General features: G+C 54.6%; 115 protein-coding genes and 2 tRNA genes (1 of these 117 running past the window's edge). 57 read left to right on the forward strand and 60 right to left on the reverse strand.

The features are described 5' to 3' along the window. The 11 genes from LPB67_RS15455 to LPB67_RS15505 form a co-directional block, all read right to left on the reverse strand. Window positions 1-340, reverse strand: a 340-nt coding sequence (locus LPB67_RS15455; RefSeq protein ID WP_262838186.1) for a hypothetical protein, incomplete at its 3' end; no start/stop codon positions are given. A gap of 71 nt (window positions 341-411) precedes the next feature. After that, window positions 412-627 (reverse strand): hypothetical protein, encoded by a 216-nt coding sequence (locus LPB67_RS15460; RefSeq protein ID WP_262838187.1) that lies wholly within the window; start codon window positions 625-627, stop codon window positions 412-414. Window positions 628-629: 2 nt separating this feature from the next. Further along, window positions 630-1,010 (reverse strand): M15 family metallopeptidase, encoded by a 381-nt coding sequence (locus tag LPB67_RS15465; protein ID WP_262838188.1) that lies wholly within the window; start codon window positions 1,008-1,010, stop codon window positions 630-632. A 5-nt stretch (window positions 1,011-1,015) separates the two neighbouring features. Beyond that, window positions 1,016-1,510 (reverse strand): hypothetical protein, encoded by a 495-nt coding sequence (locus tag LPB67_RS15470; RefSeq protein ID WP_262838189.1) that lies wholly within the window; start codon window positions 1,508-1,510, stop codon window positions 1,016-1,018. Window positions 1,511-1,631: 121 nt separating this feature from the next. Next, window positions 1,632-2,339: a complement C1q domain-containing protein gene (locus LPB67_RS15475; RefSeq protein ID WP_262838190.1), complete on the reverse strand. Its 708-nt coding sequence runs from the start codon at window positions 2,337-2,339 to the stop codon at window positions 1,632-1,634. A gap of 5 nt (window positions 2,340-2,344) precedes the next feature. Beyond that, complete coding sequence (locus LPB67_RS15480) at window positions 2,345-3,166, reverse strand: hypothetical protein (RefSeq protein WP_262838191.1); 822 nt, start codon at window positions 3,164-3,166, stop codon at window positions 2,345-2,347. Next, window positions 3,167-3,703, reverse strand: a complete 537-nt coding sequence (locus tag LPB67_RS15485; protein WP_262838192.1) for a hypothetical protein — start codon at window positions 3,701-3,703, stop codon at window positions 3,167-3,169. A gap of 395 nt (window positions 3,704-4,098) precedes the next feature. Further along, complete coding sequence (locus tag LPB67_RS15490) at window positions 4,099-5,922, reverse strand: replication endonuclease (protein ID WP_262838193.1); 1,824 nt, start codon at window positions 5,920-5,922, stop codon at window positions 4,099-4,101. Beyond that, window positions 5,912-6,301 carry a hypothetical protein gene (locus tag LPB67_RS15495; RefSeq protein ID WP_262838194.1) on the reverse strand — a complete coding sequence of 130 codons (390 nt, stop codon included), beginning with the start codon at window positions 6,299-6,301 and terminating at the stop codon, window positions 5,912-5,914. Before LPB67_RS15495 ends, LPB67_RS15490 begins: the two co-directional genes overlap by 11 nt. Before the next feature lie 3 nt (window positions 6,302-6,304). Continuing rightward, window positions 6,305-6,427 (reverse strand): hypothetical protein, encoded by a 123-nt coding sequence (locus tag LPB67_RS15500; RefSeq protein WP_262838195.1) that lies wholly within the window; start codon window positions 6,425-6,427, stop codon window positions 6,305-6,307. Continuing rightward, the gene (locus LPB67_RS15505; protein WP_262838196.1) at window positions 6,424-6,717 is read right to left on the reverse strand and encodes a hypothetical protein; all 294 of its coding nucleotides are present in this window, start codon (window positions 6,715-6,717) and stop codon (window positions 6,424-6,426) included. The genes LPB67_RS15500 and LPB67_RS15505 overlap by 4 nt, the downstream gene beginning before the upstream one ends. A gap of 206 nt (window positions 6,718-6,923) precedes the next feature. Here LPB67_RS15505 and LPB67_RS15510 point away from each other — a divergent pair, with 206 nt between their 5' ends. Continuing rightward, window positions 6,924-7,298: a helix-turn-helix domain-containing protein gene (locus LPB67_RS15510; RefSeq protein ID WP_262838197.1), complete on the forward strand. Its 375-nt coding sequence runs from the start codon at window positions 6,924-6,926 to the stop codon at window positions 7,296-7,298. A 28-nt stretch (window positions 7,299-7,326) separates the two neighbouring features. Here LPB67_RS15510 and LPB67_RS15515 read toward each other — a convergent pair whose 3' ends face one another. After that, complete coding sequence (locus LPB67_RS15515; RefSeq protein WP_262838198.1) at window positions 7,327-7,758, reverse strand: type II toxin-antitoxin system VapC family toxin; 432 nt, start codon at window positions 7,756-7,758, stop codon at window positions 7,327-7,329. Further along, the gene (locus LPB67_RS15520; protein ID WP_262838199.1) at window positions 7,751-7,987 is read right to left on the reverse strand and encodes a hypothetical protein; all 237 of its coding nucleotides are present in this window, start codon (window positions 7,985-7,987) and stop codon (window positions 7,751-7,753) included. The genes LPB67_RS15515 and LPB67_RS15520 overlap by 8 nt, the downstream gene beginning before the upstream one ends. Window positions 7,988-8,217: 230 nt before the next feature. Here LPB67_RS15520 and LPB67_RS15525 point away from each other — a divergent pair, with 230 nt between their 5' ends. The 5 genes from LPB67_RS15525 to LPB67_RS15545 all read left to right on the forward strand — a co-directional run bounded on the left by LPB67_RS15525 (window position 8,218) and on the right by LPB67_RS15545 (window position 14,221). Beyond that, window positions 8,218-9,000, forward strand: a complete 783-nt coding sequence (locus tag LPB67_RS15525) for a TetR/AcrR family transcriptional regulator (RefSeq protein WP_262838200.1) — start codon at window positions 8,218-8,220, stop codon at window positions 8,998-9,000. A 75-nt stretch (window positions 9,001-9,075) separates the two neighbouring features. Then, window positions 9,076-9,651 (forward strand): carboxymuconolactone decarboxylase family protein, encoded by a 576-nt coding sequence (locus LPB67_RS15530; RefSeq protein ID WP_262838201.1) that lies wholly within the window; start codon window positions 9,076-9,078, stop codon window positions 9,649-9,651. A gap of 48 nt (window positions 9,652-9,699) precedes the next feature. Then, window positions 9,700-10,800, forward strand: a complete 1,101-nt coding sequence (locus tag LPB67_RS15535; protein WP_262838202.1) for an alkene reductase — start codon at window positions 9,700-9,702, stop codon at window positions 10,798-10,800. Between the two features lie 342 nt (window positions 10,801-11,142). Continuing rightward, window positions 11,143-12,420, forward strand: a complete 1,278-nt coding sequence (locus LPB67_RS15540) for a haloacid dehalogenase-like hydrolase (protein ID WP_262838203.1) — start codon at window positions 11,143-11,145, stop codon at window positions 12,418-12,420. Window positions 12,421-12,502: 82 nt separating this feature from the next. Continuing rightward, window positions 12,503-14,221 carry an alkaline phosphatase family protein gene (locus LPB67_RS15545; protein ID WP_262838204.1) on the forward strand — a complete coding sequence of 573 codons (1,719 nt, stop codon included), beginning with the start codon at window positions 12,503-12,505 and terminating at the stop codon, window positions 14,219-14,221. 75 nt (window positions 14,222-14,296) lie between these two features. On the opposite strand, the gene LPB67_RS15550 is transcribed toward LPB67_RS15545, so the two are convergent. After that, window positions 14,297-15,193 carry a LysR family transcriptional regulator gene (locus tag LPB67_RS15550; protein WP_262838205.1) on the reverse strand — a complete coding sequence of 299 codons (897 nt, stop codon included), beginning with the start codon at window positions 15,191-15,193 and terminating at the stop codon, window positions 14,297-14,299. Window positions 15,194-15,332: 139 nt separating this feature from the next. Between LPB67_RS15550 and LPB67_RS15555 the strand changes: the two genes are divergently transcribed. Further along, complete coding sequence (locus tag LPB67_RS15555) at window positions 15,333-16,823, forward strand: MFS transporter (RefSeq protein ID WP_262838206.1); 1,491 nt, start codon at window positions 15,333-15,335, stop codon at window positions 16,821-16,823. Window positions 16,824-16,898: 75 nt separating this feature from the next. On the opposite strand, the gene LPB67_RS15560 is transcribed toward LPB67_RS15555, so the two are convergent. Further along, window positions 16,899-18,743, reverse strand: coding sequence for a glycoside hydrolase family 13 protein (locus LPB67_RS15560; RefSeq protein WP_262838207.1), 1,845 nt, complete (start codon window positions 18,741-18,743; stop codon window positions 16,899-16,901). A gap of 508 nt (window positions 18,744-19,251) precedes the next feature. On the opposite strand from LPB67_RS15560, the gene LPB67_RS15565 reads away from it, so the two are divergent. From LPB67_RS15565 to LPB67_RS15600, 8 genes are all read left to right on the forward strand, one after another. Continuing rightward, entirely contained in the window at window positions 19,252-19,944 is a 693-nt protein-coding gene (locus LPB67_RS15565; protein ID WP_262838208.1) for a glutathione binding-like protein, read from the forward strand. A 7-nt stretch (window positions 19,945-19,951) separates the two neighbouring features. Then, window positions 19,952-21,175, forward strand: coding sequence for a DUF2863 family protein (locus LPB67_RS15570; protein ID WP_262838209.1), 1,224 nt, complete (start codon window positions 19,952-19,954; stop codon window positions 21,173-21,175). Between the two features lie 340 nt (window positions 21,176-21,515). After that, on the forward strand, window positions 21,516-22,706 hold the full coding sequence (locus LPB67_RS15575; RefSeq protein ID WP_262838210.1) for an acyl-CoA dehydrogenase family protein: 1,191 nt from the start codon (window positions 21,516-21,518) through the stop codon (window positions 22,704-22,706). Window positions 22,707-22,716: 10 nt separating this feature from the next. Further along, a complete protein-coding gene (locus LPB67_RS15580; protein ID WP_262838211.1) occupies window positions 22,717-23,856 on the forward strand; it encodes an acyl-CoA dehydrogenase family protein in 1,140 nt (379 codons plus the stop codon). A 167-nt stretch (window positions 23,857-24,023) separates the two neighbouring features. Continuing rightward, a complete protein-coding gene (locus LPB67_RS15585; RefSeq protein WP_262838212.1) occupies window positions 24,024-24,488 on the forward strand; it encodes a MaoC family dehydratase in 465 nt (154 codons plus the stop codon). A gap of 25 nt (window positions 24,489-24,513) precedes the next feature. Continuing rightward, window positions 24,514-24,966, forward strand: a complete 453-nt coding sequence (locus LPB67_RS15590; RefSeq protein ID WP_262838213.1) for a MaoC family dehydratase — start codon at window positions 24,514-24,516, stop codon at window positions 24,964-24,966. 488 nt (window positions 24,967-25,454) lie between these two features. Beyond that, entirely contained in the window at window positions 25,455-26,081 is a 627-nt protein-coding gene (locus LPB67_RS15595; RefSeq protein WP_262838214.1) for a TetR/AcrR family transcriptional regulator, read from the forward strand. Then, on the forward strand, window positions 26,078-26,491 hold the full coding sequence (locus LPB67_RS15600; RefSeq protein WP_262838215.1) for an SRPBCC family protein: 414 nt from the start codon (window positions 26,078-26,080) through the stop codon (window positions 26,489-26,491). The genes LPB67_RS15595 and LPB67_RS15600 overlap by 4 nt, the downstream gene beginning before the upstream one ends. A 187-nt stretch (window positions 26,492-26,678) precedes the next feature. On the opposite strand, the gene LPB67_RS15605 is transcribed toward LPB67_RS15600, so the two are convergent. Genes LPB67_RS15605 through LPB67_RS15620 form a run of 4 tightly spaced genes read right to left on the reverse strand, consistent with a single transcriptional unit; the run spans window position 26,679 to window position 29,663 of the window. Then, a complete protein-coding gene (locus LPB67_RS15605; RefSeq protein WP_410482751.1) occupies window positions 26,679-27,764 on the reverse strand; it encodes a WD40/YVTN/BNR-like repeat-containing protein in 1,086 nt (361 codons plus the stop codon). 2 nt (window positions 27,765-27,766) lie between these two features. Continuing rightward, the gene (locus LPB67_RS15610; RefSeq protein ID WP_262838216.1) at window positions 27,767-28,036 is read right to left on the reverse strand and encodes a MoaD/ThiS family protein; all 270 of its coding nucleotides are present in this window, start codon (window positions 28,034-28,036) and stop codon (window positions 27,767-27,769) included. Next, a complete protein-coding gene (locus LPB67_RS15615; protein WP_262838217.1) occupies window positions 28,029-28,511 on the reverse strand; it encodes a CYTH domain-containing protein in 483 nt (160 codons plus the stop codon). The genes LPB67_RS15610 and LPB67_RS15615 overlap by 8 nt, the downstream gene beginning before the upstream one ends. A gap of 18 nt (window positions 28,512-28,529) precedes the next feature. Further along, window positions 28,530-29,663, reverse strand: coding sequence for a M14-type cytosolic carboxypeptidase (locus LPB67_RS15620; RefSeq protein WP_262838218.1), 1,134 nt, complete (start codon window positions 29,661-29,663; stop codon window positions 28,530-28,532). A 246-nt stretch (window positions 29,664-29,909) separates the two neighbouring features. Here LPB67_RS15620 and LPB67_RS15625 point away from each other — a divergent pair. Beyond that, window positions 29,910-29,986: transfer RNA gene (locus LPB67_RS15625), tRNA-Pro, on the forward strand. A 160-nt stretch (window positions 29,987-30,146) separates the two neighbouring features. On the opposite strand, the gene LPB67_RS15630 is transcribed toward LPB67_RS15625, so the two are convergent. Then, window positions 30,147-31,193, reverse strand: a complete 1,047-nt coding sequence (locus tag LPB67_RS15630; RefSeq protein ID WP_262838219.1) for a patatin-like phospholipase family protein — start codon at window positions 31,191-31,193, stop codon at window positions 30,147-30,149. A 195-nt stretch (window positions 31,194-31,388) separates the two neighbouring features. Between LPB67_RS15630 and LPB67_RS15635 the strand changes: the two genes are divergently transcribed. Continuing rightward, window positions 31,389-31,658 (forward strand): hypothetical protein, encoded by a 270-nt coding sequence (locus LPB67_RS15635; RefSeq protein WP_262838220.1) that lies wholly within the window; start codon window positions 31,389-31,391, stop codon window positions 31,656-31,658. A gap of 35 nt (window positions 31,659-31,693) precedes the next feature. Here the strand turns inward: LPB67_RS15635 and LPB67_RS15640 are convergent, their stop codons facing one another. Both LPB67_RS15640 and LPB67_RS15645 read right to left on the reverse strand, forming a co-directional pair. Next, the gene (locus LPB67_RS15640) at window positions 31,694-32,389 is read right to left on the reverse strand and encodes a tetratricopeptide repeat protein (protein ID WP_262838221.1); all 696 of its coding nucleotides are present in this window, start codon (window positions 32,387-32,389) and stop codon (window positions 31,694-31,696) included. 116 nt (window positions 32,390-32,505) lie between these two features. Further along, complete coding sequence (locus LPB67_RS15645) at window positions 32,506-34,587, reverse strand: bifunctional 2',3'-cyclic-nucleotide 2'-phosphodiesterase/3'-nucleotidase (protein ID WP_262838222.1); 2,082 nt, start codon at window positions 34,585-34,587, stop codon at window positions 32,506-32,508. A 622-nt stretch (window positions 34,588-35,209) separates the two neighbouring features. Here LPB67_RS15645 and LPB67_RS15650 point away from each other — a divergent pair. After that, window positions 35,210-36,334 carry an ABC transporter substrate-binding protein gene (locus tag LPB67_RS15650; protein ID WP_262838223.1) on the forward strand — a complete coding sequence of 375 codons (1,125 nt, stop codon included), beginning with the start codon at window positions 35,210-35,212 and terminating at the stop codon, window positions 36,332-36,334. 134 nt (window positions 36,335-36,468) lie between these two features. On the opposite strand, the gene fumC is transcribed toward LPB67_RS15650, so the two are convergent. The 4 genes from fumC to LPB67_RS15670 are packed head-to-tail and all read right to left on the reverse strand — an operon-like array spanning window position 36,469 to window position 39,866. Beyond that, a complete protein-coding gene (gene fumC / locus LPB67_RS15655; RefSeq protein ID WP_262838224.1) occupies window positions 36,469-37,854 on the reverse strand; it encodes a class II fumarate hydratase in 1,386 nt (461 codons plus the stop codon). Window positions 37,855-37,891: 37 nt separating this feature from the next. Next, window positions 37,892-38,491, reverse strand: coding sequence for a class I SAM-dependent methyltransferase (locus LPB67_RS15660; protein ID WP_262838225.1), 600 nt, complete (start codon window positions 38,489-38,491; stop codon window positions 37,892-37,894). Beyond that, entirely contained in the window at window positions 38,488-38,739 is a 252-nt protein-coding gene (locus tag LPB67_RS15665; RefSeq protein WP_262838226.1) for a GIY-YIG nuclease family protein, read from the reverse strand. The genes LPB67_RS15660 and LPB67_RS15665 overlap by 4 nt, the downstream gene beginning before the upstream one ends. Before the next feature lie 2 nt (window positions 38,740-38,741). Next, on the reverse strand, window positions 38,742-39,866 hold the full coding sequence (locus tag LPB67_RS15670) for a DUF2855 family protein (RefSeq protein ID WP_262838227.1): 1,125 nt from the start codon (window positions 39,864-39,866) through the stop codon (window positions 38,742-38,744). A gap of 153 nt (window positions 39,867-40,019) precedes the next feature. On the opposite strand from LPB67_RS15670, the gene LPB67_RS15675 reads away from it, so the two are divergent. After that, complete coding sequence (locus LPB67_RS15675; RefSeq protein WP_262838228.1) at window positions 40,020-40,181, forward strand: hypothetical protein; 162 nt, start codon at window positions 40,020-40,022, stop codon at window positions 40,179-40,181. Between the two features lie 68 nt (window positions 40,182-40,249). On the opposite strand, the gene LPB67_RS15680 is transcribed toward LPB67_RS15675, so the two are convergent. Continuing rightward, a complete protein-coding gene (locus LPB67_RS15680; protein WP_262838229.1) occupies window positions 40,250-40,723 on the reverse strand; it encodes a ProQ/FinO family protein in 474 nt (157 codons plus the stop codon). Window positions 40,724-40,836: 113 nt separating this feature from the next. Between LPB67_RS15680 and LPB67_RS15685 the strand changes: the two genes are divergently transcribed. From LPB67_RS15685 to bamE, 5 genes are all read left to right on the forward strand, one after another. Further along, on the forward strand, window positions 40,837-41,484 hold the full coding sequence (locus LPB67_RS15685) for a DsbA family oxidoreductase (RefSeq protein WP_262838230.1): 648 nt from the start codon (window positions 40,837-40,839) through the stop codon (window positions 41,482-41,484). A gap of 12 nt (window positions 41,485-41,496) precedes the next feature. Then, window positions 41,497-42,858, forward strand: a complete 1,362-nt coding sequence (chrA, locus tag LPB67_RS15690) for a chromate efflux transporter (protein ID WP_262838231.1) — start codon at window positions 41,497-41,499, stop codon at window positions 42,856-42,858. 141 nt (window positions 42,859-42,999) lie between these two features. After that, the gene (locus LPB67_RS15695) at window positions 43,000-47,055 is read left to right on the forward strand and encodes a Pls/PosA family non-ribosomal peptide synthetase (RefSeq protein ID WP_262838232.1); all 4,056 of its coding nucleotides are present in this window, start codon (window positions 43,000-43,002) and stop codon (window positions 47,053-47,055) included. A 19-nt stretch (window positions 47,056-47,074) separates the two neighbouring features. Then, complete coding sequence (locus tag LPB67_RS15700) at window positions 47,075-47,713, forward strand: 4'-phosphopantetheinyl transferase family protein (RefSeq protein WP_262838233.1); 639 nt, start codon at window positions 47,075-47,077, stop codon at window positions 47,711-47,713. A 76-nt stretch (window positions 47,714-47,789) separates the two neighbouring features. After that, complete coding sequence (bamE, locus tag LPB67_RS15705) at window positions 47,790-48,302, forward strand: outer membrane protein assembly factor BamE (RefSeq protein WP_262838234.1); 513 nt, start codon at window positions 47,790-47,792, stop codon at window positions 48,300-48,302. A gap of 159 nt (window positions 48,303-48,461) precedes the next feature. Here the strand turns inward: bamE and LPB67_RS15710 are convergent, their stop codons facing one another. Continuing rightward, window positions 48,462-48,689: a hypothetical protein gene (locus LPB67_RS15710; RefSeq protein ID WP_262838235.1), complete on the reverse strand. Its 228-nt coding sequence runs from the start codon at window positions 48,687-48,689 to the stop codon at window positions 48,462-48,464. 349 nt (window positions 48,690-49,038) lie between these two features. Here LPB67_RS15710 and LPB67_RS15715 point away from each other — a divergent pair, with 349 nt between their 5' ends. Both LPB67_RS15715 and LPB67_RS19120 read left to right on the forward strand, forming a co-directional pair. After that, window positions 49,039-49,254, forward strand: a complete 216-nt coding sequence (locus tag LPB67_RS15715) for a hypothetical protein (RefSeq protein WP_262838236.1) — start codon at window positions 49,039-49,041, stop codon at window positions 49,252-49,254. 138 nt (window positions 49,255-49,392) lie between these two features. Then, the gene (locus LPB67_RS19120) at window positions 49,393-51,438 is read left to right on the forward strand and encodes a methyl-accepting chemotaxis protein (RefSeq protein WP_316685243.1); all 2,046 of its coding nucleotides are present in this window, start codon (window positions 49,393-49,395) and stop codon (window positions 51,436-51,438) included. A 465-nt stretch (window positions 51,439-51,903) separates the two neighbouring features. On the opposite strand, the gene LPB67_RS15725 is transcribed toward LPB67_RS19120, so the two are convergent. From LPB67_RS15725 to LPB67_RS15745, 5 genes are all read right to left on the reverse strand, one after another. Next, window positions 51,904-51,980, reverse strand: a tRNA-Arg gene (locus tag LPB67_RS15725). A 114-nt stretch (window positions 51,981-52,094) separates the two neighbouring features. Beyond that, window positions 52,095-53,438, reverse strand: a complete 1,344-nt coding sequence (glmM, locus tag LPB67_RS15730) for a phosphoglucosamine mutase (RefSeq protein WP_262838237.1) — start codon at window positions 53,436-53,438, stop codon at window positions 52,095-52,097. Between the two features lie 15 nt (window positions 53,439-53,453). Continuing rightward, window positions 53,454-54,296: a dihydropteroate synthase gene (gene folP / locus LPB67_RS15735; protein WP_262838238.1), complete on the reverse strand. Its 843-nt coding sequence runs from the start codon at window positions 54,294-54,296 to the stop codon at window positions 53,454-53,456. Between the two features lie 76 nt (window positions 54,297-54,372). Further along, a complete protein-coding gene (gene ftsH, locus LPB67_RS15740; RefSeq protein WP_262838239.1) occupies window positions 54,373-56,259 on the reverse strand; it encodes an ATP-dependent zinc metalloprotease FtsH in 1,887 nt (628 codons plus the stop codon). 159 nt (window positions 56,260-56,418) lie between these two features. Then, window positions 56,419-57,060: an RlmE family RNA methyltransferase gene (locus LPB67_RS15745; protein ID WP_262838240.1), complete on the reverse strand. Its 642-nt coding sequence runs from the start codon at window positions 57,058-57,060 to the stop codon at window positions 56,419-56,421. A gap of 32 nt (window positions 57,061-57,092) precedes the next feature. Here LPB67_RS15745 and LPB67_RS15750 point away from each other — a divergent pair, with 32 nt between their 5' ends. After that, window positions 57,093-57,569, forward strand: coding sequence for a YhbY family RNA-binding protein (locus LPB67_RS15750; protein ID WP_262838241.1), 477 nt, complete (start codon window positions 57,093-57,095; stop codon window positions 57,567-57,569). Window positions 57,570-57,641: 72 nt separating this feature from the next. On the opposite strand, the gene greA is transcribed toward LPB67_RS15750, so the two are convergent. From greA to LPB67_RS15770, 4 genes are all read right to left on the reverse strand, one after another. Next, window positions 57,642-58,118, reverse strand: coding sequence for a transcription elongation factor GreA (gene greA / locus LPB67_RS15755; protein WP_262838242.1), 477 nt, complete (start codon window positions 58,116-58,118; stop codon window positions 57,642-57,644). Between the two features lie 96 nt (window positions 58,119-58,214). Beyond that, the gene (gene carB / locus LPB67_RS15760; protein WP_262838243.1) at window positions 58,215-61,433 is read right to left on the reverse strand and encodes a carbamoyl-phosphate synthase large subunit; all 3,219 of its coding nucleotides are present in this window, start codon (window positions 61,431-61,433) and stop codon (window positions 58,215-58,217) included. After that, window positions 61,426-62,610 carry a glutamine-hydrolyzing carbamoyl-phosphate synthase small subunit gene (gene carA, locus LPB67_RS15765; RefSeq protein ID WP_262838473.1) on the reverse strand — a complete coding sequence of 395 codons (1,185 nt, stop codon included), beginning with the start codon at window positions 62,608-62,610 and terminating at the stop codon, window positions 61,426-61,428. Before carA ends, carB begins: the two co-directional genes overlap by 8 nt. A gap of 316 nt (window positions 62,611-62,926) precedes the next feature. Then, complete coding sequence (locus tag LPB67_RS15770; protein WP_262838244.1) at window positions 62,927-63,334, reverse strand: GlcG/HbpS family heme-binding protein; 408 nt, start codon at window positions 63,332-63,334, stop codon at window positions 62,927-62,929. A gap of 201 nt (window positions 63,335-63,535) precedes the next feature. Between LPB67_RS15770 and LPB67_RS15775 the strand changes: the two genes are divergently transcribed. After that, complete coding sequence (locus LPB67_RS15775) at window positions 63,536-64,099, forward strand: C40 family peptidase (protein ID WP_262838245.1); 564 nt, start codon at window positions 63,536-63,538, stop codon at window positions 64,097-64,099. A gap of 101 nt (window positions 64,100-64,200) precedes the next feature. Here the strand turns inward: LPB67_RS15775 and LPB67_RS15780 are convergent, their stop codons facing one another. The 6 genes from LPB67_RS15780 to LPB67_RS15805 all read right to left on the reverse strand — a co-directional run bounded on the left by LPB67_RS15780 (window position 64,201) and on the right by LPB67_RS15805 (window position 68,830). Then, window positions 64,201-65,124 (reverse strand): patatin-like phospholipase family protein, encoded by a 924-nt coding sequence (locus LPB67_RS15780; protein ID WP_262838246.1) that lies wholly within the window; start codon window positions 65,122-65,124, stop codon window positions 64,201-64,203. 591 nt (window positions 65,125-65,715) lie between these two features. Next, complete coding sequence (locus LPB67_RS15785; RefSeq protein WP_262838247.1) at window positions 65,716-66,273, reverse strand: DUF1643 domain-containing protein; 558 nt, start codon at window positions 66,271-66,273, stop codon at window positions 65,716-65,718. Between the two features lie 152 nt (window positions 66,274-66,425). Next, window positions 66,426-66,983 (reverse strand): PD-(D/E)XK nuclease family protein, encoded by a 558-nt coding sequence (locus LPB67_RS15790; protein WP_262838248.1) that lies wholly within the window; start codon window positions 66,981-66,983, stop codon window positions 66,426-66,428. Beyond that, window positions 66,973-67,503 carry a CFI-box-CTERM domain-containing protein gene (locus LPB67_RS15795; RefSeq protein ID WP_262838249.1) on the reverse strand — a complete coding sequence of 177 codons (531 nt, stop codon included), beginning with the start codon at window positions 67,501-67,503 and terminating at the stop codon, window positions 66,973-66,975. Before LPB67_RS15795 ends, LPB67_RS15790 begins: the two co-directional genes overlap by 11 nt. Before the next feature lie 2 nt (window positions 67,504-67,505). Beyond that, a complete protein-coding gene (locus LPB67_RS15800) occupies window positions 67,506-67,784 on the reverse strand; it encodes a hypothetical protein (RefSeq protein WP_262838250.1) in 279 nt (92 codons plus the stop codon). Next, on the reverse strand, window positions 67,781-68,830 hold the full coding sequence (locus LPB67_RS15805) for a PRTRC system protein D (protein ID WP_262838251.1): 1,050 nt from the start codon (window positions 68,828-68,830) through the stop codon (window positions 67,781-67,783). The genes LPB67_RS15800 and LPB67_RS15805 overlap by 4 nt, the downstream gene beginning before the upstream one ends. A gap of 1,037 nt (window positions 68,831-69,867) precedes the next feature. On the opposite strand from LPB67_RS15805, the gene LPB67_RS15810 reads away from it, so the two are divergent. The 3 genes from LPB67_RS15810 to LPB67_RS15820 all read left to right on the forward strand — a co-directional run bounded on the left by LPB67_RS15810 (window position 69,868) and on the right by LPB67_RS15820 (window position 72,414). Further along, on the forward strand, window positions 69,868-71,142 hold the full coding sequence (locus LPB67_RS15810) for an integrase domain-containing protein (protein WP_262838252.1): 1,275 nt from the start codon (window positions 69,868-69,870) through the stop codon (window positions 71,140-71,142). A 486-nt stretch (window positions 71,143-71,628) separates the two neighbouring features. After that, the gene (locus tag LPB67_RS15815; RefSeq protein ID WP_262838253.1) at window positions 71,629-71,823 is read left to right on the forward strand and encodes a hypothetical protein; all 195 of its coding nucleotides are present in this window, start codon (window positions 71,629-71,631) and stop codon (window positions 71,821-71,823) included. A 102-nt stretch (window positions 71,824-71,925) separates the two neighbouring features. Then, window positions 71,926-72,414 carry a hypothetical protein gene (locus tag LPB67_RS15820; RefSeq protein ID WP_262838254.1) on the forward strand — a complete coding sequence of 163 codons (489 nt, stop codon included), beginning with the start codon at window positions 71,926-71,928 and terminating at the stop codon, window positions 72,412-72,414. 569 nt (window positions 72,415-72,983) lie between these two features. On the opposite strand, the gene LPB67_RS15825 is transcribed toward LPB67_RS15820, so the two are convergent. The 5 genes from LPB67_RS15825 to LPB67_RS15845 form a co-directional block, all read right to left on the reverse strand. Continuing rightward, window positions 72,984-73,814 (reverse strand): PRTRC system ThiF family protein, encoded by an 831-nt coding sequence (locus LPB67_RS15825; protein WP_262838255.1) that lies wholly within the window; start codon window positions 73,812-73,814, stop codon window positions 72,984-72,986. Between the two features lie 2 nt (window positions 73,815-73,816). Then, the gene (locus tag LPB67_RS15830) at window positions 73,817-74,515 is read right to left on the reverse strand and encodes a PRTRC system protein A (RefSeq protein ID WP_262838256.1); all 699 of its coding nucleotides are present in this window, start codon (window positions 74,513-74,515) and stop codon (window positions 73,817-73,819) included. Beyond that, a complete protein-coding gene (locus LPB67_RS15835) occupies window positions 74,508-75,239 on the reverse strand; it encodes a PRTRC system protein B (protein ID WP_262838257.1) in 732 nt (243 codons plus the stop codon). The genes LPB67_RS15830 and LPB67_RS15835 overlap by 8 nt, the downstream gene beginning before the upstream one ends. Before the next feature lie 12 nt (window positions 75,240-75,251). After that, complete coding sequence (locus LPB67_RS15840; RefSeq protein ID WP_262838258.1) at window positions 75,252-76,292, reverse strand: PRTRC system protein F; 1,041 nt, start codon at window positions 76,290-76,292, stop codon at window positions 75,252-75,254. A gap of 213 nt (window positions 76,293-76,505) precedes the next feature. Beyond that, the gene (locus tag LPB67_RS15845) at window positions 76,506-76,712 is read right to left on the reverse strand and encodes a PRTRC system protein C (RefSeq protein WP_262838259.1); all 207 of its coding nucleotides are present in this window, start codon (window positions 76,710-76,712) and stop codon (window positions 76,506-76,508) included. A 256-nt stretch (window positions 76,713-76,968) separates the two neighbouring features. Between LPB67_RS15845 and LPB67_RS15850 the strand changes: the two genes are divergently transcribed. Continuing rightward, on the forward strand, window positions 76,969-77,940 hold the full coding sequence (locus LPB67_RS15850; RefSeq protein ID WP_262838260.1) for a hypothetical protein: 972 nt from the start codon (window positions 76,969-76,971) through the stop codon (window positions 77,938-77,940). Window positions 77,941-77,965: 25 nt separating this feature from the next. On the opposite strand, the gene LPB67_RS15855 is transcribed toward LPB67_RS15850, so the two are convergent. Further along, a complete protein-coding gene (locus LPB67_RS15855; RefSeq protein WP_262838261.1) occupies window positions 77,966-78,436 on the reverse strand; it encodes a PRTRC system protein E in 471 nt (156 codons plus the stop codon). A gap of 402 nt (window positions 78,437-78,838) precedes the next feature. Here LPB67_RS15855 and radC point away from each other — a divergent pair, with 402 nt between their 5' ends. Then, complete coding sequence (gene radC, locus LPB67_RS15860) at window positions 78,839-79,420, forward strand: RadC family protein (protein ID WP_262838262.1); 582 nt, start codon at window positions 78,839-78,841, stop codon at window positions 79,418-79,420. Window positions 79,421-79,696: 276 nt separating this feature from the next. Here radC and LPB67_RS15865 read toward each other — a convergent pair whose 3' ends face one another. From LPB67_RS15865 to LPB67_RS15875, 3 genes are all read right to left on the reverse strand, one after another. Next, the gene (locus tag LPB67_RS15865; protein WP_262838263.1) at window positions 79,697-82,198 is read right to left on the reverse strand and encodes a DNA repair protein; all 2,502 of its coding nucleotides are present in this window, start codon (window positions 82,196-82,198) and stop codon (window positions 79,697-79,699) included. A gap of 82 nt (window positions 82,199-82,280) precedes the next feature. Next, window positions 82,281-83,588, reverse strand: coding sequence for an exonuclease SbcCD subunit D (locus LPB67_RS15870; protein ID WP_262838264.1), 1,308 nt, complete (start codon window positions 83,586-83,588; stop codon window positions 82,281-82,283). A gap of 97 nt (window positions 83,589-83,685) precedes the next feature. Next, entirely contained in the window at window positions 83,686-85,077 is a 1,392-nt protein-coding gene (locus LPB67_RS15875) for a hypothetical protein (protein WP_262838265.1), read from the reverse strand. Here LPB67_RS15875 and LPB67_RS15880 point away from each other — a divergent pair. Next, window positions 85,076-85,291 carry a hypothetical protein gene (locus LPB67_RS15880; RefSeq protein WP_262838266.1) on the forward strand — a complete coding sequence of 72 codons (216 nt, stop codon included), beginning with the start codon at window positions 85,076-85,078 and terminating at the stop codon, window positions 85,289-85,291. The genes LPB67_RS15875 and LPB67_RS15880 overlap by 2 nt on opposite strands. On the opposite strand, the gene LPB67_RS15885 is transcribed toward LPB67_RS15880, so the two are convergent. The 6 genes from LPB67_RS15885 to LPB67_RS15910 form a co-directional block, all read right to left on the reverse strand. Further along, window positions 85,288-86,484, reverse strand: a complete 1,197-nt coding sequence (locus LPB67_RS15885) for an MFS transporter (protein ID WP_262838267.1) — start codon at window positions 86,482-86,484, stop codon at window positions 85,288-85,290. The two genes, LPB67_RS15880 and LPB67_RS15885, sit on opposite strands and share 4 nt — an antisense overlap. Before the next feature lie 111 nt (window positions 86,485-86,595). Next, window positions 86,596-87,315, reverse strand: a complete 720-nt coding sequence (gene arsH, locus LPB67_RS15890) for an arsenical resistance protein ArsH (RefSeq protein ID WP_262838268.1) — start codon at window positions 87,313-87,315, stop codon at window positions 86,596-86,598. A gap of 10 nt (window positions 87,316-87,325) precedes the next feature. Further along, the gene (locus LPB67_RS15895) at window positions 87,326-88,045 is read right to left on the reverse strand and encodes an aquaporin (protein ID WP_262838269.1); all 720 of its coding nucleotides are present in this window, start codon (window positions 88,043-88,045) and stop codon (window positions 87,326-87,328) included. Next, window positions 88,042-88,542 carry an arsenate reductase ArsC gene (locus LPB67_RS15900; RefSeq protein WP_262838270.1) on the reverse strand — a complete coding sequence of 167 codons (501 nt, stop codon included), beginning with the start codon at window positions 88,540-88,542 and terminating at the stop codon, window positions 88,042-88,044. Before LPB67_RS15900 ends, LPB67_RS15895 begins: the two co-directional genes overlap by 4 nt. 42 nt (window positions 88,543-88,584) lie before the next feature. Continuing rightward, a complete protein-coding gene (locus LPB67_RS15905; RefSeq protein WP_262838271.1) occupies window positions 88,585-89,064 on the reverse strand; it encodes an arsenate reductase ArsC in 480 nt (159 codons plus the stop codon). Between the two features lie 60 nt (window positions 89,065-89,124). Next, window positions 89,125-89,463 (reverse strand): ArsR/SmtB family transcription factor, encoded by a 339-nt coding sequence (locus LPB67_RS15910; RefSeq protein WP_262838272.1) that lies wholly within the window; start codon window positions 89,461-89,463, stop codon window positions 89,125-89,127. A 213-nt stretch (window positions 89,464-89,676) separates the two neighbouring features. On the opposite strand from LPB67_RS15910, the gene LPB67_RS15915 reads away from it, so the two are divergent. From LPB67_RS15915 to LPB67_RS15960, 10 genes are all read left to right on the forward strand, one after another. Next, window positions 89,677-89,946, forward strand: a complete 270-nt coding sequence (locus tag LPB67_RS15915) for a thioredoxin family protein (RefSeq protein WP_262838273.1) — start codon at window positions 89,677-89,679, stop codon at window positions 89,944-89,946. 76 nt (window positions 89,947-90,022) lie between these two features. After that, window positions 90,023-90,430 carry a heavy metal-responsive transcriptional regulator gene (locus LPB67_RS15920; RefSeq protein ID WP_262838274.1) on the forward strand — a complete coding sequence of 136 codons (408 nt, stop codon included), beginning with the start codon at window positions 90,023-90,025 and terminating at the stop codon, window positions 90,428-90,430. Beyond that, window positions 90,423-90,686, forward strand: a complete 264-nt coding sequence (locus LPB67_RS15925) for a glutaredoxin (RefSeq protein ID WP_262838275.1) — start codon at window positions 90,423-90,425, stop codon at window positions 90,684-90,686. The genes LPB67_RS15920 and LPB67_RS15925 overlap by 8 nt, the downstream gene beginning before the upstream one ends. Beyond that, window positions 90,686-91,381 (forward strand): cytochrome c biogenesis CcdA family protein, encoded by a 696-nt coding sequence (locus LPB67_RS15930; protein WP_262838276.1) that lies wholly within the window; start codon window positions 90,686-90,688, stop codon window positions 91,379-91,381. The genes LPB67_RS15925 and LPB67_RS15930 overlap by 1 nt, the downstream gene beginning before the upstream one ends. A gap of 39 nt (window positions 91,382-91,420) precedes the next feature. After that, complete coding sequence (locus LPB67_RS15935; RefSeq protein WP_262838277.1) at window positions 91,421-91,615, forward strand: hypothetical protein; 195 nt, start codon at window positions 91,421-91,423, stop codon at window positions 91,613-91,615. A 251-nt stretch (window positions 91,616-91,866) separates the two neighbouring features. After that, complete coding sequence (locus LPB67_RS15940; RefSeq protein WP_262838278.1) at window positions 91,867-92,274, forward strand: hypothetical protein; 408 nt, start codon at window positions 91,867-91,869, stop codon at window positions 92,272-92,274. Window positions 92,275-92,352: 78 nt separating this feature from the next. Then, complete coding sequence (locus LPB67_RS15945; RefSeq protein WP_262838279.1) at window positions 92,353-93,690, forward strand: TolC family protein; 1,338 nt, start codon at window positions 92,353-92,355, stop codon at window positions 93,688-93,690. Further along, a complete protein-coding gene (locus LPB67_RS15950) occupies window positions 93,687-95,276 on the forward strand; it encodes an efflux RND transporter periplasmic adaptor subunit (RefSeq protein ID WP_262838280.1) in 1,590 nt (529 codons plus the stop codon). The genes LPB67_RS15945 and LPB67_RS15950 overlap by 4 nt, the downstream gene beginning before the upstream one ends. Further along, complete coding sequence (locus tag LPB67_RS15955) at window positions 95,273-98,434, forward strand: efflux RND transporter permease subunit (RefSeq protein ID WP_262838281.1); 3,162 nt, start codon at window positions 95,273-95,275, stop codon at window positions 98,432-98,434. The genes LPB67_RS15950 and LPB67_RS15955 overlap by 4 nt, the downstream gene beginning before the upstream one ends. After that, window positions 98,431-98,802, forward strand: coding sequence for a hypothetical protein (locus LPB67_RS15960; RefSeq protein ID WP_262838282.1), 372 nt, complete (start codon window positions 98,431-98,433; stop codon window positions 98,800-98,802). The genes LPB67_RS15955 and LPB67_RS15960 overlap by 4 nt, the downstream gene beginning before the upstream one ends. Window positions 98,803-99,242: 440 nt before the next feature. Here LPB67_RS15960 and LPB67_RS15965 read toward each other — a convergent pair whose 3' ends face one another. Continuing rightward, window positions 99,243-99,644, reverse strand: a complete 402-nt coding sequence (locus LPB67_RS15965; protein ID WP_262838283.1) for a DUF305 domain-containing protein — start codon at window positions 99,642-99,644, stop codon at window positions 99,243-99,245. A gap of 52 nt (window positions 99,645-99,696) precedes the next feature. On the opposite strand from LPB67_RS15965, the gene LPB67_RS15970 reads away from it, so the two are divergent. Continuing rightward, on the forward strand, window positions 99,697-100,119 hold the full coding sequence (locus tag LPB67_RS15970) for a hypothetical protein (protein ID WP_262838284.1): 423 nt from the start codon (window positions 99,697-99,699) through the stop codon (window positions 100,117-100,119). A gap of 70 nt (window positions 100,120-100,189) precedes the next feature. Here LPB67_RS15970 and LPB67_RS15975 read toward each other — a convergent pair whose 3' ends face one another. Then, window positions 100,190-101,341: an acyltransferase family protein gene (locus tag LPB67_RS15975; RefSeq protein ID WP_262838285.1), complete on the reverse strand. Its 1,152-nt coding sequence runs from the start codon at window positions 101,339-101,341 to the stop codon at window positions 100,190-100,192. 170 nt (window positions 101,342-101,511) lie between these two features. On the opposite strand from LPB67_RS15975, the gene LPB67_RS15980 reads away from it, so the two are divergent. The 12 genes from LPB67_RS15980 to LPB67_RS16035 form a co-directional block, all read left to right on the forward strand. Further along, a complete protein-coding gene (locus LPB67_RS15980) occupies window positions 101,512-101,928 on the forward strand; it encodes a hypothetical protein (RefSeq protein WP_262838286.1) in 417 nt (138 codons plus the stop codon). A gap of 271 nt (window positions 101,929-102,199) precedes the next feature. Next, window positions 102,200-102,598, forward strand: coding sequence for a hypothetical protein (locus LPB67_RS15985; protein ID WP_262838287.1), 399 nt, complete (start codon window positions 102,200-102,202; stop codon window positions 102,596-102,598). Beyond that, complete coding sequence (locus tag LPB67_RS15990; RefSeq protein ID WP_262838288.1) at window positions 102,595-103,995, forward strand: TolC family protein; 1,401 nt, start codon at window positions 102,595-102,597, stop codon at window positions 103,993-103,995. Before LPB67_RS15985 ends, LPB67_RS15990 begins: the two co-directional genes overlap by 4 nt. Then, window positions 103,992-105,371, forward strand: coding sequence for a multicopper oxidase family protein (locus LPB67_RS15995; protein WP_262838289.1), 1,380 nt, complete (start codon window positions 103,992-103,994; stop codon window positions 105,369-105,371). Before LPB67_RS15990 ends, LPB67_RS15995 begins: the two co-directional genes overlap by 4 nt. A 36-nt stretch (window positions 105,372-105,407) precedes the next feature. Then, window positions 105,408-105,758, forward strand: a complete 351-nt coding sequence (locus tag LPB67_RS16000; RefSeq protein WP_262838290.1) for a copper-binding protein — start codon at window positions 105,408-105,410, stop codon at window positions 105,756-105,758. 72 nt (window positions 105,759-105,830) lie between these two features. Next, window positions 105,831-106,196 carry a copper homeostasis periplasmic binding protein CopC gene (copC, locus tag LPB67_RS16005; protein WP_262838291.1) on the forward strand — a complete coding sequence of 122 codons (366 nt, stop codon included), beginning with the start codon at window positions 105,831-105,833 and terminating at the stop codon, window positions 106,194-106,196. Between the two features lies 1 nt (window position 106,197). Then, on the forward strand, window positions 106,198-107,127 hold the full coding sequence (locus LPB67_RS16010) for a copper resistance D family protein (RefSeq protein ID WP_262838292.1): 930 nt from the start codon (window positions 106,198-106,200) through the stop codon (window positions 107,125-107,127). A 41-nt stretch (window positions 107,128-107,168) separates the two neighbouring features. Next, window positions 107,169-107,609, forward strand: coding sequence for a YybH family protein (locus tag LPB67_RS16015; RefSeq protein ID WP_262838293.1), 441 nt, complete (start codon window positions 107,169-107,171; stop codon window positions 107,607-107,609). Window positions 107,610-107,683: 74 nt separating this feature from the next. Further along, window positions 107,684-110,068 carry a heavy metal translocating P-type ATPase gene (locus tag LPB67_RS16020; protein ID WP_262838294.1) on the forward strand — a complete coding sequence of 795 codons (2,385 nt, stop codon included), beginning with the start codon at window positions 107,684-107,686 and terminating at the stop codon, window positions 110,066-110,068. Further along, window positions 110,055-111,377, forward strand: coding sequence for a hypothetical protein (locus LPB67_RS16025; protein WP_262838295.1), 1,323 nt, complete (start codon window positions 110,055-110,057; stop codon window positions 111,375-111,377). The genes LPB67_RS16020 and LPB67_RS16025 overlap by 14 nt, the downstream gene beginning before the upstream one ends. 341 nt (window positions 111,378-111,718) lie before the next feature. Further along, window positions 111,719-112,063: a four-helix bundle copper-binding protein gene (locus LPB67_RS16030; RefSeq protein WP_262838296.1), complete on the forward strand. Its 345-nt coding sequence runs from the start codon at window positions 111,719-111,721 to the stop codon at window positions 112,061-112,063. Beyond that, window positions 112,063-112,157 carry the start of a hypothetical protein gene (locus tag LPB67_RS16035; protein ID WP_262838297.1) on the forward strand. The gene runs 193 nt beyond the window's last position, so only the first 95 of its 288 coding nucleotides appear in the window; its start codon is at window positions 112,063-112,065; its stop codon lies off the right edge, out of view. Before LPB67_RS16030 ends, LPB67_RS16035 begins: the two co-directional genes overlap by 1 nt.

Consider the following 112,157-nt stretch of genomic DNA (forward strand, 5'->3'; position numbering starts at 1 on the left):
CGGCTGGCGCCATGATGGGACGGTGCAAGGCTACATCGAGGAGGCAAGCCGCTTCGAGGAGAACGCGGCCGGCAGTCTGTTGCGCACGCGGCTCAAACCGGTCTGATTTGCCTAGCGCCCGATTTTTTCCGTTTTCCCTATTCGCCCCTATTTCAAAGCCCAGCACCTTGCCAGCGAAATACACAATGATGGTTTTTCTATGCTGCCACATCCAGTTTTTAATCTCTGAATGCATCGCACCCACAGCGCCGGCAATAAACGTTTTCGTCGCCGGACTCTTTAAAATAATGATGATGACCTGAATCAGTTTTAATACTAGCTGACCTAATAGCGCTAACATATAACCCCCATTAAAAACGGGGACATGCGCCCCCGTTTATTTTTTCTTTTTTCGCCGCCGATCACGATCTCTTAAAAGTCCCGACCCGCCAACGGCTCCCGCTTTCCCACTTGAATCACCGACGCGACCGCCAGCCCTATTTGCAATGCTTGCTGCCCTACTTCGCTGTTGTGAAAAATTGCTTGTCCCAGCAAGCCTGCCAAGATAGAAAGCCCTTGATAGGTTGATGGTTCTTTAGCGCGCTGCAACCACCACGGCGAGCGCTGTTCTTGTCCGTCGTCCGGCATGTTCATCCCCTTAATTGAAAATGTGGATAGTCGCGCATCGTCCAATCGCCGCCCCATTCAAAGCCGACTTGCTTGCCTATAAAGCCAAGCTTTTGCCACGCCTGCATGCCTTCATAGGTTTTGGTGTCTGCCAGTTCACCGTGAATGATCGGGTACACGTCTAGCGCCCTGCGCTGTTCGTGCAAGCTCTGCCCTGCCCTTGCGTTGGTGACGATGCGTCCCGCTGTTGTTCTGCCTTGCGCGTAGAGTGCGTCCTGTTCTTGCGCGCTCCGATAGGTGCAACTCACCACGACCTTGAAGCCTTGCCGCTGGCATTCGTTCAGCATGGCGTCCGCCATGCTTTTGACTTCTGGCAGCAATTGATCAAGGTCGCGGCTTGCCATCACGCTTACGCAGGCAAGGCAGCAAGTTTTGCTTGCAAGGCGGTTTTCATGTCGCCGATCAGCGTGACGCGGGTCTGCTCTTCATGCAGCAAGGCTTGCTGTGCTGCCGAACCAGTCGCCCAGCCCAGCGCCGTCGCCGCATCGACATCGGACTGTGCTTTGGTCATGGTCGCCGTCGCTTTGGCGATTTGCCCGTTCAGCTTGACCTTTTCGTTCGCCAAGGCCGTGGACGGGTCGCCCGCCGCCGCTGTCGGCGCGTATTTGCCGTCCGGGATGTTGATGGTCAACACGGTCGTTTCACCGCCGAATTTGCCAAGGAATTTGGCGGCGCTGTTTTCATCGGTAAATTTCTTTACCTTGCCGCTTTCATCGCATGGCGTATAGGTATTGGCTCCATCAACGACTTCTGCCGTGTAGTTCTTTTTACCGGCAATCGCCAGCAAATTCACGGTTACAGCCGCGCCCAGAGTGACCAGACCTTCCAAGAAAATTTTACGCATTTTGCTCTCCAATTTCATATAGTGGGAAATTCCACAATGTGAAATGTATTGCAAAATATATTAATGCGCAAGTATTGATTTGTTTTGGCTATCAATCTACCTAAAATTTTTTACCTTTCGCCTATTTAATCCTGACTACAGTAAAAAAATTATAGGTCCCCGTCCCCTGCAAGGTGTCTGCATAATTGCACTCAAACATGATGCTGACCTTGTCCCCCGCCGCCAATCGGTAGGGCATGGCAGACGCCGTGACTACGCCCTTATTCGCCTCGACCGAGTCAAACAGCGTGACTTTTTTTACCCCGTTGATATACAGGTAGATGTATCTGAAATTGCTGATGTTGTTAGAGCCGCCAACCAATTGCACGTAAAACGCATATAGCCCTGAATAGGTCGCGGTGAACTCGCCCGATGCTGGGCTGTACTCATTCAAATCATCAAAGTTTTTTTCATCGAATTTCACCAGCGTTGGCGTATTGGCGGGGATGCTTTGATTATTTCCCAAGGTGTATTGCAAGGCGGTCTGCAAGCTGGCATCCAGTCCCAGCGACGCGCCCGTATCGCCTCTTGCGCCTGTCGCTCCGGTGTCGCCCTTGTCCCCCTTGTCGCCTTTATCCCCCTTCAATCCGGTGACGCCGACCAGATGCACGACCCCGCTGGCATCCTTAGAGCGCAGCACATTGTCGGTGTCCACAAACAGCGATACATGCCCCTCATCCGGCACGTTGACGCCGTTGCCATCCGGCGCGAATAATTTAAAAATCCATTCAATGACTTTAAAGCGAAGGCTCGTATGCAAGACGAGCGGTGTCTGATCTGATTGCCACATATTGTTTACCCCATTGCTAAAATTGAATTCGTGCGCTGATGCACCTCTGCACGTTCGTTGTCGAGTGCTGCCAATACCAATTGCTTTATCTCTGTCTGTGCGGCGCTGGCGCTGACCCTATGCTTGGTTTTAGCGACCCGCGCCCCGTAATCGTTTAAGGACGCCAGCTTTTTGACGCGCTTTTCTGGCGTCTCGAATTTTGCGATGGCGTCCAGTCGCATCGCGTTATCAATCCACATTTGCGCGCTTGCCTGATCTTTAAACAGATAAGGATGCCCGTCTGACCGGCACAGACATTCGCGCATGATGTCGGTTGAATAGAACAGATGTCCGGTCAAAAAATCTTTGTTATTGGCTGGCGAATACAGATACTCAAGATGCTCGACCTGACTGACATGCGCCCACGAAATAATCTCCCTGCCTTGCAGCAGCAAGTCTTGTTTAATGCGTTCCGGCAGACCTTTAAAATCGGCATCATCCTCCGTTTTAGCGACCGCTATCACATCCTCCCAACTCACGCAGCCTGTATAGTCCTGTAAAAATTTCCCGCTCACATTGCCGTAGCCATTGAAGAACACCACCTCATGTTCTACCCGTCCGGCAAAGTAGTCATCCGCGTAACTGCCCGTCTTTGGCGTACTCATGCCCGTCTCTACCGTCGTCGTGAATTCGGCATGAAACGCGCCCACCTTGCGCGCCCACGGCGTTTGCCCGACAAACCAGCGTCCGTGATATTGGTCATTGATGAACTGTTGCGCTTGCCTTGAAAAATACCCGTCTTTGACATTCTTTAAGGCCACCATGCGCGCTACCGGAATGACGGCCATTTATTTACCTTTCGGGGGAATCACCGGCGTGGCGTCACCGTCCGGCTGACCATTCGGCAGCATCCCCGCAGCCAGATGAATGACAGCATTGATCGCGTCGATTTCCGCTGCAATCGCCGCCAGCCTTTTAGTCTTATTCTCGCCGTTCTGCCACTCCGCTGTAATTTTCTCCGCGTCCGCCATCAGCTTGTTTTTTTGCGTCACCACCTCGACCGCCCACGTCTGCCAACGCGCCACGCTCGCGGCTTTTTCCGCCAACGACGGCGGCTTGCGATTAAATTCCGACACGTCGGGAACGACGATCTGTAACGACTGCAAACTACAGGCAGCACGGCGAATGATGCTGACTGCATCATCGACGTTTTTGAGCTTGCGGACTTTGAACGCATCCGTCGCAAGGATGAATGGCTCGCCGCCATCAATCCCGACCTCTACCCGGTATTTTTTTTTCGCCGCGTCGAGATAAAAAACCAACTGCACATTGATGGCATCGCGCAGCATGCGCATAATGATCGATTGCGGTGTTTGTATTGACATGCTTAACCTCATTTCTTTTGATGACCCCCGCCACGTATAGCTTTTTTCGGGGTAATTTTTTGTGATCGCGTCCGGCTTTCCTGCCAGCCCGCACCCAAATTGCTGAAACCAACTGCCTTTTTTACTGAAATCCCCGTCAAATTGCCGCGCCTCACGCCGTTAGCCCTGATGACTTTCCGCGCCAAGATTGATGAAATCGACGTTAGCCCTGATGATTTTTCAGGTGTTTTTAGCTGCAAACCGCGTTAGCCCTGATGCTTTTTTGCCGTATAAAGCCAAATTCCTGTGTTAGCCCTGATCACTTTGCGAGAATAGATAAAAATTATTTAACTTAAATTTAAAATAGTTTTTAGCTATCGGTAAATTAACACAAATTTCATATTGTGAAATATTTTTTAAATCTGAATCCTCGGATAAGGACAGGCTCCCAACGTTGACCACTGCCAGAGCAATTCGCGCTTGGCCTGTTCTGGCAAGTCAACAGCCGCAAGACTTTTCGATGTCGGCCTTGCCGTCTGATCGATAGTGTTTTGGTCTTGCGTACACTTATTTACACGAGTCCGAGGAAGGGCAAAGTCAACCGCAACGGCAACCCCGCCGCGCTCTACTTGCTTCCATGTGTAGCGGGTTGAGTGATACACGACGCCTTGCAGGTCGCTACAGCGCACCCCGTAAGGCATCACACGCATGGCTTCGCCGTAACGTCCGGCGACGGTGCGCTGATCGCTTGCCAGCGTGATGACAAGGTCTTTGCGCGCTACCACTGCACCGCCTTGCGCCCGTAGATACTCTGCCCAGTCTGCGCGCTTGCCGCCCTCTTCTTTTTGCACCGCGTTCCATGCCTGCGCCATGCGTGGCGGCGCATTATTGACCATGTCTTTTTTTATCCGGCGCAATTCGCGCCAGACCGTGACAGGCGCACCGCCCCATTGCTGAAACTGGCGTATCCCCCATGTCGCCGCCCATGCTTCGACCCGTGCCGATGGCGTCAACTCCACCTCACCCGACCACTCAGCCGCAACGATTTTCCCGTCGATGGTTTTATGTTCGCCAACGTAGGCACCGTCGATATTTTTAGACACGTATTTGGCGATGTAACCCGCCGCGCTGCCCTTATTCCAATCGATGCGCTTGGCATCCAGACGGTATTTAAACGCGCCCTCTTCGCCGCGATCTGCGCGCCATGCATAGCGCTTCATGATGCGAATGACCCGCGCTGCAATGTCGGTAATCCACGGTGTTTTGTACCTGCCTGTTGTGGTCACGAAAAACAGCATGTGCCAGTGCGGGCAACCGTCGTGATGCGGCTCTGCAATCCTGAATCCATACAGTGCTATGCCGCGCCGTGCCAATGCAGCACGGGCTTGCGCCGTGACTTTGCCTAGGTATTGATTGGCCTCACGCGGTGTCGCCCCGCTGTACTTGGGATTTTCTTTGCCGGTGGTTTTTAGCCGTGCGTGATAGGCGCTTGGACACGTCCATGTAATGAATAAACCCTGATGATTCCGTTCTCTTGCGAGTGTTTCAAATCCATTGATACGCAGCATTAATTCACCTCTTCTGATGGCTTTATTTGCCGTGGTTTTTTCTGCCAGTTCGGACAATTTGAATTGCTGCCCGTTGTCGTTTTCCAGCGTCACGGCGTCCAGCGCCAAGGCATTGCGCCTGTTCTGATGGATGCGCCTGAGCACCGCTTCATTGCTGGAATACGGCTCTGCCCTGTAATGCACATAACCCAGATTAATCGCGCCCATTTCATGCGCCCTGCCATGCACAATACGCAACTGACGACGCCACCAGCGCGCATCAACCGCCCGCGCTATCACGTCTTTGAGTTCATCAAACACAGGCGCTTGGACGCCGTATTCTGCGCACTCGCAGGCGATGATTTGCAAGACATGTTCAGGCGATACCGCCGCCCATAATGCGGTTGCGACATGCGCCGCCGCTTTCTCTGCGAGTGTACAAATATCGCCGTCGTCCGCTGACAAATCGACTCCCATAGGCACATGCTCATCAACGAATTTGCGGACATGTTCCAGTGCGATGGATTCATAAATTTTGTAGTGCGATGACCACGCCATTTTTTGCAAGGCTTGTGACAGCACCCGCTTGCGCCAGCGGTGCGGAATGGGTTTTATCTCTGGCGCGAAACGGGCTGATTGAATAAACGATTGATGAAATAGTTCTTTTCTGACGTGGACGCTTTTAGATGGCATTGCATACCCTCTCATACACCCGCACAGCCGCCCTTGCCGCCGCGCTCAATGCCGCTCGCTCGCTATCACTGAACGAATCAATCGGACGCTCCCATTCATCAGGATTCAAGCCTGCCGCACTCAATACCGTGCGACGCGCCCCGCGTGGTGTCACCGCCCACGCTGATGCTTTCATGCCGCGCTGTTGAGGCTCCGCCTTGATGGTTTTTTTGATTTCTGCAAGCAGCACATGCGCCTTGCTGGGCGGCGTGCAGTCCAGCGTCACCGGCGCACAGGCAGGCGCAAAGGATTCATGCCAGAGATTGATCACAGGACGCGCCACCTCTGACGCGTCATCGTCACCGGCGTCGCGGTCGCCCATATCAATTGAGTCGTCCATGACTCAGCCCTTGACTAGACGCAAAGCCGGAACCCAGACAGGCGATGTCAGCACCAAACCAATGCCCAGACCCACCGCCAATTGTTTTAAGAACTGCACCAGCTCACGCCAGTCTTGGCGGCTCATGCTGCCACCTCATCAGCGCGAACGCAGACCCAAGCCATCTCGCCATGAGCGCGGCTCAGGTAGTGAATCAGCTTGTCAGCGTGGGAAGTTTTGACTGCGGTGTTTTTGTTCTTTGTCAGGACGACATCGAACTGTGTTACTTCGTCCTCAAAGTTTATGCGTCTTTGTTCGCCTGCATAAAACAATCCGCAGGACACGCATTTAACGACAAACCATTTTCTTTTTGATATGGACAATTTGTCCGCTTTGATGATGTCAACTGACACCGCTTGAGTGCGTTCTTTAGACATTCTGTCTCCGCTTTTCTGCCTATCCGAATAGGCTTGAAAGCGAAGGCTGGCGCGGCTTTCAAGCCGCCAGATAGAAGAATTTTAGAGACGCTAGTAATATAAATTATGCGAAACTTGTAGCCAATACAAATTACTTCATGTCAACACTAATTACTAAGGCCGGATATACTCTCCGGCCTTTTTAATTGCCACTTGGAAATAAAAATATGAAATATCCAAACCACCGTTACGGCGACCCCGAACATCTACAGCACTACGCCGCCGGATGGCCTCTTAAAACACTGGCAAAGCATTTGCGCCGTGATGAACGTACCATTCGCCGATGGCTGTCCGGTACGCACAAAATCCCTTGGTGGGTTCCCGAACTGCTGCGGCTGGAGCGTTATGAGAAATATCACCAGATGCAGCAAATGAACATCAATCCGCGCCTGGCTAAAATGGGCATCGTTCGCGGTCAGGTCGTGGAGTTTCCCGATATCACCCGCATGCTTGCCCGACTCGACAAGCTGGACAACAAGCCGAACCCGATCAAGGTCAATAACGACCGGGTCATCGCTGAACTTCGCACCAAGTCTGGATAGCAAAAAGCCCGCATTTGCGGGCTTTGCTTTATTCGTCTGGCATCCAGATTGGCACGTCGAACTTTGCGGCTTTTTTGGTCAAATCTTTATCTATCGCTGCCAGCGGTACGTCCAGCGTTACCGCCAAATCAAAATACGTCGCGTCATAGGTTTTGAGTTCCCATATTGTGGCTTTCTTGATAGATTCTTGAATGCTCATGGTTGACGGCACAACATCCGTGGTCATGAGGTCAATAAATCGCGCCGCCTGATCGACATGGGCGGCTGAAATGCGTCCCTGATGCTGTGCTTTTAGCAGTACATAAGGGACTTCCACAAAAAAGATGTCCGGCACGATGAACCGGACTTTTCCGCGCTTATAAGCATCGAGCAATGAGATGGCGTAGTCTAGGCGTTTTCCCGGGGGGTCAATGAACCATGCTAGTGCAATTCCTGCATCCAGTACAACGACATCAACCACGCGACTTCCTCATACTTTCCAGCATGCGACGCGAGCTAACGCCTGTGGTGCGTTCTTTGGCTTCACTGATAATGGTTTCGGCCAAACTACGCGACGCTTTGACATTGCCCTTGCGATGAATGATGACGCTATCGCCGGTCGCGACTTGTACCGTATGCATGGATTTCCCACGCCGGATTATTTCAATGTTGTCCGACAATTTCTTTCTGGCTTCGGCTAGTGTAGTCATAATCAATTCCTCCTATCAGGATTGATTATATCACTTCAACTTTTTCAGCAAATAGCGGCTAAAAACGTAATACCCGACCGCTGCAATGGCGATGTATTTGACTGTTTTGTTCATGGTTTCCTGATTCCGTTTTTTATTTCCAAGATCATCAGACGACGCTCTGTGGCAAACGCCCATTTGCAGATACCGACACCCCCTGCGGGACGCCGGTGTATCTGACGTTTTCGGCCATGCCTGAGCAGTTCACCGTACTCGCCGCAAGCCCCGATGAATCAGGACGATACAAGCCGCCAGTGGTGGCATATGTCGTGCGCGGCTATGTTTGGGATCGCCTTGATCCAGCCTTGCCAAAATTCGACAAGATGCACCAATGTGAAATACAACATGTATGGCACATAATAATTCTGGTACAATCGGTCCAAAATATTTTGAAGGCACACATGGCAAGACATTTGGAGTTCGATCGCATACAAGCTGTTGCTCTCGCCGCCGACGCATTCTGGCGCGAGGGTTACGAACCCTTGCCCGCGCTCGAACTGGCCGAGGCCATGGGCGTTGCCAAATCGTCTCTATACAACACCTTCGGTTCAAAGCGAGAACTATTTATACAGGCTGTGGCTCATTATTCTGAGCAGCAGCGTACCTATGTGCTCACTCTAGCGAAAAGCACAGATATCGTAGGCCGGTTACGCGAGATGCTGCTTGAAATAATAGGCAACAACGATGCCGGACGAGGTTGTCTTTTGGTCAATACGGCTACTGAACTTGGATTGCGCGATAAGGAAGTACGTCAGCACGTCAAGACTGGTTTCGATGGTATGGAGCGCGCATTTGAGGCACTTATTTACGCAGGACAAAGATCAGGCAATATCAGTTCAAATATTAATCCACAACAATACGCCATCATCCTTGTTGCAGGTATAGCCGGCTTACGTGTTCTGGCGAAGGGCGGGTTTTCCGAAGACCAACTTCTTCCGGTGGTTGAAACACTACTAGCCGGATTATCGGAATAATTTTTTTATCGAATTTGGACTGAAATGTCCAAAATAATGAATAATCAAACTCATCATCTCAATAAGGAGCTATCAATGAGCAACATTGCAAAACTTTCTCTGCCCCCAACTACTTTGGAGACTTCAGAAGGGCGTACCAAAGAAGTCTTGGAGGCTGGTAAAAAATCAGCCGGCAGTATTCCAAACATGTATGCGGGCATGGCAAACTCCCCTGCTCTCCTGGATAATTATTTGCACGGTTATCAACTCTTTCGTACCGAGTCCGGCTTTACTCCTGCTGAACAAGAACTGGTATTTCTGAGTATTGCCCGTGTCAATGAATGCACTTACTGTGTCGCAGCGCACAGTTTTATCGCCGGTGCCGTCTCCAAGACTCCTGCTCAAGCCGTGCAAGCAATCCGTGATGATGCGTCTATCGAAGATGCCAGGCTGGCTGCGTTGAGCAAATTCACCCAAACGATGGTCTCATCGCGAGGTAAGCCTACCCCTGAGGAACTTGCAGCCTTTCTGAGTCTTGGTTACACCGAAAAGAACGTGCTTGAAATCATCCTTGCGATTGCTGTGAAGACGATCAGCAACTATTCAAATCATGTACTGCATACACCGGTAGACGCTATGTTCAAGGCTCAGTCCTGGGCACCTAAAGCATAGACTAGCAGGACTGCTAATTAACTAATGAATTATTAACCACCTACTTTTATGAATCTGAATCCAACTACCAACCATTCGAGACTCTTTTCTCCAGCAGTGCTCGGCACGGTATCCCTGAAGAACCGTATCGTGATGGCTCCCTTGACGCGCAGTCGCGCTGCAGACGGTAATGTTCCGCATGAATTAAATGCCCGTTACTATGCGCAAAGGGCATCCGCGGGCCTGATTATTTCGGAAGCGACCCAGATTAGTCCGCAAGGCCAAGGCTATCCGAAAACGCCCGGCATATACAGTCATGCCCAAATTTCCGGATGGCGCTCGGTGACCAATGCTGTACACGACCAAGGAGGTAAAATTTTTCTTCAGCTCTGGCATGTGGGTCGTGTTTCCCATCCCTCTACCCAGGAAAATGGAAATCTGCCTGTTGCACCATCCGCAATAAAACCTGTTGGCGAAATTTATACCGAACAAGGTATGCAACCCTTCGTTACTCCTCGCGCTCTCGAGATTAGCGAATTGCCCGAATTGATCGCTGACTTCCGGCAGGCCGCTGTTAACGCAAAAGAAGCCGGTTTTGATGGCGTTGAAATTCACGCCGCCAATGGCTATTTGATCGATCAATTTCTTCGCGATGGCACCAACCAGCGCGACGACGCTTATGGCGGATCGGTGGAAAATCGAGCCAGATTGCTACGCGAAGTGACAGAGGCGGTGCTCACGGTATGGGAGCCTGGGCGCGTCGGAGTACGCCTCTCACCGGTCAATCCTTTTAACGATATGGCTGATTCCAATCCACAAGTCACCTTCGAGGCGATAACCGAGCAGCTCAACGCATATGGACTCGCCTACCTCCATGTAGTTGAAGATCGTGAAACGAATTTCGACTTTCAAAAACTCCGACACATCTTCAACGGTGCCTATATGGCCAACGGCGGTTATGAACGCAACAGCGCCATTATCGCTATCGATACTGATCGTGCCGATTTCATTGCGTTTGGCAAACTTTTCATAGCTAATCCGGATCTCCCGAAACGCCTTCGTTTAGGTGCTGAATTTAATGTTCCACGCGAAGCATCGTTTTATGCGGGCGGTCCAGATGGCTATGACGATTACCCGTCTTTGGATATGCCGGATGCCGATACAAATTAATATGCCCGGTACGTTTTGAAAGAGGTGCTAAGGCTCCCTGTAATCGGCGCTGAATCCTGCTCAATCACCGCTGGCTAAAGCTGGTGGTTGAGTGAACTTATACTTAAAAATATGACAGTCGTTCAGATTCGGTTCTATAGAAATGTGTTGACACAGTTTTTTGTTAAAACCTTCCCCAATTTGCGGATCGTTTAGTCCGTGCGTTTTATGTTTGGCGGTGCGATACCTTGCAAAGTTTCCGATTATCCCGGCAGACATTGTCACAATCTAGTCACTTTATATCCATAAACTAGATGCGCAAAAGAGCAAGTCCGCTCTTCACTGAATTTAACAGGAACTATCATGCAACGTCGCAAGCTGCTACAAACATTCATTACCGCTACCGCCTCTGCGCCCTTGCTGACCGTTGCCGGTACGGCGCTGGCGGCTTCTTCGCCAGCACCTAAGCTGCAGTTGGATTCCAGCCGGTGGTCTCCATTGAACGCCACGCGCATTCAGTCTGTCATTGAACAATTCGGATCCAGCAGCAAAACCTACGACCAAACCCGGCGCCCCTACGTTGTCTTCGACTGGGACAATACCTGCATCATGAACGATTGTGAAGAAGCATTGTTCATGCATCAGATTAATCACCTGAGCTTCAAACTCACACCCGTTGAATTTGCAGAGGTATTGCGCAAAGGCTTGCCTGGCGGGCCGTTCAAGGCTGAGGCTGGTCATGTTACGGTTGATGCAAAACCGGTAAAGATGGAAGATATCGCCGATGATGTCGAGGCCGATTATCGATCGCTATATGCTGCGAAACAAGCCAATAAGAGTCTTGACGATATCCGGCAAAGCGAAATATTCAAGGATTTTCGGGCCAAGCTTTATTTCATGTACGACGCGATCTGCGACAGCTATCCGATAGAAATCGGCTACAAGTGGGTTATTTATTTTTTCGCCAATATGAAGCCTGCAGAAGTGCAAGCCATGGCAGAAGAATCCAATAATCGCGCGCTCGGCGATGGACTCCGTAAAACCAAGTACGAAAGCTCACGTGAGATACCCGGCAAGGCTGGCGTCGTCGTTGCGACCCATTTCCACGGCTTGCGTATTCATGAGGAAATGCGCATTCTGATGCATACATTCCGTGCCAACGGCATTGACGTTTTCGTCAGTACCGCTTCGCTTGACGATGTCGTACGCGTGTTCGCATCCCATCCAAACTACGGTTACGGCGTTCCTCCAGAAAATGTCATCGGTTTGCGCCTCGAAATGACAGACGGGAAATATACAAACACCTATCGGCAAGGCTGGCATTTCAACTGGGGACCGGGCAAGACCATCGGCATTCAGAATGAGCTGGTGTCGAAAAAAGGCTATGACCCGCTCGTCGTATTCGGCGACAGCGACGGCGATGCGTGGATGCTCAGAGACTTCAAAGGAACGCAACTCGGCGTCATCGTTAATCGCATGAAGAAAGGCGAAATCGGTGTCGACAGTCAGATGGCGGCCACCAGTCTTGGTCGCCGCGATGCACGCTTCATTTTGCAGGGCCGTGATGAAAATACCGGCCTGATGTTACCGGACGAGAAATCGATCAAATACGGCAAAGTCGAGAGAAAGCTGCTCGCCTGAACTGGTATTTCCTTACCAGCATTTCCTTTAGTGCATGGCCTCGCATGGCGAGGCCATGCCAACATGTACCCTCCGGCACTCCATGAAACCTACTGTCACCATTACGATACTTGCACTCAGTATCCTGCAACCACATCTTGCGCAAGCCGAGGTCAGGCCCACGACACCGATTGAACACGTCATTGTGATCGTCGGAGAAAACCGTACCTTCGATAATTTGTATGGCGTTTACAAGCCGAAGCGCGGCCAGACGATATCGAACCTGCTGTCAAAAGGTATCGTAAAAGAGGATGGCTCTGCCGGTCCGCATTATCAAGAAGCTGCGCAAAAATTGGGAGCCAGCTTAGGCGCTTATACACCGACGCCCAAGGTCAATGGTAGTTATACGACCTTACCTCAACCCTTCGCCGCAGGTGCTTTAGGTCAGCGCCGTGATGTTCCCGATGCGCGCTTTCCCGCTGTGCAGCCGAATGGTCCATTTCAAATTACCAAGCATGTCAGCTACGGTGCGCATACCGGTGACCCGATTCATCGCTTTTTCCAGATGTGGCAGCAGATCAACGGCGGTAACAGCGACATGTTTGTATGGGTCGCCGAAATGACCGGACCAGGACCAAGTAATGCGCCCGCTCCGCTGGCGCCTGGACGCACATTTCAGGGCGGTATTGCAATGGGTTTCTACAATATGTCGACCGGGGATGCACCGTACTTCAAGCACCTTGCAGACAACTACGCAATCGCCGACAACTATCATCAGCCGGTGATGGGTGGCACCACGGTGAATTATTTTGCACTCGCCACCGCCGATGTCTCTTTCTATAACGAGAACGGCAAGCCTGGCGTGCCATTCGCAAAGCAGATAGAGAATCCCGATGCGCAACCGTATACCAACAACTGGTACACGGAAGATGGCTACCGCGGCGGCAGCTATGTACAGTGCGCGGATATCACCCAGCCAGGTGTCGCCGGCATCCGCAATTTCTTGAACAAACTGCCTTACAAAGCATTCAACGACGGCAACTGTGAGCCGAATACCTATTATATGGTCAACAATATGGATCCGGCTTTTTCGCCGACGGGAGAACCGCTGGAACTCGGTCCTACCAAATTTTTGCTGCCGCCGCAAACCATTCCTCATATAGGGGATGCATTAAGTAAAGCCGGCGTGTCGTGGAAATGGTATAGCGGTGGGCGGAACGACGGCAAAGCCGTGGATAAAGAATATTGCGCGATGTGCGATACGCCTACGTTCTTTACCTCTACGATGACCGGTCCGGATAGGCAGAAACTGCAAGATCTGCATCAATTTTACGTTGACGTGAAGGATGCTCAGACCTTTCCTGCGGTCTCGGTCATTGCGCCTTACGACAGTATTTCCGGCCATCCGGGCTACGCAATGGAAACGAGTTTTGACGAATTGGTCGCTGATGTGGTGGCGCGCGTCCGCTCGAATTCAGCGTTGTGGAAAAAAACGGCGATCCTGGTGACCTTCGATGAAGGCGGCGGCTATTACGATTCCGGTTATGTGCAGTTCATCGATTTTTTCGGCGATGGCACCCGCGTACCGCTAGTTGCGATTTCCCCGTTCTCCAAGCGAGGCCACGTCGATCACACCTATTACGATCACGCGTCGATTGCGAAATTCATCGAGCGCAACTGGGGTCTCTCCCCTTTATCAGCGCGTAGCCGGGATAATCTACCCAACCCGATCATTGATAAACGCAATCCTTACGTCCCGTTGAACCGGCCTGCAATTGGAGACCTGATGAATCTGTTTGACTTTACCCGATTCTCTCCATAATTTAATAAGGTTGCCCAAGTTTTGTTAGGGTACTCATCAAAGTTAGCATAAACACTGATGCAACCTGGGATCCTTTTAGCGGATCGCTGCGCAGATATCCAGCACGATGTTGCGCAACCAGCGATGCGCTGGATCTGCATCCATCCGCGGATGCCACAGCATTGAAATCGTGATCTCTTGCATAGAGAACGGAAGGGGGAAACTATGCATTCCGGAGCGCAGACTTCCGGTATACCTTCCGGGAACACTGGCGATCAGGTCGGAGGTTTGCGCCAAAGCCAGCGCAGCTGAAAAACTCTCGACGATCGTAACGATCTCACGTTCCAGCCCAAACGTCTTCAAGGCTTCATCAATCGGTCCCTTATCGAGAACCCGCCGCGATACGGCGATGTGACCGCCTGTCGCATAACGGGACGGAGTGATCTGGCCCTTGCTCAGCGCGTGTTCAATGCGCACGACGCCTATGAAACGGTCCCGAAACAATGCCCGCGTGCGCACCTCAGGACTAGTTGCCTCCCCTACCACGCCAATCTCCAGATCGACACTCCCGTCGCGCAGAGAGGTGCTCTCTTTGTTTGCTTTCTGCACGAAGCAGAGCCGCACACCAGGCGCCTCCGCACCGACGCGAGCGATCAGATCCGGCCCGAAATTCTCAACAAAGCCTTCGCGGGTACGTAGCGTGAACGTCCTGACGAGCTGTTTGAGCTTGAGTTTCTCGGCAGGACGGAGAATCGCTTCCGCCTCCTGAACCAGCTGACTCACCCGTTCCCTCAATTCGAGCGCTCGCGGAGTGGGAACGAGGCCGCGTCCGGCTCGGACCAAAAGTGGATCGCCGGTCGTCTCTCGCAAGCGCGCAAGCGCGCGGCTCATCGCCGAAGGACTAAGCCGCAACCGTTGCGCTGCGCGCGCAACGCTGCCTTCCGCGAGTACGGCATCGAGAGTGACAAGCAAGTTGAAATCGGGTGTTGACATGCATTGATTCTAACGCAGCTGATTCATGATATGGCGTCAGATGCATGAATATACTGCAAATGCTGCGTCTTTCGCCGCATCAAACAAAAGGGTATGTTTCGAATAGTCCCATTTCGAGAATTGCAAAAAAACGGAGTTCATGTTGAAACCAGTCATTACAGAAAGAAATAAAACAACCACTGAAAGTGGCGAGCAGACACCTTTGGTTCGCTGGGCGCTCGTCAGTCTTGCGCTATCCATGTTGCTTTCCTCGCTCGGCACCAGCATCGCCAATGTTGGCTTGCCGGCCTTGGCACAGGCGTTCAATGCCTCCTTTCAGGAGATCCAGTGGATCATCCTCGCCTATCTCCTTGCCATCACCGTCCTGGTTGTCAGCGTTGGACGGCTAGGTGACATCATGGGGCATCGACGGGTGCTATTAGCCGGAATTTTCCTGTTCACGCTGGCCTCGGTCCTATGCGGCGTCGCGCCCACGCTCTGGCTGCTGATTGCCGCCAGAGCGGCGCAGGGGTTAGGCGCGGCCGTCATGATGGCCCTTACCATGGCCTTTATCGGTGAGACGGTGCCGAAGGCAAAGACCGGTAGCGCCATGGGGCTGCTTGGCACGATGTCCGCGATTGGCACCGCTATCGGCCCATCGCTTGGCGGTGTTTTGATCGCCGGACTCGGCTGGCGGGCAATCTTCCTTGTCAATGTACCGCTGGGTGTCATTACTTTTCTGCTTGCCCATCGCACCCTGCCGCTTGACCGCCGGGAGTTGAAGATTGATCGAGCAGACTTCGACCATATGGGCACACTGCTGCTAGCTCTGACGCTCGCGGCTTATGCACTCGCCATGACGATGGGGCGCGGCAGTTTTGGTCTGCTTAACATGGCGCTGCTGTTGGCTACTGCATGTGGAGTCGGCCTATTCGTGCTCACCGAGGCGAGAGCAGCATCACCCTTGATCCGATTGGCGATGTTCCGCGACCCCTTGCTGAATACGAGCCTGGTCATGAACGCGCTCGTGTCGACCGTAATGATGGCGACGCTGGTGGTCGGGCCGTTCTACCTCGCTCACTCACTCGGGCTCAACGCAGCGCTTGCTGGTATCGTCATGGCGATCGGCCCAATCATCTCCACATTGAGCGGTGTCCCGGCGGGCCGATTTGTCGACCGCTTGGGCGCGCCATTTACGGTTATCGGCGGGCTCACTGCCATGGCGGTCGGTGCGCTTGCCCTATCCGTGCTTCCGGCGATGTTCGGCATTGCGGGCTACATTGCTGCTATCGGTGTCTTGACCCCTGGTTATCAGATGTTCCAGGCAGCCAACAACACTGCCGTCATGGTGAATGTCCACTCGGACCAACGCGGCGTCATTTCCGGCATGCTCAGCCTGTCGCGCAATCTCGGGCTCATCACCGGCGCATCCGTCATGGGTGCTGTGTTCGCGCTCGCATCGGCAACGACCGACATCACGACAGCGCGTCCCGAGGCCATTGCTACCGGCATGCAAATCACGTTCACTGTCGCGGCAGTTCTGATTGTCGTCGCGCTCGCCATCGCCCTTACCGTTTACTGCCGCACATTACGTAATCGGGCAATTGCTCCACAAGCAAAGTCGCTGGCGGACAAGCGCGAGTCGAGATGAACTCGCGGCTCTTGTGTGATCTTCAAGATGAAGTGGGGGTGACCGTGGGTCTCGGTCATCTTCGTATCTGAATCTCTACCATTCAACCGCAACCGAGGTCATGGCCTTGAGCGGCATCGGCACCCGTAAATCGACCGCTTCGTCCGTCATGACATTGCGTCCGTGCGCAGCGTTCTTCAGCATGGGTTTAAAACGTGTCAAGTCGAGCATGGTGTCTTTCTGATTCTTGTTGAGCACGACCATCACCGTGTGCTTGCCGTCATATCTAAAATAGACGTAGCACCCATCCTGCGGAATGTAATGTAGTAATTTTCCGGATTTCACCGCTCCATTTGTCTTTCGCCAGTTGAACAGTTTTTTGACATAGGACTGAGCTTCGCGCTGCTCCTTGCTCAATCCCTGTCCGTTAAATGCATTCACGCTATCCCCGTCCCAACCGCCAGGCATATCGGCGCGCAACACGCCGTCATTACGCTCGATGGGGCTCTTGGTCAAGATTTCCGTGCCGTAATACACCTGAGGAATCCCGCGCGTGGTGGCAGTGAATAGCAGCGAGGTTTTGAATAAATCGAGATTTTCATGCAGGAGCGAATAGATCCGTGAGCGGTCGTGGTTGTCAGGGAAAACCATCAGTTGCATCGGATCGGCGTACACGAAATCGTTGGCGATCATTTCGTAGAGTTGAATGAACCCCGCCCCGCTCTCTTCGCGGGCATTAAGTACCGAGGGCATCAGGTCAACCACGGGGAAATCCATCAGGCTGGGCAAGCCCGAGGCGTAGCCATCGCGGTTCTTCACGCCTTTTTGCCAATATGCAACGACATGCGGATGGTCGTTCATTTCTTCGCCGACGATATTCAGATTCGGATATTCATCCAGCACCGCCTTGCACCACTCGGCCAGAAATGTTTTGTCGGCATAGGAATAGGTATCTTCGCGAATACCCGACAAATTAGCGTACTCGATCCACCATAAGGTGTTCTGAATCAGGTAGCGCGCGACCAGCGGATTGCGCTGGTTCATGTCCGGCATCGATTCGACAAACCAGCCATCGAGAAATCGCTGCCGCTCTTCCGGCGCCGCATGGATGTCCTGCACCGTCGAATGTTGATTATTGGTGGGAACAAAACCTGTCTGGTAATTTAACCAATCCGATGCCGGCAAATCCTTCATCCACCAATGCCCTGTGCCGATGTGGTTGACGACTACGTCATCAATCACGCCGATGCCCAGCTTGTTGGCGGCAGCAACGTATTGCCTGAAGTCCTCATTGGTACCGAATCGAGGATCGATCCGGTAGTAGTCGGTCAGGGAATAGCCGTGGTACGAGTATTTGTCCTGATTGTTTTCCAGCAGAGGCGTCGGCCAGATCATGGTGAAACCCATGTCCTTGATGTAGTCGAGATGCGCAAGCATGCCCTTGATATCGCCGCCGTGCCGCGCTATTGGATCGTTGCGGTCGGTCTTGTCCGGCATGCCAGGCTGCACATCGTTACCGGGATCGCCGTTGGCGAAACGGTCCGGAGTAATCAGGTACACGGCATCGCCGGCGTCGAATCCCTTGCGCTGTGCGGAATTCGTTCTGCGCTCATCGAGCCGGTAACGTGCCGTCACGACGGTGTTTGCGCCACGGCGAAAATCGATATCGAACGCCCCGGCCTTTGTGTCGCGGGCGATAATCAAATCGATGAAGAGGTAGTTTTTGCTATCGGTATGCCTCACCCCAACCAGCTTGACGCCAGGATAGTGAATACGGGGGGACAGCTCGGCAATATTCTCGCCATGCACCATGAGCTCCAAGCGAGGGGATTTCATGCCCACCCACCAGTTCAGCGGCTCCAGATGCTGAATTTGATACGGTGCGGCATGCGCCAATGGCATCAAAAGCAGGGCAACAAGGACTACGGCCAATCTCTTCATAAAGCATCCTTTTGAGTAAAATTTGAATGGATGATGATCATGTACAAATATTTTCTGTAGTTTAGTAACATTAAAATGTTAAATGCAACAAAACAAATCTAGCAAAGTCTTCTATAAAAATTGTGATTGTACGCAACATTTGTAGTTTAGTTACTTAATTTGAGAAATTTTAGTAACATCGATGAGTAAACGACATTTCAACGAGGACACTTCAAGAGGCGCCTTATACCGATCACTGCTTCGCGCCTCTGTCCGGACATATGCACCCCATCGAACTGGCAACAAAATGCGGTCGACTTTCGATGATCGTATCGACTACAGAACAAACAAATCCGCTATAAACCAGTCCGCCCTCTCCGGTTATTAGATTGCCTAATTAGCCGATGGAACAATCTACGGCTGCGAAAGTGTTTATCCAAAAAATACTGTTTACTGCGCGAATCCTCAAACCTCTGCATAATAGGGTTGTTGATTTTTTTACTGCGAAATAACCTCTTGGAGTGCTCTGATGATTGATGTCTATTCCTGGTCTACCCCGAACGGTCACAAAGTTCATATCATGCTGGAAGAATGTGGTCTGGCGTATCGTGCGATTCCGGTTGATATCGGTGCCGGCGATCAGTTTAAACATGAATTTCTGGCGATCTCGCCGAATAACAAAATTCCGGCAATTGTCGATGCGGATGGCCCTGATGGCAAACCTATTTCTTTGTTTGAATCGGGTGCGATCCTGCTATATCTGGCTGGCAAGACCGGCAAATTCTTGGGTAAAACCGATCGTGAAAAATACAATACGCTGCAATGGCTGATGTTCCAGATGGGTGGACTGGGCCCCATGCTGGGTCAGGCGCATCATTTCCGTATCTATGCCCCGACAAAAATCGACTACGCAGTCGATCGCTATACCAATGAAGCAAATCGCCTGTATGGCGTGCTCGATAAACAATTGGCGCAGACAGAATACCTGGCCGGCGACACCTATACGATTGCGGATATCGCGAGCTTCCCCTGGACCCGTTCGGCACCGAATCAGGGCGTTGACTGGGCCGACTATCCGCATGTCAAACGCTGGTTCGATGCAATCAGTGCCCGCCCGGCTGTGCAACGCGGGGTTGAAGTGTTATCAAATTTGCGTAAGCCTTTAATTGATGACAAAGCCAAAGAAGTTCTTTTTGGTAAAACGCAATACAGTAAAAAATAAGGTTCACATGCGTCGTCCCCCGCAAAATAAAAGTATTAAGCTGTCACAAGAAAGTCTTCGTCTGGTCAATCTAGCGGTGGCAGTGTCGCAATCTGCCAGCCGGATTGAGGATGAGGCATGGCAAAAGCAATTGGATGCCCTGGTCAAAAAAAATCTCAAAGGCCATCATGCCCTGCTGGACAGCGCAGCCGAGCATGTCTTCAAGCATCATCCGGAAGCCTATGAGGTCATGATAGAGACGCTGGAATCCTTAAGCACGTCTCAGGCATTTGAATATCATGACCAGTGGTTTGATGCGCTGCTGATCACGGCACCGATCCTGGCGTGGACGCGATTTGAAATTGCAGCAGGCCAGATTTCTCCGGACAACGCGCAGTTTTTGGCGACGCAATTGCAAGACTGTTTATTGACACCGCAAGCCAGATTGCATTTACTACCGACCTTATATTCGCTCGACCAATTGCCGCGTAATCATAGCGAGACCGCCGTATTGCTAGAGCAGCTGGCACAGGCTGAATTAAAAGGAATGCCGCCGCAACACTCACAGGATCTGCTGCCGGTGATCCCGTTTTTGGCGGATATCCGTTTTATGCTGGCGGTGGTGCTGGTGCCAAAAGGACAGGCGCTGTTTCAGTGGCAAGAAATCGCTGCGCCGTTCGATTGTGCGCAGGCAAAAACGATTGCCTTAGACCGATGGACGGAGCGGGTAACGCCGACGCTGAATCGCCTGCTGCCCGGCTGCCATATCGATCTGCTGATGCCCGAAGCTTTCTACACAGCCTGCCGCGAAGCCGATATCAAAATACGTCCGGCGCTGATACGCTCCGCCGTGTTTTACCTGACGCAAAACCTCAATGTCGAGGCCAGCGAAATACACACTGTCGTAGCGGGTTTTGGCGATGAAGATGCACCGGGCCAGGTTGATGAGTATCGCATCAGCTTTTTATTGAAGTCGGTACCGGAAGTGTTGTACGGCGTAGTCTGGCCCTTGTATCAGCCGGATGATCAGATCAATGCCATCGACAGTGCGTCAGACAATGTGTGCGTGGGCGAAATCCCGGCGATACTCAACGATTGTGGGGTTTTGGATATCCGCAAAATGGATGATTTGTTCTCGATGGAATTCTGCGATGATTGCCACGCGCCGCTATTCCCCGACGAAGACGGCGACCTGGTGCATGCAGAGATGCCTGCCGATACACCGGAACAGGGTTCTGAGCATTTCCATTAAGACCCTACCAATTTGAATGGATAAAAAAGCGGAAACTTAGATTCCGCTTTTTTTTTCGTATTTGCCGCTTTTCCGGACATGAGATTGACACGGAATAATCGAATTATTTGCTTGCCACCGTTCTATAAATCCGTTGTACAATAAGTTTTGAACGGTCGTGCTTTTTTATTTTCATGCAAATGTCGTTCCTTTTCAGATTCTTCGTACTTCATGCAAGTTGATTTAATGTGAGCTGCTGACATGGCGTGTTGCATGACGCCATCGCTGACAGTATGACGACTCATTGGAAATGGGATAACAGGCCGATCGAGGCAAGGCGACCAATAACAAAGGAGACAACATGGATTTGAATTACACGGCGGACGATCTGGCCTTCCGCGATGAGGTGCGAGCCTACCTTGAGGCGAATTTACCTGCCGACCTCAAGCACAAAGTATTGAATCACAAACGCATGTCACGCGAGGATTTTGTCCGCTGGCATAAGATTCTTGCCAAGCAAGGCTGGGTCGCTACAGGCTGGCCTAAAGAATACGGCGGCACCGGCTGGACTGCAACGCAACGCCATATTTTTGAAGAAGAATGCGCACGTGCAGGCACCCCGGCGATTCTGCCTTTCGGCGTGGCGATGGTTGCGCCCGTCATCATGGCATTCGGTAACCAGGCACAAAAAGACTATTATCTGCCGCGCATTCTGAATTGCGACGACTGGTGGTGCCAGGGTTATTCCGAGCCGGGCTCCGGCTCCGATCTGGCCTCATTGAAAACCCGTGCCGAACGCGAAGGCGATTATTACATCGTGAACGGGCAGAAGACCTGGACCACGCTGGCGCAACACGCCGACATGATTTTTTGCCTGGTGCGTACAGACTCCGGCGGACGCAAGCAAGAAGGCATCTCATTCCTGCTGATCGATATGAAAACACCGGGCATCACCGTGCGCCCTATCATCATGCTGGATGAAGACCATGAAGTGAATGAAGTGTTCTTCGATAACGTCAAAGTACCGGTACAAAACCTGATCGGCGAAGAAAACAAAGGCTGGACTTATGCCAAATATCTGCTCGGTCATGAACGCACGAATATCGCGGCAGTCGGTCGCGCCAAGCGCGAGCTGGAGTTCCTCAAACGTATCGCCAATGAGCACCATAAAAACGGCAAACCGCTGATTGACGATCCAGTCTATGCCAGCAAAGTCGCGAGCCTGGAAGTCGAATTGATGGCGCTGGAAATCACCGTCTTGCGCGTGATCTCGCAGGATAGCGGACGTCCGGGACCGAAAGCGTCTTTGCTCAAAATCAAAGGCACGGAAATCCAGCAACGTCTGACCGAATTGATGATAGAAGCGGTCGGCCCTTACAGCCTGCCATTCGATCCGACCTTCATGCATGGGGAAAACGAGCATAGCGTGATGGGTGACGACGATGCTGCTCCGCTCGCCTCTTATTACTTCAATTTCCGCAAGACCTCGATCTATGGCGGCTCTAATGAGATACAAAAAAATATCATCACCCAAATGATTTTGGGCCTGTGAGGAGAACACAATGGATTTCAGCTTAACTCAAGAACAGCAGCAATTTGCCGATGCGATCAAGCGCTGGGTCGCCAAAGATTATCATTTTGAACATCGTAAAAAAATCATCGAATCAGCGGAAGGCGTGTCGGCTGACGCCTGGGCCGCGTTGGCGGAATTAGGTGCCATGGCCTTGCCAATTCCTGAAGATCAGGGCGGCTTTAACGGCAGCGCGATCGACATGATGATCGTGATGCAGGAACTCGGTCGCGGCATCGTCATCGAGCCGTATTTCGCGACGGTAGTCGGCGCAGAGTTCTTGAAACTGGCGGGGTCACATGCGGATATATTGGCGCAAGTGGCTAGCGGCGAAGTCAAACTCGCCAATGCGCTGACCGAGAAACAATCGCGCCACGACTTGTTCGACATCGCGACTAGCGCAACTAGGAACGCCAATGGCTTTGTCCTGAACGGCACCAAGACGGTCGTGCTGCACGGCGCGCAAGCCAATCACCTGATCGTGTCGGCTCGCAGCAGCGGCGCGCAACGCGATACGGCGGGGATCAGCTTGTTCCTCGTCAATGCCAGCAGCGCCGGAGTCAGTCGCCGCGACTATCGCACTATCGATGGCTATCGCGCTGCCGATATCCATTTTAATCAAGTACAGGTACCGGCCAGCGCGCTCGTCGGTGTTGAATCCGCCGGCTGGGAAATACTCGATGCGGCCTCGGATTATGGCGTGACTTTATTGTGTGCAGAAGCGGTTGGCGTGATCGAAGCGATCACCAATGCAACGCTGGAATATCTGAAGACACGCCAGCAATTCGGTGTGCAGATCGGCAAATTCCAGGTCTTGCAGCATCGCATGGCAGAGATGTTTATGGAAATGGAGCAAGCGCGTTCGATGGCGACCCTGGCCGCAGTCAAAGTCTCATCCAGCAATGTCGAAGAACGCCGTCGTACTGTGTCTGCGGCCAAGGCCAGGGTCGGTCAGGCAGCACGTTTTGTCGGCCAAAACGCGGTGCAATTGCATGGCGGCATGGGTGTAACAAATGAACTGCCAGCCGCGCATATGTTCAAGCGGCTGACGATGATAGAGCTGTCGCTCGGCGATACCGACCACCATCTGGCGCGCTTTGTGGCACAACCCGGCTTCAAAAAAGCGGCGTGAGCTGCATAGCCTGAATAAATCGCATCGGACATCGTACTTAATGAGTGCAAGCCGTTGCAGTCCCGCCAACTCTTGCTGATACCTTGTGAAACGTATCGGCAAGAATTGGACCCGCGATAACAGATCAATACCCCCTCTTTGTAGCAGCATCCATCACGGAGACGCACATGACAGCAAAAACCTATCAGTGGTATTTCGAGGATTTCATTCCTGGCAGCGTGATTCAGCTTGGCCAGCGCACCCTCGGCGAAACAGAAATCATCGATTTCGCCCGGCAATTTGATCCGCAAGCTTTTCACGTCGATAAAGACGCCGCTGCGCATTCCATTTTCGGCGGTGTGATCGCGAGCGGCTGGCATACCTGCAGCATCATCATGCGCATGGTGGTCGACGGTTTTCTGAATGACTCCGCCAGCATGGGATCGCCCGGTCTGGATGAAGTGCGCTGGATTTTGCCGGTGCGCCCTGGCGACACCTTGACAGTAACTGCCGAGACGCTGGAGAGCCGCCCCTCCACATCCAAGCCCGATCGCGGCGTCGTCATCACCATGTGGAAAGCGACCAATCAGGATGGCAAACAGGTGTGCACCATCAAAGGCATGGGCATGTTCGGCCGTCGTCCGGCAGCATAAAACTGATCATCATCATGGAGGCAAGATGCGGGCAATACACAATTTAGCAGAACTCAAATCTCTGGTCGGACAAGACGTAGCAACATCCGATTGGGTCGAAGTGACGCAACAGAGAATCAACACATTCGCCGAAGCGACAGGCGACTTGCAATGGATTCATATCGATGTGGAGCGCAGCAAGCGCGAATCCCCTTTCGGCGGCCCGATCGCACACGGCTTCCTGACTTTATCCTTGTTGCCGATGTTGATGCAAAATGCGATCACCATGACCGATGTCAAAATGGGCGTGAATTATGGGCTGAATAAAGTACGCTTCGTGTCGCCTGTTCCGGCTGGCAGCAGAGTCCGCGCCAAAATGCATTTGCTGAGCGTGGAAGACATCAAGGACGGTGCGCAAATGACCTGGGAAGTCACGATAGAACGCGAAGGCAGCGACAAACCTGCATGCGTCGCGGAATCGATTTCACGTCGTTATTGAGCCTATCGATTTCTATGCAGGTTGCAGTAATCGCGACATCGCTGTAGCCACCGCATAGATTCAAAAGGGAACATCTAAAAGACCTTGAAATTGAAAAATCACATCGAATGAAGTCAATCACTTAGAAGTGAAGAAATATCAAAAATTGGGTTTTTAGAAGTTCCCCCAAAGTAACCCGCACCATCCATGAGCCTCTTGGAGGGATATTGACCTGAAAGGTGCATGGATAGTGCGGGTTATATTTTTATTGTGTCAATGCGTATCAAGCGCAACAAGATACGTGGCTTCAGGTTTTACTTCCCCCCTCAATTCCTGATAACAATCGATGAAATACAGTCACGATTGGAGTCGTCTCTGCATCTGCTAGACATGTACCATTGCTCCATCGATTCGATACTTCATTTTGCGCAGAAAACTAAAATTGCTTGTCAACATACCGCCTAGTCGGTATTATTCCAATTAGACAATATTTAAAATTTAAAATCAACATGGCAACCCAGGCACACCACGAATCGAAGATCAAGTTGCTCAATGCGGCGCTGCACGTCATCCGTGCCAAGGGATATGCAGCCACGACTGTGGAGGATATTTGTCACGCGGCCAGTGTGACGAAGGGCAGTTTCTTTCATCACTTCAAGAGCAAGGACGAAATGGCAATCGCCGCAGCCGCTCATTTCGGCGCGATGACTGAAGATTTCTTCGCCGCCGCGCCGTATCACCAGCCGCAAGATCCGTTGGACAGACTGCTTGGCTATATTGATTTTCGAGTCGCTATCCTGGTCGGGGAATTGCCGGACTACACCTGTTTGCTTGGCACACTGGTGCAAGAAACCTACTCGACCCACCCCGAAATACGTGCGGCTTGCGACAAAGGTATGTCAACTCATATTGCCGTACTGGTGAGTGATATCGAAGCCGCCAAACAATGCTATGCGCCGGAGGCGACCTGGAGCGCTGAGAGCTTGGGATATTTCATCCAATCGGTCTTACAAGGCGCCTTTATTTTTGCCAAGGCAAAACAAACTGCTGATGTGGCGCATGAGAGCTTGGCACATTTGCGGCGTTATCTGGAAGCTCTATTCCCTCTCAACAATAAACGAAAGGAAGAATCATGACCACAAAAATCACCGTCGAAACTCTCATCAACGCTCCCGTCGCCAAGGTCTGGAGTGCTTACACAACGCCGAGCGATATCAAGCAGTGGAATACGGCTTCAGACGATTGGCACACCACCCAATCTACTGTCGACCTGCGAGTCGGCGGCATTTTCTCATCACGCATGGAGGCCAAGGACGGTAGCTTTGGCTTTGATTTCGAAGGAACCTACACCAAGGTGGTACCTCATGAATTACTTGAATTCTCATTTGGCGATCGCGTTGCGTCGGTGGAGTTCATGACAGGAGCAAAGGGCGTGACGGTGCGTGTTGTGTTTGATGCCGAATCAGAAAATTCTATCGAACAGCAGCAACAAGGGTGGCAATCGATATTGAATAATTTTGCAAAGTTTGTAGAAGCGAGACAGTAAGAAACCGTCAAAAGACAAACGACCGATGCGTTTCAAAATCGCGCTGTCAGTCTGAGCTATAACTCAGACTGACAGGTTGTTTGGCAAATTCAAATGAACTGGCAGTAGCCGTTGATATTGGCAAGCGGGACAAATTCCACCGGTTTGAGTTATGTGTTTTATTTACATTCCCTTTCATCAAATACCCCTAATAAAACCTGACCGCATAAACCGGCGGCAAATACGTCGCAACTTGTTGCCAGTCGTCGCCTGCATTTTCACTGATCCAGGCCTTGCCCGTAGTCGACGCCATCAGCAAGGTCTGGCCATCGTCCGCCACGACCAGTCCGTGGCGATAAATCAAATCGTAGCAATCCTGCTGCGGTAAACCTTTGCTCAGAGTTTCAAAGGTTTTTCCGCCGTCGCGTGTACGCGTTACCGACAAGGCCCCCGCTTTCGGCACTCTTCTTTGATCCGCTTCAGCTGGAACAAACCAGGCCACATCAGGATGGCGCGGGTGAGAGGCGACTGCAAAACCAAAATCCGACATGCCTTCCGGCGTAGTCAATTGCTGCCAGCTCGCTGCATCGTCTGCCGAACGCCAGATTCCATTGTGATGCTGGCACCAGAGGACATCGGGTGCCAGCTTGCAGCGGACAATCAGATGCGGATCCTGGACGTTTTCACTGTCCGCCAGCTCGGGCGGCATGTAGTTGGCGCGCATGCCTTTTGCAGCCGAGGTCCAGCTTGTGCCGCCATCCCTGGTTTGCCACGCGCCGCCGCAAGAAATTCCGACCAAAACATGCTGACTGTTACGCGGATCGACGCAAATCGAATGGATGCCAGGCACATCATAACCGCCACCGAGCCACTCTTTGCGCTCCGGCCGATCCCACAGCGAACGCATTAATTCCCAGCTATTGCCGCGATCTCTGGAGCGAAACAATCCGCCCGGCAAAGTACCGGCCCACAGCACGCCTGGTTCATCATTGCCGCCGACGACCAGCGACCAGATCATTTTCAGTTTCCATTCCACTTCGCCTTCCGGGCGTTCCAACTGCTCCGGATAAGCCGGGACCGCAATCTCAGTCCAGTCGGCATGGTCCGAATCACGTCGATGCAATTTGACGCCGAAATGCCCCAGGTTCAAGGCGGCATATACACTGCCATCGCGCTGATCGTGCAGGCACATGCTCACAGGTTCACCCAGAAAACTGGCTTGATCGAGCTGCCAGCCAGCATCCGTCTTGACCAGGTCGAACAAGCCTTTACGGGTTGCAATCATCGCTTTCATTATCAGCCTCCTGAGAGTGCTTGCAAAACATACACACGGCTTTCGTGCAACAAGACGTCATCCAGCCGCTGACGGTCAAGCACTCGTCTACCGTCAATAAAAATCACCACATGCACACGCAAATGCCCTTGTTCGTCGAGCACATATTCACGCAATCGGGGGTTGATTTTAAATGCGGTCTCCAATGCCTCGCGCAATCGGGGGGCCTGGGCATCCACTTCAGGCACCTCGGTAAAGCGACTGAGTTGCTGAGTGAAAACCAGTCTAGCCATGATCGGACCCGGACCACAAACGAAACGGATGTTTGAGCAGATTGGCATTCGCGTAGCGATGATCGTGGCTGACTTCGGCGCCAAGCCAGGCTGGCCGCGCAAACTCCTGAGATTCCGATTGCAGCTCGACCTCAGCTACCACCAGCCCCGCGTTATCCCCCAAGAATTCATCGACCTCCCAGACCAGGCCTTGGTAATCGATCCGGTAGCGGAATTTCTCAATCAAAGGCTGTGCACATAATCCAGACAGCAATTCTTTCGCGTCGGCAATAGGAATAGGATATTCCCATTCACCACGCGAAATACCTTCAGTCTTGCCCTTGATGGTGAGCACAGCACGCTCGCCCTCAATGCGCACACGGACGATGCGCCCCGGGTCTGAGCAAATGTAGCCCTGGCATAGATGAACGCCCTGCCCTTGCTGTTTCCAGTCGTTATTCACCACCAGAAATTTACGCTCTATCTCTATGCCCATGCTGCGACTGATCTCAGTTTATTTGCTGATCCGATTTAATGAAGTCAGGATAGGTTGCAACATCGCCTCACCCAATTTCATACTGCGCGCGCCATCCCAGCCGACTTCGATATCCGGCAGATTGGCATTGTCTTTGAATGGTAACTCCAAAGTCAGCGATACGCACTTAAATGTGTGACCGATGTACTTGGAGGCCAGCTTCAACACGTCTTCATTATATTTGCTCGCCTCATAGCCAAATTCGGTTTGGAAATCCGGACTCGCCGCGACAAAACTATCGACAAAGGCTTGTTGTTCCGCTGCTTGCTGCGCACTGAAGCCATCCAGCATTTCACTACCCGCTACGAATACATAGGGCAAGGCCTCGTCACCATGCACATCTAAAAACAGATCGCAACCGATTTCATGGATTTTATTTTTAACGTGAAAAACTTCCGGGCTGGTTTCCAGCGTAGGCGTCATCCATTCACGATTTAAATTGGCACCGGCAGCATTGGTACGCAGATTGCCGCGCACCGAGCCATCGGGGTTCATGTTGGGCACGATATACAGCACGGCCTGATCCAGGATACGGCGGGCAATCGGGTTCGCTACATCGATCAGCGCATTCAGCGTGCCTTCGACCAGCCATTCCGCCATGGTCTCGCCGGGATGTTGACGTGCAATGATCCAGACCTTTTTCCTGGCAGCAGGATCGCCGACGATGACCATATTCAGATCACGGCCATCAACCGTATTACCCAGATCCTCGACCCGTACCAGCGGCGATTGCTCTACGCTGCCCAGCACTGCCAGATGACGCTCCCAGCTATACGGCTCGAAATAAGCGTAATACACGCTGTCAAATTCCGGCGAATGACTGATGCTCATCACCTTGCCGTCAAATTCGGTATCGACCCGGAACCAGTTCTCACGGTCGTAACTCGCCACAGCCTGATAGTTTTTCCAACCCGCCGGATAAGTGGCATCGCCGGCATTCACAATACGCATCACCACATCCTGATCACGCGCCCCTTGCAAACGGAAATAAAACCATTGCGCGATATCCGCATGGGAATCCTTGCGCAATTTCAATTCAATCGCATCCGCTTGCTTGGCATTGACAACCTCGATCGCACCCGCGTCGAAATTTTGACTAATTTTGATAGGCATATATTGCTCAGTTTCCTCTTATTTAGAATTTACACTGTGTCTGCTAATTTGCAATAGCCGCTGCCTGCAGGCGCGACGATAAGAACGATATTGTCACAGGTTTTACTTGAATATGAAAATAAATTAGTCATTTTTATATGGCGTGATTACGGCAATTTGATTCAAATCACCCGGCATGAATCAATACAATGATTAATTTTTCATGGAAAAAAACTTAAGCATGCACTATAATCTTTCGCTCAGTGTCGGGGCGTAGCGCAGCCTGGTAGCGTACGTGCATGGGGTGCACGGGGTCGGAGGTTCGAATCCTCTCGCCCCGACCAATAATGAAAAAAAGCTTGCAGATTTCGGTCTGCAAGCTTTTTTATTGACGAAATGCCTATGTGACCTTGCCAACAACAAACGCTAAAACGTTCTAAAAAGTGCGTCCGCAATATCATGCCGCTGTAGCGCCCATAGCCCATATATCAGGCTTCAGTAAAATTACGGCTGCATGGCCTTTGCTGCCTGTGTGCCGCGTTGATAACCGTATTGCCATTGCGCCTCTATCACTTGCCGGTATTCGTCGTAACTTTTTGAGGTGACCAACTCTATTCTGTTCTTCAGCAATAAAATTTTTTTCTCGATTTGGGTACGCGGCAGGATTTTTTCCATATCGGCGGTATCGACCCACGCTGCCGCATCTTGCTGCATGACTTTACTGAGACGCAAATTGCCGTCGAAGCCCAGCACCGCACGTAACGCAGGCAAGGAAAAGCTGGCGTCGTAATAACTTTTGACCTCCATCACGACCTGTTCTGCAATGCGATGTGCGATCTCAATCGGAAAAAGATCGATCACTCCACCAACATAGTCCGCATCCTGATACCGATGACACGGAAAATAAAACATATCAGAGACCGATGCCCGAGCCGCCTCTGCGATCGGCATTGTGATGTCAGTAGCAATATGGGAGGCCACTGCGCTGTTTGGTAAATGGGTTGCACTGACCGGTGATGCCATGCCATGCAACATGGCTGCTGTACGCTCATCGCAAAATACCATCTCGCAAAATAAAGGCCGGTTGCCCCTGCGCGTTCCGATATCGCTTTCGGCATAAAGTAATTTGCCCGCGATAATTGCGACCGCCGGTTTGTCATAGTCATCTTTGGTATCCGGCAGAGGCAAACCTGCAGGAATCTCAAACAAGTAGTCGCGATGCAGATCGGGAATCCGCGACGCGCCGGTCGCGAACAAACGTCGATGCAAGGCTGCGCCTAATGCACCTGATACGGAAGCATTCAGACCTGATTTCATACCACGCCAATACGCATACATTGCAGGTGAACTTACCCATGCTTTGCGCTGCGCATCATCCGGCAAGCCCTGGATAATCGCAGCGGCAATCGCTCCGCCGCAACTCGCCAGCAAAACATCGGGCTGTTTACCGGCCTCGCTCAAGGCGGCATAAATACCGAGGTAGTAAGAAAATCGAAAACCGCCGCCCGCCATCACCATGCAACGTTGATATTTAGGTGCCTGAGGCAGCATATTAGAATCCGCAAATTTAAAATTATCGAGAAGTTCACTATCCATGAAGGAATTTTATCGTACATCAGCACAGGATCAGGCGCTATCTGAAGGGTTCTGCAAAAACGGCCGGCAATATTGGGAGGAATGAAAACAAAACACCTGCCAGCACATACTGCGTAGAATGCGAGGTTTAGATCAGCAAGGACGATTAAAGTGAAAAAAACCGGATTGGCAAAGAGCGACGCAAAAAAATTGATGGGGCAAATGCAGACCACGGGTTCTGCTATTTTTGGCAACAGCAGCCCTGCAATAATTGACAAACGCGAGCAAAGAAAAATCGATCAGGCATTAGGATTAGTCCCGTTCGCGGTCAAATTGAACAGCGAATTAGTGCGCCAGTTACAAGAACGCGCCAAGGAACAAGGTCTTACTTTAAATGAAGTGGTCGCGGAGGTTTTAAACAAAGGATTGTCTGCCGGATGACTTGGTAAAGATGAAATCTGACTCAGCTTGATTTTTTATTGATATTTATTCCATCGCAACAGACGCTCATCGGATGCCTCTTTAATGAGGTGCCGGGCGCGTAAGGCGTCATCGGTTTTCTGGTGCTCACCACCATCAAGCTCCATTGCCAGCGCCTGAATCGCTACCGGATAATCCGCCTCGGCCGAGCGCTCCAGCCACTCTCTCGCCTTTACCGGATCAACATTCACGCCTTCGCCTGATGCGTAGGCGTTCGACAGCAAAAACATTGCTTGCGCATTACCCTGCTCACTCGCTTTTTTGAGCCACTGTACTGATAAGACGATATCCTTTGCTATACCCTCGCCGTATTTCGCCATTCTCGCCAACATAAAACTTGCTTTAGCATTGTCTTTATTCGCGGATAGCTCATACCATTTCCAGGCTTGCAGAGAATTCGGTTTCAGCGATAACGTTCCTTTATACAATGCCTCTGCGAATAAAAATGCGGCCTCGCTATCTCCTGCTTTAGCCGCTTGCTCCAGCCAGTAGGCAGCCTCAGCCTGTTTTTGCGGCATGGCTGAATACACCAGCCCCAGCTCACGTCCGGCCACCATATGCCCTTGCTCGGCCCACTTCAACAACATTTGAATCGATACAGGATCGCGTCCATGCAAGGCGGTAAGACCGACTGATTCTATTTCGGCATTCGTCGGCGTAGCGGCCAATTTTTGGCTACAAGAAGGAAGCATGATGAGCATTGCGACAGTGAGAGCAATCAGCTTCTTCATTTGCATATCTTCATCCTAAAAAAAGTCACTCCCGTTAGCGGGAGTGATGCTTGCCATTATTTAAATTGACAATGGAGTTACTTACTCAGATCAATCGAGTATTTAGCAAATCCGCTGGCATCCAAAGTACCCTCAGACTTCACAAGATTCAGTCCTTGTGTCTGTGCAATAGCCAATTTGCCAGGAGCGGATCTTAAAATCACAGGGCCTTGCGTGGCGACCTTGACGAAGCTCCAGCTTTGGCCCAGACCGTTTGCAACTGAGGTGATCTTGCCTTGTTTTTTCAGGTAATTACTTACGACTGCCTGATTCGCATCGGGTGATTTAATGATCGTTTTGCTGCCATCAATTCCAGGGAAATTGCCACCGCCACCGGCACGATAATCATTGGTTGCGACGATAAAATCATCACTATCGGCAATGGCTTTACCGGCATAAGTCAGATTGACAATACGACTGCCGACAGCTTGTGTCACATCGATCTGATATTTCAGTGCATTGTTGTCGGCATAGAACACATCGTAGTTATAAATCGTCGAATACGAAGGAACCAGGTCCTGTTCTGCGGTGCTGGCCGGATCAATTTTGGCAAATTGTTTGGCTGATGTCTCTAACCAGTTTTTCAAATCCGATCCCTTGATTTTTACTGCTTGCAGATTGTTATTGCCATATAAGTACAGGTCGCCAGGATTACGGACTTGCAAGCCGAACGGTGTGGCGACAGTCGCTGATGGCGCTACATCAGTAAAATCGGTTGGACCATTCCGCCCTGCTTTAAACGGCGCGCTGCAGGAGATCACCGGGATTGTTTTATAGCTAGCAATCGTTGCGTCCGTTGAATTGGCAATGAAATTTTTCACATAGTCGATTTGAGCTTGATTGACGATCTGAATAGCGGTGACATCGCCGACCAAAGAAAAGTATGCCGACATTTCAAAATCAGTCGTGGTACCGAGTGGCTGGGTCGCATAGCTCAATGTCGCTTTATGCTCTGTATCGACCAATGGTGCGATGGACGGATCCGCATCGACAATCGTGGCGCCGTCTTTGTACTTGAATCCGCGCGCCTCAACATTGGTTAGATCTTTTTGGACCATCCACTTGCCGCCCTGGTATTTCAGCACCATCTGGATAATACCGAGACGACGTCCCCAACTTTGTGCCATCACCGCCGGCACGCCATTTACAGTTCCCTTGATCGTATCCACTTGTGTCGCCGGTAGTGCGGCAAATGAGGCATCAATCGCCGGGCCGCCGACTTCTTTGGCTTTCGGGAAGATCAGATGAGAATGTCCCAGCATTAATGCATCGATCCCGGTAGTCGACAGGTGCAAACTGCCATTTTCCATTTTAGGACTATACGGCGACGCATCCAGACCGCCATGCGACAGCGCGACCACCAGATCAGCGCCCTTGCTGCGCAATTCGGGTACATATTTATTCGCAGACTCTTGCACGCCGTTGACCATGACTTTGCCGGCCAGGTATTTCTGATCCCAATCCATGATTTGCGGCGGCACGAATCCCATGATTCCGACATTCAATTGCACGCTCATCGTCGTGCCGTCGGGTTTGGTCGCAGTAAATTGTTTTGGAATAATCGAGTAAGGATTAAAGATCGGTTTTTGACTACTGACACCCACTACATTTGACAGCACCACCGGAAAACCTGGGGCGCCGCAATTGACACCCTTCTGCACCTCAGGCACGGCAAAGTCGGTGTTTGTAATTTGACTCAAAAAATTCAATCCATAATTGAACTCATGATTGCCGATACCTGCGCCATCGTACTTCAGGGCATTCATGACCTTATGCACTGCCAAAGTGCCGCTGCAAGGCACCGGGGATGCCACGGCTTGATAGTCACCGAGCAAAGTCCCTTGAATCACGTCGCCGTCATCCAGCAAAACATTATTAGGATTCTCTGCGCGCGCAGCACTGATCAAAGATGCGGTTCTTTCCAGTCCCAAACTCTTATCCGCTTTCAAACCGTAATAGTCGTAACTTAAGATATTTTGATGAATATCCGTCGTCTCCAACAAAGCTATCTTGAGAACAGTTCCTTCAGGAACAGCATTAGGATCTGCGCTCGGCGTACTGTTGCCGCAGCCGGCTAATGCGATCGCCAGCAATGGCGATAAGCAAATGAGTTTGTGCATAAATTCTTTCATCAATGAAAAATCAGGAACTGTTTCTATTCTCAAAATCTGCCAGCGCAATCGATTGCTTTTTTTGGCATAAATTGATGGCGATGCAAGTATCATGATCAAATATGTCGGGATAATGACATTGTCGAATAGTTTACGAAAAATGAGAATATTGCAACAACATTCGAGAAAAAGTGCGCAATCGCGCCTCCGGCAATTCACTTTTACACATGGCACGCACAGTAAGAAAGATGGACTTTACCCTCTCTGCAGAGAGCGGTTTTATGGTGCCGCGTAAGCCGTACTTATAGGTCTTTTTTGTGGGCTGCAATCACAAGCAGATGGTCTGGTAATTACGCGCCATAACATGGTCGGCATGCATTATTCAACGTAATCGCCGAACAATGCACGCCTCTCTGCCGTCACACATATCGGTTGTATGTACCTCAGATGTTCGAATCTTAATGCGTCTTCATGACTACAAGATGACTTAAATCAGAACTTGATGTTTCATGTTGAACGGACTTAAATTGCGCCTTCGGAAAAGAGCGTATTGCTTCGCTACCTCACGTCACTGCATCGTCACAATCTCATGTCAAACTTGCCATATCGCAATAACCATAGGCAGGCAAACATGTTATTTCATCTCAAAAAAATTCCTACATTTATCGTCGTTGCCGCATTGCTTTTCTCGACGAAGATTTTTGCCAACGACAATGTCATTATCGTTGGCCAGGCAATTGATTTATCAGGGCCAAATGGAAGCATAGGCCGAGACTATGTTGCGGGTATCACCACGTATTTTGATAGCTTGAATGTGGCGGGAGGTATCAATGGTCGCCGCATCAAATACATTGCACGGGATGATCAGGGGAATCCGTCCATATCTGCCAAAGCAGTGGCGGATCTGATCGACAAAGATAAAGCGCAGTATTTGCTTGGGGGTATTGGCGTCGATGTCACCGATGCAGTAGTTGCTAATTCCAGTTTTAAAGACAGCGGTCAAATTCTCTTTGCTCCATTGATTGGTGCCGTCAAAAATTACGGCTCCCGCGTATTGTCCTGGCGTCCGAGTCCAGAACAAGAAATGCAGTATATTTTTTCTTATTTCGATAAATTGGGAATTAAAAATATCGGCATCGCTTATCAAGATGTGCCGCTGAACCAAAACATGTATCAATACGTGGTTGAAGAAATTCGCAAACGGAATATGAAACTGGCCGGAGTCGTCAAGATCACGAGCTCTCCTGCTGAAATAGAAAAAGATGCCGTCGCACTGACCAAAAATTCCCCTAATATCGTTATCGCTATTGCCGATACTTTGAGTACTGGTTTATTTTTAAGAGAATTCCGCAAGCACTCGCCAAGAATATTTGTCGCTGGCATGTCGCTCACAAATCTGGAAACGTTATCTGAATTAGCTGGTCCCAAAGCCTTGGAATGGAGCGTATTTTCACAAGTGGTCCCTAGTCCTACCGGCAATAAATCTATCGTTCAGATCGACCATAGCAAAATGATGAAAAAATTCCGTGATGAGGACTTATCCGCACTCACACTGGAAGGCTTTATCGTGGCGAAGACCTTATCCAAGGCGATTCAATTATCTAAAAACAATCGCGATGGCCTGCAGATTTTAAGCAGTCAAAAAGGAAATATGGATTTAGGCGGCATTCACATCACGCCATCTGATGCGACACATCATATGTCCAGTTTCGTCGATATGGCCTTATTCAAAAAAGGCGGCGGCCTGACATTTTAAGACCGGATTCCCGGGCAAAAAAAAGCAGCCCGAAGGCTGCTGAAAATTTACTAAGAAGACGTTCACATGTCTGATTACATAATAACGCCACTATGTGACTGTCTGATGAAAAAATGTATCAACCATATCAAACACTAAATCATATTTTGCGGACGCACCCAGTCATCGAACTGTTCTGCACTGACATAGCCAAGCGAAAGCGCGGCCTCCCTTAAGGTTGTGCCATGCTGATATGCCTGTTTTGCAATCTCAGCCGCGCGATCATAGCCAATATGGGGATTCAGAGCCGTCACCAGCATCAAGGAATTTTCTAACAATTCCTTGATGCGTGCTGTATTTGGCGTTATCCCTTGAGCGCAGTGCAAATCAAAACTATTCATCACATCCGTCAATAAACGGACGCTCTGCAAGAAGTTATGAATGATCAAAGGCTTAAACACATTGAGTTCAAAATTTCCCATTGAGCCGCCTATGCTCAAGGCGACATCATTCCCGATGACCTGACAACATACCATCGTCATTGCTTCGCATTGAGTCGGATTGACCTTGCCAGGCATGATAGAGCTACCGGGTTCGTTCTCAGGAATAGTTAACTCGCCAAGTCCGCTGCGCGGCCCGGATGCCAGCCAGCGCACATCGTTAGCGATTTTCATCAAGGCAACGGCTAAGGTTTTCAGCGTGCCGTGGGCATTGACTAAAGCATCATGCGACGCCAGCGCGGCAAAACGATTTTTTGCACAAATGAAGTCGAGCTGGGTTGCGTGCTTCAATTCGGCAGCAACACGCGTGCCGAATTCTGCATGGGTATTCAATCCGGTACCGACCGCCGTCCCTCCGACTGCGAGTTCATAAAGTGGCGATAAACTCGCATGAATGACCTGCTCTGCCTGCCGCAATTGCGCACACCAGCCGGAGATTTCCTGCCCCAGGCTGATGGGAGTCGCATCCTGCAAATGTGTGCGGCCAATCTTGATAATATCGGCAAAAGCCTGCGTCTTGATGTCGAACGTTGCGCACAACCGACGTAAAGCTGGCAACAAGGATTCAACAAGCTGCATACAAGCCGCCAGATGCATCGCCGTAGGAAAAATATCATTCGACGATTGACCAAGATTCACCTGATCATTCGGGTGTACCAATCGGCTCAGACCTTTGGCGCCGCCTAACAATTCAGAAGCGCGATTAGCCAAGACTTCGTTCATGTTCATATTGGTCTGAGTACCGGAACCGGTTTGCCAGACCGAGAGAGGAAACGCATCGGCGTGCTCTCTTCTTAATACTTCGTCGGCAGCCTGCATAATGGCATTGGCCCTGGCGGCATCCAGCAAACCTAAATCGCGATTAACCGAGGCACAACTGCGTTTAACCAGCGCCAGAGCCATGATCAGAGGTTCTGGCATGCGTTCAGTGGAGATGGCAAAGTACAGCAAAGAGCGTTGCGTCTGCGCACCCCATAAGGCATCTTCTGCGACCTGGATATCACCAAAAGAATCATGTTCGGTTCTGTATAAATCGTTCATTGGAGATCCTTTGTTGGGTATTGCGACACAAGGTAAATTACTTATCGTCGAAAACGAATACCAATAAGCGATTATTGGCCGGCATCGTATGATCATCGCGCAAGTGCAATCCAGATTGATTCGCCAGGGATTCGATTTTTTCAATATCACGGATACCCATATGGGCGGCTTGCGATCTCAGCGATGCATCAAACTGTTGATTGCTCTCGCTGGTAAAACGTCCCGCATAATTGAATGGTCCGTAGATACAAAACAAGCCTTCTGGTGTCAACAACTCAGATACGCCGGCAAACATCATTTCGACTTCTTGCCAAGCCATAATATGACAGGTGTTCGCTGTAAATACTGCATCAAATGTTTGCCCTGGCCACTTCGATGTTGCAACGTCGAGAGTGTAAGGAGGTTGGACATTATCTAACCCTGCCTCAGCCTGCCAGGCAAGAATGCTGGAATGATATTCAACGCGATCACTGCATTGCCATAGGAGATGGGGCATTTGCGCACCGAAGTACACGGCATGCTGGCCTGTGCCGCTGCCGATCTCAAGCAGGTTTTTACTTTGTTGCAGCAGGGGTTTCAGAACGTCCAATATGGGGGCGGAATTGCGCTCACATGCCGGGGAAAATAATTTTGTCATGACAATTCTTTTTGACACAGCGCGCGTTTTTGCTGGGCTGTCAGTTGTTTAATCGCGTATTCTGCCTTGGATGCGGCAGAGCGATTCTCATGTTCAAACACCGCCAACAGCTGTGTCGGCGGATGCGACCTGGTATAGCGAGCGCCTTTGCCAGTGCAATGCGCCGCATAACGTTTTTCTACATCGGTAGCAATGCCGGTATAGATGCTACCGTCATTGCATTCGAGCAGATAGACGAACCACGGCATCTTTATTCAGACATAGACAAAATATGCCCTTGCTCAGGACGACTGCGTCCTTCCAGCATATCGACATAGACACGCTCAACCGCACGAGGCCCGCGATCATGAATGATGCTCATCCAGCTACCCAAGGAAGGTAGGAATTTTTTCCATGCTGCCGCATAGCGAGACATTACTCCTGCCATCCCCCACTCTGCCGCACGTTTCTTGATCTGTGCCGGTGCAAAGAACAAAGCAGGCCTGGCTCCGGGTAATTGCCCCTCCCCTTCACGTTGATCCCAATGGGTGCCGCCTACTGCACAAGAATATTTCATATTGTCATGAAAATGATGGTGCAGGGTACTGCGTACTTTAGCGTTACCTGACATATCTACATAGACTACGGGCCTCTCTGCTGATAACGATTCAATCTGATCGTAAGCGATCACACGATGGTAGCACCCCAGACCTTTCGTAAATGCGACGTTAGCTGGCGAGGTTAAACCTATGACTTCGCATTGATCGAGTCCGCGTTGCGCCAATAAAAAAGCGAGGCCGTAAGCGGTTTTACTGGAGGCGCTGGACAAGATCACGGTACCGGCCCCGAAGAATTGATTGTCGTCTAAAAAATCATCGATCATGAAGGAGGTCATGAATAAAGGACGTAACAACGCGATCTCATTTTCACGCGCCGCAATATAGCCAGGATCATGCGCGGTTGCCAGGTATTGGTTATACAAGGGATGCAAGGGCTGTCTATGCGCTGCCGCATCGACAAAGCCGTTTTCATTAATCCGGTCGGGCTGCATGAGCACATAATCCGACATGGGAAAATACCCGTAATAGCGCTGTCCAGCCTGAATAGCATCGTTGCGCGATTGCATGACATCGCCGAAACCCCACACCGGAATGCGCCCCCAGCCCTCGCTTGTGGGGAAAAAATCCCAATAATGCATGGTTTCGCCAAAAGCCGCATAAGTCACATTATTCGAAGTGAAAGCGAACTGGTCGATACGGATCAGTATCTGCCCCTCTGCAAGAGGCGACTCGGCATGAACGCTGGCTTCGACGAATTGATACCGATGTAAATCATCCTTGCGAACGACAAAGTCGAGCGCAGGCCTGGCTTGATGAGTATGACTCGCTGTCGTCATTAGATCTCCATTTTTTAGAATTTTGATTCACGTATCTTATGCGAATTTTAGATTGTTGTAGTGAATCCACCTGACCTCCGATAGCAAACAGAAAATAAAAATTGCCCAGATCTTCAGTCGAAGATCTGGGCAATCGATGCGATAAAAAATCTGATGGAGATTTTTTATCGCAATTTATTTTTTCAAAGTAATTATGACACCGGTGCCATAAGCAAGATCCAGCAGGATCTGCCCTATCAAAATGCCTTAATTGACGCCGAACAGCATGGAAAATCTGGCGAGAGCCATGATCCGCGTGGACAAATGGCTTTATGAAATCGATAGTTTTATTTAATTACAAGCTATCTAAGCCGATAGTTCAAGCCAGTCGATAGTGAAAATGCTTAACTGCGGGCAAATTTGGCAGCAAGCTGATTCAATTTATCCTGACGCTGGCGAGCAGCTTCTGCTTCTTGTTTTTGTATTTTTTCCGCCTGGAACTTGGCTTTGCGCGCTTCCGCATTTTTCTTCGAACGTTCTTTCAATATGCCTGCAGCATGAGCACGATGTACCTCAGTGACCTCATCGACTTCTTTTCCTTCAAGATCAACCCGTTTTTGCGCCTTAGAGACATTAAACAAATAACGTACGGAATTCGTATGTATACCCAAAGCAATGCGTAATATCTTGCGATCCAGCTCTGGCATTTTTTGTTGTAATTGTTTATCGATCCCGATTGCCAGGGGTAAATGCTCATCGAAGACGGAGAAATCCGTCTGCAATTGTTTGATGAGCTTGCGAGCAAGTTGATTTGGCGTTGCTAAGGGCGCGGTTGAGGCTACAGGTGTCTCAATTGCCGGGTTATTCGGTGTGGTCATGAAAATAATCTGATATGGTTACTATTGCAGGTCGCAGAATATCATGCGTAAGACCGATTGGGATACTCCAATCCATTATGTGTCGCTGATCCACTTCAATTAAGCAAATAAATATGAACAAGCATATCAAAATCGACTTCGTTTCCGACGTTTCCTGCCCTTGGTGCATCATCGGACTTAAATCGCTGGAGAGCGCAATAGCGAACTTGGGCAATGAAGTAACGACCGAAATTCACTTTCAACCTTTTGAGCTTAATCCGCAAATGCCCGCAGAAGGCCAGGACATTAATGAGCATCTGGCGCAGAAATATGGGGCAACTGAAGAACAGTCCGCCCGTAACCGGGAGGCGATCCGCGCCCGCGGTGAAGCAGAAGGCTTCATTTTCGGCATGGACAAAAGAGCCAGGATTTACAATACCTTTGACGCTCACCGCCTTTTGCATTGGGCAGAAATCGAAGGCAAGCAACGCGCGCTGAAACATGCTCTGTTCGATGCCTACTTTACGGATGGAGAAAACCCCAGCGATCACGAAACTTTAATTCGTATTGCGGCAAAAGTCGGCCTGGATAGCGTCAGCGCCCGTGCCATCTTGAAATCCGATTTCTACGCCAGCGAAGTCCGTGCCCAAGAATATTTTTATCAGCAACAGGGAATCCATTCCGTACCCGCGGTGATCATTAATGATCAACATCTGATCTCTGGCGGTCAGACATCGGAGGTATTTGAACAGGCGCTGCGTCAAATTATGGCTATGGCTTGAGGAATTGCACCATTGAAATCGCCTGGCTTGATAGCAAACACCGCTGAAGTACATCCACCTGTACCAGTCAGCTTTTGGAACGCGTTTAAATTCTGGCTGAAACTCGGCTTTGTCAGCTTTGGCGGCCCTGTCGGACAGATCTCGATCATGCATCAGGAACTGGTCGAAAAGCGCCATTGGATTAGCGAGCGTCGTTTTTTGCATGCCTTGAATTACTGCATGCTTCTACCAGGGCCTGAAGCACAGCAACTCGCTACGTATATCGGCTGGCTGATGCACAGAACCTGGGGCGGCGTCATCGCAGGCGTCTTATTTGTGTTGCCGTCGCTTTTTATCCTGATCGGACTGTCCTGGATTTACGTGGCATTTGGCGGCACGCCCTGGGTTGCCGGATTGTTTTACGGGATCAAGCCAGCGATTACCGCGATTGTGCTGCAAGCCGCACACAGAATAGGATCGCGCGTCTTAAAAAACAGGGTGCTGTGGAGTATCGCCGCAGCCTCTTTTGTTGCAATCTTCGCGCTGAATACCCCCTTCCCGCTGATTGTGCTGGTTGCTTCACTGGCCGGTTATCTCGGCGGTCGGTATGTGCCGCAATTTTTCCAGACCGGTGGCGCACATGTCGCTGGCAATCAACATTATGGCCCCGCCCTGATTGACGACCAGACACCGACACCGGCACATGCCCTATTTAGCTGGCCAGGCTTATGTCAAGTCGTATTCGCCGGCGCATTATTGTGGGTGATCCCGATGTTGCTGTTATGGACGCAATTGGGATGGCAGCATGCCTATACGCAGATGGCCTGGTTTTTTACGAAAGCGGCATTACTGACTTTTGGCGGCGCCTATGCTGTTTTGCCGTATGTCTATCAAGGTGCAGTAGGACAATATGCCTGGTTAAGTCCAGCGCAAATGATAGATGGGCTGGCTTTGGGTGAAACTACGCCCGGCCCCTTGATCATGGTCGTCGCTTATGTGGGATTTGTCGGTGCTTATCTGAAGCAGATATTCGGGCCGGAGCAGACATTTCTGGCCGGCGCAATTGCTGCCATCCTGGTGACCTGGTTTACTTTTTTACCTTCTTTCATTTTCATTCTGGCTGGCGGCCCCTTGATTGAGTCGACGCACAACGACTTAAAACTGACCGCGCCGTTAACCGCCATTACTGCAGCAGTGGTTGGCGTGATCTTAAATCTGGCGGTGTTTTTCGCCTATCAGGTTTTTTGGCCAAACGGCATCCAGGCCACATTCGACTGGATCTCAGGGCTCATTGCCTTGGCAGCGGCGATTGCTTTGTTTGGATATCGGCAAAATGTGATGCGTGTGATTGGCGCTTGTGGCGTGCTGGGTTTATCCCTTAGCTATTTTCGTTAAATAGCATGCTCTTAAAATAAATCATCTTCGTTGTGGAGATCGTACAAATTGTCACCGTGTTATCTGTGGCGAGTGATAAACTATGCAACGAGAAGCTGATAAAAATTCGAACTACTTCCCTCTAATTTTGCATTGCGATTTATGCCTGAACGCCGTATTACAGAAGTATCCGACATTTCCAATATCACCCATCTTCCTGACAGTGATCCTATTTCCGCCATTCTTTACGGTGCCGACGCGCCAGAATTGATTCGCCAAGAGACCTTGGCGGATTTACTGGAGACAACCGCGCAACAAACACCCGATCAGATTGCGCTTATTTTTGCGAATCAGACAGTCACCTATCGCGAATTAAATACCAGAGCAGATATCGTGGCATCGCATTTGATCAATGCAGGCGTGAGACCCGGACATATTCTGGGTCTTTGGCTGCCGCGCGGTATCGACCTGCTGGTGCTACAGGCAGGGATAGCAAAGTCTGGCGCGGCCTGGTTGCCGTTTGATATCGACGTGCCGGTTGAACGTATTGCGGTTTGTCTTGACGATGCGAAGGCATTTGGCATCGTGACCAGTGAATCTCAATCCGGGCAATTAGCGCAATTGTCTTGCACCGTCTGGACCGATGCCGAATTAAAACGAATACCGGCAACACCATTGCAAAAACGCTCCGGTACGGGTCCTGACGATCCCGCTTATGTGATCTATACCTCCGGTTCGACCGGCAAGCCCAAAGGTATCGCCATTACGCAAGCGAGTATTTGTCATTTCCTGCGTAGCGAAAACCAGATTCTTGGGGTCAGCCATACCGACAGAGTCTATCAAGGCTTTTCTGTCGCGTTTGATATGTCGTTCGAGGAAATCTGGATTAGCTATCTGGTTGGCGCGAGTTTGTGGATTGCCCCCAAGGAAGTTGCGGTCGATCCTGACGCCTTACCGCAAGCACTAATCGACAACCAGATCACAGTCTTACATGCGGTGCCCACTTTGTTGGCCTTGTTTGCTGTCGATGTGCCTGGCTTGCGCATCATCAATCTGGGCGGTGAGATGTGTCCCGAAAGTCTGGTTGCTAAATGGTCCAGGCCTGGCAGGCAGATGTTCAATACCTATGGCCCGACTGAAGCGACGGTATCGGCGAGTCTGGCCATCCTGCAAGCCAATCATGCCGTCACGATTGGCCATCCACTCCCTAATTATGGATTGCTCGTCATTGATGCCGAAGTTGAAAAAGGTATCCGGCTTTTGCCCCGCGGTGAGGTCGGCGAACTCTGTATTTTCGGCCCTGGCGTGTCGGCTGGTTATCTTGGCCGGCCAGACTTAACTGCCGAAAAATTTATTCTCAATCCCTGGGCTAGACGTGGCAATGACGCACGATTATATCGGACCGGCGATCTCGCCCGTATCGGTGACGATGGTTCCGTGCAATGCCTGGGACGTGCCGATGATCAAGTCAAAATACGCGGCTTTCGTGTTGAGCTTGGAGAGATTGAGGCGGTGCTGGCACAGCAAACTGGCGTCGGTACGGTCGCCGTCATTTTACGTTCTGAACAAGGCGTGGATCAGCTCATCGCGTTTATTGTTACTGAGCTTACTGAAGCAAATGCACAGCTAAACGTTGCGACCTTACGCCACGCTTTGCTGGCGACCTTGCCAACATACATGGTGCCGACGCGCTTTGAATTTTTAAACGAGATGCCACGACTCACCTCGGGCAAAATCGATAGAAAAAACCTGAAAGCGAGGCCTCTCAGCGCTGTGACCGGATCGGAAGAGTCCGACACACCCGACAACCCGGCCGAAGAAATTTTATTCGCGGCTTTAAGCAAGCTATTCCCAGGACAAACGATACAGCGCAATGCCGATTTTTTTTCCGACCTAGGCGGTCATTCGCTGATGGCGGCGCGTTTGGTGTCGCTGCTGCGTGCTGATTCACGTTTTGCGTATTTCAAAATCAGCGACATCTACCAGTCAAGACAGGTCGGTACGATAGCCGAAGTCATGCTGGCGGGCGCCAGTGCCACGAGCACTGAGTATGTTGACTGGACTCGGCCATCGAGCTTGAAGCGTTGGGTCTGTGGTTTGGCTCAGGCCGCGATGATTCCGTTTTTGGTCGCGATGCGCATGGTGCAATGGCTGGCGCCCTTCTTTGCCTATCATTTCTTTACCGGTGAGCCTGGCGATTCGATTGCTCGCGCAACGATTTTATCGGTGGCTGCATTCCTGCTGTTGACCTTATTGGAATTCGCGATTGCGATTGCCGGCAAATGGCTCATCGCGGGTCGCTTAAAACCGGGTAAATATCCGCTATGGGGTTTTACTTATTATCGTTGGTGGCTGGCGGATCGCCTGGTGGAGGCGGCGCCGACGTATATGTTAAGCGGTTCGTCCATGTATGCATGGTGGCTAAGGGCTTTGGGTGCAAAAGTCGGGAAGGATGTGACTATCGGCTCAATGACGTTGCGTTCACCAGATTTGTTAACGATTGGAGACGGCGTCAGCATAGGAAATGCCTGTAATTTTGAGAATGCCCGGGTCCAGCACGGAGAACTTCGTCTGGGGCAAATTGCACTTGCCGATGGCGCTTATGTCGGCTCCTACTCCGTCCTGGAAGGAGGCATTTCACTTGGTGAGTTTGCCCATCTGGAAGGACAATCTGCACTCAGTGAAGGGCAATCCATCCCGGCTAGCAGGATATGGCGCGGCTCACCTGCTGTGGACGCCGGGGCATTTGATCATGCAGCACAGCCCCCCCGTCCTGCGGTAACGCATTTGCGTTTTTTTGGCGAAGCAGTTTTTTTTATTTTCGGTAGCTTGTCGATTACCGCATTGTTTTTCCTGCCGGTTTTTCCTAGCTTTATTACGATAGACTGGATCGACAATATCGATGGTTTGCCTTGGTTGCAAAATACCACTCTCTCATTTCAACTCGTCAAATATTTTATTCTAGCCTTCCCTGCGACTGCCGTACTGATTGTCTGTACCGCATTGCTATCCGCCGGGATACGCTGGAGTATTTTGCCCAAGTTAAAGCCCGGCAGTTACCCCGTACATGGCAATATCTATTGTGGCAAATGGCTAGTGAACCAAATTCAGGAATCCAGCCTGAATGTCTTGCACGGCGTGTATGCCACTGTCTACGCGCCTTACTGGTATCGACTGTTGGGTGCTAAAGTCGGGCGTGGCGCCGAGATCTCCACCGCCCTTGGCGTGGTACCGGATATGCTGACCTTGGGCGACGAGACCTTTATTGCAGACGCAGTCTTGCTTGGCGATGAAGAAATCGATGGCGGCTGGATGAGCATGCAACCGACGATCATTTCACGACGCAGCTTTGTCGGTAATGGCGCTTACATTCCCGATGGCACGATCTTGCCTGAGAATGTTTTGATCGGCGTGCATACCAGTGCCCCCCAAAATAGCCAGATGCATGAAGGCGATACCTGGATAGGCTCACCGCCTTTGCATTTGCCTGCACGTGAAGAAGTGAAAGGCTTCCCCGAGGAGTTAACCTTCCGTCCCTCGATCATGCGCCGGCTTGGTCGCGGTTTGATAGAGGCCTTCAGGATTATTGCACCGCATGCGATGGTGATTGCGGTCGGCTATACCATTGTGCTGGATCTGATGCCACTGGCGGGCGATGATCGCTGGGGTGATGTCGCCTATTATTTATCGATTGCGGGATTATGGTACGGCATCGGCAGCTTTGCATTTGTTCTGGTACTGAAATGGGTATTCATTTTCCGTTACAAAAAAAGTAGCGCTCCCATGTGGACTTCATTTGTCTGGTTGTCTGAAGGCATTACGAATTTATATGAAGGGATCGCGGTTCCTAACTTCATGCGCTATCTGCGCGGCACACCTTGGCTGCCGTTAGCATTCCGCTTATTGGGCTGCAAAATCGGACATGGCGTGTATCTCGATACGACGGATATTACCGAATTTGATTGCGTCAGTATCGGCGCTTATAGCGAAATCAATGCCCTGTCCTGCCCGCAAACCCATCTGTTTGAAGACCGTGTCATGAAAATTGATGAAGTCATCATCGGTGAACGCGTCTATATGGGGCCGCGTAGTTCCGTGCTCTATAGCGCCGTCGTCGGTGACGATGCCCAACTTGGCGCACTGACACTGGTAATGAAAGGCGAATTTATTCCCGCCAGATCGAGCTGGCGCGGTTGTCCTGCGGCGATCGCAAAATAGATACGCGAAGATATCAGCAATGTCTACACGGTTATATCAAGCTGAGGCAACACAATCAGTCTCGGTTTTCCACTTACCTGATCATCTGTCCGGTGCAATTTCGGCATTGCAATTGCAAAGGCAGGTGGTTATCTCCGTATCTACCGGGATGACTCAGGATCGCACACTGGCAAGGCAACAAATACGTGCGGCATTAATTGACCTGATTGGACAGTGCTATCAGTTAGAGCCATCCCAGATTGAGATTGCAACGTCGCCGGGCATGGCTCCCCGCTTGCTTTTCTCAGAGCACGAAGCGGCTTTATCGATTAGCCATGATGCGGGATTATCGCTGGCCGCAATTTATCTGGATGCCGGTGTGGGCGTGGATCTGATGCGTATTGAGACTGGCAGTATCGCATCCATAGATTGGCGAGATATTGCGCAACTTTATCTGGGGCCAAGTCGCCATCAGATGATTGCCAGTCAAGCTGTTCAACAACAATTACCGTGTTTTGCTCAAGAATGGACAGCACTTGAAGCGCGCTGCAAGTGCGCGGGAATCGCATTAACCGAATGGTCAGCAGCGATTGATGTAAAACTAAAGCCGATCCGAACATACCGCTTAGACTTGCCCGAAAATTATCGTGGCAGCATCGCCTTTTCCAATAAGGTTTAGGATAGATATATTCCAGCATGGTTCTGGGTATCTTTCCAGAAATGTCAGTCGACTTCAGAAATTATTGGAGCTTGCAATGAATCTCTCCCGCATCCTCGCTAGCAGCGTAATCCTACTCAGCATATTGAACTTATCGTCCTGTGTCAGCTACGGCATAGGCAGCGTCAAAGCGGGCCAGACTGAACCTGAAGTCACCGCCAAACTGGGCAAGCCAACACACATTTACCAGGACGGTAATCAGCATATATGGGAATACATGCGGGGCAGGATGGCGCAGGCAACCCACATGGCACGCTTCGATCATGACGGTCGCCTGATCTCGTATGAACAAGTCCTGACTCTGCAAAAATTTGCGCAAGTCAAAGTGGGAATTATGGATAAAACCGCCGTACTCAACATCATAGGAGCACCCAGCGAAACCGCTTATTACCCGCGTGTTCAACTCGAAGCATGGTCTTACCCGTATAAAGAGAGCGGTGTCTGGAACTCTCTGATGACGGTCTATTTCGACCAGTCAGGTATTGTCAAAAAGCTGGAAAATGGACCCGATCCTTTATTCGAACCTGGCGAACGCAGATGGCGTTTTTGATGGTTATTCGAAATTGATTTGAAGCCATTTGAATCGATCGCTACTTGAATGCTACCGCTTCAACAATGCATCTTTCACCGCGATTAACGCTAAAAAAACAGCTTGGTTTATCACAGCCCGGTGGGATTGCTAGCGACAAATAGCGTTGCTGGCAATTGCCTACCATCGCGCTTTAGAAAAAATAATCAGCCATTTACGGAACAGCAAAAGTTCCAGATGACCCGCTGCTATCCCGGTAGAAAAATCCATCAAAGGATTTACATGATAGTAGCGTCTGCGGAAATCACGACATACAAAAATCTCACGACTCCCCAAACGGACCAAGAATGATGTTGGTGCGACTTGTAAACTAAATTGTCCGTCAAATGAATTTTCAAGGTGTGCCATGTTGAGTCATCTCCAAATCAGTAAATGAATAAAAGTGCTTAGAGTCGTTGCACAGTTTGTACTGCCATCATCGCCGCGCCTCACCAGGCTAATTTTGCCTCAGTCTTTGGTAAGGATCCGATCAATAAATCTGTTGAACAAAAACGTTGGGTTGCTACGAATTGATGTAACAGAACATACTCTAACACAAAATACTGTATATGCAATCAGTATTTAATTTACTTTCTATTTTCCTGAGCTACTGTGGCGAATCCAATTACCGCATTTTATAAAAAAGAATAAAAAGAAGTAATACGCGATAATATGTCCGTACTAAATTTTCTAGCCCTGTTTTACAAGGAGAGATTTTATGCTTATCACCCAATATCCCCGTCAAGAGAATGGTACCGAGGTCAGGTTTGATATTTTGCGTCAAGATCGAATCACTGAGGGCATCGTCAATAAAGGTATCTCTATCCAATCGACATTTGGTACACTTTGCGCACTCGAATATCTGCAAGCCGAAGGCGTGTCCCCGATTGTCAGCAAACGCGTCTTATCAGATGCAAATCAAAGACGAATGTAACAATCCGTATAAATTTTTTGGCAGATTTTGATTTCTTTCGCCAGGAATTCATTAAGTTGTCATCAAAAAAGAGCACTATTGCTGCAATGCAATAATATGTTTCTGCCGCCGTGCGAAACATTCCTCATCGGAGCTCCAATGAAAGTCGTATTTTCACCCGCCATCTATGCGATGCAACGCTTGCGTCTCATTCCTAAATTTCTTCTTGTCGCAGCTTTATTTTCTATACCAACGGTACTGCTTGCCTCGCTGCTGGTCAATGAACTCAGTAAATCCATTTCCATAACTCAACTAGAGCGCGTTGGGATCCAACAACTGCGCCAGTCTCAGGATATCTTGAAGTTGCTTCAGCAACACAGGGCGATTCATCACCTGGCTTTATCGGGCAATTTGCCATCGAAGGAAACGGCACAAAAAAAGCAGCAAGAAATTTCGGAAAAACTGGATGTCTTCATCAAAATGATGTCTGACTATCCCGAACTTGGCGTGAACAATTCTGTTGAAAGTATTAAACAAAGTTGGTCTGCGCTATTACAGAAATTAGCAAGTAACAAAGCCAAAGAAAGCTATGAGGAACATACGGCACTGATCAACCGGTTCTACAAGCTCAATACGCAACTGGCTGACCGATCACATCTGACGCTTGATCCCAAAGTAGATACCTACTACCTGATCAATATGTTTGCAAAAACGTTGCCAGAAATCGCAGAGGGAATATCCGATATCTCCGGACGAGGCGCAGCCTATATTGATACTGCATTGCTTGAAGCAAATGAAGATTTGTTAATCAGTTCCGACGTAATGCTGGCAAAACGTGACTTGAACCGTATTCCCGCCCAACTTGAGGCGATGTATCGAGAAAATCCGGGTTTCAAAGAAAAGCTCGACTCACAGCAAAGTGTCGTCACTAAAAATCTGGCATTTTTGGAGCGAACAAAAAATGAAATCCTCAATACCGTCAATCAAACTTCCGGAACTGAATTTTTAAATGCCGGTAATGCAAGCGTTGAAGGTTTATTTTCTTATGCAAGTTCAGCAAGTGATTTACTGGATTCCACTTTGGCAGAACGATTGAATAAAGATATATTTCGTAGAAATTTGATGATCGCAATCATCTCCGCGATCCTCATTTGCGCGTCCTATTTATTGGCGGGTTTCTACCTATCTTTTTCAGCAGAACTGAGGGAGCTTGACCGTGCAGTCCGACGCATCACTGCCGGAGATCTGAGTGTCACAGTCACATCAAACGGAAAGGATGAAATCGCCTTGCTGCTCAACTCATTTGACAATATGAGACATGGGCTTTCCAAGCTAGTCGTTGATATTCGTATAGGAACAGAATCTATCGCTAATGCATCACGAGAGATTGCACATGGCAATGCAGACCTTTCTTCACGCACGGAACAACAGGCAAGCTCGCTCGAGGAAACTTCTGCGTCAATGGAAGAACTGACGGGTGCCGTTAAACAAAATGCAGACAGCGCGCTCCATGCGAATGACAATGCGTTAATCGCGACCTCGATTGCAAAAAATGGGGGGGCTGTTGTAGCAGGTGTCATCGCGACGATGGGAGCTATCCAGCAATCATCCAGAAAGATCAACGATATTATTGGCGTCATTGACAGCATCGCTTTTCAAACCAATATTTTGGCGCTGAATGCTGCCGTAGAAGCCGCCCGGGCAGGAGAACAAGGCCGGGGCTTTGCTGTCGTAGCGACTGAAGTGCGCAATCTTGCACAACGTTCGGCAAGTGCAGCGAAAGAAATTAAGGCCTTGATCACCGAATCTGTTGAACAAGTAGAAACCGGTAGCAAACAAGTGCATGCGGCAGGTGATACGATGCAAGAGGTCGTCAATTCAATTCAAGCCGTCACCGATACCATGCGTGAGATTACACAAGCCAGCGTACAACAAAGCAATGGTATCGCACAGGTTAATGATGCTCTGGATCAAATGGACGACATCACTCAGCAAAATGCAGCATTAGTTGAACAAGCCGCCGCCGCCGCTGAAAGCATGCATGGGCAAGCCATCAAATTAGCCGAGGCAGTTGCTATATTTAAAATCGTGTACGTTAATCATGAATTGCCTCACGTACGTTTGATAGCATCGAATGATGAGCAGGGATTAAAAAAACCGGCGTTAAAGCGCCTATACCCAAATGAAAAATCGAGGGCATCCTGAATTTTGCGTAACAACGCTTCTGTACCCATTTCACGATGCACAATTGATCGCCCTCGGGAGCATGGTTCGATTGCTTGCAGAACCGTCCTGGGGGGAATGCCAATATCGGTGACGCCACGATTTTTCCATTCGGGTCAATTCCATATACTTCCCTACTGTCCCCCAGAGCCAAGGCAATGAGCTGCTATACAGCCTTGATCCAAATCGATCTGCGGTCTCGTAAGAAAAATATAGTTGGGATGCGCTTCTGTTAAAGAAGACGCGAGGAATATCATTACCGGAATTTGAGCGAAAAACAAAAAAGGCCAACGAGAGTCGGCCAGTATTTGGATAAGAAAATTATCGATCTAAATATGCTGCAAATTCGCAATAGCTAAAAAATTACGGAACCGTTGTTCTGGCGTATCAGAATCGATCAAGGTAGAAAATACCAACAGTTTAGTTGCTCTAAGCACTCGATTTCATTGGCCTGCCCAGCAGGAATCGAACCTGCGACCCCGAGCTTAGAAGGCTCGTGCTCTATCCAACTGAGCTATGGACAGGTCGTTTGGATTACATCTCACGCAACATTGTGAGGTGTAAAAACAGAAGGCTGAATAGTACATGGAATGGCCATCTTATTCAAGAATGAAACCTATTCCAAGCACAATTAAAATCTATTTTAGCCCAATAATATCCGCCAATTGACGGGCAAAATTATTCGCCATTCCCAGATCAACTGCCTCAACCATTACACGAACTAGCGGTTCTGTTCCTGATGCGCGAATCAGGACCCGCCCTTTATCGCCCATTTCCATTTCAATACGCTGTTTTTCGCTAACCGCATGCTGATTTTTTTGCCAATCGAAACCTGCGGGCACCTTCACATTAATCAGCACCTGAGGAAATAAATTCAATTGTTCAAAACATTGATCCAGGGTCTTGTTATTGCGACGCAATGCCGAGAGCACTTGCAAGGCAGATACAATGCCATCGCCTGTCGTATGCTTATCAAGGCACAACAAATGCCCTGAGCCTTCACCACCTAAGAGCCATCCACGTTCTTGCATTTGCTCAAGTACATAACGATCCCCGACTTTGGCCCGAATAAAACCAACGCCCAATTCTTTTAGCGCCAGCTCAACCGCCATATTAGTCATCAAGGTGCCGACCACACCACTAACAGGGCCGATCGCCAATCTATCTATGACCATCAGATACAGCAACTGGTCGCCGTTATAAATTTTCCCGTCCTTGTCGACCATCACCAGTCGATCTGCATCGCCATCCAGGGCAATGCCCAAATCAGCATGATTCGCTCTTACTGCCAAAGCCAACGCGTCTGGTGAGGTCGCACCTACCGTGTCATTGATGTTAAAACCATTGGGCTGATTGCCAATCGAAATAACCTCCGCACCTAATTCATGAAATACATGGGGTGCGATATCGTAAGCCGCGCCATGGGCGCAATCGACTACGATCTTTAAACCGCGCAAGTCCAATTCATTTGGATACGTACTCTTACAAAATTCTATATAACGGCCATTGGCGTCGCGTAAACGGTGTGCCTTACCTAGCAAATCGGAGCTGACGCATTCCATCTCACGCTCCAATTCCTCTTCAATCGCCAATTCGACTTCATCGGGTAATTTATTTCCCTGAGCGGAAAAAAATTTGATGCCATTGTCGTAATATGGATTGTGCGAAGCCGAGATGACTACACCAGCAGACAGCCGCAAAGCGCGTGTCAGATACGCGATGGCCGGCGTAGGCATTGGACCTGCCAACATCACGTCAACACCTGCCGCAGCAAATCCTGCTTCTAAAGAAGCTTCCAACATATATCCAGACACCCTCGTGTCCTTGCCTATCAATACCGTAGGCTTAGATTCACCGACATGACCGCTTTGCGCCAGGACCTTGCCTGCAGCATAGCCTAAGCGCATCACAAAATCTGGTGTAATCGGCGCTACGCCGACCTTGCCTCGAATGCCATCGGTACCAAAATATTTTCTCGTCATTTTCATTCTCTTTGTTTAATTACTTAGTGCTTGCCATACTTTGATCGCATCTACCGTTTCAGCAACATCGTGAACCCGCACAATCTTGGCACCATTGGCAACTGCAGCTAATGCTGCTGCCAGACTGGCTGCTAAACGATGTTCGACATTTTTCCCGGTAATGCTGCCCAACATGGATTTACGTGACAGACCGGCCAAGACAGGCAATCCATGCTTTATTTGAAATTGTTCTATATTTTTCAACATCGAAATATTATGCGCCAGAGTTTTTCCGAAACCAAATCCTGGATCAATACAAAGACGAGAACTCTCCACCCCAGCCTGGAGCAATGCAGTAAGCCGTTCTTCTAAAAAAGACGTAACCTCTTGATTGACATCCTTATATTGAGGACGTTGCTGCATATCATATGGCGAATTTTGCATGTGCATGACACATAAGCCAACATCGCTCTCTGCGACAGTGTTAACGGCACCGTCGGATCGAAATCCGTTGATATCGTTAATCATATCGGCCCCTGCCAATATTGCCTCTCGCATCACCTCGGTTTTGTAGGTATCAATCGACAAAGGTTTACCGCAATCCCGCAATGCGTAAATAATCGGCATGACCCTGTCTAATTCTTCATTCAACGAGACTGGCGTTGAACCTGGCCTGGTCGACTCACCGCCAATATCAATAATGTCGACGCCATCTCTGATCATTTGTTCGGCGTGAGACATAGCGCCATCGAGCGCTTGAAATTGCCCGCCGTCAGAAAAGGAGTCTGGCGTAACGTTCAGAATCCCCATCACAAGCGGTCGAAATTGAGCCCCCTGCAAAGGGAAGCGATATCGACCGCAATCAAAAAAATTATTCATGAATATAAAAAATTAGGGCGAGAATTACTTCTCACCCTAAATTAAAATTAAAACTATTTATGAAAATAATAAAAAATCAGGCTGGTGCCGCCGCATTCGGCGAGACACCACCAGAGCTGGAATCTGACGGTGATTTTCTCGTTGATTGGCCTGGTTTGGGTGGGCGAGGATCAATGCCGCTCATGATGTCATTGATTTGATCCGCATCAATCGTTTCCCAGTCAAGCAAGGCTTTAGTCATTGCTTCAACCTTGTCGCGATTTTCCTCCAACAATTTACGTGACAGTGCATATTGCGTGTCCAGGATACTGCGAATTTCCGCATCGACTTTTTGCTGCGTCACTTCCGAAATTGTCTTGGAAGAGCCGCCGAAATAGCCTTCGCTTTGATTGTCCTCATACACCATCACGCCCATGCTGTCGGACATGCCGAAACGAGTGACCATGGCGCGTGCCAACTTGGTTGCACGAGAAAAATCGTTCGATGCACCAGTCGACATTTGCCCCACAAAAATCTCTTCAGCGATACGTCCGCCAAACAAAATCGAAATTTCTTCCAGCATCTTGTCTTTATAACCGCTGATCTGATCGTGTTCAGGCAGTTGCCAGGTCAAACCCAAGGCAAAGCCACGCGGCATGATCGTGACTTTGTGCACCGGATCAGCTTTCGGCAATAACTTCGCAACGACCGCATGACCTGACTCATGATAGGCAGTATTACGGCGCTCATCTTCACGCATGACCATTGATTTACGTTCTGGTCCCATGAAGATTTTATCTTTCGCATCTTCAAAATCCAGCATTTCGACCAGACGCTTGTTGCGGCGCGCAGCAAATAAGGCCGCTTCGTTGACCAGATTCGCCAAGTCGGCACCGGACATGCCAGGAGTACCGCGAGCCAGAATATCCGCTTTGACGTCGGTGCTGATAGGTACCTTGCGCATGTGTACGTTCAAGATTTGTTCGCGGCCACGAATATCTGGCAAACCTACGGAAACCTGACGATCAAAACGACCCGGGCGCAACAAAGCTTTATCCAGCACATCAGCACGATTGGTCGCTGCAATCACGATCACACCGGAGTTGGCTTCAAAGCCATCCATCTCGACCAGCATCTGATTCAAGGTCTGTTCACGTTCATCATTACCGCCGCCCATACCGGCACCGCGGTGACGACCAACTGCGTCGATCTCATCGATGAAGATAATGCATGGAGCATGTTTCTTGGCATTTTCAAACATATCGCGAACACGGGATGCACCGACACCCACGAACATTTCTACGAAATCTGAACCTGAAATTGTAAAGAAAGGTACCTTGGCTTCGCCGGCAATCGCACGCGCCAGCAAAGTTTTACCCGTACCCGGAGGACCGACCATCAGTACGCCGCGCGGAATACGACCGCCGAGTTTTTGGAATTTACTTGGATCACGCAAGAAGTCAACAATCTCACTAACCTCTTCTTTAGCTTCATCGCAACCTGCGACGTCGGCAAAGGTAACGTTGTTATTGGTATCGTCAAGCATTCTGGCTTTGGACTTGCCAAAAGAGAAGGCACCGCCCTTGCCGCCGCCCTGCATCTGACGCATGAAAAATACCCAGACGCCAATAAGTAGCAACATGGGAAACCATGAAATGAATACCTGAGACAGGAAGGATTGCTCTTCAGGTTGCTTGACATCGAATTTGATACCGTTATTGACCAGGTCGCCAACCAATCCACGATCCAGCACAGTCACCTGGGATTTGATCTTTTTGCCATCCACGGTAGTTGCGACAATCGAGCGACTGGCCTCATCGATCACCGCATCTTTGATATGCTTGGCCCTTACTTCATCCAGGAACTCGGAATATGGCATTGCGGAGACACCAGAGGTGATGCCCTTATCAAACTGTTTGAACACAGTAAAAAGCACCAAGGCAACAACGACCCAAATGGCTGCTTTTGAAAACATATTATTCACGAGAACTCCTTGGACGCATAAGAACGCCTGTACACACTGTAATTTTGCATTTTACCCGCATTGGATAGAGCTTGCTAGAGCGCATATGCTGCTCACCTTGAGGATTATCAAGGTCTGATTGGCTGACAAATTAGCTATTTTTGATCTATTTGAGCATTTTTAATCATTTTTCAGCCCTCGACCCAACAAAAATATCTCGGAAGACTTATCTTTACTGGCTTTAGGTTTTTTACTTGTGACTGTTTTAAATTGTGTTTTAAACATGCTCACTATTGTGTTGTAGGCAGGCCCATGAAAGCACTTCACCAACAAGGCACCCGTCGGTTTTAAATGCGCATTGGCAAACTCTACCGCCAGCTCCAGAATATATTCGATACGTGCTGCATCGACTGTGGAGTTACCTGATAGATTAGGCGCCATATCAGACAATACAAGGTCAAGTTTGCGACCTTGCAATTTCGCCTCTAATTGGCTCAGCACGGTCTCTTCACGGAAATCCCCTTGGATAAATTGCACGTCAGCGATAGGATCCATAGGCAATAAATCCAGTGCAAAAATCTCGCCCAGAATACCGCCGCCGTCTTTACCGGCTAATTTATTCCGCACATACTGCGACCAGCTACCGGGTGTGGCCCCCAAATCGACGATAATCTGTCCCGGTTTGATTAATTTTTCAGCTTCATCGATTTCCTTGAGCTTGTAAACGGCACGCGCACGATAGCCTTCCTTCTGTGCCAATTTGACATAAGGATCGTTAATATGATCGTGCACCCAATTTTGATTGAATTTATTTTTTGCCATTCGCGTAAAATACTGCTTTTAAAGGAATTTATATGTTGAAACTCACGCCCGCTGAACGTAGCGAATTGCGCTCCGAAGCCCACGCCCTGAAACCTATCGTTCTGATCGGTGAAGCCGGTTTATCGCCCGCCGTGATGAAAGAAATCGATGCTGGTCTCAGCTCTCATGGATTGATTAAAGTACGCGTATTTGGCGATGACCGCGAAGCACGCGTTACTATGTACGATACGATATGCGAGTCGCTCAAAGCAGCGCCAGTCCAGCACATCGGCAAACTACTGGTTCTCTATCGCCCTAAAGTCGATGGCGTCAAAGAAACCAAGTTAGTCAAAAAAGGTAAAGGTATGCGCGAGGTTACGATCGTTAAACCTAGCGCCAGCGGCACCAAAAAACCTACGGTATCGAAAGTCATGGTTAAAGGCAATGAGCGCGTCACGCAAGGTGGTTCGATCAAACGTGCTAAACCACGTCAATCCAGCGCGAAGAAATCTGCTTTGGGTAATGCCTGATCATACAGCAAATGCAGTGCTTCGCTGCAAATCAATGGGAGACCAGACCTTGACCAGTCTGGTCTTTTTTACTTAGATGTACAACACATCCAACACTTCGTACTCACGAACACCTGCAGGTGCCTGCACACCAACCACATCACCAGCGTACTTGCCGATCAAGGCGCGTGCGATAGGAGAGCTGATCGAGACTTTGCTCAATTTGATATCTGCCTCATCATCGCCCACGATCTGGTAACTGACTTTTTGTTCTGTTTCGAGATCTTCTAAACGCACTGTCGCACCAAATACGACACGGCCCTCTGCATCCAGCGTTGCAGGATCGATAATTTGTGCCGCACTGAGCTTGCCTTCCAATTCGGCAATGCGTCCCTCAATAAAACTTTGACGCTCTTTGGCCGCGTCGTACTCAGCGTTTTCCGACAGATCGCCTTGAGCACGCGCTTCAGCAATCGCATTAATCACGTCTGGACGCTCTTTGGTCTTCAGATTATGCAATTCTTGCTTCAGCAATTCTGCGCCGAATTTGGTAAGAGGTACTGTACTCATTTCATTCACACTCATAAAGTAAAAATACAGAGGCCACATCTGGCATCCGGACTGGACGCCGTCTGTGAGCTCTGTATCGAAGTTTAAGCTATTCGCTTAGTGTAAGGTTTTATGCAGCCCTTGTAAATCATAGACATGCAATTCATCCAGATGACGCATCCCCTGCACTGCTGCCTCGGCCCCGGCAATCGTCGTATAGGTTGGCACGCGGGCCGCCAACGACGACACGCGAATGGCACGTGAATCGGTAATGGCACTGCGTTTTTCCTCTACCGTATTGATCACCAGAGCAATCTCATGATTCTTGATGATATCGACGACATGCGGACGGCCTTCAGCGACTTTATTAATGATGCCGACAGGAATGCCGGCAGCTGCAATCGCCGCTGCCGTACCTTTGGTGGCGACCACGCTAAAACCCATCTCAACCAGATCACCGGCAACTTTGACCGCACGCGGCTTATCGCTGCCTTTGACGCTCAGGAACACTTTGCCGGATGTCGGCAACTTGATGCTGGCACCGAGTTGCGACTTGACGAAGGCTTCGCCAAACGTTTTGCCGACGCCCATGACTTCGCCGGTGGACTTCATCTCCGGGCCGAGTATGGTGTCAACGCCAGGGAATTTCACGAATGGGAAAACCGCTTCTTTCACACTGAAATACGAAGGTACGACTTCTTTGAGTATGCCCTGCGATGCCAACGATTGTCCCACCATGCAACGTGCAGCAATCTTAGCCAGCTGTAAGCCCGTGACTTTGGAAACATAAGGAACGGTGCGGGATGCGCGCGGATTCACCTCCAGCACATAGACCACATCTTTGCCATCCTGCTGCTGGATCGCAAATTGTACGTTCATCAAGCCGACCACATTCAAACCCTTGGCCATCAACGAGGTCTGGCGCTTCAATTCATCGATCGTCTCGGCCGCCAGCGAATACGGTGGCAAGGAGCATGCCGAGTCGCCGGAATGCACGCCTGCCTGCTCGATATGCTCCATCACGCCACCGATAAAAGTGTGCTCGCCATCGGAGATACAGTCGACATCGACTTCGATCGCATCGTTCAGGAAGCGGTCCAGCAGCACCGGCGAATCATGCGATACCTTGACGGCTTCACGCATGTAGCGCTCAAGGTCACGTTGCTCATGCACGATCTCCATCGCGCGTCCGCCCAATACGTAGGATGGACGAACCACCAGCGGATAGCCGATTTCCTGCGCCAGTGCTAAAGCTTGCTCTTCGGTACGCGCAGTGCGATTCGGCGGTTGACGCAAACCTAAGGTATGCAACATTTGCTGGAAACGTTCACGGTCTTCTGCGGCATCGATCATGTCTGGCGAGGTACCGATGATAGGTACGCCATTTGCTTCCAGATCCAGCGCAAGCTTCAATGGCGTCTGGCCGCCGTATTGAACGATGACACCGACCGGTTTTTCCTTATCTACGATTTCCAGTACATCTTCTAACGTCAATGGCTCGAAATACAGGCGGTCGGAAGTGTCGTAATCGGTAGATACCGTTTCGGGATTGCAGTTGACCATGATAGTTTCATAGCCATCTTCGCGCATCGCAAAAGCAGCGTGTACGCAGCAATAATCGAATTCGATACCCTGACCGATACGGTTCGGACCGCCGCCCAACACCATGATTTTCTTCTTGTCGGTCGGTGCAGATTCGCACTCTTCTTCATAGGTCGAATACATGTAGGCGGTCTTGGTCGCGAACTCGGCGGCACAAGTATCCACACGTTTGTAGACCGGGCGAATATTCAGCGCATGGCGACGTTCACGCACTGCTTTGTCGCTTGTTTTCAACAACTTCGCAAGGCGACGATCGGAGAAACCTTTTTGCTTGATTTTTAACAGCACTTCTTTATCGAGGCCATCCAAAGTCTGATGATCCAGCCACAATTCGATATCGACAATATCCTTGATCTGCGCCAGGAACCACGGATCGATATGCGTGAGCTGATGCACTTCTTCGAGTGTAAAGCCGAGGCCAAATGCATCGCCGACATACCAGATACGATCCGGACCAGGCTCACCGAGTTCTTCTTCGATCACTTCACGATCCAGAGTTTTCTGGTTCATCCCATCGACACCGACTTCCAGGCCGCGCAAAGCTTTCTGGAACGATTCCTGAAAGGTACGGCCGATCGCCATTACTTCGCCGACCGACTTCATTTGGGTCGTCAGGTGGCTATCGGCCTGCGGGAATTTTTCGAAAGCGAAGCGCGGTATTTTTGTCACCACATAATCGATCGAAGGCTCGAATGATGCTGGCGTAGCGCCGCCGGTAATTTCATTGCGCAATTCATCGAGCGTGAAGCCGACGGCCAGCTTGGCCGCGATCTTGGCGATCGGGAAACCGGTTGCCTTGGAGGCCAGCGCCGAGGAGCGCGATACGCGCGGATTCATCTCGATCACGATCATGCGACCATCAGCCGGATTGACCGAGAACTGTACGTTGGAGCCGCCGGTATCGACGCCGATTTCACGCAGCACTGCCAGCGAGGCATTCCGCATGATCTGGTATTCCTTGTCGGTCAGGGTCTGTGCCGGTGCAACGGTGATCGAGTCACCGGTATGTACGCCCATCGGATCCAGGTTTTCGATCGAGCAGACGATGATGCAGTTGTCCGCCTTGTCGCGCACCACTTCCATCTCGTACTCTTTCCAGCCGATCAGGGATTCTTCGATCAGCAATTCGCTGGTCGGCGACGCTTCCAGACCGCGTTTGCAGATGGTTTCGAATTCTTCTTCATTGTAGGCGATACCGCCGCCGGTGCCGCCCATAGTGAAGGATGGACGGATGATGACAGGGAAGCCCAGCGTGCGCTGCACAGCCCATGACTCGTCCATGCTGTGCGCGACGCCGGAACGGGCCGAACCCAGGCCGATCTTGGTCATCGCATCTTTGAATTTGGAACGGTCTTCGGCCTTGTCAATCGCTTCTGGCGAAGCACCGATCAGTTCGCAATTGTATTTGCTCAAGATACCGTGTTTGTGCAAGTCCAGCGCGCAATTCAATGCAGTCTGGCCGCCCATGGTAGGCAAAATCGCATCTGGTTTTTCTTTCGCGATAATGCGTTCAACGACTTGCCAGGTAATCGGTTCGATGTAGGTGACATCGGCCATTTCCGGATCCGTCATGATGGTCGCCGGATTGCTATTCACCAGGATGACTCTATAACCTTCTTCGCGCAAAGCCTTACAGGCCTGAGCGCCGGAATAATCGAATTCGCAGGCCTGACCGATGATAATAGGGCCGGCGCCAATAATCAGAATACTTTTTATATCGAGACGTTTAGGCATTTTTATTTTTCTCCTGTTTTGCCTGCGCTTTTGCGGCACTCATTAATTGGGTAAAGCGGTCAAACAGGTAAGCGATATCATGCGGTCCGGGCGAGGCTTCCGGATGTCCCTGGAAGCAAAATGCCGGTTTATCAGTACGCGCAAAACCTTGTAGGGAACCGTCAAACAAGGACACATGCGTCACGCGGCAATTGGCCGGCAGTGAGGCAGAATCAACCGCGAAGCCGTGATTTTGTGACGTGATCAATACTTGCCTGGTATCTATATCCTGCACCGGATGATTCGCACCGTGATGACCAAACTTCATCTTCAAGGTTTTAGCACCGGACGCCAGCGCCATGATTTGATGACCGAGACAGATGCCGAAGGTCGGAATACCTTTTTCAATCAATTCTCTGGTGGCGGCGATTGCATAGTCGCACGGCTCCGGATCGCCAGGGCCATTGGATAAAAATACGCCATCAGGATTCAGCGCCAGCACTTCGGCGGCGGATGATTGTGCGGGCAACACGGTGACTTTACAGCCGCGCTGGACCAGCATGCGCAAGATATTACGTTTCACGCCATAGTCGAAAGCCACCACGTGGAATTGCGGGTCGGCCAATTCGCCGTAACCCTGACCTAGCGTCCATTCTGCTTCAGTCCATTCATAGGACTTAGTGGTCGACACGACTTTCGCCAGGTCCATGCCAGACAAGCCAGGAAAGGATTTCGCCAAGGCGATCGCTTTAGCCGCATCGTTACCGACCAGGATCGCGCCGCCCTGCGCACCTTTTTCACGCAAAATCCGCGTTAATTTACGCGTATCAATGCCTGCGATGGCAACGATATTTTGCGACTTCAGGTAGTCGGCGAGCGATTGCTCGGAACGGAAATTCGATACCAGCAGCGGCAAGTCTTTAATGATCAAGCCGGCTGCATGGATTTTGCCGGACTCGACATCTTCCGAGTTGACGCCGGTATTGCCGATATGCGGATAAGTCAGGGTGACGATCTGGGAGCTATAGCTTGGGTCAGTCAGGATTTCCTGATAACCCGTCATGGAGGTATTGAAAACGACTTCACCGATGGTGTGTCCGGAAGCACCTATGGATATACCGGTAAAAATTGTCCCATCTGCGAGGGCAAGAATGGCTATGGCATCTTGTTGGGTACGTAAAGACTGCGGAAATGGCAGCAAGGGTAACTCCTGTATTGTTACCGTCGCTACGCTGCGCCGAAATACTCGTCGTGAATGCCCACGCACAATCTTCGCGTAGCTGGGGACGATTTTAAGGTGCGATGTGGATTTGGGTATGCGATACGACGGGATTTGGATTAGCTAAACCCTAGAATTATAGCGCAAATCCAGCTCTCAGGCAAACAGGAATCATAGAAAAAAGGCGCAAATTGCATGGATCAGCATGCCAATTTGCGCCCTTCTGCTTCAAATGCTTTGCTACGCTTGATAGTCAATAGCGCGTCAATTTCACTTTGACTACACAAAAAAACAATTACGCCAGCAAAGCCGCGATACCCGCCTTTGCAATCTGCGCATCTTCAGAAGATTTAACTCCGGAAACTCCGACAGCGCCAATGCAATGACCGTCAACCAGAATCGGCACACCGCCCTCCAGCATGCCCTCGATATACGGCGCGCTCAAGAAAGAGAAGCGACCGTTATTGATGATGTCTTCATAGATTTTCGACTCGCGGCGACCCAGCGCCGCAGTCGTCGCTTTCGCTGGCGCGATCTGCGCAGAGATAGGCGCGACGCCATCCAGGCGTTGCAACCACATCAGATGGCCGCCGTCGTCCACAATCGCAATCACCACGGCCCAGGAGTTCGCTTTTGCTTCAGCCTCTGCCGCCGCTGCAATTTTTTTCACATCGTCCAAAGTTAATACGGGTTTTGTTTGCATCATTGCCTCCAGATTGAAATGTGAGCGGATTGTACGTCATGGCCGTTCGCTTAAGTATACAAACTGTTTTAACAATTTGATGGGCTTGCCTATCGCAGCGACCCCTCAATACATGTCATTTGGTTAATTTTTACAATTGACGAGTTTACATTCCGCAATAGTTCGCTTAAAGTTGGGCGGTTTTTTCAACCAGGTGCAACAATGCTAATACCAATTTCCCGACATCCAAGGAAAGTAAAATTAGTCCTTACTGTACTACTCGCCAGCGCCCTGCAGCTTACCGTCTGCACCGCCGGCCAAGCCGCTGAAAACCCCTTCCCCGAATCCTCGACTGCCTACCTGAAACTGCAAGAACTCCGGGAACGCGCATCCAACCTGACTGTCAAGGCCATGGACATGCTCGGCATACGCTACAAGCGCGGCGGCAATACGCCAGAAAATGGACTCGATTGCAGTGGTTTTGTGAGACTGGTTTTCAAAAATGCACTGGGTGCGGAATTGCCAAGAACCTCGCATGAAATCAGCAAAGTCGGCGAAACGGTAGAGCAAAAAGATTTGCAACCCGGCGATTTGGTTTTTTACAATACATTGCGCCGCGGCTTCTCGCACGTCGGCATTTATCTCGGCGACAACAAGTTCATCCACTCGCCTTCTGCCGGCGGCCAAGTACGCATAGAAAGCATGGACATTGCTTACTGGAAGAAACGCTTTAATGGCGCCAGACGGATCAACGAAGACGAAAAGCAGCAAAACAACCCGCAATAATTATATACTCCCCTTATTACGATCTAAAACACGGTCACAATCCGTATGTTTTATGCGGATAAATAAATGTACATAGGGGCAGTATGTAATTTAAACCGACATCATTTTTCCTGCATCATACGAATTTTTTGCTTAATTTCAGTCATCGCTGACATCGCTGCCCTCTCCCCCGCCAGGATCGCCAGATTACGCCCGGCAAAATCACTGCCCTTCATGCTCGCCAATTCCGGCCGGATCACGACATCTGCATTTTTTAATTCAAACTGATTCAAGCTTTGCCCCATGATGGTAAAAGTCTGCATCAGCACTTCCAGCGAACTGGAAGCCGCCTGCGAATCCGGCTGCGAAGAAATATTCACCGCAATCACAAAATCTGCTCCCATCTCACGCGCAAAGCGCACCGGCACTGGCGACACCAGGCCGCCATCGACATACTGCCTGTCATTGATTTTGACCGGCTGAAACACGCCGGGCACGGCGGAGGAAGCACGTACCGCCAAGCCGGTATTCCCGCGCTGGAATAACACCGGCAAACCGGTGTGCAAATCGGTCGCGACTGCGCCGAAAGGTTTTTTCAATTTCTCGATCGGCGTTTGCCCTACCGATTTATTCACATACGCTTGCAGGGCGTCGCCCTTCAACACGCCGCTGCTCTTGGCAAACAAAGGCAAAGACCAATCTGAAATCGTTGCCTCATCCATATCCAGCGCCATTTTTTGCAAAGCAAAGCCGTTATTTCCCGCCGCATACATCGCACCGACCACGCTGCCTGCACTGGTGCCGACCACGATGTCAGGAATGATGCCTTGCGACTCCAGCGTCTTAATCACGCCGATATGCGCAAATCCGCGCGCAGCACCGCCACCCAGAGCCAAGCCGATACGTATCGCTTTAGGGGTCTTCGCCACAGGCACAGGCGGAGCAACCACCTGAACCGGCGTCGAGCCACAGGCCACCAGCAGCGATAAAGCGAATAAGGACGAGCAGATATTGGATAATGGACGCACAAATTTTTTTGGCAACATGAGGGACATGAGAAAAGTGAATAGACGATCCAGATACGAAAAACCCACGTTCTCTGAGGAGCAACGTGGGCTTAGATACTGCTAAATTTTTGGCGGAAGCGGTGACATCCATTAATTGCACGTAACATATTGATTTTAAATGATATTCAAAATATAAATATTGAGCAATACCAACACAAATACCAACAATTGAAACCGCTGGACGTTTGAGCCGAAAGTGCCCAGCGTAGCCTCCGGGAAGAGTGGGTGTTTAATGCCGGTCTCCAGAAAATTAGACTGGGCGTGGCAGACTACGTTTGACCTATGGCATCACAACGGCGACGCTAAACGATCGGCGTGCTTGATCACGTGGGCATGAACCGAAATTGCCCGCTGCTGATACCCGGAACGCGACTGGCCTCCTGACCTTCGGACACGAACTCAGCAAACACGGCCTACCTTGGTAGTTTGTCGGAACAAGTGGGATTCGAACTGTGTCGGCACCGCGCGGCCGTGCCGAAACTCAGCGGACAGAAGCGAAAACGTAGTCTTTGGTCATCAACTTGAGCGATCGGTTTAGCATTCGTCGGCTGGACTAAGTACATTTTTCTCCTAGGCAAAATATTGCTTCAATGGTGCATCAAGCCGTTGATAGAGAGGATGGACCGGCGAACCGTTCTTATTCCTTCCGAAGCAAAGGACTTTCGCCGGGTCACACACTTCGCGCAAGATTGCCTCCACCGCAGTTCCGCGGCCCGACTTATGACCGGGATTCCCCCAACTCACCACAATAAGTCGAGCGCTGGCCGCGATCCGCCGGATCCATTCATCGTTCTCGGGGAGGTTGACCAATGCCGTTTTGGCTAAATCTGACGAGTAGGTACCGCGAATGGACATGACATTGAGTTGGTAGTAGGCACCAACGCCCCAGTACTCTCGAGCTCGGCGGACCATGCCATCCACTGTCGGATCGCCCACATTTTCCGCCGCACCGGAGGGGTTCATGCTGATGCCGCAAGCATAATTCTCTATGTCACCCCAATGCCGGAAGAGCGCAAAGCGATGAGTTCTATCGGTGTTGAAAACTGTTCGTTCTGCGATGATTGGATCGACCGATTGCTCGGGCAACGGGGCCGGTGAGCCGATTGCTGCGACGGCGAATTTGGACATAGATTTATCTCGAAGTTGGCCGTTTGCAGGCAGGTGAGGGAGACATCGATCATTTGAGACACTAAACTTTAACTCATCTGACAGCCAGCGTCAGGTGAAGTCTGGGCTAGTTCAACTGAGCGCATGCCACCACGCCCGCCCGCCGGAGAACATCAACCTGGCCTGGACCAGGTCGATACCTCGCATGCCTGCATGAAAGCGCACCCGCCACACAATCGCTTGGAACACGAATACCTTGGAGTCAGATGGCCATTCAAGATGTGTTCCCTTCGCCTGGCCAGCGCTACCACTTCTTCTACTGACATCAGATCGACCCTATGTGCCGACTTGAACATGCGTCCTGGTCGCTGGATCAACACGATGCCGAACGCGGCGACGTGTTCCCCTGTCTGCGCTTGCACCGCCAGTCGCTGCGCCGATAGCTCGATTACATCGGAAAAATAGGGCTGATTTGTCCTACGCGTTTTCAATTCCACCAGGATGATCACGCCGCTCGGATTCCGGTAGCCCCGGTCCAATTTCGCGACAATGGTGATGTCGCCCACGGCACAGAAGGTTTGCTCGGCATAGACCAACTCGGCGCCGCGTAGCTCACGCGGCAGCCAGGCTAATCCGAGTGCTGGGCCAGTCGAGCGAGCACGACGCTGCCGAACAGCGAACGCCACGACGACGACGACCAGCACCAGCAGAATGATTGCGCTATTTTCCATGATTTTTTCCGCTCTCAAGAAGTGTCCTTTTCACGAGCCAGACCGCGGCTCGCAACGTGGTACGTACAATGGGTTGCAGCGATGTATGACGTTGCAGCACTGAGCACACCGAGGGAGCCGTCCGGTAGTACATCGCGATGCACCATCGCCCCGCCAAGTTCGGCCGCAGGACTCGGTCTCGGAATGCCCTGAGCGCGATCGTCTCCGGGCCGGCGCCAAATATGAGCGTCGCGATATAGCAACGCCCTTTTTCGGCCGACGCATCTCCTGCTACGGATACCAGGACGCCATCGCGATAGAACTGCTCGTGTGCAACCTGTCCCCGCTTGATCGCAACACGCTGGTGCCGAGATCTCCGCTTGCCGAAGTGGTGTTCGAACACGACCAGGCGTTCACACACGCCCATCTGGGCCAGTTCCGAGGCGCCGACGGCATTCACCCTTTTGCCTGACTGCCGACCACCACCGGTTCGCAATCCGCCGCCCGCCGGTGCGCCCCCGTCCAATTGATCCTGGTTCATGTCTACTCCATCAGGGGTTCGTCGAATACCTGGTTGGTGACCGACGCCCCGCCCCCATCGACGCGAACCCTGTCGCCATTCGCGTCCTCGACTTGCCCCCCTCCGCGCGCCGACCAGATTTGCGCAAGCAAGCCTTCGTGCGCCAGGGTTCGCAAACGGTTGACCCGTTTGGAGCCTTTCTTGCACTGGATCAGGTCTTCGTAAAGCCGCGGATTGTCGGCGCGCTCCAATTCGAAGACGAGCCGTATGCGCTCTGGTTGTCCAGCATTCGCCGGACTCATGCAGCACCTCCATCCGCCTTCAGTTCGGGCCGATTTGCGGGAGCATCCTTGTCGATTCCGCTTCGGGCGTAGTTCATCCCGGCTATCTGAAACCCTTTGACGTTGGCATAGATAGGATCTTTGATCTCGTGGATTTTGTGTCTCGGAAATGCATCCTTGACCGCCTTCTTGAACAGGAAAGCCCCTCCCCCGACGAGGATAATGTTCTGGAAGTTGTAGGATGCCTCGATCCATTGCATCATCGACGACACTGCCTGCTGCGCGATCGTGCGCGCAATCGGCATCAGGCGCGACATGTCGTAGGGCTTCTGATAAATGACAGGGTTCTTGCCAGTGCGCAGCGCCGCATCGATCGCGTCGAAGTCCCGGTAAGGCGTGCCGATGTCGTCACTGATCTCAGTTGCGATGGCCTGCAAGACATCGAACATTCCGCGATTGATGGAATGACTTTTCTTTTGGACCAGGCGCATCCCTCTTGTGACCAGCCAATCGAAGGTCCGGGCGCCTGGATCGATTACCAAGCTCTGCTCATTCTCGATGGCTTGCAGCTTTTGGTGCAGCGAGGCGTAGTAGACCAACGCACCTTGTGGTTGGGCCACGGCCAGGGCCTTACGCACAGTCACGGTCCGACCATTGCCGACTTCGTGCTTGCCGGTCATCGCCTTTTCCAAGGCCGCCTTCTTCGCAGCGAACGCCGCGACAGGCAGGCCGACCACCAGCAGATCGATACTACCGACCTTCATCAGATTGAGCGCCCCTCGCAAGAGGGCCGCATACTCTGGCGTCTCGGTATAGCGGTCGTGCATCTGGGTGGAGCGGAATGTGTCGGCGGCCAGGTTCACTTCGGGTCCGACTTCGTAAAACAGGCCATCGATTGGCACGGCCACGGTTCTACGCCGCTCGGCGGCCGGCGTCGCCGACAAGTCCCTTGCGCTCGGATAGGCGATCGAAGGGAAGGTGGCGCAACGGATCTCGTCGTTCGATCCGCTTGTCACGTACTTGGTATTGCCAAATCCAACATCCACTGCTCTGACGATCGGTTCCATGGATTCTCCAGAAATGTCGATTCATACGGACAGCATCGGATATTCGATGCCGCGCCTCCATGCGAAACGCCCACGATTGGGGCCGGATTTCGGCACCAGGTCCATGTCCGGTCGACCCACCGTGTCATTCGGCTCGAACCGGAACGACACCGGCCATCGCCGAGCCCGGATCGTGTGCGTTCGCATATCACTACGGTCGCACCAGAAGAACACGCGTCAAGCCTCCAGATCGTCCGTTAAATCGGCGGTCAAGGCCGGTTCCGGAACCAGAGGCCACTTCCTTGCGAGTCAACCCCTCGCGCACCCTCGCGTGCCCGCCGGATCGGAAGAAAAACCGCCATCAAGGGCGCGTGCCGACGCCACCCGAAAGCGCCGGAAAGCGCTTGACGCGTCAACCGTCAAGGTGTCAACTGGCAGTGCTCGAAAGGCTCCTTGCCCTGCTCCCATCGCGGGAACAAAAAGGCGTTGCGGTCGATACCCGTCCTGACAAACCAATCCTTGAATTGGTTTTGGCGCGATCCCCGAGGTCGTGCCTGGCAGCGATTCACCCCGTAGTGCAATCGGCCCTGACTGTTCAGCAAAGCTGCGCTGGCCTTCTTAGAGAAGGCGTCATGGCCGGGCAAATGGTCTTTTCGGCACCCGATGCCGGACCGCTATTCCTCGTTACCCGCTGCGAGCATGCATTCCATGCACCGTACGGCCGTGCTTGCCTATTTAGGCTCCCCGTACGCATTCGCTCGACTACCTGACACGCCCCGGACTTTCGGTAAGGGACGAACCCACCCAGGTAGGGTGACGGCTACAAGAACTGATCCCGACAGCGCACGAGACCCGATCTCGTCGCCGATGTCTTGCCACGACCCTGGAGGTCGGGCGGCATCCTCTCCCCCCGTACGCTGCAGAAATGCACAAACGGGCTGGATTCATTGAACCATTTTTACGATTACCGAGCCGGCTTCCCAACGAGGGGTTGGCGCGACCCTGGGTACTTTTTTGATTTTCGCAAGGACGCTCGTGGTCGCGTCCGGCGCGATGCAATGACCACTGAACGCGATGGCGACGGAATCCGCCATTCCGTTTCATCACCCATCGATTCCGTGATGACTGAACCGGCCCGCGATTCGAGCAACGGGCGTTCAAGAACGGAGGACATCATGTCCAAGGGAACAATGCATGACCGCACCTCGCGTGCGGCAAGTTCGCTCGTCCATCAACCGCGTCGCCACCAGGACTGGAGCGGACTGAGCGCGTCCGAAATTCTAACGCGTTACCGAATCGGCAAGACTCCTCCGCTGAAGGTATTGGAGGTCCTGATCGATCTGTTCAACAGGCAGCACACGGCCAAACACAAGGAGGTGTCGTTCAAGACGCGCCAGGAACGTGCGGACTTCCTGCGCCGCTTCTTTCGCGATCTGAAGGGCAAGGCTGGATTCAAGCGGCTGCCGGACCCGCGCAACTTGGGCGAACGCCACATTAAGGCCATGGTGACGGTCTGGCAAGCTGAAAAGCTGGCGGCGGCGACAATACAAACCTATCTGAGCTTCCTGCGCGGTCTGGCCCAGTGGCTCGGCAAACATGGACTGGTCCGCCAGCCACAGCACTACGGCTTGCAAGTCGACGAGTACCAACGCCATGAAGTGGCGGTGCGCGACAGGAGTTGGTCCGCTCAAGGGATCGATATCGACGGTGTGATCAGCGAAATCTGCATGTTCGATCCGTACGTGGGCGCGGCCATGCGCCTGGTCCGGGCGATGGGCCTGCGCCGGAAGGAAGCCGTCATGTTCCGCCCCCATGTCTGCGTGATGTCCTTCGACGCGACCGGGTTGCCGCTTCACAAGCGAAAGGCGGATTCATATGCGCGCATCAAAGGCGGCAGCAAGGGCGGCCGCGAGCGCTTCGTCCCTCTTGATTCCGTGGAGCGCACTGCTGCGGTCGAGCATGCACGGACGGTGGCCTCGCCCCCCGATGGTCACATGGGGCACCCATCGCATACGCTCGAGCAGGCCCTGCGTCGCTTCAACTACGTTCTGGAAAAGTTTGGCGTCACGCAAGGCGCACTCGGTGTCACCGCGCACGGCCTGCGCCATGAAGTGCTGATTGAACAATTTCAGGCGCTCACCGGGCACCCGGCTCCGGTGCGCGGTGGTGCAAGACTGCCGACCGAAATTGCCGCCCCCGCACGCCAGGAGGTGGCGGAACTTGCCGGGCACGCACGCAAGCGCGCTTCAAGCGCTTATCTCGGCGGGGTATTGGCGCACAAGCGAGCCAAACATGAGGGTGACGAACCGCCTGAACCGGGGTCCGTCGAATGACTCGAAACTGACGATATGGCGCATGCGGGATGCACGGCCACGCGACCTGCATCCCGTCATACGTCCACCTCGCCGCCGCCATCCAAAACACGCCGGAACGGAGACGGGTTTCAACGTGGCGCGTGCGCAAACAGCGGCCTACTATCTTGAACGGCGTCGTCGGCGATGCAATACTAGAACCGCTATCTGTGAGCATCGTGCTTACGCAGCCTTCGCGACGGTCGATCGCCGACCTCGTGAAGTCCGACCTACCTTGTCGGCGTTGCGGTCGTTACCCGCCCTTGAAGAATGAAGTAGAAGCCAAGCCTCTGTCCGCAAGGACAGTGTGCCGTTTTCGCATGTGCCAGCAGTTTTGAATGTGAATTAAGTGTGAATTTAATGTTAAATATGAGCGCCTCCCTTGGCAACAATCGGAGGCATCCTTGACGGGGAACATTGTTCCCTTCCGGGACTGGTGTTTCCCTTCTTTCATTGAAGGAGATTGCCATGTTTTCGACAGCCAGTCCGTATCGTCAAGGTCGACCAGTCAGTGTGCTGCTCGGTGGTTCCGGCATCGACCAGACTTTCGAGCGCAAGCTGCCTGTGTTGGGAGCGTTACTGAAGCCATCCACCGGCGATGTATGTCGGTCCATGCAAGAGCATGGCATATCCATGCGTTGCGAAATTGCTCATGGAGATTGATCGCTGTCGCATTTTTCTGGAGTCATCGTGCATCGTCACAACCATGGGGAACCTTAGCCGTTCCCTTCAGGGACAGCGTTCCCCAACTTTTTGGAGAACATCATGTCCCAAGAGAGAACCCATCGGTCCCGCACCAAGCGTTTTGGCGTTGAATTTGAAGAGGAAAAGGTCTGGGTCGGCTTCTACCGCCGCGTCGTAGATCCTGCCGTCGCGGTTGAAGTGATGAACCAGCTCGAGTCCGATCCTGACATGAAGCGCACGCACCTCGCGCTCTACCTGCGTTGCAAGGAAAGTCTGCGCACACAGAAGGCACGCCAGGCGCGTAACAAGCGCATCGGCCAGTTCGTCCGCATGCTGTTTAATGCGGTGTTCGTCGTTCCGGTCATCGCCATGCGGCGTCTGTTACTGCGAAGCGGCGACCTTGCCGTCGAGTGCTTGCCAGAAGTCAGCAAAGAGCCGGCTACGCGACGCGTCGGTCAGCTATCGAAGAAAGCCGAATTTGAGCAGGCGAAAACGACATTCACTGCCCAAACGGAAGCTCGATGTGTTCAGGAGAATGACGGCGCGCCGCCAGCCTCCAAAGTCTCATGAGTATTCGCCCATCACGGCGAACAGAGAAACCGGCCTGCCGGTTGTGGCGCTGCGCATTCAACAATGTAGCGCCCCGAACGCCAAACGTTCTCACGCCCACCGGAAACGGTGATCGCGTGAGCCGTTCTGGCATTTTCCGCAAAGGCGATCCTGAACAAAATCCCGGTGGGCCGGAACGGGACTAGCCCGCGCCGATACAGAGCTTGCGCTCCCGGTCCATCAGCCAATGTAGGAACTTGGTGTCTTGCGACACCCCCCAATAATGCCGCTTGCATTGCCCAATGTAGGCGTCAAGGTCGTCGAACGTTTTAATGTTCGCAGGCACGAAGCCCGTGATCATCGTGAATCGTTCGACTTCCCTCCGAGTCAACCGAATATGCTTTCCGAGGCGGATCATGATCGTCACCCTGTATAAGATGACGATGATTTTCGCGCCGTTTTGCGCGCCTGTCTCTAGTGTTCCGCGCTTTTTTTCACGCCAACTGGCGCCCCGCTCTCCAGTATCAGCACAGCGTGAGCGCACTGATCATCGGTTCCAGGGCGCAAGCTTGGCAGCAGCTTGTCTGCGGCTAGGCTGCAACAGCATCCCTGTCGGACCCGGCTGCGCAATAACCAAACCGACTCCACGCCACCGGGTCGACGTCGATGGGACCGCTCCGCTTGGAATCGAGATTGATCAGCACGCCATGCTGCCGAATCCGTCCATTGGAAAACAATTCGTACAACAAATGGGCCGCATAGCGCACCGCCACGTCATTGATGAACAGGCCCTGGCTTGCTAGCGACATGCGTACCGAGCACGACGGCGTGTTCGCATCAAGCACCGATCTATCGAGCAATTCCGGAAACAGTTCCGTGACGCACGGCAGGCGCGGCGACTGGCCCGTACGGGAGTGGCTGCGTCGGCCCGGCGCTTCGCCCAGCACCACCTGTGCCGTCGCCTCGGTATTACCGAGATCGAGCCAGTAGGGGCGCTGTCCGCTCTCTTCGAACAGGCGGGCATGTAGAGCCTGTCGGGCGGATCGGGTGTCGACGCAACTGATGATCAGGTCGGCGTCGGGACGGCGCAAGGCGCCATGCTCGAAATCCTCGAACCGGCATGGATGGGCGATCCAGTCGAGTCCATAAAATTGGTTGAGCCGATGTATGGTCACCACGGCTTTGTAGCGTCCGACATCGGCCTGGCTGTACAACTGGCGGCCGACGTTCGCTTCGCTCACCCGGTCACCGTCAAAGGCGGTGACGTGCAGACCGTAGGGATGCCCAAGCGCCTTGATGGCGATATCGAGCCGTGCCAAGCAGGTCGCCATCTGCGCGCCATTACCGCCGACACCGATCAGATAGATCTGCACCCGTTTGTCCAACAGGCTCGCGTCGAGCACGTGTTCCATCGTCTCCATGTTCATTTCCTTCCTCTCGGTATGCCCAACCACTTCAGTATCGTCCTGCATGCGCCAGCATCAAGGCCGTACCCTTGCGTATCCATGCGGTTTTTCTGTCTCTCCCACGGATGCTGCAGAGATTGGTAATGACCGTTCACCGCGAGCCGAAACGCCGCGCTTGGCCGAACACGATCAAGATGGCCGAACACGCCGGACACCTTGACGCCCCGGTCGTCCCGATTGTCGGTCGCCGACCAGAACGCGGCGGCCCGGCCATGCGTATGCAAGTCGATGGCGATGGTTTCATCGTCGGCCAAGGATGGCATCCGGTAGTCGATGCCATCCGGTGACGCGTCCAGGGCGTCGTAGATGGCCAAACGCAGGGAGCGGCTTTGCCGCGCATAGATCAATCCTCCCGCCACTTCATTCGGCAGCGCCGCTCTGCCCGCCTCGATAAAGGATTCCAGCAGGCGCACCGGGATAACGCCGAACGCGAAATCGATACGTTCCTGCAAGCATCCGAAAGGCAGCGGCGGGCTCAAAGCGACGTGCGCGATACGTACCGTGCAATCGAGCCAGTCGAGTTTCACCTGAACGAACACCCCGTTCGAGGCGACAATGACACGTTGCCCGTTATCCATGGCCGGCAGCGGCCCGAAGAGCGGTGCCGATAGCGTCGGGCAGCTCCTTTGCAATGCGCTATCGCGCGGATCAATCATCGCGCTCACCGTCGATGCCCAGCAATTCAGCGAGTGAGGTCCGCGCATCGACCAGCACGCGCTCTGGAAACCGTTTGAACTTGCCGTCGAGCATATCGCGCCAGAACGGATACGCGCCGCCCCGATAGCGCACCAGTTTTCCGTTGCCATTGGGATGGGTGAAGAACGAGCCCATGAACGCCGCATTCCACGTCGCGATCTTTTCGGTCGTCGTCCCTTCCGGCACTTGCACATTGCCACGGCAAATGGCGCCCCCTTCCCACACGTTGAAGTAGGGTGACTGGAATAAGGCTGTCCGCAAGGTGGGACGCTCCTTGCCCTTCACCGCCCACACTTTCCACACCTCGCTCGACGCCGCGAACACCAGACCCGGATGCGGGACCACCTCGCCGCGCTCGGGCGCGCCCAATTCCGGCGCACGGAACATGATGTGGCGCCTGCCAGGGGGAACCCACCACAGCAGCAGATCCCCGTCCATGTAGAGTACCGTCGCGGGCAGGAACCCTCCATACGCGACATTTTTCGACAAGGCGCGGGACAACTGGATTGCCGCGCGCGGCGTCATCGCCCGGCCGGCCAGTATCACCGGTTCGCCATCGACCTGCTTGACATCGTGGACGGTGGCCAATGCGCTGTCCGATGCGCCCCGATAAATCAGCACCGCCTGCGCGAGCCGTAGGATGCCGCCAGTCTGCGTGCGAATCTGAAAATGTGCTTGGTTCATATCGCTCCCCGTTCACTGCCAGTTTCCCCCGGCAAGCAGGTGTATCAAGCGGTCGATCAGCCGGATCGCCTTGAAGCGCTGCCGCATCGCGCGTTGCCACGAGCACATCGCTTGCGGCGCATCGAGCGCCATATCGATTTCCCCGATGCGGTCGCAGAATTCGCTCTGGTAGGCCAGTTGCACCAGATCGTCGTAGACACGCACGGTCAGGTCGTCCTCGCGCCATGACAGCACGGCGCCCCAGCCAAGGAATTCGCCCTCGACGGCCGGACTGAAGGCGTCCTTGATGCGCATGCGGGCCAGACCGAGGGCATTGGCGGCGATGTCGCGCATCACAGAATCGTGCAAGTTGCCGGACAATCGCTCGATGGCCGCCAGTGGCAGCGACTTTGACTGTTTAGTGGGTATGGCCGTGGACCACGCAGGGAATGCCTCGTCGAGTTTGCGGCGTGTCACCATTTCGTCCCGCATCGCCTCACGCGCCTCTACGTCGTCGCCCGCTTCCATGTCGAGCGCCGCCTCTTCATCATCTTCGCCGCACCAGTACACATATGACGCCACATCGCAGGCAAGATCGGGCGTGAACAAGGGATAGACGAAGCGGCTCTGGCGGCGCAGGATGTCAAGTGCCGCCTGTCCCAATCCCGGGAACGCCCGCTCCAGCGCCTCCAGCGCCGCTCCCACCGGCCACTGCTGTAGATTGTTCTCATACCAGACCAGCTCGACGCTTGAATATCGGATGGACGCGGGGTCGCATGCCCCCTTGCGCGGCATCGAACTTCCATCCGAACCGCTAGAGGCCGTCAGGGTGAAGACGGGTTCCAGGCAATGCAAGGGACCTAGTTCACGCTTGAGCCAGGCGTCGAGAGCGCCTTGGCAGACCTCGATAGCGTCGTCCCATTTTTCAGGCACGTCGCCTTCCCGTATCGCGCCGGCTTGAATCAGGAAGCGGGCGATGCTCGCGTTCGCCGTAGCCAGACGGGGCGGCACGACTGTCAGGGGGACGGCGCCAGCAAGGCGCGGCAGGGCCAGCGCGAAGACAGCGCCATTCATGGCAGCGGCGGCAGATCCTCCGATGGGAACAATACCCGAAACGCCGGCCGCTTTTGTTCGGTGCCGCCGTCCACCTGCTGCGCAAACTTGCTCCATAGCTGAGAACATCGCATCCCTTCCCTTTTGCTCAAGGCCGCCGCCAGCGCGGGGGCCTTTTTTACCGGCATCTTGCCGTCCGCCGCAGCCTCGACCTGCGCCGAAAACGCGGCGAGCCTACCCTTTGGTGCCGACGGCCCGCTTGAACGTGATCTCTTGGATGCCATTGTGGATTTCCCCTGTTTCAATCTCCGCACTGACCAGTTCCGGGTATTGCGCGCTGTACAAATCGCGCACCTCACGCGGCGCCATGCCGGGCACGTCTGGAAGACTGATCCCGTTGTAGCGGTATATCCGCTTCACTTCACTCACTTCGATGGCCACAGTTCGCCCCCTTTGAGAAGCACCGGAAACCGATCCGGCATCGTTGGAACCATTGTCTCAATAGGGCGACGGCTTGCAACCGGTGGTCGTGGAAGCGCCGCATCAATTTATACGCGGCGCAGGCTGGCATAATCGGGTTGCATGATCGATAGGTCACACGCGCAGCAGGCGCGCGGGAACGATCTGGCCGAAGCAGTAAATGTACTTTTGACATCAAATCAACTGGAGTCCGGACCGTATGGGCAATGGAATCAAGATGCGTTCCGCCGTGGACGCCACAAGCAGGCTTTACCCAATTGAAGAATTACACACCGCGCATGATGCGAACGCCGCCATCCCCAACCTGCTCTGCGCCGATCCGATCTGTCGCAAGCCGGTGCGTTACGTACCCCGCCACCAGCAAAACCGCAAGAACCGCATTGAGCCGGTCGACGTTCCGGCCTATATCGGCCTGACAAGCGGGTCAATGCACGCCGATGGATGCAAGTTCGACGCGGTCAAGCGCATCGCACTGATCGTCGATGAGTCCGATCCTGATTTCGTCGGTGCCCTCGATGAAGGCAAGCGCGACCTGCGCTTGCTCGTCCTTCACAATGGGCTGAGTGGCAAACCGCTCTCCGGCAACGCCCTTGTGCCTCCCGGCGGAGCGGGCGCGGGTTCTGGCATGGGCACCAAAACCTTCAGACCGAGCGGGAAAAAGCTGGACTCGTACCTGCGCACCACGTCCGATCTGCTGGCACTGCGCGAGTTATGCGAGTCCGACGCGGTCCTGGCGGCGCAATTGACCCTACGCTTTGGCACCAAGCGCATTGCGTGGAGCAATTTCTTCTTCACGAAGGATAGTTACGACGAAGCGTGGGAATTGCTGCACAAGGCCGGTGGCAACGCCCATCCGCTGGCACTGGTGGCCGAAGTGAAGTCCCATTTCTCGTCCAAACCGGACGCAAAGTACAAGAGCACGTTTCTCAATTGCCGCTCCTTGTATCGAAAGACCGATATCGCCGATACGATCGAATCGTTCGAAGTGAGCGTCCTGCATGCCGATGCAGCTTGGCTCAACAGTTTTACTGTCGGTAGCAATATCATCATGTTCGGCATATGGGAATACAAGGCGGCGACGGAAACCCGCAGGACGGCCCCGAACGACGACACCCGCACGATCACCTACATCACGCACAAGCTGACCCTCAAGCCCAAGTTCAAGCAACAGATCCTGGCCGCATCATGATGTGGGCAACGGGACTGACGTCCCGCTAACCAAACAGCGGCAGCGATTCGCCCAGCGCTGGCGCTGGAGCCACTGTCTGCGCGTTTGGCGCCCGCGCCGAACCGGCGTCCTCCTCGTCCTCATCCGATTCGGCCGATGTGGCAACTGGTGTCTGCTTCGTTGCAGGGGACGGTGTGGATACCTTCTTCGTCGCCTCGGTCGCCCGCTTGGCACACAATGCCGTGGCGGCTTTTAGCGCTTCGCGGGTCGCCTCGGCCTGTTCGTTCAGGGTCGCACGCGCCTCGCGATAGCCGTGCAAGGCTTGCACGAAGCCGGCATCGAAGTCCTCGGGACTGGCGGTCAGCGTCAAATCCTTCGTCAGAGCCACCTCGCCCGCATCCTTCCTTGGTTTGGGCAACACACTGATCGTGAGCTTGCCGCTTTTCTCGTCGGCGCTCACGATCATCGTCAGCGTGGCGCTTGTCGCCAGCGCATACAATTCCTGAAACATCGTCATCATCACTCTCCTTGTGAAGGGCTACCTCTGCATATATGGTATGGCGGCTTCCTTCCCCGTCCAGTCCTCGCGCTGCGACCAAGCACACCAGTGCCCCCGCCGACGACGCCTCCGTCATTTCAACCTCATCGGTCCGCTATCGCCCGCCACCTCAACGCCTCCCCGCCGTCGCGCCAATGGGTTGGCGAGTCGCATGGCGGGATTGCTGCGTCCCCTCGCCGATGCGACACTGAAGCTTCATTTCCGATCCATTGATCGGCGCCCTCCTCGTGGAGGTCCTGACCACGTCAGGCGTAGCAGTCGATACCTGCCTATCTAGCAGCGCACGCAATTCGCGTGCGTCCCGAGCGGGAACCTCGTTCCCCTGGAGCGGCGTTCCCGCTTTTCTTTTTGGAGAACGCCATGAACGAAATTAAACGCATGTCGCGGGCCGAACTCGCCTGCGAACTGATCGCGATGCCAGATGCGTCGATTGCTGCCGATGCCATAGTCTCCTACGCTTCCGGAGCGATATCTGCGTCACCATCTTGCGAAGAGCAGGTATCACGCAAGCTGTCGGTGGCCAGGGAAGTTCTAATGCGCGACTTGGCCGCAACAATGAACAAGGGACCCGTCATGCGCTCGCCAGACACGGTGCGCGAATGGCTTAAGTTGCACTGTGCTCGGCTCGAACATGAGGTGTTCATCTTGCTTCACCTTGACGTGCGCAATCGCCTGATCGCGGCTGAGGAAATTTTTCGCGGAACCTTGACCCACACCTCGGTGTATCCGCGCGAAGTCGTCAAATCGGCGCTTGCACGCAACGCGGCCTCGGTGCTGCTGGCGCACAACCACCCCAGCGGCGAGACCGATCCAAGCCCGGCCGATACGGTGTTGACGAAGCAACTGGTTTCGGCTCTGGCTCTTGTGGACGTGCGGGTGGCGGACCATTTCATCGTTGCGGGCGACCGCATCCTGTCGTTCGCCGAACAGGGCCTACTGTAAGCAGAACCGAAGGCCATTGATGGCAAGTCACGATGGCGAAACGTCTCGCACAAGGCCAAATTGCGGTAAATTTTCTACCCTTCATAGACGATGGCGGGACAGCAGGGCATTCCCCCTGCCAAGCCATGGCAATTCGGACACCGATTAGCCCGATTACGGCCACTTCGACGTTCAGAGGAATGAAGTCAAGAACCACCCCGAAAATTGCAGCGGGGTGGTTCTTGCCAGCCGTGGCCTTATGCGAGAGCGTTGCAGTCTCTTTAATCTGCCTATGCTCTATAGACTATAGCTATCCAGATCAATGACGGCATCGGCCGTCGCGGTCAAGTCAGGGGTTTGCGACACAAAATACTCCTGCTCGTAGCCGCCCAGACGCAACACTTCCCGCTTCATTGCCATGAACATCCGCTTGCGCTCCGGATCGAGCGGGCCATCGGCCTCGTCGGAAAACAATGTCGCATAGCGGCGTCCGGCATGTTGGGCTAGATACAGGGCCACAGCGCGCACCAGGCACTCGTTGATCCAGACCCGTTCGCCGCCGCTCATCAGGCCCACGCTCTTGCTTTCGGTCGACTCCGAATCGTGCACCACGATGTCAAATCCCTCGCGCGGCTCTCCCTTTCCCGTCTCGACCAGCGTCTTGATCGACACGGTGAACCGGCCGCCATAGCAGGCCAGCAGCAGGTCGTTCGCCAGGCCGGACAGCACGGGGCCAGCGTCGTCGATCGCGAGCGCAATCACGCCGTCGTTGCTCAGGCACTTCGAAAACAACGTCCAGTTTCCGAGCTCCCTCGCTACCACCGCCATTCGCTGCGCTTCCCGCGCCCTGCGCGCGCCAAGGTCGGCGGCCTGCCGCTCCACCAACTCCAGCGACTGAGCGTCCTGTACGGCAGAAACGTGCGCCTGCTCGGCCGCCTGCACCGCATTCGCGGCCACGTCCACCGCGCGGGCGGCGGCATCGAGCCGATGCTCCTCGTAGGGCGCGGGCAATGCGGCGATTGCCGCTTCGACGCGCTGCAGCGCGCTACGCCACTGCGTCTGCTGACGTCCGCGCTCTACGGCAATGGCCCTGCATGTCGCCGCAATCTGCTGACGCTCCACGAACTCCTCCGTAGTCTCATCAATCGCGCCAGTTTCAGCGATTGCGTTTAGCTCCTGAACAAGGCCGGATAAAGTCGCGCGCGCCTGCCTGATCTCGCCGGCCTGCCCCGCCAGCACGGCGTAGCGCGATGCCCTACGACGTGCACGTTCCAATTGGCGCTGCGCCTCATTGAGGCAAGCAGGCGACTCGGCAAGCGCAGCGCACTGCGCACGCAACGCGTTCAACTCATCATTGAGCGCCCGCTTCCGCAACGACAGTCTGGCAATTTCAAGGTCGGCGCTGGGCATCAATGTCTTCGCCGCTCTCGCGTCGCCCAGCAACTTGCACCGTCCTTGCAGATCGGTCCCAAAGCATGGCACTTCCTGCGTCAACCCGAATCGGCGCTTCAGCTCTTCGGCCCTCAATGATGCCTGGCCCGCTTCACGCTCGATGGCTTCCATTTTTTGCAGCGCAGCCGTAACGCGTGCCTGGAGTTCCGCCAACCGCTGGACGCCATGACGACATTGCGAAACGCGCTCGCCGCGGGCTACGACGATGCCTTCCACCAGAACTTGGCGTCGGCCGGCCCGCATCACGGCGCCGGCACGGGACAGTATCTGGCTGAGACTCTTGCGCATATCCTCCAGCGACTGCCGCCGCACCTGCACCTGCTCGGCACGGGCTGCAATCCGCTGTTGCAGTTGGGTCAAGCGCTGGCGCTCCCGGGCATCCTGCGCGTCGAGCGATTGCGTGGCGTCCTGCCCGGATTGGATCAATGCACCCCGCTCGGCCAGTAACTCGGACCGGCGCAGTTCTGTCTGGGTTGCCTGTTCCTTCTCCGCTGCCAGTTGCCTCTGCCTTTCCCTTGCGACGTCGAGTGCCTGCTGCGCGCGGTGTTTTTCCGCAGCCGCGCTTGCCACCCGTGATCGTGCGCCCCCCATGCGGGTGCGCTCGCTGTCCACCCGCCGCAATTCATCTTCCAGATTGGTCTGTGCGAGACGGATCGTGCCCAGTCCCGCCTTTAATAGCCGCGCCGTCTCCGCAGCCCGCTGCCCAAGCAGTCGGATTTCATCGAGTCCAAGCAAGTCGCCCAGCAGAGTCTTTATCTCCGCGTTCTTGTACGCTGTCAGCTGCCGCTTTCCCTGCGCCGAGAAAACCGACGTGAAGAACGTCTCGGCCTTCCCCAGGATCGCTTCCAGGCAGCGCTCGTAGGTTTCGACCTTCCCATCGGATACCGCGCCGTCGTCCAGACACACCGGCGCCCATCCTCGGGCACCCTGCTGGAACAGGAAGGCCTCGGTCTTGCGTTTACCATTGAGCCGGAAAACGATATGCGACCGATAGCGCCATCCACCATGGGACCAGATCAGATCCTTTTCGCTCTCGGGCAGAAACACATGGTCGTAGTAGGAAAAGCCGCCAGGTCCGGCGACGCCCGCGCGCGAGGGCATGGTCAGATACGGATGCATATTGTCCATCAGCGTGGACTTGCCGCGGCCATTCGATCCCGCAATCGCGACCAACCTGGCGCCGCTGGTAATGTCTTCCAAATCGAGCGAAAGTTCGTCCCGCCCGAGGCCGTCGCGAATGCCCCGGAATCCTCTCAAGGTGAGCGAGAGCGGGGTCATGATGCCCCCCTTCCATTTGCCGGATGCACCGGCGCACTTGCCCGAGCATGCTTGATCATAGGTTTGCACATAGCCTTCTCCTTGGTTAACCTGGGACCAGTGTCGCGCAGACATTGCGCGCTTCAACCCCAGTGGCGCCCCATCGGTCCGGCTATGCCGGACTTTGCATGGCATCGGCGGCGACGCACGATGCCGCGTGGCTTGCGCTGCCCGACATGTTGGGCAGATTCTGGACGGACGCCTCGCTCCGCCGCTCCAGGATGTCGGACGCAATCACCTCCGGTGCGAACGTGTGCAGGCATTCCAGGCACGCGAGCAGCGGTTCAGCTTTCGCCTCGGCCGCCCTCGCCCATGCACTTACCTTGTCGGCGATGGTCGCAGCCTGCGACATGCCGGCGGCCCGGCTTCGCACGACCGGCACGATGCGTCCCTCCAGCTTGACCTCCGCCGCAGCGCTCAGCATGCGCCCGATCGCATCGCGGTCGACCTCATGTCGGTCCTCATCGCCGATGCTCCAGCGGACCCGAACGAAGGCCCCGGCTACCTCCTGCCTCTTGATCGCTGCCTGAAGCGCATCGATATCCGGCTTGCCCTCGAAACAAATATCGATCGTCCGGCGCGCAGGAGTTGTATCGAGCGCGAGTCGGGCCGTCGTCGCGTCGACTTCCCACAGCAGAAAGCCCTTTTCCCCATCCTCCCCGTAATGGAAGCGGCCGATCGAACCTGCGTACGCGATTCTCCGTCCGTTCGCCTCCCATTCCTGGTGGCGGTGAATGTGCCCAAGCATGAACGCCTGGGCCTGCGCGCCGAATAGCGTCCCGGTCGTGAATTCGTGGTCGAAGCCGGCCATCGGTACGCCGTGTTCTGTCATGCAGCCATAGACCGTGCCGTGCGAGACGCCGATGGTGGGGATCCCGGATTCACGCGCGGCCTGGTTGGCGGGGGCAAAACCGGCAAGCAGCACGCCCAGTTGCTCACCGACGGCCACGGCCGCCGTCGCTGCGCCGACCGCCGCAGCGACAGTCGCCTTGTTCACCGTCGGCACGCAGGAGAACAGCGCCCGCATATTGCTGGGGAGCTGCTCGAAGCGCCAATCGTCCGAGGCAGTCCAGTTGCCGTCTCTTGACAGCGCGACCTGGCCGATCCGGTCCGCGACATGCACCGGATAGCGGCCACCGAGCAGGCGAAAAAGCGCCAGCGTGCCCGGTGGTTCGTGCGAATAGGTGCCCTGCAGCATGAGGATAGGACAATGCTCGGCCAGGCGCCGGATGTTGCTGGCCAAGCGCAAGGCCGCCGGCGCATGCATGTCGAGCGCATGGTCGGTCGAATCGCCCGAAATCACGGCCGCATCGACCTTCAAGGCGATTGCCCGCTCAATGGCGTGGCTGAAGCAGCGGTCGGCTTCGGCAAGATGCTTGCCGCTGTAGTGCAAGTCTGAAAACTGCGCAATACGAATCATGATCAATCCTCCCAAGTCGTCGCATCAATAAACGGATCACTGCGTGCCGTGTACGTCGGCGCGCAGCATGGCCGCGCCGCAAGATCGACCTCGCCTGCTACTTCAATTCGCCATCGATCCACTCGCGGTATCCCTTCGGGTCGGTGTGCCAGCGTTCCAGTTCCTCCTGCGCCCGCCGGCGCCCGCCTACGTTGAGCTTCCACCCGCTTCCCCAGCGGTGGTTCGCGTATGCTTCATAGCGCGTCGCGTCGACGCCGCAGGATAGCGCGGCCTCCATCACCTGTTCCAGGCTTGGCCCCGCATCGCGTTCGGTTCGGGCCGACTGTGCTCCAAACCGGCCGGATGTCCGCGCATTCGCGCGCGCTGATTCACTCCCCTCCCCTTCTTGCTCACCATCGACGACTGCGCCACCATCCGCGCCGGCATCGGTCCGGGTTGCCAACGGAGACATGTGGGCGGCGAACGACGTCGACGCGGCCTCAATATCGGCGAGCGCCTCGCCCGGTCCCTCAAGAATCCGGCTCGCGGTGCGCGCGTTGACAATCGCCGTCTCTCCATCATCGTTGGCGCGCAGCAGCGCGGTGACGTCGATCGGCGCCTCGAGTTCGATGATCCATTGCCTGACCCGTACCGCTCGCCCGGATTCGTCGATATGGGGCACCTCCATCAGCTTCTTGGTGATATAGAACGATGTCCGCTGATTGTCGAGAAATCCCGATATCCGTCCACCTCGCATGAAGGCAATGGTCTCGAATTTCTGGATTGCGGCATTCAAGGCGTAGAAACTGTTTGTATGCAGTTCGAATGCGCTGATCGACCTGATTCCCGGGATGAAGAAAATGAAGCGTCCGGACAGATTGCACTGGCGCTGCTGATACTCGGCGCAGCTTTCCGGGTCGCACAGTCCACCGTTGTCGCTGCGCAAAGTGGTCTTACGACCGCCGAACACGCGGATCACGCGCCTGCCGGTGTCATTCATCGGTATCGGCGCGTGGCACTTGCAATAGCGCACCCGACCGTCGGGCGCATATTCCGACCAGTATTTCTTCTCGTTCGCCCCCCAGGCGACCAGTTCATGCGGCATCACGGCCTGCCACATGTCGGAGGGAAACACGACCGGGAAGCGGTAAAGGCGCTTGACGCCGTCCGCGCGTACCTCGCCGAAGGCATCGAGGATCTGGCTTGCGACTTCGGGATTGGGGAAGTCCTGGCCACGGACCGTAAACCAGGCCACGTTTTTCGGGACCAGCGGCGATTTCAGGTTCGGCAACGCCTCGCCGAGGATTTTCTCGATCTGCTCGAAGGAGTGGCCGGCGGCGACACCCTGGTCATAGATCTCCTTGGCTTGTTGATTTTCCGCCGCCTTCTTTGTCAGTACCTTGATGCCGGCGCGGATCTTTCCGCCGGTTGCGATGCGCGCCGGGCCGTTGCCCAGCAGCGTAGGCAGCGCGGAACCGCTGCCGTTGAGGGATACCATTGCGTTCGCCATGGAAGCGCTCCTTCATGAAAAGCGAGACATCTCGCACATTCATGATCTCCCCCGTCCACAGCGCATCAAGGGCACGCCTTACCGGTCGTCGCTCGCATCCGGAACGTTCAAGGACAGGGACGAAGAAGCTGCCATGGTGGATTCCAACATTGTCGAAATCGACGGCATGCTCGCTGAAATCGTCAATTATTTGAACCGCCACGGTGCCCGCTAGGAATTGCGGTTTCGCCTGTACTTGGTCAGCCCTATGAGTGCCACTACACAAAAGACCGCACCAGCATAAAATGTAGACGAGGCGCCAAAACGATCCCAAAACAAGCCCGCCATGACGCTTGCTCCCAGCACGGCGATGCCGCTCATCAGGTTGAACACGCCATAGGCCGTGCCGCGCATGTCGGCAGGAGCGGTGTCTGCCACCATCGTCGCCAACAAACCTTGCGTGATTCCCATGTGCACGCCCCACAGCGCAACCCCGGCCAGCACTACGGCCCAATGGTCATTTGTAGCCAAAACCAGGTCGGCGGCGATCAATACGATAAGGCCAAGCCCCAACAGCGTGGTGTGGCTCATACGGTCAGAAAGTTTTCCAAATGGATACGCCGACATGGCGTAAATCAGATTCATGGCAACCATCACCAGCGGCACCAGTGCAACCGGGATGCCGCCCTGCTGAGCACGCAGGATAAGAAATGCTTCGCTGAATCGGGCCAAGGTAAACACAGCACCAATACCCACCACCCACCAGTACGCGGCACTTAGACGAGTCAGATTTTCTCGGCGGATAGGATTGGTACGCTTGATATTTTGGTGCTGCTGCGGTTCGCGCACGCCGAAGAAAAGCAGGGAAACGGCCAGCGCGCCGGGGATCACGGCGATCCAAAACACCATCCGGAAATTGTCGGCCCACAGAAGCATCAGCCCGACGGCGAGTATCGGCCCGAGGAATGCGCCCACCGTATCGAGGGATTGACGCAGGCCGAAAGCGGCACCGCGCAGATTCGGTGGCGCGAGGTCAGCAACCAAGGCATCACGCGGTGCGCCTCGTATGCCTTTGCCAACCCGGTCCAACAATCTGGCCGTCAGTACAATGCCCGTTGTATTCGCTATCGCAAAGAGTGGCTTGGTCAGCGCACCCAACGCGTAGCCGAATAGAGCCAATCCCTTGCGTTTTCCAAGATAGTCGCTCAGCGTGCCGGAGAACACTTTGACGATTAGCGCCGTGGATTCGGCCAGTCCTTCGATCAAACCCACCGTGAGGGCGCTGGCGCCAAGCGTGCCCACCATGAACATCGGAAGCAGGCTGTGGACCATTTCCGTTGAAATGTCCATCAGCATGCTCACGAAGCCGAGCATCCAAATCCCGAGGGGGATTTGTCGAAGGGTGCTGCCCATTTTTCTTTTTGTCATTACGTTTTCCGCTTTGGGCCGGCCTCAGGCAGTCAGAGAACTTCCGCATAAAAACGCCTGGTGTGACAATGGCGGCCCCAGGACGAGCAAATGCGCCGGCAAGCCGCCAGACTATATCTTGGCAACCAACTTGTCGATCGCCTTCATTACGCGTTCGTTGCGCTCGCTATAACGGTCGGTCAGGTACTCGCTGCGTCCCCGCAGCAGGAGCGTGAACTTGAATAGTTCTTCCATGACATCGACGACCCGGTCATAGTATGGCGACGGCTTCATCCTGCCCGCCTCGTCGAACTCCTTGTAGGCCATCGGTACGGACGACTGGTTCGGAATCGTCACCATCCGCATCCAGCGCCCTAAAAGACGCAAGGTGTTCACGACGTTGAACGACTGCGAACCGCCGCATACCTGCATGACCGCGAGCGTTCGTCCCTGGCTCGGCCGCATTCCGCCATGCTCCAACGGAATCCAGTCGATCTGGTTCTTCATCACGGCCGTGATCGCCCCATGGCGCTCCGGGCTGCACCATACCTGGCCCTCGGACCACAGGGACAACGCGCGCAGTTCGACAATCTTGGGATGCGTCTCCGGCACGCTGCCGGCCATCGGCAACTCGGCCGGGTTAAAGATCTTCACTTCGGCGCCGAAGTGTTCCAGGATACGGGCCGCTTCTTCGGTCAGGAAGCGGCTGAACGAGCGCTCGCGTAATGAACCATACAGGAGCAGGATGCGCGGTGGATGCGCCAACTCCCCAACTTGGGCGAGCTTGTCGAGTGTTGGGACGTCAAGCTGCGCTGCCTTGATGTTCGGGAGAGTGGGGAGTGCTTCAGCCATGCGGTGCCTCCTATTGCACGTTCTTGTGGGCGAAATCGCCCGGCGCGACAGTGCCTGCCACGGTCGCATCCTTTGGGGCTGCAGGATAGAGCCAGCAAAACACTAGCGTCGCGCAGGTAGCGCCAAGTACTTGGGCGACGATGAATCCAGGTGCATCGACCGGACGGATGCCAGCGAAGGTATTGGTGGCGCTGCGTGCAAGCGTCACCGCTGGATTTGCGAACGAGGTCGAGGACGTGAACCAGTAGGCTGACGTGATGTAGGCGGCCACGGAAAACGGCGTGACCGCTGGCCTGCTGCGCGAACAGCCAATGATCACCGCAAGCAGGCCGAAGGTGGCGACGAATTCGCTCCACCACTGCGACGCGCCGGTGCGCACGTGCTCGGACGCGACAAAAATCGGATCGCCGAACATTAGATGGGCAGCGGCGACGCCGGCGAAGGCGCCGCCAATCTGCACGAGAATGTACGGGATGACTTCGTTCGCCGGCATATTCTTCTGCCACGCTTCTGACAGTGTCACAACCGGGTTGAAGTGCGCCCCCGATATCGTGCCGAACATGAGGATCAGGGCTACCAAGCCGGCGCCGGTCGCGATCGCGTTGGCCAGCAAGGCCAGCGCCACGTTGCCGCCCGCCAGGCGCTCGGCCATGATGCCCGATCCCACCACCACCGCGAGCAGCAGCGCGCTACCCAGCCCTTCGGCCACAATGCGTCGTGCAAGGGTCATGGCGTGTTTTCCCCGATTTTGTCAAGCTCGCGTTTAAGAGCGAGCTTCGCGAGTTTTTGTATTGGCAGGCTCATCAAGATATCGAGGCGCGTCTTGATTTCGCGGCATACCATGGCGAATGCATGGCGGATCTCGACGTCGCTGCCCTGCACCGACGCGGGATCGGAAAATCCCCAGTGAGCCGTCACGGGCTGACCCGGCCAGTGCGGACAGACTTCGCCTGCCGCCTTGTCGCAGACGGTGATGACGAAATCCATGTGCGGCGCTTCATCGGCTGCGAATTCGTTCCAGGACTTGCTGCGTAGATCCGTCAAGGGATAGCCGATAGCCGCGATCTGCTCGAGCGCGAAGCGGTGGACTTCGCCGGTCGGATGGCTGCCCGCGCTGTAGGTCTTGAATCTGCCTTGGCCGGCAGCATTGAGCATGGCTTCGGCCATGATGCTGCGCGCCGAGTTCCCTGTGCACAGAAACAGTACGTTATACACTTTGTCGCTCATGATCTTTCCAGTCTGGTCAGTTTGATCGCAATGCGTTTGCCTTCACGGCAGCAAGGTGCCAATCCGGTCGAGTTCGGCCTTCATGCGCACCTTGTCATTTTTCAGTTCGTCCAGTGGCAGCGCCAGGAAGGCCTCGATGCGTGCGCGCAGGATGCGGTAGGCCGTCATGAAGGCGCCATCGATTTCCTCCTCGGTGCCGCTCGCATGAGCAGGATCCTCGACGCCCCAGTGCGTACGCATGACCGGCCCCAGGTAGGCCGGGCAAGTCTCGCCGGCGGCGCTACCGCATACCGTGATGACGATGTCCGGCGTGGCCGACAGCGCGTCCCACGACTTGCTGTAATAGCCTTCGGTCGAGATCCCCTCGCGCGCCAGCAACGCGAGCGAGCGCGGATGAACATAGCCGGCCGGCTTGCTGCCCGCGCTCATCGCCGCCCAGCCTTCAGGCGCGAGGTGGTTGAAAGTGGCCTCGCCGAAGATTGAGCGGCAGGAATTGCCGGTGCAAAGAAAAAGTACATTCATATCGCGATAGTCCCTGATGATGTTGTCATACGTGGTAAAAGTAGTAGTGGTCGGTCCGTGTCAGCCGAGTGCCTTGTCGATTGCACAATCCAGCGCCGCAGTTGTCGAACAAGGAGTACCCGTGCAACAGCTGTCAGTCAGGAAAGCCATCAGGCAATTCATCGTCGTGAAATTGGCCGTGTAGATGACAAAACGGCCGTCCTGGCGTGGGGCGATCAGTTCGGCATGCGTCAATTCCTTGAGGTGGAACGACAGGGACGACTGAGGAATCTGCAGCTGCTCGGCGATCTTGGTCGCGGCCAAGCCCGCCGGGCCGACCTGCACGAGCAGCCGGAATACGGCTAGCCGCGAGTCTTGCGCCAGCGCCGCCAGGGCGCCAATTGCCTCTCTTGTTTCCATTTAAGGGTTCCAGTGGTTCGATTCGATAATTCTACATTACTGGAATTATAAATACGAATGATGACAAAGTGATGACCGAGTGAAGAAACAGCGTGGACATGCTGGACGAACTTGTTCCGGCGCGCGCCCGAAAGTCCTTGACCTTGGTGCCGCTCCAAGCCGTATCGTGATCACGTCCTGGCAATGAAGCGAGGGCGGTTTCGGGAGATAATCATGATCAGCAAAAGGAAAATCGAAGTATTTAGCGCTGGATGCGCGGTGTGCGAGAGCGTGGTCCAGTTGGTCAAGGCAAGCGCCTGCCCGTCCTGCGATGTGGTGGTGCTCGACACGAATGACGTTCAGGTTGCGCAGCGGGCCAAATCCTTGGGCATCTCAAAGGTGCCGGCTGTGGTGATTGAAGGCGTTCTAGCCGACTGTTGCGCGAGCGGCGGGGTGAATCTGACCACATTGAAGGCGGCCGGTCTGGGATCGCCGGCGCCATAGTGCAGGCACTGCCGTGCTCGACTTTTGAGGCGCCTCCAAGGCGTGTCCTACCAGCTAAACGATGCAAGGAATTGCCATGTTAACGATCGGTAAGATCGCAGAATTATCCGGCCTGACGACCGACGCCATTCGCTATTACGAAAAGGAAGGTTTGGTCGCACCCCAGCAGAAGTCGGACGCCGGCTATCGCCTCTACGATGACGTCGCTGTGCGGCGCCTGCACTTTATCAAGCAAGCGCAGCATTGTGGCTTCAGCCTGGCCGAAATTCAGCAGTTGCTCACGCTGCAGACGCTCGACTCGTCTTGCTGTAGCGACGTGCGCAAACTGGCTGTCACGAAAAAGCTTCAGCTCGAAGCGAAGATTCGGGACTTGCAGGCCATGTCGGCCACACTCGACCATTTGATTATTGGCTGCGCCGTGGATGCCGAGTCGGTGGACAAATGCACGATTCTGTCGTCGCTGAAAGGCCAAGAGCATGATTGACATCGATGTGTTCGTGCTGCCCGGCTGCGAGCGATGCCTTTCCGGCCTTGGCGCGCTTGAGCAGGTTGTCCGGTCGTTCGGCCCCGACAACTGCAAGTGGGAAGAACGCAACCTCCTGGAAAACATCGACCGTGCGGTCCAGATCGGCATCCTGTCGGCACCGGCGATTGCGGTCGGCGGCAGGCTGGCCTTCAGCTCCCTTCCCAGCCCGCAGCAACTCCATGCGGAACTGGTCAAATACGTGACGGGACCATGATGGACGCACAATCGCTGCAGGCGGGCGTTAGTCAGGCCAGCGCGGCCGCGCTTGGCGGCAGCTTCGTGACTGGCTTCGTCTTCAGTTTCAACCCGGTGGCGTTCGCGGCAATTCCGGTGTCGCTGGCATACGTAACCAAGGCGCAGGAACAAAGGCGAGCCGTGCTGTACGGTGGCATGTTCATTTTGGGGTTGCTCGTGGTTCACGCCTTCCTTGGCTTGATCGCCGGGCTTGGCGGCAGTTGGGTACAGTCGCTGCTAGGGCGTTTCTGGGGACTTTTGCCCGGTCCGATGCTGATTATCCTCGGCGCGATGTGGCCAGGGTGGATCAAGATCAAGTTGCCGACGTGGCGCGTGGCCATCAAGCCGATCTCCGGCCCGTTCGGCGCCTTCCTGCTCGGCATTCCATTCTCCGTCGCTATCTGTCCGTTCTGTACGCCGGCGCTGTTGATACTGTTGGGTGTTGCGGCGTCAATCGGATCGCCCTGGTACGGCATCGCGCTGCTGCTGGCCTTCGCATTAGGTCGCGCGGTGCCGATCCTTATCGGGGCGGCGGCGATCGGCTGGCTGGAAGAATTCCGGATCCTGGGGCGTTACCAGAAGGTGTTTGAGGTGACGGGCGCGGTCGTCCTGATCCTGGCAGGACTCTATATGCTTAACGCCTATTTCTTTGTGATTCCATCCCTGGCTGGATAAGGATGCGGAACAAATCGTGACAACCCGACGGAGTGTGACATGAGCAACGCGAGGGGCACTCTCGAAGACCACGTTTTGGCAGTGTTCGAACGTGCCTGTCTCGAACAGGACCTTGCCGTTGCCGAGCATTTGCTGCGAGCGCTGGAGCTCATAGCACAGCGCAACGGGAACGATAACCAGCTTCAGCAGGCCTTGCTGAAATTTGCGAAATCGCGGCCGCGGGATCCATCCTGAACGAACTCGTTTCGCGACCAGCTATGCGTGTAGACCAAATTGGCAAGATTCAAATTGTTAGATATGCAATTGCGCTGCCAGTAAATCGGAAAAAATCCTTGACCTTCCCACTATGGCAATCTCTACACTGCGTAAGGATTGGAGACCACCGCCCGACCCACTCGATATAAGATCGTACGAAAAGCGCGCTCGCCTTGACAGTTCGCTTTATCCAACGTAGGCTAAAAAAGGACGTTTAATACCAATTTTTCATGAAAATTTCCTGCTCATCACGTATCTTGACGGCGATCGTCGCGATCTTCAGCATGCTGTTCATGCAGCTTGCTGTGGCGTCGTACGCGTGTCCGGGTATGTCGACGGGAAGTCCGAATGGCGGTCAATCCGCAAATTCCGTCGCGACCGATATGCCGGATTGCGAAGGTATGGATCCGGCCCAGTCTACGCTTTGCCATCTGTACGCGCATGGTGAGCCGTCCAAACAGTCCCTCGAAAAGACACCCGTACCCGATATACAGCCTTTCGTGCCTGTTGCACTCGTATTGGATTTGCAGTTTTTCGACGTTGCATCCATTCCGGAGGCAAAGCCTTACCTGCCGATCGCGTTAACGCGAACGACCGCCCCGCCGATTGCCATCCGCAATTGCTGTTTCCGCATTTAATTCTCCAGACTGCCTAGTTCGTCATCGCATCGCCGCTGCCGGCGAGCGCGATGTTGTCCGTCGCACTCTGGAGGTAACATGTCATCCCTGCTATCCACGCAGTTCAATGCGTGTGCTTTTCGTCTTCGTTCAATATCGAAGACCGCGTTATTGCTGTCGTTCATCGTCGGCACCCATGCTGCGCTGGCAGCGCCAGTGGCGCTCACGCTTGGCCAGGCCCAACAGCAAGCGGTTGCCCGCTCACGCCAACTGATGGCGCAGGATCACGCAAGCGCTGCGTCGCGCGAAATGGCGGTCGCAGCCGGCCAACTGCCCGATCCCATCCTCAAGGTCGGTGTCGACAACTTGCCCGTCAGCGGTCCAGATCGCTTAAGTCTTGGCAACGACTTCATGACGATGCGTCGGGTCGGCATTTCGCAGGAGTTCACGCGCGCCGACAAACGACATTGGCGTTCCGCACGCCTCGAGCGCGAAGCGGACAAGGCCAGTGCACAAAAAGACGTCACCCTTGCATCGATCCAACGCGACACCGCCATCGCATGGCTAGACCTGTACTACACGGAGCAAATGGCCGCCGTGGTTTCTTCGCAGACGGCCCTGTCGCATCAAGAAATCGAAGCGGCCGAAGCGGCCTATCGTGGTGGACGCGGTAGCCAGGCCGACATTCTTGCGGCCCGTTCAGCTTTGCTCGCCCTGGACGACCGCAGGAGCGAGATCGGTCGTCGATTGCTCGTCGCTCGAACCATGCTGGCCCGCTGGACCGGTGCAAGTGGCGAGGTCGCCTTGGCGGGCGCGCCCAATATCGACAAGATACGCCTTGATCCTGCGACGCTTGACACTGACCTTGCTCACCACCCGCAGATCGCGGTGATGAACAGGCAAGAGGACATCGCCCAGGCGGAAGCCAATCTGGCACAAGCGAACCGGCGCGCGGATTGGAGTGTGGAGGTCGCCTTCCAGCAGCGCGGTGCCGCCTATTCGAACATGGTGTCGGTTGGCATATCGGTGCCGCTGCAGTGGGACCGGAAGAACCGCCAAGACCGCGAGCTTGCGTCCAAGCTCGCCATGGTCGAGCAAACGAAGGCCGAGCGCGATGAGATGCTACGCGATCATGTCGCTGAAGCGCGCGTCATGATTGTCGAGTGGCAGAACGGTCGGGAGCGGGTTGCGCGCTACGTCCGTGAATGGATACCGCTGGCGGACGAACGCAGCCAGGCGATGCTGGCCGCTTACCGGGGCGGAAAATCGACATTGGCCGAGGTGCTCGCAGCAAGACGCAATGAGACGGATGTCCGCATGCAGGCGCTTCAACTTCAAATGGAGACGGCGCGGCTGTGGGCACAACTCAACTTCCTCTTTCCAGAAAACGGAATCGCACAGCATTCCGCCATGACTAGCAACCAGGAATCCAAATGAAGAACAAGAAAATTTTCGCGCTGATCGTTGCAGTTGCCGTTGCGGCCGGCGGATACGCGGCCTACCGATTTGGAGTGCGGCAAGGCATGAAGGACATGTCGCCTGCCAACGCGACCGCGGCTGGCGGAGCCGCGGCTGGCGGCGGCGCCGCCAAGAAGCCGCTGTACTGGCACGATCCGATGGTTCCCGGTCAAAAATTCGACAAGCCGGGCAAATCCCCCTTCATGGACATGCAACTGGTCCCCGTGTACGGCGGAGACGATGGCGACGACGGCAAGGTCACCATCAGCCCACGCGTGCAGCAGAATCTCGGGGTGCGCACGGCGGCGGTCACGAGCGGAAAATTGTCGACGCGCGTGGTTACGGTGGGAAGCGTGGCCTATAACGAGCGCGACGTGGCACTGGTGCAGGCGCGCAGCAATGGATTTGTCGAGCGCCTGTACGTGCGTGCGCCGCTCGATCCAGTAAAAAAAGGGCAGGCCTTGGCCGAATTGTACGTACCTGACTGGGTCGCGGCGCAGGAGGAATACCTGGCTGCCCGGCGTATGCAAGGCGCCGACACGGCTTCGTTGGTCGACGGCGCCCGCCAGCGCATGCGGCTCGTCGGCATGACCGACGGGCAGATTCGGTTGGTGGAAGCCAGTGGCAAGGTCAATCCCCGCATCACAATTTCATCGCCCGTCAGCGGTGTGGTCGCGGAACTCGGCGCCCGTGAAGGGATGACCGTGATGGCTGGGGCGACTCTGTTTCGTATCAACGGGCTTGGCACCGTCTGGGTGAATGCGGAAGTACCGGAGAACGTGGCAGCAAGGGTTCGGCCCGGCGATGTGGTCGAAGCGCGCACCCAAGCGCTGCCTGGCACCGTCTACAAGGGCAAGGTCGGCGCGATTTTGCCCGAGGTCAATGCCGCGACACGCACGCTCAAAGCCCGTATCGAGCTGGCTAACCCGAATGGGCAGTTGGTGCCTGGTATGTTCGCCGCACTCACGTTTGCGCCCAGCGCCGGCGCCGAGGTGCTGCTGGTGCCGTCGGAGGCCGTCATACAGACGGGCACGCGCAGCGTCGTCATGCTCGCGCAAGATGGCGGCAAATTCATGCCAGTCGACGTCGAGCTCGGGGGCGAAGGCGATGGTTTGACCGAGATCCGCAAGGGCCTGGCAGCTGGCCAGAAGGTCGTCGTATCGGGTCAGTTCCTGGTCGACTCCGAGGCGAGTTTGAGGGGGACGGCGACGCGCATGACGGATGTTCAAGCACCAGAGCAAGATAAAGCGGCCGCGCTCCATCACGGCCAAGGCAAGGTCGAACAGATCGGCAAGGACGACATCACAATTTCGCACGGCCCGATAGCGTCCCTGCAGTGGGGGCCGATGACGATGCCATTCAAGCTTCCGCCCGCAGGGCTGCCGCGCAATGTCAGCACGGGCGATCAGGTCGCGTTCGACATCAAGCAGCGCAAGGATGGCAGTTTTGAAATCGCCGCGATTTCGCCGACCGCAGATGCGCCCTCCGTTGGCAACAAGCCCATGACTGATTCCATGAAGGGCGATATGAAGATGCCTAAGCCGGCGGCTGGAGACAAGAAATGATCGCGAAACTGATCCGCTGGTCGATCGCGAACCGTTTCCTGGTCTTGCTGGCAACCGTTTTCATTACCGCTTGGGGAATATGGTCACTCGCGCGCACTCCGCTCGATGCGATCCCGGATTTGTCGGATGTGCAGGTCATTATCCGCACGACCTATCCAGGGCAGGCGCCACAGATCGTCGAGAACCAGGTGACCTATCCGCTGACGACGACGATGCTTTCAGTGCCAGGGGCAAAAACGGTGCGCGGTTACTCCTTTTTCGGCGACTCCTTCGTCTACATCCTGTTCGAGGATGGGACCGACCCTTACTGGGCCAGGTCGCGCGTGCTCGAGTACCTGAACCAGGTGCAATCACGCCTGCCTGCGCAGGCGAAAACGGCTCTCGGGCCGGATGCGACCGGCGTGGGCTGGATCTACGAATATGCGCTGGTGGACCGCAGCGGCAAGCTGGACTTGTCGCAGCTGCGCGCATTCCAGGACTGGTTCCTGAAATTCGAACTCAAGGCAGTGCCCAACGTGTCCGAGGTGGCCAGCGTTGGCGGCATGGTACGCCAGTACCAAATCGTGCTCGACCCCGACAAGCTGCGCGCCTACTCCATCCCCCATGGCAAAGTGATCGAGGCGGTGCAGCGCGCCAATCAAGAAACGGGCGGTTCGGTGCTCGAATTGGGCGAAGCCGAATACATGGTCAGGGCCTCGGGTTACCTGCAGTCGCTCGACGATTTCCGAAAAATTCCGCTCATGACCACAGACGCCGGAGTGTCGGTGCGATTGGGCGACGTCGCCCGCATCCAGCTTGGACCGGAGATGCGCCGCGGGATCGCTGACCTCAACGGCGAAGGCGAGGTCGCGGGCGGCGTGATCGTCATGCGATCCGGCAAAAACGCACTCGAAACCATCGATGCCGTCAAGGCCAAACTCGCCAAGCTGAAGTCGAGCTTGCCGGCAGGCGTCGAGATCGTTCCGGTGTATGACCGTTCCAACCTGATCAAGCGCGCGGTCGACAACCTCGAGCACAAGCTGATCGAGGAATTCATCGTCGTCGCGCTGGTCTGCGCAATCTTCCTGTTTCACATTCGGTCGGCATTGGTGGCGATCGTGTCGCTGCCGCTGGGTATACTGATCGCCTACATTGTGATGTCGTATCAGGGCATCAACGCCAACATCATGTCGCTGGGCGGGATCGCGATCGCGATTGGCGCCATGGTCGACGCGGCGGTCGTGATGATTGAGAACGCCCACAAGCATATCGAGGCCTGGAATCACGCCAACCCTGGCAAAAAGTTGAGCGGCGATGCGCACTGGGCCGTGATCGGCGATGCTGCGGCCGAGGTCGGCCCGGCGCTGTTCTTCTCGCTGCTCATCATCGTACTGTCCTTCATCCCGGTGTTCACGCTCGAAGCACAGGAGGGCCGCCTGTTCGCCCCCCTTGCCTTCACCAAGACCTACGCCATGGCGGCGGCGGCCGGCCTGGCCGTCACATTGATCCCGGTGTTGATGGGCTACCTGATCCGGGGACGCATTCCCGCCGAGCAGAAAAATCCGCTGAACCGGCTGCTGATCGCGCTCTACCGCCCGCTGCTGGAAATTGTGTTGCGCTGGCCAAAGTCCACCCTGGTCGCTGCCGGATTGATTGCGATCGTCACCATCTGGCCTATGTCGCGCCTAGGCGGCGAATTCATGCCGCCTCTCGATGAGGGCGATTTGCTGTATATGCCCTCCGCTTTGCCGGGTGTGGGCGCCGGCAAGGTAGCTGAACTGCTGCAACAGACGGATCGCCTGATCAAGACGGTGCCTGAGGTGCAAAGCGTGTTTGGTAAGGCCGGCCGGGCCGAATCGGCCACCGATCCGGCGCCTCTCGAAATGTTCGAGACGACGATCCAGTTCAAGCCGCGCGACCAATGGCGGGCGGGCATGACCACGGACAAGCTGGTCGATGAGCTCGACCGCATCGTTAAGGTGCCGGGGCTATCCAATATCTGGGTGCCGCCGATCCGCAACCGCATCGATATGCTTGCCACCGGGATCAAGAGTCCGGTCGGCGTCAAGGTGGCCGGCACCAGTCTGCAAGAGATTGACCGCATCACTGGCGAGATCGAGCGCGTCATCAAGGGCGTTCCCGGCGTGTCATCAGCGCTGGCCGAGCGTCTCAACGGAGGGCGATACGTCGATATCCATATCGATCGAGATGGCGCGGCGCGGTACGGCCTGAATATCGCCGATGTGCAGAGCATCGTCTCGAGCGCGATCGGTGGCGACAACATCGGAGAGACGGTGGAAGGCTTGCAGCGCTTTCCGATCAACGTGCGCTACCCGCGCGAGGTACGCGACTCGGTCGAGAAACTGCGCGAACTTCCAGTGTTGACCGAACGCGGCGCCCAGATACGGCTTGGCGACGTCGCCACAATCCGGATCAACGATGGCCCTCCCATGCTCAAGAGCGAGAATGCGCGGCTGTCGGGTTGGGTGTATGTCGACATCCGTGACCGTGACCTCAGCTCGGCCGTGCACGAGATGCAGCAGGTCGTCGCCAAGGAAGTGAAGCTGCCGGCCGGCTATTCCGTGTCCTGGTCGGGCCAGTTCGAATACCTGGAACGCGCGACGGCAAAGCTCAAGATCGTCGTTCCTGCGACGCTGCTCATCATCTTCGTACTGCTCTACCTGACCTTCACGCGTGTCGATGAAGCGGCGTTGATCATGGCGACCTTGCCGTTCGCGCTGGCTGGCGGCATCTGGCTTCTGTGGGCACTCGGCCATAACCTGTCGGTAGCAAGCGGCGTCGGCTTCATCGCCCTGGCGGGCGTGTCGGCGGAATTCGGCGTCATCATGCTGCTTTACCTCAAGCATGCGTGGGAAGCGAGGCAAGCAAAAGGCGCGCCGAGCGAGGCCGATCTTCTTGACGCCATACGCGAGGGCGCGGTATTGCGGGTTCGGCCGAAGGCGATGACGGTGGCCGTGATCATCGCCGGCCTGATTCCGGTCATGATCGGCACCGGCACCGGATCGGAAGTCATGCAGCGCATCGCGGCGCCGATGGTGGGAGGCATGATCACCGCGCCCTTGTTGTCGATGTTCGTGGTACCGGCAGTCTATCTGCTGATCCGGCGCCGGTCGATCCGCGCTGCAGCCGCCACGACGACTGGGAGCGATCAGCCATGAAGCACATCGCCGCGTCACGTACCGCGAGATACATCATGGTTTTCCTGCAGGGACTGCTCCTGCTGGCCGGCACGCCGCAGACCAGCGTTGCTCAAGGTCTGTCGGATCAAATGGAAATGCGTGGCGCGCGCCAAGTCACAGGGGCGTCGCGCGATACGCCGGAAATCGATTGCCAATCCTACGCCTTCTGCTGCCTGGCGCCGCCCGTTCCAGTTCGCGCATCGAGAACGCCGGACCGACTGGACGTGGAATGTGCCGCAGTCGAGTACCGGCTCGATGTCGACATCCTTGCCTTTTCCTCCGCACTGAGGATGGCATCGGCGCCAATGGTGGCGCTGCGCCTGCTTTATTGTTGTTGGCGAAACTAGATCCTCGACCACATTTTTCAGAACCCGATTTGACTACGAGGTGTCGCCATGAATTCTTTTAGAACAATCTTTCCGAGCTGGTCGCGGGCGTGTGGGTAACACAGGGCCGGATGTTCCATGTCCCGGCAATCGCAGCCTCGTATCGCCTGCATGCTCCTGCTCGCCGACGCCATTTCCGGTATGCCCGGGCAAAAGGCCGCCAGCGCCAATTGCGTGAACAGCAAGCGAATCACGGCGAATATAACTGCGACGAGGCGGGTTGTACGGGATGGTTTTACAGCGCCATTCGGATTGAGAGTTCGGCTATTTTGTATAGCTCGAAGCGGAGGATATCATCCTTTGGCCCCACTGACCGGCGCGGGCCACAATGCTCTACGCCGATGGCTGCGGGGGCGGCGCAGGAGGGCGTTGCGCCGCGCAATCAGCCTTCGGCAGACTTGTTATTTCTTCATATTGGAATGCTGTGCCATCCACTTGTCGAGCGTTGCAATCTCCTTGGTCTGCTCGGTCACCATCTTTTGCGCCATCTGTTTCAGCTGCTTGTCTGTGCCCCGCGCAAGTTCCATTTTTGCCATGTCGATGGCGCCCTGGTGGTGGCTGCGCATCATCATGGCAAAATCGTGGTCGGTGTCGCCCGACATCTTCATCGCCTGCATCTCGGACTGCATTTTCGACATCGCGGCCATAAAATCCGGCGCGGTCGCGGTTTCGCCGCCGGGCGCTGTCGTATGGGCATGGGGTGCCGGGGCGGCTGCCTGGGCAGACACCGCGACGGGGGATATCAGTACGGCGCTGCAGACCAGGCCGACAGCGGCTTTTTTCCAAATTAATGGCATTTTCATTGCGTCTCCAAGTTGAGTAATACTCGATTGGCTGTGCAGGGCAAAGCATTCAATGCTAGTGCGCCGCATGGGTAGCAGTGCTGGCGCCCGTCGCAGGTCTTGCCATGGCCCCCATGGCTGCGCAGGACGCGGCGCAGCGCCGGCAGATCTCGGCACAGTGTTCCATGTCTCCGATACGCTCGCAGCTCGCGGCGCACGCATCGCACACCTGGGCGCACGCCGCGCAAACGGCGGCGTGCAGTGGAGAATTGCTCAACATAAAATTGGCCGACGTCTGGCACAGCTCGGCGCAATTGATCATCAAACGCATATGCTCCGGCTCAAGATGCGCGCCCCCGATTTCGAGGCAGTGGGTCATCGCGGTTTGAAGACAAGTTGCGTGGCATTCTGTACAAGCATCGATGCAGATCTGCATTTCACTTGTCAGGGTATGGTGCGTCATATTGACCTCCGTTTCAAAATGAAATGGCCGTGAGACCATCATGAAGTTGAACATGGAAATGACACCGCGACCGTTCGGTCACACACATTGGCGCGAACCGACGTCAAACAGAGGATCTGACCGGCACGCTGGTTGACTTCAAGTATGCGCGCAAGCGCCCAGTATTGGCCTCGAAGGGACGATGAAAATAGTAGGCAGCAATGACGATGGCGACGTAGATGCCCAGAAATGACAGCAAGTGGATCGGGTCGTTCGGTACCACCTTGTTATGGGCAAGATAGGGAACGAGAGCGGTGACAACGGTAATCAACGGCACATGGATGACGTAGAGAGTGAAGGAAAAATCGGCAAAGTGTTTGGCTACGCCTTTTAATTTTGCAACAACTCGTCCCGGGGTCAGGCGGACCTGCGTACTTGCCAGGAAAACAATGAAGGCGACGCTGAACAATAAGTCATGAGGGAATGATTGGTAGTTCATGTCGGGATTCTTGTCGTGCACACGGAAGTACACCGCCACCCCGGCAAACACGAGGAACAAGATTGCTCTGACCGTCGGCGTCGTGCGAATATCGATCCGCGAACCGGCAACGCCCAGCAGCCAGATTGAAAAATACAGCATGAGCGGCCCCGGCAGGAGCCAGGTTAGCGAGAGCGCGGCCATCAGCGCGCTGACGCGCGACTGCGTGGAACTCGATCCAAGCGTGATGACGAGCAGTGGGAAGAGAATGTAATACCAACTCTCGTTCGACAAGCTCCAGAGCGGGAAATTGCCGCCAAATGTAGGCACGGCAATTTTCTGAAGGCCGGCGAGATTGCCCAGGAATGCAGTGGCCGAGTATTCGTTGCCGGGAACAAAGCTCAAGGCACCCGGGTCGATCTTCGCGGTCACCATGCCCACTCCGAGTGTCAACACAAAAACCGGAATGAGTACGATCCAGAGCCGGGTCACGCGATCAATGGCGTAGTCGCGGAACGCGCCTGCGCGCCCCGATTTGTTCAGCAGGCTGCCGCCGACCAGCCAGCCGCTGAGAAGAAAAAACACCACCACTGCCTGATGGGCGAAGCCGGTAAAAAACGCCACCCCCTGAAACGCGACAGTCGGCGCAGCGATCGTTCCATAGCCGGGGTATAGCTGGGCGCGTAGATGGGCCAATGCAACCTCGAGCGCCGCCAGTGCGCGTAGCAGCGAAATCAGGAACGAGTGGAGATAGTCATCGTTCAGATTGGTGCGCGAAAGCTTGTTTATCTGGATCATGTTGGCCTCAATTAGTCGAATGCGGGTGCGCTTGCCTGATCGTAGGCCCGCGGCCGATTCGCTCGCTGACAGTGGTCAAGCCAGGCCCGGGGACCCGGCGGAATTGCCCAACCGTGCGCGTCAAACGCGACAAAAAAGCGCTGTGCTAAAATCGGGCGGTGAAAACGTTAATGAAAACATTGCTCGTCTGGCTGTTGTTGCTGGCGGTGCCCTTCCAGGGCTTCGCTTCGGCAACCATGCTCGTGTGCGCGCCATTTTCATCGACACCGATCGCCGAGTTCGAGCGGGCCGCCCCGGCACATGCCGGCGCCGCAGGATCAGAAGCGGAAGCAGCTCCAGCGGCGCACTGTGCGCAGATGGCGGCGCAGCAAGGCGACGATCCCGGCGCCAAAAAGTCGGGCCACCAGACCAGCATGAAGTGCAGCTCCTGCGCGCTTTGCCATGTTGGAATGGCAATTGCCTCGCATGAGATTGAACGCCTGCACTTCGGTGTGCAGCAGTTTTCCACCATTCCATTCGACCTGGCCTTTATTGCCGCCGTCGATCTCGACCTCCCCGAACGTCCTCCACAAACTTCCCTGATTTGACAGGCCGAACCGTTCGCTTTACCACGAGCGGCCAAACCATTGCCCGACCTTGACCACGATAGCGGTGTGAGGACGGCGCCGTCTCATCGAGGAAGTCATGAAACCATTTGCAAGGCATTTACCCAGCCTCGCTGCGCTCGTCGCCAGCGTTACTTTAGCCGGCGAACCCGGCACAGGCCCGGCTCCGGCCCGGCCGGATCCCGCCGACCCAGCCGCCAGCGTTGCTCCCAGGCCCTACGAGAGCTTCCTCGCGCCTAAAAGGGCCGAATCCGTGGATAAAGGGTCGCCAGCCAACCATTGGATAGAGGCAAACCGCACGGTCGCTTCGTTCGACTCCATGTCGCTGACGATGGGCGGATCCGATGCAGGCGATGGCCGCGGCGCGGACGAGGAACAACAGCCCTCAAAGGCATCGGCAAGCAAGGATCCTCACGCCGGCCACGCCATGTCGAAAGCCAAGGCGGCCGATCCGCATGCAGGACACGCCATGCCGATGGATATCCCTGAAAAACCTGCGGCCGGCGTGCGCAGGGCCGATGGGAAATCGGCCCGTCCCGCCGACAAGCAAGCATCTCCCGCGCCGGTGACAAAGGATGCGCATGCCGGACATAACATGGCGCCGGCCGCGCCGGATCCGCATGCCGTCCATGACGACAAGGAGAAGAAATGAGCAAAGGCAATTCAAGACGTCGATACCCCATTTTGGCGCTGGTGTCGGCAGCGATGCTCATCGCCGGTTGTACTACAGTGTCGCCTGACGGGGGCTTCGCCGATGTATCCAAGCTTGCCAAGGCGAGACTCGGAGCTGATGCGCACGTTATCCGAAGCGAAACCGACCGGCGCGCCCTTGATGCGATCATCGCCAATACGCTGGATAAAGAACTGACGGCCGATGGCGCCGTCCAGATCGCTTTGCTGAACAATCGGGGCCTGCAAGCGACCTATCTCGACGTTGGCATTGCCCAGGCCGACTTGGTCCAGGCTGGACGGCTGCAAAACCCGTCATTCACCTTTCAACGCACCCACGGCGCCGGCGTTGTCGAGATCGAGCGCTCATTGACACTCAATCTCGTCAGCCTGCTGACTGCGCCGTTGGCCAAGCGCATTGAAGGCCGTCGTTTCGAGGCCACGCGCCTGATGGTCGCGAACCAGATGCTCGCTCTTGCCGTCCAGGTCCGGCGCGCCCATGTCGAGGCGGTCGCCGCCGCGCAGGGATTGGACTATGCGCGCCAGGTGAGCCGGTCGGCCGAAGCGAGCGCGGAAATGACGGCACGGATGGCGCGGGCTGGCAATTCGAGCCAGCTGGACCTGGCGCGCGCCCAGGCGTTCCGTGCTGAAACGACAGGCGGGGTCGGGCGCGCCACCCAGGAAGCGACCATGGCGCGCGAAAAGCTGACACGGCTGATGGGACTGTGGGGAAACGACACGGCGTTCAAGCTGCCTACCCGGTTGCCGGAGCTACCCATGGAGCCCGTCGTGCTTGACAACGTGGAGCGCATCGCCATGCGCGACCGCCTCGATATCCAGGCTGCCAAGATCGAGGCGGCCCAGACTGCCGCGTCCCTCGGTTTGACAAGAACCACGCGCTTCATCAATGTGCTCGACCTCGGTTACGTTCGCAACAGCACCGCGGGCGAACCGAGTGCGCGGGGCTATGCAATTTCTGTCGAAATCCCGCTGTTTGACTGGGGCACGGCACGGGTCGCCCAGGCAGAAGCGGTGTACATGCAGGCTGCGGACAAGGTCGCCCAGCGGGCAATCGAGGCGCGCAGCGAAGCACGCGAGAGCTATCTCGGGTATCGCAACGCCTATGACCTGGCGAAACACTATCGCGACGAGGTGATTCCGCTGAGAAAAAAAGTCTCGGACGAGACGCTTCTCCGCTACAACGGCATGCTCGTCAGTGTCTTCGAATTGCTGGCCGATTCGCGCGAGCAAGCCGGCGCCGTCAGCAGCTACATCGACGCCCTGAAAACGTTCTGGCTTGCCCAGGCAGACCTGGAGGCGGCCATTGGCGGGCGTTTGCAGGCAAGCCCATCGGACTCCAATAAAGGATCGAATCCATGACCAACCGTAGAAATTTTATCGGCAGTGCCGGCGTCTTGCTCGCGGGAGCTGCCGCAGTCGGCAAGGCCGCGGCAGCCTCGCTGCCCGAAGCGCCGACCCAGCAGTCGCCCAACACGATGGCGCCATTGATGCCGCCCAACGGACGCCCCTACAACCCTGTCGTGACCTTGAATGGCTGGTCGCTGCCATGGCGCATGAAAGACGGGGTGAAAGAATTCCATCTGGTCGCCGAGCCGGTCGTGCGCGAGATCGCCCCAGGCATGAAGGCGAACATGTGGGGATACAACGGTCAAAGTCCTGGGCCGACAATCGAGGTGGTCGAAGGCGATCGCATTCGTATTTTTGTCACCAACAAGTTGCCTGAACACACCAGTATCCACTGGCACGGCCAGATCCTTCCCAACGGGATGGATGGCGTGACCGGCGTCACCCAGCCGGGAATTCAACCGGGCAAGACTTTCATGTACGAATTCGTGGCCCGCCACGCCGGCACGTTCATGTACCACCCGCACGCCGACGAGATGGTCCAGATGGCGATGGGCATGATGGGATTTTGGGTCACCCACCCGAAAAATCCTGCGGAACACGCGGTCGACCGCGACTTTGTCTTCCTGCTCAATGCCTACGATATCGAACCCGGCAGCTATACACCACGAGTCAATACGATGCTTGACCAGAACCTGTGGACCTTCAACAGCCGCGTTTTTCCGGCAATCGACCCCATGGTCGTGCGCAAGGGCGACCGGGTGCGCATCCGCGCCGGCAACCTCAGCATGACCAACCACCCCTTGCATGTCCACGGGCACCGCTTCGAGGTCACCGGCACTGATGGCGGATGGGTGCGGCCGTCGGCGCGCTGGCCGGAAGTGACGACGGATATTGGTGTCGGGCAAATGCGGGCGATCGAATTCCTTGCCGACAACCCGGGCGACTGGGCTTTTCACTGCCACAAGTCGCATCACACCATGAATGCGATGGGCCATTCGGTCCCCACGATGATCGGCGTCGACCAGCGCGGCGTCGCGAAAACGATCAACGACCTGGTCCCCGACTATATGGTCATGGGCGACAAGGGGGGCTCGATGGGGGGAATGGAAATGCCGCTCCCCGAGAACACCTTGCCGATGATGTCCGGAGACGGCCCGTTCGACCGGATCGATATGGGTGGGATGTTCACGCTGCTCAAGGTACGCGAGGGCCTCGCCCGGAACGATTACAAGGATCCCGGCTGGTACCGGCATCCAAAGGGCACGTTGGCAGTGGAGTGGACCGGGGACATGCCGACGGCGCCGAGCGCGCCCGACCGGCCCGCTTCCACCCAGGCCGGCGAAAAGATAATGAATGTAAAGAAGAGCAGTGGCCACAGTGGCCATTGAATCACCACCGATTGCAAACCACCCAAAGGAGACACCATGAACTATTTGAATTCGATGATCGCTACCGCAGCCTTGCTGTGCGCCGTGACCTTGCCAAGCGCCGCGACGGCCCATGAAGGCCACGACGACAAGCACGCTGTCGCAGCCGCCAGCGCGACCACCGCTGAACTATCGGAAGGCGAAGTGAAAAAGGTCGATAAGCCAGCCGGCAAGATCACCATCAAACATGGCCCGCTGCGCAACCTGGATATGCCGGGGATGACGATGGTGTTCAAGGTAAAGAATCCGGCGATGCTCGATACGGTCAAGGTCGGAGACAAGATCAACTTTGTTGCCGAAAAAGTCAATGGCAGCTTGACCTTGACCCAGTTGGAACCTTCAAAGTAAGCAATGACAGGTGGTCCGGCCACGAGCGCCGGACGCGCCCAGGATCAGAACATCACAACAGGAGAATAAAACATGACCACCAAAAACATTATTGTCGCCATCGCGCTGGGCCTCGGCAGTCTGACGGCGACGTTGGCGCAGGCCCATGCGAAAATTGAAGCATCCGAGCCGAAAGCCGACAGCGAGCTGGCCGCGGCACCGACGTCCGTCCGGCTGCACTTCAACGAAAAACTGGAGCCGGCGTTCAGCAAGATCGAGCTGCTTGACGCGAAGAACTCGCCCGTGAAGCTGCCCAAGGCAGTAGTCGACAGCAAGGATGCCAAAGTCATGTCGGCGCAAGTCCCGGCACTGACTCCGGGGCAATACCTGGTCCGCTGGTCGACAATGACCCACGACGGCCACAAGGCGAAGGGGGAATACCACTTCAAGGTGAAATAGCATGGGCGGCGACATCCAGACGGCGATTACGGTCGCGACGGTCCTGCTTAACCTGGCGATGGCAGTAGCGGTCGGCGCCACGATGGCGTCGCTGTGGTTGGCAACCGGTTCATCGAACTGGTCCAGTAGGCGTTTGCGCTACCTGCGGCCCGTACGGCTGGGCGCGATCGCGCTCGCCCTGGTGGCCCTGGGCCTCTTGCTCCTTCTTGTTTCAGCGTCTATGGCGGAAGTCCCCGTGACCGAAGCTGGCGAGGCAACGCGCGCGATGCTAACCGGCAGCCACTTTGGCCTGGCCTGGGCGATCGGTATGGCCGCGCTGATCGCCGCGGCGCTTCTCGCGGCGCTGCCGGCACGCGCATTTCCGTTGACCGCCAGTGCCGTCGCAGCGCTTGCGGTGGTTTTCTACACGCGCAGCATGGTCAGTCACGCGTCCGCGAACGGCGACTTCAATCTGACCATGGCGGCGGACTGGATCCACCTGTGCCTGATCAGCGTGTGGGTCGGCGAAGTCGCTATCGCGGGCATGCTAACACTGCGGCCAACTGCTGCCTTGCAGCAGGACGATCGGGGCGAGATAGCCGCCTACATCGAGAACCTGTCCACCTCAGCCACAGTCGCACTTGCCGGCATTGTCGCCACGGGCGCATACAGTGCATGGCATAACCTTGGCAGCCTGGACGGTCTGTCGGGCAATCGGTATGGCACTGTCCTGTCGGTGAAGGTGGCCATGGTCGTCGTCGCGGTCATGTTGGGGGGCTTCAACCGCTTTGTCGCCATGCCGCCGCTTCTCGCCGGCCTGCGCGGCAACAGCGCAACCATGGATCCTTGGCGGACATTCACGCTCGTCCTGCGTGTGGAAGCAGTGTTGCTGCTGGGCGTACTGGTCGCGGCCGCCCTCCTTAGCGCGACATCGCCGCCGACCGCGGCATGACCCATTTCTTTCACCCATTCATCACCACAAGGAGTACGAATATGCAATATCGAGTTGTTCTGTCCCTGCTGATCGCCACCATTTCCGTCCAAGTATCGGCGGCGCCAGCATCCGCACCCAACGATGCACTTTCCAGTTTCTACGCCGCACTTGCCAGTGGCGACCGCACGAAAGCGCTCGCGCTCCTTTCGCCGTCAGTGGCCATTTACGAGGCTGGCCACGTGGAGTCGTCGCGCGAGGAATACGCCAGCCATCATCTCGCCGGCGATATCGCTTTTGCCAAGACCTCCACGCGTAAAGTGCGCAAGCACTCCGAAAAGGTCGAAGGCAATCTGGCCGTCATTTGGGAAGAGACCGAAACCACGACGGCGTCCGGTTCCAAGCCTGGGACTTCCTACGGTACCGAAACGGCGCTTCTCGAAAACGTGGATGGCCAATGGCGCATCACGCACGTGCATTGGTCGTCGCGCAAGGGGAAGTGATCGCACGCGGCCCCGGTAGGGGCCGCGTTTTGGAAGGATCGTGACATCGACCAGCAGTCAAAACGAAGGAAGATATGGACAGCAAATCGCATTCGACACACGACCATGGTGGCGCCCCGGGAACCCATGTGGATCCGGTATGCGGCATGACCGTCGCGGCAAAGCCAGACAAACATCTGGCGCACGCTGGTCACCACTACTATTTCTGCAGTTCCGGCTGCGTGGCAAAATTCCGCGCCGATCCAGCACGCTACCTTGAACCGAAGGCATCGGCTACATATCTACCAGCGGCGGAAGGCACGATTTATACCTGTCCGATGCACCCCGAGATCCGCCAGCCAGCTCCCGGGAACTGTCCGATCTGCGGGATGGCGCTGGAACCGCTGATGCCTTCACTGGATGCAGAAGACAACCCCGAATTGAATGATTTCAGACGGCGGTTCTGGTCAACGCTTCCATTATCAGGAGCGGTGTTTGCGCTGGCCATGTTCGGGCACATGTGGCTCCCAGCCGGCCTTCCACGCCAGAACCTGATCGAGCTGGCCCTGAGCACCCCTGTTGTATTGTGGGCCGGGTGGCCGTTCTTCCATCGCTTCGGCCAGTCGATCGGCAATCGCAGCCCGAACATGTGGACACTGATAGGCGCCGGCGTCGCGGCCGCGTTTGGCTACAGCCTGGTCGCCACCTTTGCTCCCGGCTTGTTTCCGCCTTCATTTGCCACCCATGCGGGCCGCGTAGGCGTGTACTACGAGGCCGCTGCCGTTATCGTCTCGCTCACGTTGCTGGGCCAGATACTGGAGCTGCGCGCGCGCTCGCAGACTTCCGCCGCCATCAAATCGCTGATGCAGCTGGCGCCCAAGACAGCCCGCCGCATCCGGCCGGACGGTAGCGAAGAAGATGTACCGCTCACGCACATCCACGTGGGAGACACCGTGCGCGTGCGGCCGGGCGAGAAGGTGCCGGTCGACGGCACCGTGACCGATGGCGAGAGCGCGCTCGACGAGTCGATGCTGACGGGCGAACCGCTACCGGTCACCAAACGCCCTGGGGACAAGGTCATCGGCGCGACCATCAATGCCAGCGGCGCCTTGATCGTCAGGGCCGACAAGATCGGTTCGCAGACCATGTTGGCGCAGATTGTCCAGATGGTGGCGCAGGCCCAGCGTTCGCGCGCTCCCATGCAGCGTCTGGCGGACGTCGTTGCGGGCTATTTCGTCATGGTGGTCATGGCGATCGCCGTGCTGACGTTGCTTGTCTGGGGACTGTTTGGTCCGCAGCCGAGCTGGGTATATGGCTTTGTCAACGCCGTAGCCGTCCTGATCATCGCCTGCCCGTGTGCCTTGGGCCTGGCGACGCCGATGTCCATCATGGCCGCGACCGGTCGGGCCGCCACCCAGGGTATCCTGTTTCGCGACGCGGCAGCAATCGAAGGTTTGTGCAAGGTCGACACCTTAATTGTCGATAAGACCGGCACGCTCACGGAAGGGCGACCCAGGTTCGATCGTATCGTCTCGGCTCCCGGCTTTTCGGAAGCGGACGTGCTGCGCATCGCCGCAAGTATCGACCAGGCCAGCGAGCACCCCCTTGCGCGCTCCATTGTCGACGAAGCGCTCAAGCGCGGTCTTGCGCTCGAAAAGCCGTCGGCTTTTGAATCGTCCAGTGGCATCGGCGTGCGCGGCACGCTTGGCGGCCAGCAGATCGCCCTTGGCAATTCGGCCTTGATGACCGAGGATGGCATCGACGGGAGCGACCTCGCGTCCCAAGCCGAGGAATTGCGCTCACAAGGCGCCAGCGTGATGTATCTAGCCACGAATGGCGCACTGGCCGGTCTGATCGCAGTGGCCGATCCGATCAAGGCGAGCAGCCGCGCGGCGCTCGACGCGCTGCGCAGTGCAGGATTGACCGTGATCATGGCGACCGGCGACGGCGCGACGACAGCGAAGGCGGTCGCCCAGCGCCTGGGCATCGACGAAGTGTATGGCGAAGTCAAACCGGCGGACAAGCTGGCCCTGGTGGAGCGTCTTCAGCTCGCTGGCAAGGTGGTGGCGATGGCCGGCGACGGCATCAACGACGCGCCGGCGCTGGCGAAGGCCAATGTCGGCATTGCCATGGGCACCGGGACCGACGTGGCGATCAACAGCGCCCATCTGACACTGGTCAAGGGCGACCTGCTGGCGATCGCCCGGGCCCGCACCCTGTCGCTCGATACCGTTCGCAACATGCGCCAGAACCTGGGGTTCGCTTTCTTCTACAACGCCTTGGGTATACCGTTGGCGGCCGGCCTGCTTTATCCGATTACGGGCCAGCTACTTTCGCCGCTGGTGGCCGCGCTGGCCATGAGCCTCAGCTCGGTGTCGGTGATCTCCAATGCGCTTCGGCTTCGACGGGCCGGCCTTGAAAGGCCTGACACTTTCGATGCCAACACAAGGACCAACAGGAGCAGTCATGAACGAAGCTAAAGGTTGTGCAGCCACGAAATCGGGCGCTTCTCCTGCGCCGTTTCCCGAACAGCGCATGAACTCGGGATGCTATTGCGTCAGTTTAAACCGCGATGCCTTGCGGCAGGCACTTGAGGCGCAGCTCGGTTCGCCGGCTTTGGTGGCGCTTGTCGAAGATCGCTGTCCATTTCTATTTTCCGCAATGCCGGTCTTTGTCTCCGAGTCGCAACATCAACAAATGGAAGCGGTAGTAAAGGCGCTCGAATTTGTCATCGGCATGTCCTCCTATCGGGAGCGGATATTGTCGTCGGCCGCGCCGATTGCGCGTCACGATCCGGGCGGCGCGGGCGGTGTATTCTTCGGATACGACTTCCATCTGGTCGGCGACGCTATCGGGCTGATCGAAATAAATACCAACGCAGGCGGGGCCATGCTCAATGCAGTGATGGCCCGGGCCCATCGGGCTTGCACGATCAACGCGGACCAGCTCGCCACGGCGGCGGAATCGGGCCCAAGATTTGAAGCTGCGATCATGGACATGTTCCTGGCCGAATGGGAGCGTTGCAAACGCGGACGGCAGTTGCGGTCGATCGCCATTGTCGATACGGCGCCGGAATCACAATACCTCTACCCGGAATTCATCCTCTTCAAGCAATTATTCGAGCGGCACGGCGTGCGTGCCGTCATCGCCGATCCGACATCGCTGCGGTTTCACGATGGGACGCTCTGGCATGGAAATGAGCCGATCGATTTGGTCTACAACCGCCTCACTGACTTTATGCTCGATGATGTGCGGCATGACGAGTTGCGGCAGGCGTACCTGGACGGCGCGGTTGTCCTGACACCCCATCCGCAGGCGCACGCGCTGTACGCCGACAAACGGAATCTTGGGATTCTCAGTAGCCGGGTCGAGTTGAAATCGCTCGGCGTCCCAAAATCTGTACAGGAAATTTTGCTCGCTTTCGTGTTGCCTACCGAACTGGTCATTCCCGGTGATGCCGACCGGCTCTGGCAGAGCCGCCGCAAACTCTTTTTCAAGCCCGCTTCTGGCTACGGAGGGCGCGCCGCCTATCGTGGTGACAAGCTCACTAAGGGCGTGTGGCAGGACATTCTCGGTGGTCAGTACGTCGCACAGCAGGTAATGGCGCCGGGGGAGCGGGTCGCCGGTAGCCGCAATGCACCCGAAAAACTGAAGTTCGACCTAAGGATGTACGCTTATGCGAACCAGGTCCAGTGGACGGCTGCGAGAGTGTACCAGGGCCAAACGACTAACTTTCGCACTCCAGGCGGCGGGTTCGCGCCGGTCTACCACGTGGCGCAAACGGCATGACCTTGCACCGCAGCCTGTTTAAGTAGGGCGAAAACGAAAAAAATCGGTCGCTAAGCCAACTGGGTAGTTGGTGATACAACCTAAGATCAGCCATAGCTAAGGTCTGCCAGACTGGCCCATGTGTGCGTGGTATAACGAGCGGAATGTTAGCAAGCTGCTACGTTCTGTTCATGGAGGTGGCTGGAATGAGGCCAACAACGGTCTTGGTCATTATACGGCACGGTAGGGATTTCTATCGGTCCCTGCCGCGCGTGGCGGGCGTACCTTATTTTGCGTCTGGGCTACTATCGACCTGCGGCATTATCTGCCACCACATTCCATCCCATCCGAAGGAGAAATTCATGACGACGACAGAGCAGAGAAATCTGCATGCCTGCATCGAGGCATGCGAAGAAGCGATTCACGCCAGCCAGGCCTGCGCCGCGGCCGACATCCGCGACGGCAACGCCCACTGCGCGCTGATCAACCTCGACTGCGCCGACATTTGCACGGCCACGATGAATGCGCTGGCGCGCGGCTCGGAACATCATGGGGATTTCTGCCGTCTGTGCGCCCACATTTGCCGCACCTGCGCGGCCGCATGCGCGATGCACGCCAAGGAGCATGCACATTGCGCGCTCTGCCAACAAGCGTGCGAAAAGTGTGCGGTCGAATGCGACAAGCACGCCAACGAGGCGGATATCTGATGGCCGGCACACGCCGCCCCAAGAAACCAGTCACGTCCACCGTACAACCTGCGGCAGCGAACGGCGACAGTCCAGGTGTGCCGAGCAGCACACA

This window comes from Undibacterium sp. Jales W-56 (assembly GCF_025548535.1).
GTDB lineage: Bacteria > Pseudomonadota > Gammaproteobacteria > Burkholderiales > Burkholderiaceae_D > Undibacterium.

What these genes read in the sequence shown, in the direction of transcription:
- LPB67_RS15460 (WP_262838187.1), bottom strand. Translation starts at nt 627, where the DNA reads ATGCCGGACGACGGACAAGAACAGCGCTCGCCGTGGTGGTTGCAGCGC.
- LPB67_RS15465 (WP_262838188.1), bottom strand. Translation starts at nt 1,010, where the DNA reads ATGGCAAGCCGCGACCTTGATCAATTGCTGCCAGAAGTCAAAAGCATG.
- LPB67_RS15470 (WP_262838189.1), bottom strand. Translation starts at nt 1,510, where the DNA reads ATGCGTAAAATTTTCTTGGAAGGTCTGGTCACTCTGGGCGCGGCTGTA.
- LPB67_RS15475 (WP_262838190.1), bottom strand. Translation starts at nt 2,339, where the DNA reads ATGTGGCAATCAGATCAGACACCGCTCGTCTTGCATACGAGCCTTCGC.
- LPB67_RS15480 (WP_262838191.1), bottom strand. Translation starts at nt 3,166, where the DNA reads ATGGCCGTCATTCCGGTAGCGCGCATGGTGGCCTTAAAGAATGTCAAA.
- LPB67_RS15485 (WP_262838192.1), bottom strand. Translation starts at nt 3,703, where the DNA reads ATGTCAATACAAACACCGCAATCGATCATTATGCGCATGCTGCGCGAT.
- LPB67_RS15490 (WP_262838193.1), bottom strand. Translation starts at nt 5,922, where the DNA reads ATGCCATCTAAAAGCGTCCACGTCAGAAAAGAACTATTTCATCAATCG.
- LPB67_RS15495 (WP_262838194.1), bottom strand. Translation starts at nt 6,301, where the DNA reads ATGGACGACTCAATTGATATGGGCGACCGCGACGCCGGTGACGATGAC.
- LPB67_RS15500 (WP_262838195.1), bottom strand. Translation starts at nt 6,427, where the DNA reads ATGAGCCGCCAAGACTGGCGTGAGCTGGTGCAGTTCTTAAAACAATTG.
- LPB67_RS15505 (WP_262838196.1), bottom strand. Translation starts at nt 6,717, where the DNA reads ATGTCTAAAGAACGCACTCAAGCGGTGTCAGTTGACATCATCAAAGCG.
- LPB67_RS15510 (WP_262838197.1), top strand. Translation starts at nt 6,924, where the DNA reads ATGAAATATCCAAACCACCGTTACGGCGACCCCGAACATCTACAGCAC.
- LPB67_RS15520 (WP_262838199.1), bottom strand. Translation starts at nt 7,987, where the DNA reads ATGACTACACTAGCCGAAGCCAGAAAGAAATTGTCGGACAACATTGAA.
- LPB67_RS15525 (WP_262838200.1), top strand. Translation starts at nt 8,218, where the DNA reads ATGCCTGAGCAGTTCACCGTACTCGCCGCAAGCCCCGATGAATCAGGA.
- LPB67_RS15530 (WP_262838201.1), top strand. Translation starts at nt 9,076, where the DNA reads ATGAGCAACATTGCAAAACTTTCTCTGCCCCCAACTACTTTGGAGACT.
- LPB67_RS15535 (WP_262838202.1), top strand. Translation starts at nt 9,700, where the DNA reads ATGAATCTGAATCCAACTACCAACCATTCGAGACTCTTTTCTCCAGCA.
- LPB67_RS15540 (WP_262838203.1), top strand. Translation starts at nt 11,143, where the DNA reads ATGCAACGTCGCAAGCTGCTACAAACATTCATTACCGCTACCGCCTCT.
- LPB67_RS15545 (WP_262838204.1), top strand. Translation starts at nt 12,503, where the DNA reads ATGAAACCTACTGTCACCATTACGATACTTGCACTCAGTATCCTGCAA.
- LPB67_RS15550 (WP_262838205.1), bottom strand. Translation starts at nt 15,193, where the DNA reads ATGTCAACACCCGATTTCAACTTGCTTGTCACTCTCGATGCCGTACTC.
- LPB67_RS15555 (WP_262838206.1), top strand. Translation starts at nt 15,333, where the DNA reads ATGTTGAAACCAGTCATTACAGAAAGAAATAAAACAACCACTGAAAGT.
- LPB67_RS15560 (WP_262838207.1), bottom strand. Translation starts at nt 18,743, where the DNA reads ATGAAGAGATTGGCCGTAGTCCTTGTTGCCCTGCTTTTGATGCCATTG.
- LPB67_RS15565 (WP_262838208.1), top strand. Translation starts at nt 19,252, where the DNA reads ATGATTGATGTCTATTCCTGGTCTACCCCGAACGGTCACAAAGTTCAT.
- LPB67_RS15570 (WP_262838209.1), top strand. Translation starts at nt 19,952, where the DNA reads ATGCGTCGTCCCCCGCAAAATAAAAGTATTAAGCTGTCACAAGAAAGT.
- LPB67_RS15575 (WP_262838210.1), top strand. Translation starts at nt 21,516, where the DNA reads ATGGATTTGAATTACACGGCGGACGATCTGGCCTTCCGCGATGAGGTG.
- LPB67_RS15580 (WP_262838211.1), top strand. Translation starts at nt 22,717, where the DNA reads ATGGATTTCAGCTTAACTCAAGAACAGCAGCAATTTGCCGATGCGATC.
- LPB67_RS15585 (WP_262838212.1), top strand. Translation starts at nt 24,024, where the DNA reads ATGACAGCAAAAACCTATCAGTGGTATTTCGAGGATTTCATTCCTGGC.
- LPB67_RS15590 (WP_262838213.1), top strand. Translation starts at nt 24,514, where the DNA reads ATGCGGGCAATACACAATTTAGCAGAACTCAAATCTCTGGTCGGACAA.
- LPB67_RS15595 (WP_262838214.1), top strand. Translation starts at nt 25,455, where the DNA reads ATGGCAACCCAGGCACACCACGAATCGAAGATCAAGTTGCTCAATGCG.
- LPB67_RS15600 (WP_262838215.1), top strand. Translation starts at nt 26,078, where the DNA reads ATGACCACAAAAATCACCGTCGAAACTCTCATCAACGCTCCCGTCGCC.
- LPB67_RS15605 (WP_410482751.1), bottom strand. Translation starts at nt 27,764, where the DNA reads ATGAAAGCGATGATTGCAACCCGTAAAGGCTTGTTCGACCTGGTCAAG.
- LPB67_RS15610 (WP_262838216.1), bottom strand. Translation starts at nt 28,036, where the DNA reads ATGGCTAGACTGGTTTTCACTCAGCAACTCAGTCGCTTTACCGAGGTG.
- LPB67_RS15615 (WP_262838217.1), bottom strand. Translation starts at nt 28,511, where the DNA reads ATGGGCATAGAGATAGAGCGTAAATTTCTGGTGGTGAATAACGACTGG.
- LPB67_RS15620 (WP_262838218.1), bottom strand. Translation starts at nt 29,663, where the DNA reads ATGCCTATCAAAATTAGTCAAAATTTCGACGCGGGTGCGATCGAGGTT.
- LPB67_RS15630 (WP_262838219.1), bottom strand. Translation starts at nt 31,193, where the DNA reads ATGCTGCCTCAGGCACCTAAATATCAACGTTGCATGGTGATGGCGGGC.
- LPB67_RS15640 (WP_262838221.1), bottom strand. Translation starts at nt 32,389, where the DNA reads ATGCTTCCTTCTTGTAGCCAAAAATTGGCCGCTACGCCGACGAATGCC.
- LPB67_RS15645 (WP_262838222.1), bottom strand. Translation starts at nt 34,587, where the DNA reads ATGCACAAACTCATTTGCTTATCGCCATTGCTGGCGATCGCATTAGCC.
- LPB67_RS15650 (WP_262838223.1), top strand. Translation starts at nt 35,210, where the DNA reads ATGTTATTTCATCTCAAAAAAATTCCTACATTTATCGTCGTTGCCGCA.
- fumC (WP_262838224.1), bottom strand. Translation starts at nt 37,854, where the DNA reads ATGAACGATTTATACAGAACCGAACATGATTCTTTTGGTGATATCCAG.
- LPB67_RS15660 (WP_262838225.1), bottom strand. Translation starts at nt 38,491, where the DNA reads ATGACAAAATTATTTTCCCCGGCATGTGAGCGCAATTCCGCCCCCATA.
- LPB67_RS15665 (WP_262838226.1), bottom strand. Translation starts at nt 38,739, where the DNA reads ATGCCGTGGTTCGTCTATCTGCTCGAATGCAATGACGGTAGCATCTAT.
- LPB67_RS15670 (WP_262838227.1), bottom strand. Translation starts at nt 39,866, where the DNA reads ATGACGACAGCGAGTCATACTCATCAAGCCAGGCCTGCGCTCGACTTT.
- LPB67_RS15675 (WP_262838228.1), top strand. Translation starts at nt 40,020, where the DNA reads ATGGAGATTTTTTATCGCAATTTATTTTTTCAAAGTAATTATGACACC.
- LPB67_RS15680 (WP_262838229.1), bottom strand. Translation starts at nt 40,723, where the DNA reads ATGACCACACCGAATAACCCGGCAATTGAGACACCTGTAGCCTCAACC.
- LPB67_RS15685 (WP_262838230.1), top strand. Translation starts at nt 40,837, where the DNA reads ATGAACAAGCATATCAAAATCGACTTCGTTTCCGACGTTTCCTGCCCT.
- LPB67_RS15695 (WP_262838232.1), top strand. Translation starts at nt 43,000, where the DNA reads ATGCCTGAACGCCGTATTACAGAAGTATCCGACATTTCCAATATCACC.
- LPB67_RS15700 (WP_262838233.1), top strand. Translation starts at nt 47,075, where the DNA reads ATGTCTACACGGTTATATCAAGCTGAGGCAACACAATCAGTCTCGGTT.
- bamE (WP_262838234.1), top strand. Translation starts at nt 47,790, where the DNA reads ATGAATCTCTCCCGCATCCTCGCTAGCAGCGTAATCCTACTCAGCATA.
- LPB67_RS15710 (WP_262838235.1), bottom strand. Translation starts at nt 48,689, where the DNA reads ATGGCACACCTTGAAAATTCATTTGACGGACAATTTAGTTTACAAGTC.
- LPB67_RS15715 (WP_262838236.1), top strand. Translation starts at nt 49,039, where the DNA reads ATGCTTATCACCCAATATCCCCGTCAAGAGAATGGTACCGAGGTCAGG.
- LPB67_RS19120 (WP_316685243.1), top strand. Translation starts at nt 49,393, where the DNA reads ATGAAAGTCGTATTTTCACCCGCCATCTATGCGATGCAACGCTTGCGT.
- glmM (WP_262838237.1), bottom strand. Translation starts at nt 53,438, where the DNA reads ATGACGAGAAAATATTTTGGTACCGATGGCATTCGAGGCAAGGTCGGC.
- folP (WP_262838238.1), bottom strand. Translation starts at nt 54,296, where the DNA reads ATGAATAATTTTTTTGATTGCGGTCGATATCGCTTCCCTTTGCAGGGG.
- LPB67_RS15745 (WP_262838240.1), bottom strand. Translation starts at nt 57,060, where the DNA reads ATGGCAAAAAATAAATTCAATCAAAATTGGGTGCACGATCATATTAAC.
- LPB67_RS15750 (WP_262838241.1), top strand. Translation starts at nt 57,093, where the DNA reads ATGTTGAAACTCACGCCCGCTGAACGTAGCGAATTGCGCTCCGAAGCC.
- greA (WP_262838242.1), bottom strand. Translation starts at nt 58,118, where the DNA reads ATGAGTACAGTACCTCTTACCAAATTCGGCGCAGAATTGCTGAAGCAA.
- carB (WP_262838243.1), bottom strand. Translation starts at nt 61,433, where the DNA reads ATGCCTAAACGTCTCGATATAAAAAGTATTCTGATTATTGGCGCCGGC.
- LPB67_RS15770 (WP_262838244.1), bottom strand. Translation starts at nt 63,334, where the DNA reads ATGCAAACAAAACCCGTATTAACTTTGGACGATGTGAAAAAAATTGCA.
- LPB67_RS15775 (WP_262838245.1), top strand. Translation starts at nt 63,536, where the DNA reads ATGCTAATACCAATTTCCCGACATCCAAGGAAAGTAAAATTAGTCCTT.
- LPB67_RS15780 (WP_262838246.1), bottom strand. Translation starts at nt 65,124, where the DNA reads ATGTTGCCAAAAAAATTTGTGCGTCCATTATCCAATATCTGCTCGTCC.
- LPB67_RS15785 (WP_262838247.1), bottom strand. Translation starts at nt 66,273, where the DNA reads ATGTCCAAATTCGCCGTCGCAGCAATCGGCTCACCGGCCCCGTTGCCC.
- LPB67_RS15790 (WP_262838248.1), bottom strand. Translation starts at nt 66,983, where the DNA reads ATGGAAAATAGCGCAATCATTCTGCTGGTGCTGGTCGTCGTCGTCGTG.
- LPB67_RS15795 (WP_262838249.1), bottom strand. Translation starts at nt 67,503, where the DNA reads ATGAACCAGGATCAATTGGACGGGGGCGCACCGGCGGGCGGCGGATTG.
- LPB67_RS15800 (WP_262838250.1), bottom strand. Translation starts at nt 67,784, where the DNA reads ATGAGTCCGGCGAATGCTGGACAACCAGAGCGCATACGGCTCGTCTTC.
- LPB67_RS15805 (WP_262838251.1), bottom strand. Translation starts at nt 68,830, where the DNA reads ATGGAACCGATCGTCAGAGCAGTGGATGTTGGATTTGGCAATACCAAG.
- LPB67_RS15810 (WP_262838252.1), top strand. Translation starts at nt 69,868, where the DNA reads ATGACCACTGAACGCGATGGCGACGGAATCCGCCATTCCGTTTCATCA.
- LPB67_RS15815 (WP_262838253.1), top strand. Translation starts at nt 71,629, where the DNA reads ATGTTTTCGACAGCCAGTCCGTATCGTCAAGGTCGACCAGTCAGTGTG.
- LPB67_RS15820 (WP_262838254.1), top strand. Translation starts at nt 71,926, where the DNA reads ATGTCCCAAGAGAGAACCCATCGGTCCCGCACCAAGCGTTTTGGCGTT.
- LPB67_RS15825 (WP_262838255.1), bottom strand. Translation starts at nt 73,814, where the DNA reads ATGGAGACGATGGAACACGTGCTCGACGCGAGCCTGTTGGACAAACGG.
- LPB67_RS15830 (WP_262838256.1), bottom strand. Translation starts at nt 74,515, where the DNA reads ATGATTGATCCGCGCGATAGCGCATTGCAAAGGAGCTGCCCGACGCTA.
- LPB67_RS15835 (WP_262838257.1), bottom strand. Translation starts at nt 75,239, where the DNA reads ATGAACCAAGCACATTTTCAGATTCGCACGCAGACTGGCGGCATCCTA.
- LPB67_RS15840 (WP_262838258.1), bottom strand. Translation starts at nt 76,292, where the DNA reads ATGAATGGCGCTGTCTTCGCGCTGGCCCTGCCGCGCCTTGCTGGCGCC.
- LPB67_RS15850 (WP_262838260.1), top strand. Translation starts at nt 76,969, where the DNA reads ATGCGTTCCGCCGTGGACGCCACAAGCAGGCTTTACCCAATTGAAGAA.
- LPB67_RS15855 (WP_262838261.1), bottom strand. Translation starts at nt 78,436, where the DNA reads ATGACGATGTTTCAGGAATTGTATGCGCTGGCGACAAGCGCCACGCTG.
- radC (WP_262838262.1), top strand. Translation starts at nt 78,839, where the DNA reads ATGAACGAAATTAAACGCATGTCGCGGGCCGAACTCGCCTGCGAACTG.
- LPB67_RS15870 (WP_262838264.1), bottom strand. Translation starts at nt 83,588, where the DNA reads ATGATTCGTATTGCGCAGTTTTCAGACTTGCACTACAGCGGCAAGCAT.
- LPB67_RS15880 (WP_262838266.1), top strand. Translation starts at nt 85,076, where the DNA reads ATGGAAGCGCTCCTTCATGAAAAGCGAGACATCTCGCACATTCATGAT.
- LPB67_RS15875 (WP_262838265.1), bottom strand. Translation starts at nt 85,077, where the DNA reads ATGGCGAACGCAATGGTATCCCTCAACGGCAGCGGTTCCGCGCTGCCT.
- LPB67_RS15885 (WP_262838267.1), bottom strand. Translation starts at nt 86,484, where the DNA reads ATGACAAAAAGAAAAATGGGCAGCACCCTTCGACAAATCCCCCTCGGG.
- arsH (WP_262838268.1), bottom strand. Translation starts at nt 87,315, where the DNA reads ATGGCTGAAGCACTCCCCACTCTCCCGAACATCAAGGCAGCGCAGCTT.
- LPB67_RS15895 (WP_262838269.1), bottom strand. Translation starts at nt 88,045, where the DNA reads ATGACCCTTGCACGACGCATTGTGGCCGAAGGGCTGGGTAGCGCGCTG.
- LPB67_RS15900 (WP_262838270.1), bottom strand. Translation starts at nt 88,542, where the DNA reads ATGAGCGACAAAGTGTATAACGTACTGTTTCTGTGCACAGGGAACTCG.
- LPB67_RS15905 (WP_262838271.1), bottom strand. Translation starts at nt 89,064, where the DNA reads ATGAATGTACTTTTTCTTTGCACCGGCAATTCCTGCCGCTCAATCTTC.
- LPB67_RS15910 (WP_262838272.1), bottom strand. Translation starts at nt 89,463, where the DNA reads ATGGAAACAAGAGAGGCAATTGGCGCCCTGGCGGCGCTGGCGCAAGAC.
- LPB67_RS15915 (WP_262838273.1), top strand. Translation starts at nt 89,677, where the DNA reads ATGATCAGCAAAAGGAAAATCGAAGTATTTAGCGCTGGATGCGCGGTG.
- LPB67_RS15920 (WP_262838274.1), top strand. Translation starts at nt 90,023, where the DNA reads ATGTTAACGATCGGTAAGATCGCAGAATTATCCGGCCTGACGACCGAC.
- LPB67_RS15925 (WP_262838275.1), top strand. Translation starts at nt 90,423, where the DNA reads ATGATTGACATCGATGTGTTCGTGCTGCCCGGCTGCGAGCGATGCCTT.
- LPB67_RS15930 (WP_262838276.1), top strand. Translation starts at nt 90,686, where the DNA reads ATGGACGCACAATCGCTGCAGGCGGGCGTTAGTCAGGCCAGCGCGGCC.
- LPB67_RS15935 (WP_262838277.1), top strand. Translation starts at nt 91,421, where the DNA reads ATGAGCAACGCGAGGGGCACTCTCGAAGACCACGTTTTGGCAGTGTTC.
- LPB67_RS15940 (WP_262838278.1), top strand. Translation starts at nt 91,867, where the DNA reads ATGAAAATTTCCTGCTCATCACGTATCTTGACGGCGATCGTCGCGATC.
- LPB67_RS15945 (WP_262838279.1), top strand. Translation starts at nt 92,353, where the DNA reads ATGTCATCCCTGCTATCCACGCAGTTCAATGCGTGTGCTTTTCGTCTT.
- LPB67_RS15950 (WP_262838280.1), top strand. Translation starts at nt 93,687, where the DNA reads ATGAAGAACAAGAAAATTTTCGCGCTGATCGTTGCAGTTGCCGTTGCG.
- LPB67_RS15955 (WP_262838281.1), top strand. Translation starts at nt 95,273, where the DNA reads ATGATCGCGAAACTGATCCGCTGGTCGATCGCGAACCGTTTCCTGGTC.
- LPB67_RS15960 (WP_262838282.1), top strand. Translation starts at nt 98,431, where the DNA reads ATGAAGCACATCGCCGCGTCACGTACCGCGAGATACATCATGGTTTTC.
- LPB67_RS15965 (WP_262838283.1), bottom strand. Translation starts at nt 99,644, where the DNA reads ATGAAAATGCCATTAATTTGGAAAAAAGCCGCTGTCGGCCTGGTCTGC.
- LPB67_RS15970 (WP_262838284.1), top strand. Translation starts at nt 99,697, where the DNA reads ATGCTAGTGCGCCGCATGGGTAGCAGTGCTGGCGCCCGTCGCAGGTCT.
- LPB67_RS15975 (WP_262838285.1), bottom strand. Translation starts at nt 101,341, where the DNA reads ATGATCCAGATAAACAAGCTTTCGCGCACCAATCTGAACGATGACTAT.
- LPB67_RS15980 (WP_262838286.1), top strand. Translation starts at nt 101,512, where the DNA reads ATGAAAACATTGCTCGTCTGGCTGTTGTTGCTGGCGGTGCCCTTCCAG.
- LPB67_RS15990 (WP_262838288.1), top strand. Translation starts at nt 102,595, where the DNA reads ATGAGCAAAGGCAATTCAAGACGTCGATACCCCATTTTGGCGCTGGTG.
- LPB67_RS15995 (WP_262838289.1), top strand. Translation starts at nt 103,992, where the DNA reads ATGACCAACCGTAGAAATTTTATCGGCAGTGCCGGCGTCTTGCTCGCG.
- LPB67_RS16000 (WP_262838290.1), top strand. Translation starts at nt 105,408, where the DNA reads ATGAACTATTTGAATTCGATGATCGCTACCGCAGCCTTGCTGTGCGCC.
- copC (WP_262838291.1), top strand. Translation starts at nt 105,831, where the DNA reads ATGACCACCAAAAACATTATTGTCGCCATCGCGCTGGGCCTCGGCAGT.
- LPB67_RS16010 (WP_262838292.1), top strand. Translation starts at nt 106,198, where the DNA reads ATGGGCGGCGACATCCAGACGGCGATTACGGTCGCGACGGTCCTGCTT.
- LPB67_RS16015 (WP_262838293.1), top strand. Translation starts at nt 107,169, where the DNA reads ATGCAATATCGAGTTGTTCTGTCCCTGCTGATCGCCACCATTTCCGTC.
- LPB67_RS16020 (WP_262838294.1), top strand. Translation starts at nt 107,684, where the DNA reads ATGGACAGCAAATCGCATTCGACACACGACCATGGTGGCGCCCCGGGA.
- LPB67_RS16025 (WP_262838295.1), top strand. Translation starts at nt 110,055, where the DNA reads ATGAACGAAGCTAAAGGTTGTGCAGCCACGAAATCGGGCGCTTCTCCT.
- LPB67_RS16030 (WP_262838296.1), top strand. Translation starts at nt 111,719, where the DNA reads ATGACGACGACAGAGCAGAGAAATCTGCATGCCTGCATCGAGGCATGC.